This is a genomic window from Aestuariispira insulae, from assembly GCF_003385955.1.
Lineage (GTDB): Bacteria > Pseudomonadota > Alphaproteobacteria > UBA8366 > Aestuariispiraceae > Aestuariispira > Aestuariispira insulae.
Genome location: NZ_QRDW01000001.1, coordinates 397,938 through 513,280, shown reverse-complemented (window position 1 = coordinate 513,280; position 115,343 = coordinate 397,938). Strand labels below are relative to the sequence as shown.

Here is a 115,343-nt window from a genome sequence, read left to right as displayed (position 1 = left end):
AGCGTGCTACGCTCGTTGGCCTGGGCCTGAACAAGATGGGCCGTACGCGTGAGCTGGAGGATACCCCTTCCGTTCGCGGTATGATCCGCAAAGTTCGTCATATGGTGCGTGTGGAGGAGGCGTAAGCCTCTTCCCGTACCCTCTAGATTAAGGAATGACGGTTATGAAACTGAACCAACTGTCCGATAACCAGGGCGCTACGAAGGATCGCATCCGCGTAGGCCGTGGCATCGGCTCCGGCAAGGGTAAAACCGGCGGCCGGGGTGTTAAGGGTCAGAAATCCCGCTCTGGCGTATCCATTAACGGCTTTGAAGGCGGCCAGATGCCCCTTTATCGCCGCCTGCCCAAGCGCGGTTTCACCAACGCCCTGTTCATGAAGCATTATGCTGAAGTGAACCTGGGTCGTGTACAAAAAGCTATCGACGCCAAGAAATTGGATGCCAAAAAGCCGGTTGACGCTGATGCGCTGATCGCCGCTGGCCTGGTCTCCAAAGTTCTGGACGGTGTCAGCCTGTTGGCAAAAGGCGAACTGAAAACCAAAGTTGAGTTTCAGGTTGCCCGCGCCTCCAAGGCAGCGATCGCAGCGGTTGAGGCTGCTGGCGGGTCTGTGACCCTGCCGGAACCCAAGCCGCGCAAAGAAGGTAAACGTGCTGCCCGCGAAGCGGAAGCACGCGCGAAACGCAACAAAGCGTAAGCGACACCTTTTCAATGACGGGCCCGGTTCCGCGGTGATCAATATCCTTGATCATCCCGGGCCGGGTCGTTATTGCTTTTGGGGCAATGTATGAGGGGCTTAAAAAAGTATCTCGCCGGGCTTATATCCATCCGGTCTGATCTCAGACCTGATCGATATGTATCCGGACAGCCAAAGGTCAAGATTGGCACCTTTGGACGGATGGTGAATAGGGTAAAATTTAAAAACGGGAAATGATAGATGGCATCAGCCGCCGAACAACTTGCCTCTAACTTTAATTTCGGGTCGCTTGGCAAGGCGACGGAGTTGAAGAATCGGATCTGGTTCACACTGGGCGCGCTGATTATCTATCGGCTCGGCACCTATATTCCGCTGCCGGGCATTGATCCGGTTATCCTGAGTGACATTTTCTCCAGCCAGCAAGGCGGAGTCATCGGCATGTTTGACATGTTCTCCGGTGGCGCCTTGAGCCGGATGACGATCTTTGCGCTCAACATCATGCCCTACATCTCGGCATCCATTATCATGCAGTTGATGACTGCGGTTTCTCCGCAGATGGAAGCCTTGAAGAAGGAAGGCGAGGCGGGCCGCAAAAAGATCAACCAATATACCCGATACGGCACCGTGATCCTGGCGGCTTTACAGGGCTATGGTATTGCGGTCGGTCTTGAGAGCATGCAGAGCTCGCTTGGCTCCAGCGCAGTGATTGATCCGGGCTGGTATTTCCGGGCGACCACCGTCATCACCCTGACCGGCGGTACGCTGTTCCTGATGTGGCTCGGTGAACAGATCACGCAGCGCGGTGTGGGCAATGGGATCTCGCTGATCATCTTCGCTGGTATCGTCGCCAACTTGCCGATCGCGTTGGCCCAGACCCTGGAGCAGGGGCGGACCGGTGCGCTTTCTACCGGGCTCATTTTGTTCTTCCTGGTCATGGCCGTTGCGGTTATCGCCTTTATCGTATTCATGGAGCGTGCCCAGCGCCGCCTGCTGATCCAGTATCCGAAGCGACAGCATGGGAATAAGATGTTTGGTGGCGAGAGTTCTCACCTGCCTCTGAAATTGAACACCGCAGGTGTGATCCCGGCGATTTTCGCAAGTTCGCTCCTGCTGATGCCGACCACGGCTGCGGGCTTTGCCCAGGGCGGTCCGGACTGGCTTCAGACTGTGACGGCGCTGCTTGGCCCGGGCCAGCCGCTGTTCCTGTTCATCTATGTTTCGATGATCGTTTTCTTTGCCTTCTTCTACACAGCCGTTGTTTTCAATGTGCAGGATACGGCCGATAACCTGAAGCGCCATGGCGGCTTCATTCCAGGGATCCGTCCGGGCAAGAATACGGCAAACTATCTGGACTTTGTCCTGACTCGCTTGACGGTGATTGGCGCGGCCTATCTGGCAGCGGTCTGTATCCTGCCGGAGATCCTGCGCTCACAATATGCTGTGCCGTTCTATTTCGGCGGCACCAGCCTGCTGATCGTGGTAACGGTGACGATGGATACCGTCAGCCAGATCCAGAGCCATCTGCTGGCCCATCAATATGAGGGGCTGATTAAGAAATCCAAGCTGCGTGGCCGCCGCAAATAAGCGGCCAGCTTCAAGAACAGGGAAATCAGACAATGAACATCATTTTGCTGGGGCCCCCGGGGGCCGGTAAGGGAACACAGGCCAAACGTCTTGAAGACAGCCATGGCCTGGTTCAACTCTCCACCGGGGATATGCTGCGTGCGGCTGTTAAGGCCGGCACTGAGGTTGGTAAGAAAGCCAAGGCAATCATGGATGCCGGGAAATTGGTCGATGACGAGACCATGATCGGCATTATCTCTGATCGCCTGGATCAGCCGGATCTGGCAAAAGGGTTCATTTTGGATGGTTTCCCGCGCACGGTCGCCCAGGCCGAAGCGTTGGATAAGTTGCTGGACAGCAAGGGTAAGAAACTGGACGCGGTTGTGGAAATGCGGGTTGATGACGAAGCGCTGACCAAGCGCATCACCGGTCGCTATACTTGTGCGTCCTGTGGCCAGGGCTATCATGACGAATTTCAAAAGCCGGCGGTAGAGGGAAGCTGTGACAAATGCAGCGGAACCGATTTTACCCGCCGTGCCGATGATAATGCAGAAACGGTCAAATCAAGGCTGGAAGCCTATCATGCCCAGACAGCGCCCATTCTTCCCTATTATGAAGGGAAGGGGATGCTGAAGGGGGTTGATGGCATGGCCGGCATTGATGATGTGACCCAAGAGATTCAGACCGTTCTCGGGGCTTGAAATAATATTAGGAAGGGCGTTGACTCTAAGGCGGTTTCGCATATAATCCGCGCGCCCGTCAAACCTTGCCCTTCCTAATGTTTGGCCTTGGAATGATCTGGGTGCCCGAAGATGGATAACCATCTTTGAAAATGAATTGATGATTTTACTAGGAAGGCTTGGCCCCCTGGGCTGAGGCTTTCTTTGTTCCTATGTAGAGGAGATTCAGCGTGGCTCGTATCGCTGGTGTAAACATCCCGACAAACAAGCGGGTGTTAATTGCACTCACCTATATCCACGGCATTGGTCCTAAGCATGCCAAAGATATCTGTGAGAAGAATAAAATTGAAGCGTCCCGTCGTGTGAACGAACTGTCCGATGCCGAAGTCATCGCCATTCGTGAAACCATCGACGCCGACTACACGGTTGAAGGTGATCTCCGTCGTGAGGTCTCCATGAACATCAAACGTCTGATGGATCTGGGTTGCCTGCGCGGCCTGCGTCATCGTAAAGGCCTGCCGGTACGCGGTCAGCGTACCCATACCAACGCCCGTACCCGTAAGGGCCCGGCTAAAGCCATCGCTGGCAAGAAGAAATAAGGTAGGGCTTGAACAATGGCTAAGGCACCGATTCGTAAGCGCCGTGAGCGCAAGAACATCACCTCTGGCATCGTCCATGTGAAAGCAACCTTCAACAACACCATGATCACCATCACGGACGTTCAGGGAAATGCTATTTCCTGGTCTTCCGCTGGTTCCATGGGCTTCAAAGGCAGCCGTAAGTCCACCCCGTATGCAGCTCAGGTTGCTGCGGAAGACGCCGGCCGCAAGGCTCAGGAACATGGTGTGAAAAACCTTGAAGTTAACGTTAAAGGCCCGGGTTCCGGTCGTGAATCCGCCCTGCGTGCGCTTCAGGCGATTGGTTTCGTGATCACGGGTATCCGTGACGTGACCCCGATCCCGCACAACGGTTGCCGCCCGCCGAAACGCCGTCGCGTTTAATCGGCAGGCTGGATACTGTTATAAGACATACCGCGACCTGGTGGTTTTTATCATCAGGTCGTGGGTCTACCCTAGGGATGCATGTTTAATCCCGCAGGATTCTAGACCAAGCCGGATGCGGTTCCGAAGGAATGGGAACCAAACCGGCCTAAACTGTTTGGAATGACTGAAACCAAAAACGAATGAAGGCGGAATTCCATGACTGAACTCTCTGCTGTTGTGCAGAAAAACTGGCAGGCTCTGATCAAGCCGACCAAGTTGAATGTGACCCCTGGTATTGATGGCCGCCGTCTGGCGACCGTTGTTGCCGACCCGCTGGAGCGCGGCCTCGGTCTGACGTTGGGCAACGCCCTGCGCCGTATCCTGCTGTCCTCTTTGCAGGGCGCTGCAGTAACCGCCATCCAGATCGACGGCGTGTTGCATGAGTTCTCGTCCATCCCGGGCGTGCGTGAAGACGTGACAGACATTGTTCTGAACGTGAAGGCTCTGGCCATCCGCATGCACGGTGAAGGCCCGAAGAAGATCCGTCTCTCCGTGCAGGGCCCCTGTGAGGCCACTGCCGGCATGATCGAATGCGGTCATGACATTGAGATCATGAACCCGGACCTGGTGCTGTGCACCCTGGATAAAGGCGCGAACCTGAACATCGAATTTACCGTTGATAACGGTAAAGGCTATGTTCCCGCCGCCCAGAACCGCCCGGAAGATGCGCCGATCGGCCTGATCCCGGTCGATTCCATTTTCTCTCCGGTTCGGAAAGTATCTTACAAGGTCGACAACACCCGTGTTGGCCAGGTTACTGACTATGACAAACTGACCCTGTCGCTCGAAACCGATGGTTCCATCGAGCCGGAAGATGCCGTCGCGCTTGCCGCCCGCATCCTGCAGGATCAGCTTCAGGTCTTCATCAACTTCGATGAGCCGGAAGTCAAAGAAGAGGCGAGTGTCGAATCCGAACTGCCGTTCAACAAAAACCTGCTGCGCAAGGTTGATGAGCTTGAGCTGTCTGTTCGTTCCGCAAACTGCCTTAAGAACGACAACATCGTTTACATCGGCGATTTGGTGCTGAAAACCGAGTCCGAAATGCTCCGGACCCCGAACTTCGGCCGTAAATCCCTGAATGAGATCAAGGAAGTCCTGTCCCAAATGGGCCTGTCCCTGGGTATGGACATTCCCCAATGGCCGCCTGAGAATATCGAAGAGTTGGCCAAACGTCTGGAAGAGCCGTTCTAAGGATCGGTTCCTCCAAAAATCCAGCGCCGGCTGTAGCCTTGAGCGACCGGCGCATAACTTAAAGAAGAAGGATTATTATCATGCGTCACGGAAATTTTGGTCGGAAACTGAACCGCACCGCTTCCCATCGTAAAGCTTTGTTCTCCAACATGGCGAATGCCTTGATCAAGCATGAGCAGATCAAGACCACATTGCCGAAAGCGAAAGAACTGAAGCGCTACATCGACAAGATGATTACGCTGGGTAAGAAAGGCGGCCTGCACCGTCGTCGTCAGGCGTTTGCTTCGCTTCGCGATGATGCGATGGTTGCCAAGCTGTTTGGCCCGCTGGCAGAGCGCTATGCAGAGCGTCCGGGTGGTTATGCCCGTGTTCTGAAAGCAGGTTATCGTCATGGTGACTCCGCTCCGATGGCTATCATCGAGCTGGTTGACCGCGACGAAGACGCCAAGGGTCTGGACTCCGGTCCGGTTCAGGTTGCCGACGATCTCGAAGCGACCGAAGAATAAGATCCTCGACTTATATAGTCGGACTGAAAAGGGCGGCCCTGGGGCCGCCCTTTTTGTTTGCCGGTTGGAAAGGTCCTTAATCTTGGTAGTGGCTGGACAGGGCCAGCAGGGTGAAGAGGTGGCTCAGATTGGCCTGTTTCGCGGCGGCGCCTATTTCGGCAAAAGTCACAGGCTTTTCCGGGTGCGCCGAAAGTGTCAACAGACCTCCATTTGCCAAAATGGCGACGTTGGCTTCCATGAATTCACGGGCTCTGGCATTGGGCGCTGTCAACAGGGCGGCTTCTGCCAATTGCCGACCTTCCGCGCGCAAGGCGGCAGGAGATTGATTATGTTGGTTCGGGAGCAGCAAAATGACGTCAATAAACCCGTTATCCAGGATTTTCAGTTCTGCTTGAGCCAGTTTGGAAAATAATGTTGTGAGAGCGGCAGAGTTCTTGGATGTGGGGATTGAAAAACCATTGATTTCTGCATTCAAACTGACTTCACCTAACGGACCCATCCCCACAATGACTTTCTGAAGGTTCAAGCGCCGTTGCTGCATGCTGTGGTTAATATGTAGCCTGGCGTTCAGCGGCAGCCGGTCCAAGCCATGTTTATTCATCATTAATTCGCTGATTGTGGTTGAACCGGAATCATCAAAGATCTTGGCGGGAAGGGATAATGCGTCAATTTCCGCTTCAAGTTGCAACATGTCCTGCCCGTCAAATGCAAAATTAGAAAGTTCGATATTGTTTGCCAGGAAGACCACCAAAGGTTTTCCGTCTGGGCCGATTTTCTTCGTATCGGTGGCTTTAAAGCCCTTAAGGGATAATGAACCCGCTTTGAAGGCCGGGATGGCTGCCTTTGCGCCTTTTACGGATAGTTCTTTGCGGAACGCTTTGGAACCATCGGTTAGAATTGCCTCGAGATGGCCCGGCAAGGCGCTAAGATTCCAGTCTGTGAGAGTAATATGGTCAAATGTGACCCGTGCCTTCTTGTATTGGGCTTCAATGCGATCTGCGCGAAATCTGCCCACGCTGTCCGGGTGAATGTCTTGCAGGGCGATCCTGGCAATTGAATAGGATGTGCTGCTGGTGCCTTCCCTATGTTGGATGCCGTTGACAGTTTCGATATGACCAGCCTCAATGTGCACGGTTCCACGGATGGCGGCATTGATGATGGTTTGTAGGGCGCGGAGATCGGAATAAAGTTCTTCGTCGCCACTCCAACGGGCTGAATTGTCGGCCATGACGGCCGTGGATTCCGGGGGCGTAAATGATAATCCCTGAAGAGAAAGCGGGCCGGTCTTCCCTTCCGAGCTCTTGTGAACATAAGGTGCAATGGTCTTATCCGCCTCATAGGCGCTATCGGTTGCCTCAAAGGAGGAAATTCGACCGTTGGACAGGCCCTTGAGAACACTATTAAGGAATTGGATTTTGATCCGTTGGGTGTCCTGGCCGGTTTTGTACCAGGCGGCATAGTCGAGTGATTTTTGCTGCCAATGGGATGCGTTTAGGCTATTCAGACGTTGGAGGGGCGGTCTGTCACTGGAGAGATCCAGGGCCGGATCGATAATCCTGCCGTCAATGCTGATAGCGGCAAGTGCTTCGTCATTGAGTGTGAATCTCGCCTCGTCCCAATGGATGGATTTTGCCAATGGACTTGAGCTTCCCGAACGGCTGTTACCGGTGAGGAGGGCTGCTGATGGGGCTTCGATCACCAGGTTGCGGAAAGTCATTTCGCCATTCTGGCTATTTTGGCTGCCGTTGACCGCACTGCCCCATCGGTAACTAAGGGAATCGAATGTCAACAATCCGGAGATGGCGTCATAGTCTATCCCGTCAAATGTGAGGGTGTGGCCTGCCGGCAGGGCCTCAGCCCAATGGTTGAGGCCTTCATTGGCCAAAGTGGTTGTAATGTCATGTGCAGCCCAAAGAGATGAGCCCATGAGCAGCGCCGCCAGTGCGGTGCCGGCAAAAAGAGTTTTGATTTTCATCCAATCCCACCCTGATGAAGAGACCGATCCACAGTTTGTTCAGCCAATTTTATTCGATTGCATTCTCTAATATCATGGGTTTGGGGCGAAATCATGGAGCCAGGACATAAAAAATGCCCCGCGAAGATCATCTTCGCGGGGCAGGATCAATGATTCGAATATGCTATAAGAGCAGCTTATTGATCGCTTACCTGGCTCTTCAACTGCAGGATCTGGATTAGAGCTTCCGGACCGGCCTGCTGCACAGCGCCAAAAAGCTGGGCAACGGGGATTGGAGAAGCGGGGGCTGCTGTCAGTTCCAGAGCCTTGGAGCCGTCCAGGAATTCGGACAAGGCGGTGAAAAAGGCGATGGTATCGGCGTTTTCTGTGCCGCCAGCCATCATGCCAAGCATCATGCGATTCTGGGTCAGGGCTTCCTGTTCACTGATGCCGCGTCCTTCCGCAAAGGATTTCAAACCGTAACGAACAAAGTCACGATCCTTCACCGTCAGTTTGACCTGTTCAAGATTGCTGGCAAGGCCATGGAGGGGGGCGTTTTTGATCAGCTGTGCAATATCGATATTCTGCAGGCGGCCGCTCAGTGCGATATCGCCCAGTTCTTTGGCGCCAACAGAGAGGCTGTTAATGTCCAGTGACTGGCCGCTGGTGGAATGATCAACGTCGATATTGGCGCTGAGGGTCAGCATATCGTGTCCCATGGCTTTCAGCAGGACTGCCTGTTGCGGCGGCAACTGCTTCAACTGGTCGAGGGGCAACTGGATATCCTTCACCTCGGTGGCAAGGGAGATCGCCTTATCCTGGTCGATGCCAAGATCATAGATCCGGAAAGCGCCCAGTTTAAAATCCTGAAGGTCTTCGTGGCTGATTTCGACGTTCTCATATGCCAGTTCACCAAGGCGGAACTCCGGCAGTACGGATCGCCAGTCTTCGCCTTGAAGGGCAGCCAACATCTTGGCCGGGCCCATTTCGATGACATTATCCAGATATCCGCCCAATTGAGTTACATCCATATCAGAATAACGCAGGGTCCCAATGGACAGTTTACCCGGGAAGCCTTCGCCACTCTGGATATCGGTGACGACCATTTTGCCCATGGATGTGGCTGTATAATCTTCCACGGCGATGTTCTTGATATGCAGAGGCATGCGTTCGTCGCTGTCAGCCGGGCCAAAAGCGATATTCATATCCTCGATCTGTGCATGTGCCAGTTTGGCTGGGTATTTCTCCGCATGCTCATAGCTGTTTTTGACCTGAACCAGCAGCAGGAGTAGTTCTTCCATCCCGGCCCATTGCTCCAGCGCTGGAACATCACCCTGGGTGATGGCGGGTGCGGGAACGGGAACCGTCATGTCGTTGACAGCAGAGGATTTGACGGAGATGTCAACGGCAAGCTGTACCTCCTCCGGCAGGTCGGGTAGAGCCATCAGCATGGTGATCTTGCTGTCACGACTCTCGGCTTGGCCAATGATGCCGTCTTTAAGATTCTGAAGGGAGAGGCTTTCGTTACGCCCTTCGAAAGCAAGATGTTCGCCGGGCTTTGGCATCATTTCGAACTGGTAGCTGACCGGACCGGTTTTCAGGCTTTCCAGGCCCAGTGCGGTGCGCAGGCCGGTGACATCGAAAATGCCTTCCTTGAACAATTCCGGGCTGTTCAGGGAAATGCCGGTTGCTGTTCCTTCATCGATATTCAAGGCGAGCTTTTCGCTGTTCCCGGCAAGCGCCATCCCTTTCCAAGACAGGCTGTCGGCAACCGGTTCGGACGGGTTGCCTGAATTGAGGTCCAGAGAGCTGTTTGGCCCATTTACCGTCATCTGGGCAAGTGTAAAGGTGCCGCCTGCAGAGAAGGGCCGTTCCGCCTTGACGGTATCCTGAGCTGGCCAGGCATATTTGAAGTTGTCCAGCGTGAGCGTTCCGGCCCAGAAATTATAGTGGATCCGGTCATAATCCAGGCTATGACCTTCCGGGAGGTCCGCCTGGACCGAGGCCAGATAACTTTCGATCTGTTGATTATAGAATGCGGGCACCCCGTAATAGATTCCCCCCGCAAGACCACCGGCGACAACAAGGCCGCTGACCCATGAAACAGTGCGCATGATTTTCATCCTGTAAAATGATGTCCGGTTTCCCGGTCCGTTTGGACAACTGGACAGAATTTTCCGTCACAACCAATCCCGCTTTCTGCCTAGCAATTTAAGCGCCTGCTTGCAATGGAAGCCGTGCTGTTCCTGGAAGCGGAGGCAAAAAAAAACAACCCCTGTCCAACTGGGCAGGGGTGTTTTGGCATTCTCAGATCCCGAACGGGCCTTGAATTTCATCGACGTGACGATGATTAATCCATGACGACATTCAGGAAATTGAGCAAGGGCCGACGTGCGTCGCTGGGCATGTCGGCAATCTTCTTGGCCAGCTTGATGGCGGAAGCAGACAGCTCAACCGGCTGGTCAAAGCTTCGGTCATTCAAACCGTCGAAGAAGAAAGAAATGGGCTGTTCAACGGCTTGGGAAATATCCCAAAGACGGCTGCTGCCGATCCGGTTGGTGCCTTTTTCATATTTTTGAACCTGCTGGAAACTGACACCCAAATGGGCAGCCAGCTGTTCCTGGCTCATGCCGCGCAGGGCGCGGGCTTCTCTGACTTTGCGTCCAACAAATACATCTGTGGGATGTGGCATGTCTCGCTTTTTCCTTCCTAAGTACACGTTTGAGGAATAGAAAGCCCTCGTTTGGTGCAACGTAAGGAAGATTACCGAGCGGTATCACAATATGTTGTAGATCGCCACAGTCTGCACTGTAACGAGAACTCAGATTCAATTGTGATGACCTAAGCTAACTATCTAGCCTCGGTATTACCGACATGAGCGCAGAACAATCACCCGGTTACTTCGTACATGTAGAACAAACATCCGGGGATTGACAAGTTTTATCTGCAACTACTAAGGACTGTTTTGTTATGACGATCGCGGTAAAGGATTATTCAGTGGAACTGGTTTCTGATGCTCAGGCATTTCAGATGGTTCTGGCTGTAAGATGTCAAGCATTCCATGATGAAGATTTGGAAGAGGAGATCGATGGCAACGATTATTGCTCAACCCATTTTCTCATCCGTGATGTAAATCGGAAACCCGTGGCTGCGTTGCGTTGGCGCGACCTTGGGAATTCCTGTGCGATATGGGAAAGATGGGCAATTACACCTAGAGCAAGGGGCGACATTAAGTTATTTAGGCTGCTAGCGGAGGTGGCTGAGGAATATTCGAAATTCAAGGGAATTCGTCGCGCTTACGGTAGCGCGACAAACCCAAAAAAAATCAAATACTGGAAGGCATTCGGGGCGAGGGAAACAGGGAACGTTGTTACGTATGGGGGGAAATCCTACTTTGAAATGGTTAAGGATCTTCCTTTGTCTAATACTGGCCCGTCTGAGGATGAAATCCATCGTATTGAAGCGAGTAGATTTTTTAATTGGACCAAGTCTGAAAGTTGGCAGGAATGCAAGGCAGTCTAGAAATAGCAAAAGAGCTTTATGACGCTGCAAGCCCGAATGACATTTTTAAATGTCTTCGGCGTTTGGGGGTCACGCGCCTTGCTTGGATTTATTACACAGAAGAAACCCTGCAAGTCTGGCAAGATGGTCAAGACACGTTTTTTGACCAATATTTTGAGCTGGAAGCGGATATGTTCTGTGCGGTTGCTTGGGCGGTGCGAAGGCGCTGGGGGACAGCAACTTTTCACGATATGAGATCACAGCTCTCGAAATTCTGGCGTGATGAAATGGATCGGGAGGCTGAACGTTTCTGGGAAAATGGCGGTGTTGTTGATGGTATAATGCTTTATTCTGGAAAAGGGCGGCAACCGGCGACTGTTATTATGGCGACCGCTCAGCCAGCAGATAGTATTTTAGAAACTTATTGGGCGGAATTGCATTTAGCGGCAGCTCTGCTGTTTAGACTGTTGGAGCATAGCGACTCGATGCGGGAGTATCCCCGCTTCATGGATGCTCAGTTAACTTATGATCAGTTGAAATTGTTTAATTTAGTAGTGCGCCATCCACAGATGACTGTAAAGGAACAGGCTGAAGCCCTCGGCATATCGGAAGCGTCCCTGAAGTCCAGGCAGATCAAAATTATGAAAAAACTAAATGTAAAAACATGGGGGGCGGTTTTTTCTAAGATGCTAACAAGCGGCCTCGGGCGGCAATGGTATTAATCAGCGGTTTGAGAAAAGAAAAACGCCACCAAGATCAATGACTTGATGGCGTTTTTATTTTGGTCGGAGTGGGGTGATTCGAACACCCGGCCCCTGCCTCCCGAAGACAGTGCTCTACCAGGCTGAGCTACACTCCGTTTGCCTGACGGGCGCCTATATAGCCCCTCATTTCCGGGCTGGCAAGCGCTCTTTCAAAAAACTTTTACTTAAGTCATAGTTTAACCCGGAAACAGTGAGGGATAGACGGAATGAACGATCCGACAGTCGATGATGTATTGAATTTCTGGTTTGAAGAATGCTCGCCGGAACAGTGGTTTAAGAAGGATGATTCCTTTGACGAACTGGTCCGGGAGAGCTTTCTGGGACTTTATGAAAAGGTGGCCGCCCGATGTTTTTCCCATTGGCGGGACAGCGCCAGGGGCTGTCTGGCGGAGATCATCGTGCTTGATCAGTTTTCCCGCAATATGTTCCGCAATGATCCTCAGGCATTTGCGGCGGACGATATCGCCCGCGAATGCCTGTATCACGCGCTCGAAAAGGGATGGGATGCGGATCTGCCCAAATTACAGCGTAAATTCCTCTATATGCCATTGATGCATAGCGAGGATCCGGCGGATCAGCGTTTGTCGATTGAGAAATTTGAGACGTTGCAGGAACCGGAATCGCTAAAATTTGCCCATTTGCATAAAGACATCATTGACCGGTTTGGCCGTTACCCGCATCGCAATGATGTTCTGGGACGTGAGACAACAGCAGAAGAGCGGGCCTTCCTCACCCAGCCGAATTCTTCATTTTAACGGGAAAGAAAAAAGGAAAGGCGGCCGTGAAGGGCCGCCTTTCCTAAAAATTACTATCGCACCGGCTCTAATGCGCCCGATGAATGCAAAATTCGATGAGTTCAATCAGGGCTGATTTGGCATCACTGTTGGGGAATATACCCAGGGCATCGCGCGCCATCGATCCATAATGTTTTGCCCGGTCGATCGTATCGCTGAGCGTATTGTGCTTTTCCATTAGGGCGATTGCCTGTTCAAGATCGCCTTCCTTCTGATCCAGATTCTCAATGGTTCGCACCCAAAACTCGCGCTCTTCAGCAGAGCCGCGACGCCAGGCCAGAATGATCGGCAAGGTGACTTTGCCCTCGACAAAATCATCCCCGATATTCTTGCCCAGTTCCGCCTGTTTGGCCGAATAATCCAACACGTCATCAATCAGTTGGAACGCAATGCCCAAATTCATGCCGAAACTGTCAAGCGCGGTTTCTTCCTTCTGGCTGCGCTCGGCAACAACCGCGCCGATCCGGCTGGCAGCGGCAAAAAGCTTTGCCGTCTTGGATCGGATCACCTCCAGGTAGGCTTCTTCCGTGGCTTCCGGATCGTTGGCGGTCATTAACTGCAGAACCTCGCCTTCGGCGATGACGGCGGATGCCTCGGAAAGAATCTTTAAGACCGGCAATGAGCCGTCGGCCACCATCAGCTGAAAAGCGCGGGAAAACAGAAAGTCGCCAACCAAGACGGATGGTTTGTTTCCCCAAACCGCATTGGCGCTCTCCCGGCCGCGGCGCAGGTCGCTTTCATCCACCACATCATCATGCAGCAAGGTGGCTGTATGGATGAATTCGACACAGGCGGCCAGGCCGATATGGCGACTGCCGGTATATTGGCACATTTGGGCCGCCGCCAGCGTCAACATCGGGCGCAGGCGTTTGCCGCCTGCCGCGATCAGATGTCCGGCAAGCTGTGGGATCAATGCAACGGGGCTTTGCATATTATCAATAATATGCTGATTTACCTTGGCAATATCCGCTTTGGTGAGCTCCACCAGCAAATCAACGCTGGGGGCTTTCTTTTCCGGATGGCTTCCATCCATATTAACGACGACGCCCAATAACTTGGCTCCTGACGATCTTGACGACGCTACAATCCGTTGCCAACATAGTTGAACATCACTTCGGGTCAAGCAATCTGCTTGCGTGTTTTCCCGAAAACAGTAGGTTTCCTTTGGTTCGATGAAAGAACTTCTCCGCACAACTGATGAAATCCGCCTATCTTATCTTCAAGCCATGCTGCGGGGGGAGGGCATTGATAGTGTCATCCTTGACCGTCATGCCAGCATTTTGGAAGGCTCGATCGGTGCCCTGCCGCGCCGTCTGATGGTGGATGATGATGATTACGACCATGCCAGGCGTTTAATGGATATGTTGGAACAGGAAGTCGGAGAGGGCTGGCCTTCATGATGGAAATGGCTGTGACAGATGATGCGTTCCTGGGTGATCGACTGACCATTCGCCAGCCGAAGGAAGGCTACAGGGCAGCCATGGATCCTGTGTTGCTGGCGGCGGCGGCGCCGTTGCTGACAAAAGGGCGTGTGCTGGATGTGGGATCCGGGGTTGGCACCGCGGGCTTTTGTTATCTTACCCGCGTCGCGGGGCCGGAACTGGTGTCTTTGGAGATTGACCCGCTTTTGGTGGACTTGGCCCGCCATAACGCGGATACGAATAATCTGGCCGAAAGGGCGACCCTTCTGCAGGGCGACCTGCTGAACAGCCGCTCTGCGGCGCTGACATCAAACGGGTTTGATCTGGTATTAACCAATCCCCCCTATCTTCGCGCAGGGCATGCCGACCGGCCACCCAATGCGATCAAAGACCGGGCGAATGTGGAAGGGGCAGCGGATCTGAAAAAATGGATTGCCTTCTGCTTGCGCATGTTGAGGCAGAAAGGCACCCTGGTGATGATCCACCGGGCCGACCGGGTGGATGAAATTCTATGCCATCTGCAGGGCAAGGTTGGGGATCTCGCGATCATCCCGCTCTGGCCCCGGCAGGGGCGGGATGCCAAACGTGTGATCATCCGCGGCCGCAAGGCGATCAAAGGTCCTACTCGCCTGTCCGCCGGACTGGTGCTGCATCCAGATGATGGGCAGCGCTATTCGTCGGAAGCAATCGCCATACTGCGGGATGGCGGGGCGCTCGAGATCTGATCCAGGTTTAATGGGTGTCGAGCTTAGGCAGGTCGTCCGCAATCTCGTAATAGTCTCCTTTGGTGCCGCAGAAGATATGTTCCGCGGTTTTCAGCCCTGTCGGCGCATCAAGGCAGCCTGCGGCCACCGCGATTTTGTGTTTATGACTTTCCGCCCGATCGGCATGGTAAAACAGTGATGAGCCGCATGTCCGGCAGAAACCCCGGCGCGCCCACTCTGAGGAGCGGTACCATTGGACCAGGTCTTCGCCTTTGTCGAATTTCAGACCCTCGACAGGACAGCTGACACTGGCCCAGTTATGGCCGGCCCATTGCCGGCATTGGGCGCAATGACACTGGCAGACGTCATCCTTTGGGCTGGTGAGCGAGATTTCAATGCCGCCGCACAAACAGCGGCCCTTTAGATCAGCCATGATTTAGATTCCTTCCTCTTGCGATTAAGTGTTCAAAGATCCAACGGCTCGCAGGAACCGATCAATTTCTTCTTCACTGTTATAATAATGGACGGATGCCCGGATCAGAGGTGGCAGATCCCGTTTTTGCGCGTCCAGCAAGGTGCTGTTGGGGCCGGAAACAGAAACATTTATATCCTGCGAATTCAGGATCTGCTTCACCTGAAACGGATCATGCCCCGCCAGTGTAAAAGTTGTGATGGCGCATTGTTGCTGTCCGATATCGCGCAGGCTCGCACCGGGTATCGCGGCAAGGCCATCGCGCAGTTGAGTGGCCAGGGCAAGGCAGCGTTGCCAGGTCCGGTCCAGGCCCCAGGACAGGGCGTAATCTGCGGCCACTCCCAAACCCAGCTTGGCGGCATAGTTGTTTTCCCAATTTTCGAATCGGCGTGCATTGGACTGCATTTCGTACCGGTCCGGCGCCATCCATTTGGCTGCATAGTGGTCCAGCATCGGCGGCTCCAGATCCGCGATCAGGTCCCGGCGGACGTAAAGGAAGCCGCTGCCCCTAGGGCCGCGCAGGAATTTTCGCCCCGTGGCGCTCAACATGTCACATTGGATCTCTGCGATATTTATGGGCATTTGACCAACCGTCTGGCAGGCGTCCAACAGATAGAGAATGCCATGTTCCCGCGCGATCCGGCCCACCTCGGTGGCTGGATTGACCAGGCCGCCATTGGTTGGCACATGGGTGATGGAAATCAGTTTCACCCGGTCGTCAATCATCTGTTTCAGGCTTTCCAGACAGATCTCGCCATCGGGTGTGGAGGGGATGACATCAATCACTGCGCCGGTCCGTTTCGCCTGCTGGAGATAGGCGACAAAATTTGCACCATATTCGGCCTCGGCCGTCAGGATCCGATCACCTTCCGCAAGCGGGATCGCATAAAAAGCCATGTCCCAACCGACCGTGGCATTCTCTACGATGGCAATCTCATCCCGATGGCAGTTGATCAGCTGCGCGATGGAATCGTAAACAGCTTCGATACGGTCCTGCTCGCGCTCAGCAGCCTCGTAGCCGCCGATAGTCGCTTCCAATTCCAAATGGCTGATTTGGGTGTGGAGAACCGGTTGCGGCATCAATGCGGCCCCGGCATTGTTCAGGTGGGTAACATGCTTGCAGCCCGGCGTTTCGCGCCGGGCTTGGTCCAAATCAAACAGCATACAAAGACGTCCCTAATTCGTTCTATGTTCCTGCATTGTTCCATGGTTTTGGAGCGGCAACAATGCCTATTTGAGGGTGTCGCCAAATTTTCGTGAACCATGTCACAATGACATTCCTGTAAGAATAGTTATCAACTTTAATGATAGATTGCTCGGTGCCTGAATGGTTCTTTCGCGCCAGCTGCCGGGCGATGTCTTCATTTGGTTGGCGAGTCGCTTCCGTAACGAGTGCATTCAATATGTTAATCATGACGCTTCCTTCCCGACAAGCGGTGTTAAAATCTTATTTGGCAAGGTAGGGGGAATTGAGGTTGGCAGCGACTCTGAAAATTTTCTATTATGTAAGTAAATCTTACAGAATCGATGGTGAAATGAGACGTTTGCCGCCTTTAACAGCTTTGCGGGCCTTTGAAGCCGCCGCCAGGCATTTGAATTATTCCCGTGCCGCAGAAGAATTGAACGTGACCCATGCTGCGATCAGTCAGCAGATCCGGCAGTTGGAAGACTGGTTTGCCTTCAGGTTGTTTCGCAAAGAGGGGCGCAGCATGATTCTGACCGATGCGGGGCAGAGATTGCAAAAGGACTATCTCAGGGGCTTTGACATCCTGGAAGAGGCGACCAAACGCGCCCTGGGACTGGAACAGGATCGTCCCGTCCAGATCACGACAACCCTTGTATTTGCTTCGCGCTGGCTGATGCCGCGGCTGGGCCGGTTTAACACTGATCATCCTGCGATCAGGATCAAGCTGGATTCGACAACAGCGCTGGTGGATTATGATCGCGAGAATATCGATATCGGTGTTCGCTATGGGGCGGGGCGCTGGCCGGGATTGAAGGCTCGTATGCTGATACCGGGAGACAGGGTGCCCATGTGTAGCCCTTTATTGCTCGAAGGGCGTAAAAAGCCGGAAAAACCGGCAGATTTGTTTGCCTTGCCGTTTATCCACGATGTTGATCAAAGTGAATGGGAAGCCTGGTTTCGACAGCGTGGCATCGAGGAGGCGGACCTGGAAACAGGCACGGTCCACACCATGTCCATGCTGGCCTATCAGGCGGCGCTGGAAGGGCATGGCCTGTTCCTGGGGGTGGAGGAAATGGCCAAGGACGATCTGGAATCCGGACGTCTGGTGATGCCGCTTGGTGCCGATGCTGTTTGGGATGGCGGTTATTTCCTGGTTTTACCGGAGGGGCGCGAAATGCGTCCGCCAGTTAGGTTGTTTCATGACTGGCTACTCAGGGAAGTCGCGGGTGAAAAGACTTGACCTTGAGGGATCGAACCCACACTTGTTGTCTGTATATCCGCCCGAATAGTCTCAGCGAAAGAATGGAAAGAAGAGCATGTCAACTGATCAGCAACTGACCGGATGGAAGGCCGTGCTGGCCAAAATTCCCGTTATCGGCAAACCGCTGGCCGGGAAGTTGAAGGGCAAGCCATCTGTCGCGGTCCTGAGGCTTTATGGTGTGATCGGCCAGGCAGGCGGCCCGCTGCGGCGTGGTGGATTGAATTTGCATGATTTGGAAACGGTCATTGATGAGGCGTTCAAGACGCCGAATCTCAAAGCAGTCGCGCTTGCGATCAATTCGCCGGGCGGTTCGCCAGTGCAATCAGCCCTGATTGCGGCCCGTATCCGTCAACTGGCTGAGGAAAAAGACATACCGATCCTGGCCTTTTGTGAGGATGCCGCGGCCAGTGGCGGTTACTGGCTGGCTTGTGCAGCGGATGAGATTTACGCCCAGCCCGCGAGTGTGGTGGGGTCGATCGGGGTGATTTCCGCCGGTTTCGGTTTTACGGAAATGATTTCCAAGATTGGTGTGGAGCGCCGGGTTTATACCTCGGGTGAGTCGAAATCCCAATTGGATCCTTTCTCGCCGGAAAAGGCAGCGGACGTAAAACATCTCAAGGAACTGCAGAATGATATTCATGAGCAGTTCAAAGATTTTGTGCGTTCCCGCCGTGATGGCCGATTGAAGGAAGAAGAAAAAAAGCTGTTTTCCGGCAGTTTCTGGACCGGTGCGCGTGGTGTTGATCTGGGCCTTGTCGATGCGACTGGCGAATTGAAGGCTGTTTGCCGCGAGAAATTCGGTGACAAGGTCGAGTTCAAGGATGTCAGTCGGCCCAAATCCTGGATTCAGAAACGGCTGGGCCTGGAGGGGAAAATCTCTAAAATGGGTGAGGAGATCCTGGAGGTGGCGGAAAGCCGTATCTGGTGGAGCCGCCTTGGTCTTTGATACGGGTGCCTGGAGACGGGCTGTCATCATAAGCAGTAACAGGGACAGGCCGGTCGTTCCGGCCGGGTGGGATAAGACATGTTTGGTATCAGTTTCGGCAAATTGATTGTGCTTGTCGCCGTGATTGCGGCGGTTTGGTACGGTTTCAAATATGTCGGCCGCCTGCAGAATATTGAAAAGGGCCAGCGGAAATCCGGTGAGCCGACCCTATCAGAGCGGATGCGCCGGGCGGCTGGTAAACGCACCGGCCATCGCGATCCTGAAGTGATCGAGGACACTCAGGAATGCCCGGTCTGCAAGACCTTTGTTTCAGTCGGCTCAGTCAGCCATTGCGGTAAATCCAACTGCCCGCATTAAGCCATATTGTCTTGACCGGTGCCGGATAGCGGGCCGCGTCAATTTGTCCAAACTGTCCCATGATTTGTTCTGACGGTTCTTAACTGACCGATCGGTTTAACGGTTCATGAGCCCTCGTTGCTTGTGCTTCTATATATTTTTCAAATATTTAGTTTGTTTTTGTTGAAATCAATTGTCGCGCATTGGAAAAAATTAGTCGCCTGATATACTTGAAATGCGACTAATATATCGAATTTTGCGACAAATTTCTGTTGCGTTTGGTTGACCACACGGTATATCTCGCATCGCAGCAAATGCTTGCTGTTGATTGTATATACAAGGGGTTAACCCCAGAGTTTGTTTACCCAAGGAAGGATATTGTTATGACCCAGCCGACAGTTCGGCCGGAACGGCCGTTTTTCTCTTCAGGTCCCTGCTCCAAACGTCCCGGTTGGTCCTGGTCCTGTCTGGAAGGTGCTGTATTGGGTCGATCTCATCGTTCCGGTGAGGGTAAGGCAAAATTGAAAGCTGTCATTGACGAAACCAAGGCCTTGCTGGGCATTCCCGATGATTACCGGGTCGGGATCGTTCCGGCCAGTGACACGGGCGCGGTGGAAATGGCGCTCTGGTCGCTTCTGGGCGAACGTGGTGTGGACATGCTGGCCTGGGAAAGCTTTGGCAAAGGCTGGGTCACTGATGTGCAGAAACAGCTCAAGCTGGATGACGTGCGCGTTCTGGAGGCCGATTACGGCCTGCTGCCGGATCTGGCGGCAGTGGATTGCGATCGCGATGTGGTTTTCACCTGGAACGGCACCACCAGTGGCGTCAAAGTTCCCAACGGTGATTGGATCGCCGCGAACCGGGCGGGCCTGACCATCTGTGATGCGACCTCCGCGGTCTTTGCTATGGAGCTGCCCTGGGACAAGCTGGATGTGACCACCTGGTCCTGGCAGAAAGTGCTGGGTGGTGAAGGTGCGCATGGCATGATCGTTTTGTCACCACGGGCGGTTGAACGTCTTGAAAATTATGTGCCCTCCTGGCCGCTGCCGAAGATTTTCCGCATGACTAAGGGTGGCAAGCTGATCGATGGCATCTTCAAGGGAGAAACCATCAATACCCCGTCCATGATGGCGGTGGAAGATGTTCTGGATGCGCTGGAATGGGCGAAATCCATCGGCGGTTTAAAGGAAATGATCGCGCGCTCGGAAAAGAACCTGAAGGCCGTGGCCAACTGGGTCGAGCAGACCGAGTGGATTGATTTCCTCTGTGCTGACCCGGCAACACGTTCCAATACCGCGATCTGCCTCAAGCTGTCAGATGCATGTGTGTTGGATGGTGAAGAGCGGTCCGGCGCACCGAAGAAAATTTCCCAGCTGCTGGATAAAGAGGGCGTTGCCTTTGATATAAACGGATATCGCGATGCACCGGCGGGGCTTCGTCTGTGGGGCGGGGCAACCGTAGAACCGGCCGACATGGAAGCGTTGATGCCCTGGCTTGATTGGGCTTATGGCGAAGTCTCAGGCGTCTGAAGACCGCAGCCGATCAAGTGAACCAGACGAATTTTACTTATTAGGATTATGGACCAGAACAATGGTTAAAGTACTGATTTCGGACAAATTGTCGCCGCGTGCCAAGGAAATTTTTGAAGAGCGCGGCATTGAGGTTGATGTGAATGTGGGGCTGGAACCGGCCCAGCTGAAGGAAATCATTGGCCAATATGACGGCCTGGCGATTCGTTCTGCTACAACAGTGACCGCCGATCTTCTTGAATCGGCTGAAAATCTGAAAGTGGTCGGTCGGGCCGGCATCGGCACCGATAATGTGGACAAGCCTGCGGCAACCCAACGTGGCGTCGTTGTGATGAACACGCCTTTCGGCAATTCCATCACCACGGCGGAACATGCCGTTGCCATGATGATGGCGGTGGCCCGCCAGATCCCTCAGGCCAATGAAAGCACACATCAGGGTAAATGGGAGAAATCCCGTTTCATGGGGGTTGAGCTGTTCAACAAGACGCTCGGCCTGATCGGATCCGGTAATATCGGTTCCATCGTTGCTGACCGGGCGCAGGGCCTGAAAATGAAGGTTGTTGCCTTTGATCCCTTCCTGTCGCCGGAACGAGCCAAGGAAATGGGCGTGAAGAAGGTCGAGATGGATGAGTTGCTCAGCCTGGCTGATTTCATCACCATCCACACGCCCCTGACCGACGGCACCCGAAACATGATCAACAAGGACACGATCGCCAAGATGAAAGACGGGGTCCGGATCATCAACTGTGCGCGTGGCGGCATCATCAACGAGGCGGACCTGCTCGAAGCCTTGAATGCCGGCAAGGTTGCTGGTGCGGCGCTCGACGTGTTCGAGGAAGAGCCGGCCAAATCCAACCCGCTTTTTGGCAACGATAAAGTTGTCTGCACCCCGCATCTGGGCGCGGCCTCCACTGAGGCCCAGGAAAATGTGGCGATCCAGGTGGCCGAACAGATGGCGGATTATCTGCTGACCGGGGCGGTGACCAATGCGCTCAACATCCCCTCTGTTTCCGCAGAAGACGCGCCGAAGTTAAAGCCCTATATGATCCTGGCGGAACAGCTGGGCTCCTTTGCGGGGCAGTTGACGGAAAGCGGCATCAAAGGGATCCGGATCGAATTTGAAGGCCAGGTTGCGGGCTTGAACACCAAACCGCTGGTTCAGGCGGTGCTGGCGGGGCTGCTTCGGCCGATGACCGATTGCGTGAATATGGTCAATGCGCCGGTAATAGCCCGGGAACGCTCCATTGATGTGGCGGAAGTTAAGAATGACCGCTCCAGCGATTATCACACCCTGATCCGACTGGTGGTGACCACGGAGCGGATGGAACGGTCGGTCTCCGGTACGCTGTTTGGCGGCGACAAGCCACGGATAGTCGAGATCAAGGGCATTGGCATCGAAGCGGAGCTGACCAAGCATATGCTCTACACCACCAACCAGGACAAGCCGGGCCTGATTGGTGAGCTGGGCACCATTCTGGCCAAGGCGGGCGCAAATATCGCGACCTTCCACCTGGGCCGGGCGGAAGAGGGGGGCGACGCGCTCTCGCTGATCCAGCTGGATGCGCCGATTGATGAGGCGATCCTGAAAGAGATCCGGGATTTGCCGCTGGTCAGCCAGTCCAAGCTTTTGCATTTCTAACATTGTAAACACGGTAAACTCTGACGGGCGGCCTCTTGGTCGCCCGTTTTTCTTTCTGGGCACGGTTGCACAGCGTTATTCCTGCCTGCATGCTGCCGGGAAACAAGGTTTCGGAAAGGGGGCTATCATGTCCAGGTTTCTTGCGCCAGCAGCTGGGTTGGTTTTTCTGGCTTGCTTATCAAGCGGATATGCCCAGCAGGCATTGTCGCTGTCCTGGCCAGTGGATTGTGCCCCCGGCAAAGACTGTTTTGTCATGAAATATGTCGATATGGCACCAGGAGAGGATTACCGGGATTTCCGCTGTAATCGCCTGACCAATGATGACCATAAAGGCACGGATATCCGTCTGCTGGATATGGCGGCCATGGATAAGGGCGTTTCGGTGCTGGCCGCAGCGGACGGGGTTGTGCGTGAGGTGCGCGATCACATGCCGGATGTTAGCTCCACGCTGGTTTCCTATGACGCCGTGCGCGCCCGGGGCTATGGCAATCTGGTCACGATTGAGCATGAGGATGGCACTTTGACCGCTTATGCCCATCTGAAACGCGGCAGTATCCTGGTTAAGGCTGGCGAGCGGGTGGGCCGGGGGCAGAAATTGGGGGATGTCGGCCTCTCGGGGCTGAGCGAGTTTCCCCATCTGCATTTCGAAGTGGTGCGCCGAGGTAAACGGATTGATCCTTTTTCAGGGGCTGCGCTGGAAGAGGGCTGCCCGCAGCAGGCCAACCCGCTCTGGTCGGCGGAGGTGGTTGAAAAGCTGGCCTATGATCCGGTCCGAATGATCCATATGGGGTTTTCCGAATATCCGCTGAACCGGGACGCTCTGGAATTTGGCCTGGATTATGAAGGCGAATTCCCGGCCAAGGCCAAGAATTTCATCCTGAACTTGTTTGTGATGGGACCGCGCGCCGGAGACCGCTGGGAGGTCTCAATCACAAGGGAAGGCGCGTCAGAACCATTGGTCAAGGCCAGTGGTGTTTATGAGAAATCCAAGCTGTTTGAATTTCAGTATGTCGGCAAGGCAGGTAAGGGCCGGACCTGGGATCCCGGCCGCTATCGTGGCCAATATAGATTGCTGAGGATGGAAGAGGGGCAGACTGAACCGCAGGTGATTCTACGCGCTTCCCGTGAAATATTGATCCAGTAATAGGAATAGCCCTGCTCGGCGGGTTAGTGAGATTCCGTGAGATGGAGATATGCAGATCCGGCCATGTAAAGCCCGATCAGGAAGATCAGCGCCGCTGAGAGATAAGGTGCTTTGGACAGCCATTCATCCACCTTTGCGGATTTGCGGGAGGCGTATTTCAAGCCCAGGGCGGCAACAAGGCCCGCGGTCACCAATGTGATGGCAAGCCCCACGGAAAAGGCGGAGACCAGGCCGACCCCTTTCCAAATTTGATCCGTCTGCATGCATAAAATCAGTACCGTGATGGCGGCCGGGCAGGGGATCAAGCCGCCGGTCAGGCCGAACATGATGGTTTGGCCGGTGCTGGCCGCGCCGCCGGCAAAGCGGGTCTCAATTTCGCGGGCATGGGCGGCGGCATGGGCGTCGCCGTCTCCGTTGTGGGCGTGATGGCTGTTGCTGTGCGAATGGTCGCCGCCATGGGAATGCGCACCACCGTGGGAATGACTGCCCCCGTGGGAATGGTGGTGATGATGGTGGCTGCGTTTCCGCTGGGCGAGTCTGGTCTGGAAGAATATCCAGGCGGCCACGAACAAAATCACTATGCCTGACACCAGGATCAGCCAGGGCTCCAATTCCTCGCCGATCATCTCATTGCCGAAATAGATGGCTGACAAGCCAAGCACCCAGACGATCAGGGAATGGGACACCGTGGCGGCCAGGCCCAGCTGGATTGCCTGGGTAACTGTCCCTTTCACTGCGATGATGAAGGCGGCCATCATGGTTTTGGAATGACCGGGTTCCAGCCCGTGCAGGGCGCCGACAGCCAGCGCAATGAAGGCCAATGCGGCAAAGGACGTGTCGCCATTTTTCAAAAGTTCAAGAATATCCACGGGGCCGGTCCTTACAGATATTTGGAGATTTCTTTGAACTCGGCGAGCACGTCATCGGACTTCCGGCCCGAGAGAACCGCACTTTCCAGGCAATGGTCGATATGATCCTGGATCAGCAATTTTTTTGCCTTTTGAACCGCGCTCTCAACCGCATGCAGTTGCTGTGCGATATCCACACAGGATCGTTCCTTTTCCATCATATCGAGGATCTTGTGCAGGTGGCCATGCGCCCGTTTCAGACGGTTGAGCACCTTATCGTGGGATTCATGTATCATGAACATATCCTATCCCCCAGGAGGGGATATGTTAAGGCAAAAATCGACATGTGATTTCCAATGGGGGGTGCCACGGGTATTTAAGCGGTTTTTGCGTGTTTGCAGGTTGGGGCGGGGCGGTGGACCGCGCCGTCTTCCAGACGGATTGTCCGGGTAGCGATTTTATGGCGGAAATGCGGGTCATGAGAGATCACAACCATGGCCTGGGGCAGTTCCAGCAAGATTTCCACCAGGCGCTCGGTGGTGCGCTCATCCAATGCGGTGGTTGGTTCGTCCAGAAGCAGTGCATCCGGCTCCATGGCCAGCACCGTCGCCAGAGATACCAGGCGCTTTTCCCCGCCGGACAGTTTATGGGTGATCCGGTCCCGGAAGCTTGTGAGGTTCAGCATGTCCAAAGTGGCCTCCACAATCGCCATGGCTTCATCCTTGGATTTGCCAAGATTCAGGGGGCCAAAGGCGACATCTTCCGCGACTGTGGGGCAAAAAAGCTGGTCATCGGGATCCTGGAAGACAAAGCCCGCACGACGGCGCACTTCCGTGAAATCGGCCTCGGCCTTGCGTTCCCGGCCAAAGGCCGTGACGGATCCTGCTGAGGGCTTCAACAAACCGGTCATGATCTGCAACAGGGTGCTTTTTCCGGCACCGTTATGGCCGTTAAGGCACAGGCGTTCACCGGTGAATAGCTGTAGGTCTGCCCCGTTCAGAATTGGGCGGTGACCGGGGTAAGCATAATGGATGCCGGCAAGATCAAACAAAGGGGACATTGAGATACTCCCAACTGAGCAGGACGACGATGATGGCTATCATCATGCCGGCAAAAATATAGTCGCGGGCGTTGCAGGTCATGTCATCCAACAGATAGAGTTTGCCCTGGAAACCCCGGCATTTCATGGCTTTTAAAATCCGTTCGGATCGTTCCAGCGCGCGAACCAGCAGCATGCCGACAAGATATCCGAAGGTCTTGTAGGTATGTATATTGTTGCTGGGCCGGAATCCTCTGGCCTTCATTGCGACCCGCATCCGTTTCTGTTCGTCATTCAGGACCTCGATATAGCGGATCGTAAACAACATTAGATGGATCAGTATTTCCGGCACCCGCAGCCGGGAGAGAGCGTGCCCCAGTGTGACGGCCTCCATGGTGCCGACCAGGGCCAGTACCATCATGACGATTGCGTTGGCCTTTAATGCGATCCGGCAGGCTTCAAAAATCCCTTCCCAGCTGGCGGCAAAGGAAAACACGGTGAAGGCGGTCTCACCCGGCATGGTAAAGGGCAGCAGAAACAGCATGAAGACAACGAAAGTGTCCATCATCATCACCCGTTTCAGCGTTTTGCCTAACGGAAGGCGGGCAGAAAAGAGGGCGACCAGAGAAAAGCCGAGCGCTGTCCCAAGGATAGGGAAGGCGTTCAGGTTCACGACAGTGGCGGCAAAGGCGCAAACGACCAGGATCCGGACGCGCGGATCCAGATCCCGGACGCTCCAGCCTCCGGCGCTGGGCGTAGAGGCTATTGCCTCCGGCCCGTTATGTAAAAGCGCACTCACTCGGCTGCCTGCCCGGCAATGCCGGACTGTTTTTGGCGTCTCCGGGCGGCCAGATAGGCGGCCAGGCCAAAAATGCCGATGATATATCCGATGCCGCCCAGGATGGACTGTAGATTGTTTTTCTCCTTATAGGCGGCGATTTCCCGCCGGAGCGGTTTCACTTCGCGGCGCACCGCTTCGGCAACAAGCTCTTTGAGGGCATCCGGTGCGACAGAGCCAGAGATTACTGCGGTTGCTGGCGCGGAAACGGTTTTAGCACCGGTGCTGGCTGGGGCCTGGCCGCCGGCTAGACCGTCCGGCAGCTCATCAATTTCCATCCGATATTCAGCGACATGACCTGCCCCGAGGTTGGCGCGGAAGATATGGACGATCTGCTCTGTTGGCTGGAAGGTGAAAAAACCCTCTTCATCGGTGTGGGTGTCCCCCAATTTCCGGCCGTCTTCAGCAAAAACCTCAACCGCCTGGTTGGTGGCCATTTCGCCATTGGAAAAACCAATCTCGCCCTCGATCAAGTCGCCTTCGGCAAAGGCGGAGGCAATCACCTTATGGGCGGATGCTGGCGTGGCAGAAAACAGGGCCACTGCGAACAGGGTGGGCAGAGCGAGGGATTTAAACAATGTCATCAGTCCGCCCCTTGGGAAACGGTATTATGGAGATCAAACAATTCCGGTTTGACCTTTCGAATGAGATAGACCGCGGCGGCGGAAACAAACCCTTCGATAATCATGACCGGGATATGGGCCAGAAAAACCAGCTTGGCGGCTTCATAGAATTTTTCACCGGACAAAGTCAGCGAGATTGCGACAACTCCGGTGGTCAGCGCGATCGCCAGGGCCCCTGCAATACCGCCCCAGATCGCGGCCTTTTTCGGGGCTGCCGTGAGAATGCCGCTACGGCATAAATAGAATGCCACCACAGCGGGGAGCGCGATATTGACCGTGTTGATGCCAAGGACCGTCAGGCCCCCGAAACCGAAGAAAACCGATTGCAGCAACAGACCGACAAAGAGGGCAGGAAAAGCCGCCCAGCCCAGGATGATTCCGGCCAGACCGTTCATGATCAAATGCACGCTGGTCGGCGGCACGGGAACGCTGATCAGGGAGGCAACAAAGAATGTGGCGCTGAGCACCCCGGCAACCGGTATTTTTTCCATATCCAGTTTGCGCAGGCCCAGGGCGATCCCGCCGACGGCAAGAACACCGCCGGCGATGACCACTTCATTGGATAGGGCACCATCTACAATATGCATGGGATGAACCCCTTATACTGGATGTCGCCGTGCTTATTTAACATCGTAGGCGCGGACCCACAGGACGGCATCCTGGGACAGTTCTTTGCCTTCATGTTCCTTATCCGGACCGGAACCAAGGGCGGCAAAGCCCCAGAAACCGGATTTCGGGATGCCGAAGGAGAAATAGCCGTTGGCATCAGAGATCGCGACGATGGCACCGCCCGGCATCGGTTCGGCTTTCGGCGTGCCGGCTTTGTTCTCCGCCATATCCGGTTCAGCGGCCATATATTCAATTTCAATCTCAGCACCGGCGACCGGCTTGCCGGCGGACAGCAGACGCCCGGTGAAAGTGGATCCCGCCAGGATATTGGTCGGTTTGTTCAAAGGCACAATCTCGGTTTTCAGGCCGATCGGCTCCATCCAATCGGTGGGAACCTCGCCTTTGTTGACGAAGCTCTTGGTGATTTGCTGGATATAGATGTCTTCACTTTCTTCGTAATAAGGCGCGGGCGTCGCCACCAGAATGTAATCACCATTGCGTTTGATTTTAACATCCGCTTCATAGGCGGCGGCCTCGTTATGGGCGCCCTTGAAGGTGATTTTCTTCAAACTGTCGATCAGGTCGGTCTTTTCACCTTTGTGGATATAGTAAAACTCTTCCGGTTGGCCCATATCCATAGCATGTCCGTTTTCAAACGGATGCCAGAAGATCAGGCGGAACGGTACATTGCCTGCTTTTTGCAGGTTCACTTCCGGTGTGTAGATCAGCTGGAAATGGGCACCTGCCGGGGCGGATGCAAAAAGCGCGGCCGCAGCCACAGCGGAAAGAACGGTCTTGCGAATCATGTGCGGTCTCCAAAGATACTGCCTGGAACCGGTGCATGTCACAGTTTAATTGCGCCGGAACCAAAGATTGGAAACGCGCGGGGAGAAAACGGCGGCAAAGGGGAATTATTTTTTACCTTTGACGACATCTGACGCTCACCCCGGCGTCTGGACGAAGTTTGCCCGGGCCAAATGGCCAAGACTGGTCAACGGCAGGTCTCCTGGCTTGCGGGTCTTTGCTTGATTTCCGTCTTCCCAGGCCAATGGCCCAGTGACATGTTGGAAATCTGGCTCGCCGCTTACAGTTGCGGGGGCAGCCACGGTTTTGGTCCCTGTTGGGTACGCCTCACCGTGTTCCCTATTAAGATCGTCATCGCGCTTGGATGACCGATCACCGTTGATCGCACACCTACCAGCAAAGATTTTTGCAGGCAAGCGATTCGATATTGCGATTGGATAGAAATCGCAATGTCAGAAATGTTACTGTATTTTCAGACGAAGAGCCAATTTAATTATGTTAATAAAATCAGTATTTTATGTGGAAATGGACATTTATATTGCTATAAATGACAATAATAAGGTCAAAATGGTGCCGATCCTGCGCATGCCTTTGTTTTAGGAATTTTGGCTTGAGGAGAGGAGTTTTTCAAACGATCGTTTGATTGAATTGGCTGGGCGGCATAACATATCGCTGTTCTACATAGGATCGGAGCCCGTTTCATGATTGCCACGGATTTGGAAAATACCCGCAGCCTTCTGCTGAAATCGGCGGCCGGGCTGTTTGCGGAAAAGGGGTATGAGGGGGTCTCGATCCGAACCCTGGCACGTGCGGTGGACGCCAATATCGCAGCGATCGGATACCATTTTGGCGGCAAGGAAGAGCTGTATCGAGAAACCTGCCGGTTTGTGGTGGCCAATATGAAACCGCGCATGGCACCGGTCCGGGAAAGCCTGCAGGCGATTCTGGACAAGCCGGGCTTTGACCCAGTCACACAGTCGGCGGATGTTCGGGCTTTTGTGGCTCTCTTCATTTCCCGGTTTGTCCATGATGATTTAAACCGCAGCGGCCAGGCTCTGTTGCTTCGGGAATATGCCAATCCGGGGATTGGCTTCGAGATTTTCTATGCGGAATTCATCGAGCCTATGCATCGCATGATCACGCGCCTTTATGCCCGTATCCGGGGTATGGATGAAAATGACCCAGCTTCGATCATCGGCGCGCATAGTCTTTTGGGCCAATGGCTGGCATTTAAGCTGGCGGAAGAACCCTTTTTGCGTCGGATGGGGTGGGAGCGTGTGGAAGAGGGGCAGGTCGCCGGAATCCAGGAAGTCGTAGTGCCGACTGTGATGCGTTCATTGGGGCTGGATAGAGATTGATGCAACCTTGGCACACTTTTGTGACATTTATCGATCAAAAGGGCGCGCAGTAAATCAGATCCTCCGGGCAGCCGTGGACAGACGGCGGGGGAAGAGGAGAAAAGAGAATGTTGAGTAAGATCGATAAAAAATACAAAAAACTGCTGTTTCTACCGCCTTTGTTAGTTGGTGTGGTTGTCCTGGTGCTGGCCGTTTCCAATAAAAAGCAGCCGACATTGCGAGAAGCGTCTGAAACTGCACGCCCGGTGCGGGTACTGCCCGTCCAGCCATTGGATTTCGTTCCAAAATCTTTGGGATATGGATATGCGGAGCCGAAGAAACAGCTTGCATCCGTGGCGGAAGTGGCTGGCCGGATTACCTATCGCAACCCGGATCTGCTGCGTGGCCGGATCTTGCCGGCCGGCACGTTGCTGGTAGAGATTGACCCGACTGATTACATCCTTGAAGTGGAACGCTCGGAAGCGGATCTGATCAGCATTGAGGCCCAGATCTCCGAGATTGACACCACCATCGCCAACTTGCAGGAAAGCCTGAAGATCGAACGGGATTTGCAGAAGCTTTCGGAAAAGGAAGTGGAGCGGAAACGCAAACTGTTAAAGCGGGGAGCCGGCAGTCAGGCCGCATTGGATACGGCAGAGACCAACCTCTTGTCCCAGCGGCAGAAAATACAGGACCTGGAGAACGAGAACCGTCTTCTCCCTGCCCAGCGGGCGGTGCTGGAGGCCACCAAACGTCAGAATGAAACCCGCCTTGCCCAGGCGGAAGAGGATTTGTCCCGGACAAGGATCATTCTGCCGTTTGATGCGAGGATCGCCAGTGTTGCGGTGGAAGAAGGGGAATATGTGCCCGTGGGCCAGCAATTGTTGGAAGCCGACGGGATTGATGTGTCCGAAATCACCGCCCAGTTCGCGCTTTCCCATTTTGCCAGCCTGATGGCTGGTGAGCGGTCCATGGAAGGATTCGATCCCGGCCGAGCGGGGGAGATTTTGCGGGAGTTTGGCATCGAAGCACGGGTTCGGGCTGTGAATATGGAAGGGGCACCGGTCTGGGAGGCGCGTCTTGACCGGATCAATGACGCGATTGATAGCGGCACCCGGACATTGGGGATCATTGTTGCGGTCGACGAGCCTTATCGAAAAGCCATCGTCGGAAAGCGGCCGCCGCTGGTGAAAAACCTGTTTGTTGAGGTGGAATTGCGTGGCAAGGCAAAGCCGGGCCGAATAGTGATTCCCTACAGCGCGCTTCATCGTTCGGAAAATGGCACGGATATCGTTTATGTGGCGGATGGCGACAACCGCCTGCGCCATCGCGAGGTCAAGCTGGGTACCAGTCAGGGGGATGTGGCGGTTGTTTTGGACGGGTTGCAGGCCGGTGAAGCATTGGTGCTGACCGATTTGATACCAGCGATTGAAGGTATGCTGCTGGAGCCGATGGTGGATCAGGCGGCGGCGGAAAAACTGCGCCAAGCGGCCTCCGGTGAAGGGGAAGTCAAATGATCCGCTTTTTCACCGCCCATCCGACGGCAGCCAATATTTTGATGCTGCTGTTGATGGTAATCGGGATTGTTAGTGCGCCCTCACTGGTGCGCCAGACATTTCCCGATTTTTCCCAAAGTTCGGTTCAGGTGACGGTTGCCTATCCGGGTGCCACAGCCGAAGAGATTGAGGATGCCATCTGCCAGCGTGTCGAGGATGCGGTGGCCAATGTTACCTTTATTGACGAAATCCGCTGCCTCACCCGTGAGGGCAGTGCCGCCGTCACGATCGATATGCAGGAAGAAGGGGATATCGCCACCTTCCTGGCCGAGATCAAAACCGAAGTGGAAGCCATCGACAATTTTCCTGACCTGGCGGAAGACCCGGCGGTTCGGCAGCTCAATAAGACCGACAGCGTGATCCAAATTGCCATCACCGGGCCGATGTCCGCGCCGCATCTCAAGGTCTATGCAGAAGAAATCAAGGACCGGCTGCTACGTCTATCGCTGGTCAGTCTGGTGGAGCTGGATGGTTTTCCGGACCGGCAGTTGCGAATTGAGCCGCGCCAGAGCGCGCTTCGGGAATATGGGCTTACCATTTCATCGATCGCGGATATTGTTGCCAAGCAGAGCCTGGACCTGCCGTCCGGCGCGATTGAAGCGCGTGACAAGGAGGTCCTGTTGCGGTTTGCCGATGAGCGCAAAGGCATTCAGGAACTGGAAAACCTGGTGGTGATCGGCGGCGAGACCGGGGCTGAGGTGACACTGGGCCAGATTGCCCGGGTGACTGACCGTTTTGAGGATGACGAGGATAAGATCCTGTTTAACGGTGAGCGTGCCGCTATTTTGCAGATTACCAAGACCAAGTCGGAAGATGCATTACGCATCAAGGCCGAGATCGAGGCATTCATCAATGAAGTTCAGGCGTCAGCCCCTGAAGGGGTGCATTTCACCCTGACCCGGGATGTGACCAGCATTGTTGAAGACCGGTTAAGTATGCTGACCAAGAATGCGGTTCAGGGGCTTCTGCTGGTGTTCCTGGTGATGTGGGCCTTTTTCAATATCCGCCTGTCGTTCTGGGCGGTGATGGGCCTGCCGATTTCTTTCCTGGGCACGGTTGCCTTGATGGTGGCCATGGGCTTTACGCTCAACATGCTCTCTATGGTGGGGCTATTGATCGCGATTGGGATTATTATGGATGATTCCATCGTGATTGCGGAAAATATCGCGACCCATAGACATCGTGGGAAATCGGCAATTGAGGCGGCGGTGATCGGCACCAAGGAGGTTTTCCCAGGGGTGCTGTCCTCCTTTGCAACCTCGGTCAGCGTGTTCCTGCCACTGGCCTTTATCAGCGGCGATATTGGCAAAGTGCTGCGTGTGGTGCCGATTGTCTTGATCATGACGTTGGCAGTCAGCCTGATCGAGGCCTTTCTGATCCTACCGCATCACATGCTTCATTCCGCCGGTCGCCGGCAGGATAATCGGTTCCGGCGTTGGTTCGATTCCGGTTTTGAACGTATCCGGGAACGGTTTCTGGGCCGGGCGATCGACCGGCTGATCGAATGGCGCTATCTCACAATTGGCATCGTGTTGATGTTGTTCCTGGCCTCGGTGGCCATGCCGGCCAGTGGCTTGCTGCGTTTCAAGGCGTTTCCGGATCTTGACGGTGACATTGTCCAGGCGCGCCTGTTACTGCCGCAGGGAACGCCGCTGACCCAGACCGAAATACAGGTCGACCGGATTTTGAACGCCCTGAAGGAGACTGAGGCGGTCTTTGCTGATCAGATGCCGGAAGGTGAAAGACTGGTGGTGAATACCAATGTCGCCTTCAACAGCAATCCGGACACGAATGAGGTTGGCCCGCATCTGGCGACCGTGACCGTTGATTTGCTGACCGCCGAACGGCGCGGTCTCTCTATCGACGAAATCACCGGTCTGTGGCGTGAAAAAATCGGTATTGTGCCCGATGCAATCGCGCTCAGCGTGGCCGAACCGTCCCTGGGGCCGGCGGGGGCACCGATTGATATCCGCCTTTACGGCAGCGATCTGGCCGAATTGGAAAAAGCATCTTTGGAGCTGATGGCCAAGCTGGAGAGCTACCAGGGTGTTTTTGATCTGAAAAATGACCTGCGACCGGGCAAGCCGGAATTGCTGATCACCCTGAAAGAGGGCGCAACAGAACTTGGCCTGGATGCGGACCGGATTGCCCGACAGATGCGTGCAGCCTTCCAGGGGACGACCGCCAGCGAAATCCAGGTGGGATCGGAAAGTTACGAGATTGATGTCCGGCTGGCCCAGGATGACCAAAATAGCCTGGGTGATCTGGATTATTTCGTCGTGACCGCTCCGGATGGCACCCAGGTGCCGTTTACTTCTATTGCAGATGTAGAACGTGGTCGCGGCTATTCCCAGATCACGCGGATTGATGGGTTGCGTGCGGTGACGGTCAAGGGTGATCTGGATCCCGCCCTGACCAACATGAACCAGATTATGGCGGATTTACGCAGTGGTTTCTTTACCGAAATGCAGCAGAGATACCCGAGTGTGACCTTGGGGTTGGAAGGTGAGGCAGCCGAGCAGGCGGAAACAGCCACATCCATGCTGCGGGGCTTTGGGCTGGGAATCCTTGGGGTTTTCCTGCTGCTGAGTTTCCAGTTCCGAAGTTATTTGGAACCGATTGTGGTCATGCTGGCCATCCCAATGGCCTTCATCGGATCCATCTGGGGCCACGTGATCATGGGGCTGGATTTTTCCATGCCGTCCATGCTGGGATTTGCCTCGCTGGCGGGGATTGTTGTGAATGATTCAATCCTGCTGGTGACATTCATCAAGATGCGGGCCAAAGAAACGACGGATCTGTCTGTCGCGGCGCGCCAGGCCAGCCGAGACCGGTTCCGGGCGGTTTTGCTGACTTCCCTGACCACCATTGCGGGCATGCTGCCCCTGCTGTTCGAAACCAGTTTTCAGGCGCAGGTGCTTGTTCCCCTGGTGACTTCGCTTTCTTTCGGCCTGATGGCATCAACCCTTCTGGTGTTGCTGATCGTGCCGGTGCTCTACACCATTCTTGCCGATTTCGGCCTCACAAACCATGCGATGGATGAAGATGATCAGGGAGAAGAAATGAAAGTCAAAATTGAATAGAATGAATGCTATTCTCTAACTGATTGACCCGGCCCAATGGCGCTCTTAACGTGATGCCCATTGGGCCGGATTCATTTGGGAAAGGGGGGAGTGACATGAGGCAGCCAGCCAGTCCACCCGGCATGATAACCTTAATCGGGTTGACGGCATTATCCGTTCTCACCCTGAACCTGTTTTTGCCCTCGCTTAGCAACATGGCTGCGGATTTTGCCGTTGAATACGGTTTGATGGCGATTGCCATTGCGGGCTATCTGGCCGTCACCGCTTTGATGATGCTGGTAATGGGACCGGTATCCGACCGCTTCGGGCGACGGCCGGTGCTGTTATTCTGTCTATCGGTCTATAGTGCTGCCTCCATCATTTGCGCCATGACCGATGATTTCATGCTCTTCCTGCTGTTCAGGCTATTGCAAGGGGTCATTGCTGCAGGGTGGGTTCTTTCCCTTGCTGTGATCCGGGACATGCTGCCGCCACAAGAGGCTGGAGGCAGAATCGCATACATGACCATGGCGATGGCAATAGCCCCGATGCTGGCCCCGATGGTGGGAGGTTTTTTGGATGAGTTTTTTGGTTGGCGCGCCAGCTTTTATTTATTCTCAGGATTAGGCGTGGTTATTTTCGCCTTGGTCTGGTGGGATCTTGGCGAAACCCATTTGAAACGCTCGAACTCCTTCCTGCAGCAGTTTTCAAGCTATCCCGATCTGTTCCGGTCACGCCGGTATTGGGGGTATTCCCTTTGCATGGCCTGTTGTACCGCAGCTTTCTACGGTTTTCTGGCGGGGGCACCGCTGGTGGCGGTGGATTTGCTGGGGCTGAACCCCGCCGAAGTCGGGATTTATCTGGGGTCGATCACCGGTGGATTTGCCTTTGGCAGCTTTTTATCCGGGCGGTTTTCAAAGCGCTGTGAATTGACAAGCCTGATGATTGCCGGGCGCTTTGTCGCGATTGCGGGCCTGGCGTCCGGGCTGATGATTTTCAGCCTGGGAATGGGCAGCGCGCTGGCTCTGTTCGGGGCGACCTTGTTCATGGGAATCGGCAATGGCATCACCATGCCGAGCTGCAATGCGGGTGTCATGTCGGTCCGGCCGGAACTGGCGGGCAGTGCATCCGGTCTGGCAGGGGCGCTGACCGTGGGCATCGGTGCTTTGCTAACCGCTTTCACAGGCGTGATCGTGACCCATGAAACAGGTGCTTTGGGCCTGTTGGGCATGATGCTGTTCCTGACCCTCTTGGGATTGGTTTCTGCGGTCTATGTCCGTTCGGTCAATCAGCAAGCGGACGAGGCTGCGGCAAGCGCTGATTGATTTCCCCGATTAGATCCGGCCCGAGATCTTCACATCCAGATAAGCGGAAAAATACCCGGCATATCGGTTATGCAGATCCGGACGTTGCCAGTCTTTTCCAGTGATCGTGCCCCGGCAGCGAGCCTTCCCGCAGTTACAGGGCATTTCATAATCGTCATCATCGGTCATGGCATAATCGATGGAGATTTCCTCGCCTGGTGCGATATCGCGCATGGCAACCACCACAATCTGGCCCATGATCCCGCAATTGGGATCACAGCTGTGATTGAGATACATCATGCAGTCTTCGCGTTCGGTTGTGGACATGGGGCCGATGAAAAGATCATCGGCGATCTGGAACTCGGTCGGCCCCAGCAGTTTCTCCAGCCGTTTTAATGTGTCCCGCCCAAATATATGCCCGCCTTTGACCAACAGGACTTCACCTTCTTCAATAGGTTCTAAAGCAAACTGGCCGAACCCGTGCTTGGAGCTCTCCCGTCTTTTTATCTTGTCCGAAAACCAGGATTTTGGATGGGGCATTTGAAGGGCTCTCGCTGATGGGGCGGAAATAAGGAAGGCCGATCAGTAACCTGTATTGATCGGCCTGCCATTGAGATGAGTCAAATCAGGCGGGCTGTTGACCCGTATGCCGGTTCAGTTTCAGCCAGACGATGGCAACCGTCACAATCAGCAGGGGAAGGGCGACGCTCAAATTGACCGAGGTCCATCCCACCAGGCTTTGCAACAGGCCGGCGGACAGGCTGGTCAGGATCATGGTGCCAAAGACCAGGAAATCGTTGAAGCCCTGAACCTTATGCTGTTCTTCAGGGTGATAACAATTGGTCAGCAGGGTGGTGCCGCCGATGAACATGAAGTTCCAGCCAAGCCCCAGCAGAATGAGGGCGCTCAGGAAATGGCCCATTTCGATCCCTGAAAGATTGATCGCAAGGGTCAGGAACATGCAAAAGACACCAACGGAAATAATCGTGATATTGCCAAATTTCCGGATCAGGTGGCCGGTGAAAAAGCTGGGTGCGAACATGCCGAGCGCATGCCATTGGATAACAAAGCTGGAATCATTGGGCAGGAAGCCGCAGGCCTGCATGGCCAGCGGAGTTGCGGTCATGACCAGGTTCATGGCCCCATAACCGATCATGGCGGACAGAACCGCGATGATGAACAGGGGCTGGCGGGCAATCTCAAGCATGCTCCGGCCCTCTGGCTGCTCAGCCGTTTTTTTCGGTTTCGGCGGGAAAGTCTGGAACTGAATGATCACGATGGTGATCGCGCATAAAACGGCAATGGCCAGATAACAACCGGCAAACGAGGCCGGTGCCAACAGTTGATAGGTATGTTTCGAAAGCTCGGGCCCCAGAATAGCGGCGACTACACCACCCGCCATCACATAGGAGATGGCCCGGCTGCGAAAGGCAGGGGTGGAAACATCCGCCGCTGCAAAGCGCATGTAATTCCAGAAGGCTGCATGGACACCGATCAGAAGACCGCTGGCGCTGAACAGGATAAAATCCTGTTCAATGATCGTATAGCAAGACAGCAGGCCGCCGGCCATTCCGAAACACTGGCCGATGGTAAAACCCCAGCGGCGGCCGATTCGTTTCATCAATAAATTGGCCGGGATGGTGGAGAGCATCATGCCGACAAATTGCATGGTGAGTGGCAAGGTCCACCAAATGCCATCCGGATCCAGGGTTTTGCCGGCAAGAGCGGCGATGGCAACGATCAGGACATTGCCGGTCATGGAAAGCGCTAGGCTGCCGGTCAGCAGGGCGACATTCTTTTTCATGCCTGGCATGGTCTCACCGGGATTGGTGCTGCCAAGTATGGATCCTGATGTCTGATTGGTACTGGTCACGGCTTGTCTTCCCCCCTTCGCTCACATGGATGGTTCAACATCCAATTAATGTGATTTGAGCAATGGGGGAAGGTAGGCCTTTTGTCAATGCGGCATGATGATTAATCAGCGCCGGTCAGCGTTTTAGGCTACTTTGATATCGGCAATGAATTTTTCCACATCCTCGCGCAACCTGTCGGTCTGAAGCGCCATCTCTCCTGCGGATTCCTTGACTTTGTGCGAGGCATCACCGGTATCACTGGCGGCGCTGGAGACATCACGGATGTTATCGGTGACTTCCTGTGTGCCGCGGGATGCCTCTTCAATATTGCGGGCAATTTCCTTCGTTGCGGCCATCTGTTCTTCAACCGCTGCGGCGATGCCGCTGGATATTTGGTCAATCTCATCAATCACTTTGCTGATGGTATCGATGGCGGTAACGGCATCCTTGGTTTCGGTCTGGATATTGGAGATCTGCAATCCGATTTCTTCGGTCGCCTTGGCTGTCTGCTGGGCCAGGCTTTTTACCTCTGATGCCACGACCGCAAAGCCCTTGCCCGCTTCGCCAGCGCGCGCCGCCTCGATAGTGGCATTAAGCGCAAGCAGGTTGGTTTGGTCGGCAATTTCCGTGATCATGGCCAGGACATCGCCGATTTTCCGCGATGCCTCTTCCAATTCCCGCATGCGGATCGTTGTGTCGCGGGCCTGGCTCACGGCATTACCCGCAACCTGGGACGCTTTGGAAACCTGGCTGCTGATCTCGCCGATAGAGGAGGATAACTCCTCGGTCGCGGCGGCCACGGTCTGCACATTGCTGGAGGTGCGGTTGGAAATGCTGGAGACATTCTCCGCCTTTTCATCCGCCTCATTGGCGGTGTTGGACATGGTCACCGCCGTTTCGTTCATCTCTTCCACCTGGGAACGCACTGTTTTCAGGGTGACGCTGATTGCCTCATCAAAATCGTGGGTTAGCTTCTCAACCATACGGACGCGCTCTTCCCGGGCCTCCTGAGCCCGTTTCTGTTCTGCGGCCATCTGGTCGGATTCGATCAGCTTGTCTTGGAAATATCGCAATGCCTGCGCCATCATGCCAATTTCGTTTTTGCGCTCGGTATCGGAGATTTCCACATTTCGGCTGCCGCCAGCCAGATCCGACATGGCACTGCTCATCCTGTTGATCGGCAGAGTGATCTGACGGCCGATAAACAGCGCCAGGCCAAATGCCAGGGCGGATATGATGATAATGGTTGCGATCATCAGAATGCTGGCAAGGTTTTTGGCCGCTGCAATGCTGACCCGGGTGTCCATCAGCTGGTTCAACATGATGGTGTTTAATTCTTCGGTCAGGGGTTCTGTTTCGGCAAAGATAGCGCTCAAAACCGAAATATCCTCAACAAGGTTCAATCGGGCAACGGCAAGCGCTTTGAAATCTCTGTGATAAGCCGCCATCAAGGACAGGATTTCGGTTTGAGCCCCTTGCGCAATGCCGGATCCGGCCAGCGCGGTTTCAAACTCAGCGCGGCGGTCCGTCATGCGACCAACATATTTTTCATCCAGGCGGATGATGAAGTCTTTTTCATGCCGACGCATCATCAGCATTAAAACCATCAGTTCCGGATTGTTTTCCGCTTTCAGCTTTTCCTCAACGCCGTGAACCGCCGAACGCAGGCTGCCACGCAACCCTTCTTTCTCAGTCAGGCCGATCGCGAGCCAGGATTGTGAAACCTTATCAAATTGTGTGACATAGGCTGAGAATTTCCCCTGCAACTGGTCGATGATGCCACCAATGTCGTCGTTGGCATGAAACGCCCGCAATTCGGATAGGTCGGTGCGGATGCTGGCAACGGTCTGGGCATGCTGGTCCAGGTATTTGCTATCCAGTCGGATCAAAAAATCCTTTTCCCGGCGCCGGGCGTTTAAAAACCCATATCGAGCAGACTGGTTTAATTCCTGCTGCTTGGTCACGGATTGCAGCTTCTCCTCAAGACTGGAGATATGAGCCTGATTGGCAAAATAAATCAGGCAAATGAGGATAAAGCCGATCAGGGCGGTTATGCTGATCAGCAGGATTTGAGATTTGATGCGTAGGTTTCTCATAGCAATATACCTGGCAGGCACATCGGCCTGCTCGCTGATGATGAGTGAATTTCTACAATCCAATATTGCTTTCCATTCCTTAAATAAGCCTTAAATAGATGGGGTTGCTAATAATTCGGGCCTAAACCATTGATGTTGCGTCGCGAAAACGTGTTGTTGCGGTGCGGGATGGGAATCGGCTATGATGGGACACCGGATCACAGAAATCCTTCAAAACAGATCATGAGAGGGCGCGGTGCTCTATAGCCTTTATGATGCCAAGACCCAGGCCTTATCGCCATTTCGGTTGTTGGCGGAAACCACACGAATGTCTTTCACAAACCCATGGAATCCTTGGGCTTATACCCCTTGGGGGCGTGCGATGGCGGCCGGGTCGGATGTTTTGGAAAGTGTGATGCGGGAGCGAACCAAACCCGCTTGGGGCATTGATTTCACCGTCGTAGATGACGAGGAATATCCGGTCGAGCGCCATGTTGTACGCAGCCGGCCGTTTTGCGAATTAATCCATTTCAAACGCATTGGGGCGGAAAAGCGGAATGATCCCAAGATCCTGCTGGTGGCCCCCATGTCCGGCCATTTTGCCACGTTGCTGCGCGGTACGGTCCAGGCGCTGATCCAAGACCATGAGGTTTATGTCACCGATTGGATTGATGCGGCTCTGGTGCCGGTTGAGGATGGGCATTTCAGTCTGGATGATTACATAGATTATCTGCTTGATTTCATGAGGTTCCTTGCGCCGGACCTGAATGTCATGGCGGTTTGCCAGCCGGCCCCGGTTACCCTGGCGGCGGTCAGCCTCCTGGCCCAGCATGATGATCCGGCGCAGCCGAGCACCATGACCCTGATGGGCGGGCCGATTGACCCCGCAGCGGAAGCGACCGTTGTGACCCAATTGGCTGAAAACCGCACCATGAGCTGGTTTGAACAGCATTGTGTTCACTTGGTGCCGGGCCGGTTCCCCGGGGCCAATCGCCGCGTTTACCCGGGTTTCCTGCAATTGCGAGCGTTCTTGTCAATGAATCCGGCACGCCATACCAGCGCCCATATGAAGATGTTCAATCATCTCATTGAGGGGGATGGTGAATCCGCGGCGGCCCATCGCAAGTTTTATGACGAATATCTGGCGGTGATGGATACGCCTGCTGAATTTTACCTGGATACTATCCGCGAGATCTTCAAGGAACGCACTTTGCCGCGCGGGTTGTTTAAATGGCGTGGAGAGACGGTTGACCCGTCCGCGATCACGAAAACCGCTTTGCTCACCGTGGAAGGGGCACTTGATGATATCTCCGCGCCGGGCCAAACTTATGCCGCGCACGATATGTGTACCGGCCTTCCCAAGGCAAAGCATAAGAATATTGTGCAGGAAAATGTCGGTCATTACGGCATTTTCAATGGGCGCCGCTGGCGTGAGCAGATCAAGCCGCAAATCGGAGAATTTATCCGGAAACATCGTGCAGCCTGACCCGATTGCTGTATGCTTGACAGGCAACCGGAGAGAAATCTAATTATCCGGCCTGATAATCTCATGAAGCATGAACAGTGGCGAGCCAAGTAATTGTCGGTCTAAATGTGGTCGTGGTGACCCTGGAGGAGAACGAGCCCCGGGTCATGATCGTGCGCCAATTTGCCGATATTGCGTCTGAGCCTGACTACGGCCTGCCATTTGGACCGCTGGATGTTGAAAAACACCGGACCCTGGAAGAGGGGCTTCGCACTTGGGTGCATGACCTGACCCAGCATCCGCTGGGCTATGTGGAACAGCTTTATACCTTTGGCGATCGGGATCGTTACAAAACCTCTTTTACCGAGGGTGGACGTGTGCTTTCGGTCGGATATCTGGCGCTAAGTCGGCCGCTGGGCAATTGTAGCGAGAAAATCCGTTTTCCCACCTGGTATGACTATCTGCCTTGGGAAGACTGGCGCGAAGGGGAACCTGCAATCCTGGAGGAGCGAATCTATCCGGCTCTGCGTGCCTGGGTGGCCTCAGCCGAAACACGGGCGCTTCGTGACAAGCGTGAAGCGCGTATCCTTTCGGTTTATGGCTTGGATGGCGGCGTTTGGGATAATGACCGGGTCCTGGATCGCTATGAAATCCTGTATGAAGCCAATTTGGTGGCAGAAGCTTATCGGGATGCGGGTATGGCGCGTGACATTCCCGATCATGTGCGTCGGATGGGGGCAAGCATGGTCCATGACCATCGCCGGATCCTGGCCACGGCCATTGGCCGGTTACGCGGTAAGATTAAATTCAGGCCGGTGGTATTCGAGCTGCTGGAAGAGGAATTTACCCTCTACCAGTTACAGCTTTGTGTGGAGGCGCTCTCCGGCAAGGGGCTGCACAAGCAGAATTTCCGGCGTTTGATTGAGGCGCAAGGCCTGGTGGAGGAAACCGGGGGCATGTTTCAGGAAGGGCGGGGCCGGCCCGCGAAACTGTTCCGTTTCCGAGCGGATGTACAGCGCGAACGGGTACGGCCGGGCGTGAAACTGTCGCTTTAGACCGCGTGGAATTTGCAAATTTTCCAGGGCATGTTTTAATCTTTTTCAAATGCTTGGCAGCAAAGAAAAGGAAATTGGATCTTGGTGGCCATTGCAACAACGCTGGCGTCTGACTGGTACAGGGGATTCCAAGAATTCCTGGGGAACGAGCCGGAATTTGCCCCTCTCCGTTCAGTCTTCCGACTCACACCTGAACAAATGGCGGATTACGATACCAGTGTGGAGTTCAACTATAACGCCATCGGTGTGATTCACGGTGTCTTGAATGACGAGTTGAATATCATGCTATCCCGGGCATTCCGGCAATATGTGGATCGAATTGCGCCGTGTGAGGCCCGTCTTGAGCGGGATTGGCGCGAAAAATTGCAGGTGCTTGACCAGTTGGGACATTGTCCGATGCCCCCTGTGGCCTCATCTGTGATCCGGCGGCTGAATGATCATTTCGAAAAGAAGGCTCTTCACGTGATGCAGTCGGATGAAATCTGGCATCCGGTATCGAATGAAGAGGCCCTCCGTCACAATGTGGCGCGTTATGAGCGCGCGGATATCCTGGCCTGTCCCGACGTGCTCGAGATCGCTACAAGGCCGGAAACCATTGCCCTGATCCAGGCGCATCTCGGTGTGTTGCCCACCTTGATTAACCTGTCCTGCTGGCGTTCCCATGCGGGCTTGCCGGCACCGAAACGCGCCCAGTTTTTTCACTTTGACCTGGATGACTACCGTTTTTGTAAGCTTTTTGTCTATCTGAGTGATGCCGGAGAGGGGGCGGGGCCTCATGTTTATGTGGAAGGGAGCCATCGTGCTGCCCTGGTCCGAAACGCTCGAGATCATTGGCCGGAGGGGCCAAAGGATTTCATGGACTGGTATCTGAAATCCGTGCGGAAGACGGATGAGGATGTGGAAAAGGCCTTTGGAAATGCGGGGGTTCGTCTGACAGGCAAGGCCGGGGACAGTTTTATTACGAATACTGCTGGCATCCATAAGGGCGAGATGCCCGTTGATCAGGATCGGTTTCTGTTGCAGATGGAGTTTGCGGCAACTCCGATGCTGACGGAATTGATCGATCCGGTGCCGCTGGCCGACCTTGGCTATCCCGAAGGTCTGGCGGGTCGGTTGAACGATCCGGTGACGGCCTATGTGGCCCGGCTATTCGTCACGGCCTGATCTCTCAATAGCCTTCAATTGATCTCAACCCCTTTGCGGCGCATCGCCTCACATCGCGCTTTTTCTTGACTTTATTTATACTCGTTGTATGAATATATACGTCAAATAATACTCCATACGAGTATTAAAATGGGTTCAAGAAGGAGTATTCTGATGGCTCAGGCACAACAAGTTATTCAGAATAATGAATTTTCCGGTGCGGATATTGTTCTGCCCATGACCGAGGAGGTTCGCGCGCGGACACAACCGGTCTATCAGAAGTTGAAAAGCCAGATCTCCGAAATGGAATGGACCTATTTTGCCCCGCTGATCGATGAGATCAACCGTCTCAAGAAAGAGAAAAACGCCGTCATTCTGGCCCATAACTATCAGACGCCGGAAATTTTCCATGGGGTTGCCGACATTGTGGGTGATTCCTTGAAACTGGCGAAAGATGCGCTGGAGGTGGAAGCGGATGTGATTGTGTTGTGCGGTGTTCATTTTATGGCGGAAACCGCCAAAATCCTGAACCCGGCGAAGACGGTATTGATCCCCGACCCGACCGCGGGCTGTTCGCTGGCGGAATCAATCACCGCTGAGGGGCTGCGCTCGCTGAAGGCGCAATATCCCGGTGTGCCGGTGGTGACCTATGTAAACACCACGGCTGAGGTAAAGGCGGAAACCGATATCTGCTGCACATCCGGTAACGCGGTGGAAGTGATCGAAAGTCTGGGTGTCGACCGGGTGATCATGGCACCGGATAAATATCTGGCTCAGAATATCGCCAAGCAAACCGGGGTCGAAGTGATCACCTGGGATGGGCGCTGTGAGGTGCATGAATTATTCACGCCCGAACAAATCCAGGATTTCCGGGACCAGAATGAAGGGGTGGTGGTGATAGCCCATCCGGAATGCACCCCAGAAGTGGTCGAAGCTTCGGATTTTGCCGGATCAACCGCCCAGATGGTGGATTTCGTGGCGACCAAGAAACCGGAAAAGGTCTTTATGGTGACTGAATGCTCCATGAGCGACAATGTCTCCGCAGAGCATCCGGACGTGGAATTCGTCAAACCCTGCACCGTCTGTCCGCATATGAAGAAGATCAATCTATCCAAGATTATCCATTGCCTGCGGGATTTGAGCAATGAAGTGACCGTTGCGCCTGAGGTGGCGGAGAAAGCACGGGCATCCATCACCCGGATGCTGGCGGTCAAATAACCGAAAGGGAGGGCCGGCCATGAAGCTTGCCCGGATCAATGAATATCAATGCGGGCCAGTGGTGATCGGCACCGGAGCGGCGGGTCTGCTCACGGCTTTGTCCCTGGCGCCGATGCCGGTTGTCCTTGTCGGAACCGGGGCAAAAGGCTCCAGTGACCTGGCGCAAGGTGGGATTGCAGCGGCGGTCGCGCCGGAGGATGATGCGGCATTGCACGCAGCCGATACCCTGAGCGCGTCTTCCGGTCTGTGTGATCCGGAAACGGTCGATCTGGTGACTGGCGAGGGGGCTTTGCGCATCGCCTTGCTAGAGCGGTTCGGCATGCCGTTTGACCGGGGACAGGATGGGACAATCCTATGTGGTCGGGAAGCTGCCCATCAGGTGAACCGTGTGGTGCATGCCCATGGTGACGGCACCGGGGCGGCGCTGACCAAAACCCTGTGGGCGCAGGTTCATAAGGCAGATCATATCCAGATTCTGAGCCCGGCTGTTGCAGAGGTGCTGATTTTGGAGCAGGGGCATGTCTGTGGGGTGGAACTGGCCAGCAGGACCGGGAAAATCCGCCTGAAATCGGAGGCTGTTATCCTGGCGACGGGCGGGCTTGGTCAGTTGTTCAGCCGGACCACAAATCCTGATGGGGTTTGTGGTCTTGGCTTGGGGCTGGCGCTCCGGGCCGGGGCCGAACTGGTGGATATGGAATTTGTCCAATTTCATCCGACCGCGATCGATATCCCCGGCAAATCACCCAATCCCCTGGCTACAGAAACCCTGCGCGGTGAAGGCGCAGTCCTGCTGGATCACCGGGGACAGCGTTTCATGAAACAAATCCATGCGGATGCCGAACTGGCGCCGCGTGATGTGGTGGCCCGCGCGGTATACCGGGCGGTGAAAGAGGGGGGGGCCTGGCTGGATGCCAGAGCCAGTGTCGGGGACGTATTCCCCGATCATTTCCCAACCGTCCATCGGTTATGTCTGGAAAATGGCCTTGATCCAGTGACAGCGCCCATACCGGTGGCTCCAGCAGCCCATTATCATATGGGCGGAATTGCCACTGATCGTCGGGGCCGGTCTTCCCAGACCGGGCTTTGGGCCTGCGGTGAAGTGGCCTCCACGGGGCTTCACGGGGCAAATCGGCTGGCCAGCAATTCCCTTTTGGAGGCCTTGGTCTTTGCGCCGCTTGTTGCGGCGGATGTAAAGGCGTTGGGCATGAAGCCGCGTTCAATGCTGCCACAGAGCCTGATTGATCGGGTGGCGAGTGAGGGGGCAATCACCGTTTCCGTTCCGGCCTGGCTGCGCCAGGCAATGTATGATGGGGTTGGCGTGGTGCGTGAGGAAGAGGGTATGCAGGCGCTGCATGCACAACTGGTCGACTGGCGACCTGATGAAGCTTCAGAGAGGAATCTCCGCGCGGCGGCTCTTGCCGTGGTGACGGGCGCGATTGGCCGGCAGGAAAGCAGAGGCGGTCATTTCCGCAGTGAATATCCGCTGACTTTGGGCCGGTTTAACCATCGCTGCTATTTGAACAGGCAAACCATTCCTGGCCTCGCAGAGGATGATACCGCTTATGAATCCAAGGATGTTTCCCATGTATGAGATGAATGAGATCTTGGCCAGAGACCTGATCGAGCGGGCTTATCGCGAAGATCTGGGCGATGCCGGGGATATTACGACCCTGGCGACCATTCCGGCTGATGCAGTGGTGACCGCACGTTTGAATGCCAGGGCTGAGGGGGTCGCCTGTGGCGTCGCGCTGGCGGCGGATTGTTTTGCTTTTGTCGATAGAGGGCTGGATATCGCACTCTTTAAAAAAGATGGTGACCGGATTGCGCCCAAGGATTGCCTGATGGAAATCCGCGGCAGTGCGCGATCGATCCTGACGGCGGAGCGGGTCGCGTTGAATTTTTCCGGACGGTTGTCGGGCATTGCCACTCTCACCGCAGACTATGTGGCACAGGTCGCCCATACGACGGCCAAAATCTGCTGCACGCGCAAAACCACCCCGGGTTTACGGGCGCTGGAGAAATTTGCGGTTAAATGCGGCGGGGGGATGAACCATCGGTTCGGCCTCTATGACGCGGTGATGATCAAGGACAATCATATCGCGGCCTGTGGCGGCATCGGTGCGGCCATCGACCGGGCCCGCGAACAGATCGGTCATATGGTCAAGATTGAGGTAGAGATTGATCGCCTTGCGGACTTGGAGGAGGCTTTGGCCCATCATCCCGACATCATCATGCTGGACAATATGGGTAATGATGACTTGCGCGAAGGCATTGCGATCATTGCCGGGCGTGCGAAGGTTGAGGCTTCCGGTTCTGTGTCCCTGGACCGGGTGGCTTCGATTGCGGAGACCGGTGTGGATCTGATCTCGGTTGGGCGATTGACGCATAGTGCGCCAAACTTTGACCTGGGGCTGGATTTCTAACGGTAGCGGTCGTGGATTGTTTGCACGGTGCCATCCTTCAGCATGCCTTTCAGGCTGCTGTTGAACCCAGCCAACAGCCGTTCATAACCGGGCCAGCGATTGCTGAAGCATAAATGGAACAGGGTTTGTTCCCTGTCCTCCAGCCGGTCGTAGCGCAGTTGATCCGAAAGGCCTAGCTGCTTGGCCAGGTAAGCGGCATTTTCAAGGGCGGTGTAAAAAGCGTCAGCCCGGTCGATGGTGAGATGTTTCAGGGCCTGGTCATCGGCCGTTAGGACCGAATGAGGGATCCCCAGATTGGTCAATTCCTGCTCATAGCTGTAGCCGCGCAGCCCGACCACCCGCAGTTCCCGGATGCTATCGAGCGTGTTAAAGGGGCCGCCCGGTTGGTCCTTGCGCAGGGCTATGACAGGTGTCAGCTGGCTGATCGGGATTGATAGAACAGAAAAATGTGCTCTGCCAATCGAATAGGTGCAGGAGAAGAAAGCGGGAATAGATCCTGCCTCTGCCAATACCACGACCCGTTTCCAGGGAGTGTAGCGAATGTCGGTTTTAATCTGCATGCGCCGGAAGGCTTCAGCAACGACCTCGACATCAAAACCCGGCCGGCCATCAGTGGCATTTTCAATCTCAAAAGGCGGGTAGTGGGTTGTATGAATCTCAATTGCGTCTGCATACGGCTTGCCGGGCCCGAACAGCAGGCAAATAAATGTCAGGCAGACCATTGTTTCTTTAATCAGTCGCATGTCGGCCATGATAGTTGGAATTCGGTTAAGAAATCATTTCGTGTCTAAGCAGTTACAAACAAAAAAAAGCCGCTCCGGAGAGCGGCTTTTCTTTATCGATTTGGTTGTGCGTCAGGCGTCCTGAAGCTCGATGCCCTTATCGGCGAAGGCCTGGGCCAGTTCACCTGTCTCAAACATCTCGCGGACAATGTCACAGCCGCCGACAAATTCGGATTTGATATAGAGCTGCGGAATGGTCGGCCAATTGGAAAATTCCTTGATGCCTTCGCGGATTTCCATATCTTCCAGCACGTTGATGCCTTTGAACGGAACGCCCATGTGATTGAGCACCTGGACAACAGCCGCAGAGAAACCGCATTGCGGGAATACGGGAGTGCCTTTCATGAACAGCACCACGTCATTGCCGCCGATTTCCTGATTGATCCGTTCAAATACCGGATTGTCACTCATCTCTTCTAACCTTCATTTCTGGCGCCCCTGTAAGGGGCACTCATGTGTCATTTCGCTTATGCGTCTTCCAAAACAGCGGTTTGCAGGGCAAGGGCGTGCAACTCATTGCCCATACGGCCCTGCAGTGCCTGATAGACCATCTGATGCTGCTGAACGCGGGATTTGCCCTTGAATGCGGCCGATTTCACATAAGCCGCATAATGATCCCCGTCACCACGCAGGTCATTAATTTTTACCTCCGCATCGGGAAGGGCTTCCTTGATGAAGCGTTCAATATCCGCCTGGTTCATCGCCATGGTCTTTGTCTCTCCTTACGCTTCCTGCGCCATATAGTTGGGCAGCCAGCCCTCATGGGCGTCCACCAGCTCCGCCAGGGATATGGCGTCGCCATCGCCCAGCGTCAAGGCATCACCACCGGTCTTGCCGACAATTGTGGCCGGAACACCACTGGCGGCTGCTTTTTCCAGGATCTTATCGGCATTCGCCGTGCTCAGCAAATAGCGTCCCTGATCCTCAGCAAACAATGCCACATGGTTGCCAAGGCCGCTGTCGGTTAGCGACAAGGTCGCGCCCAGTTTTCCGGCCATGGCCATATCGGTCACGGCACAGGCAAGGCCGCCGTCAGAAAGGTCATGACAGGCGGAAACCAGTCCGGCATCGATCAGGTCGCGGATGAAATCGCCATTACGGCGTTCCACGGCCAGATCAACCACAGGCGGGGTGCCTTCCTCGCGGCCCTCAATCTCACGCAGATAGAGGGTTGAACCCATATGGCCTTTGGTCTCGCCGATCAGGACCAGTTCCTCATCCGCGTTTTTCAGGGCCATATTCATGGATTTCGCCACATCGGCAATGACACCGATCCCACCGATCACCGGGGTCGGCAGGATGCCTTCGCCTTTGGTCTCGTTATAGAGGGACACGTTGCCGGACACGACCGGGAAATCAAGCGCGATACAGGCTTCGCTCATGCCTTTGATAGCGCCGACAAACTGACCCATGATGTTGGGGCGTTCCGGGTTGCCGAAATTCATGTTGTTGGTGATCGCCAGCGGCTTGGCACCGGTGGCGGTGATGTTGCGCCAGCATTCGGCCACTGCCTGTTTGCCGCCCTCGATCGGATCTGCCTTCACATAGACCGGGTTGCAGTCTGAGGAAGTGGCAATCCCCTTGGTCTTGCCCGGAATTCGGACAACGGCGGCGTCTCCGCCGGGGCTCTGGATGGTTTCCCCCATGACCAGATGGTCATATTGTTCCCAGATCCAGCGTTTGGACGCCATGTTGGGCGAGCCGATCATCTGTTTTAGGGCGCCGGTAAGGCTGGATGGCGCTGCAACGGAAGCAGCGTCGATCTCAACCGCTTTCGGGGTCGGTTCCCAGGGGCGCTCATACATCGGGCTGGCATCCACCAGTGGGGGTACCGGAATGTCACCGACCACTTCGCCGTCCCATTTGAGGACCAGATGACGGGTGTCGGTGACGGTGCCGATCACCGCAAAATCCAGCTCCCATTTTTCGAAGATCTTGCGTGCTTCTTCCTCGCGGCCCGGTTTTAGGACCATCAACATGCGTTCCTGGGACTCGGACAGCATCAGCTCGTAAGGGGTCATGCCCTCTTCGCGCATAGGCACTTTGTCCAGCCACAGCTCGATGCCAACCTCGCCCTTATCCGCCATTTCAACGGAGGAGGAGGTGAGGCCCGCGGCCCCCATATCCTGGATCGAGATGATCGAATCGCCGGCCATCAGTTCCAGGCAGGCTTCCAGCAGCAATTTCTCCGCAAACGGGTCGCCAACCTGGACGGTTGGGCGCTTCTCATCGGAATTATCGTCAAACTCAGCGGATGCCATGGTCGCGCCATGGATACCGTCGCGACCGGTTTTGGAACCGACATAGACGACAGGGTTTCCGATACCGCTGGCCTTGGAATAGAAAATCTTATCCGCATTGGCCAGGCCGATGGTCATGGCATTGACCAGGATATTGCCGTTATAGCTGGGGTGGAAAGTGGTTTCACCGCCAACGGTCGGCACACCCATGCAGTTGCCATAGCCACCGATACCCGCAACAACGCCACTTACCAGATGGCGGGTTTTGGGATGATCGGGCGACCCAAAGCGCAGCGCGTTCAGGTTGGCGATGGGGCGCGCGCCCATGGTAAAGACATCGCGCATGATACCGCCAACACCAGTGGCCGCGCCCTGATAGGGTTCGATATAGCTGGGGTGGTTATGGCTTTCCATTTTGAAGATGGCGGCCTGACCGTCACCAATATCAACCACGCCGGCATTCTCGCCGGGGCCGCAAATGACCTGGGGGCCTTCGGTCGGCAGGGTTTTCAGCCAAAAACGGCTGGACTTATAAGAACAGTGCTCGGACCACATGACGGAGAAGATACCCAACTCCGTATAGGTCGGCATGCGGCCCATGATATTCATGAGCACTTCGCGCTCTTCCTCGGTGATGCCATGTTCGGCGATCAGTTCCGGAGTGATCTCGATTGCGTTGAAATCGTTGCTCATGACAGCGCCTCTACCATGCTGGAGAACAGACCACGGCCGTCAATGCCGCCATGCAGCGGATCGATGGCATTTTCGGGATGCGGCATCATGCCCAGCACGTTGCCTTTTTCATTCAGGATACCCGCGATATTGCGTTGGGACCCATTGAGGTTGGTCTCAGGCGCTACCACACCGTCATCGTCGCAATAGCGGAGCGCCACGCGGCCTTCGCCTTCCAGGCGGTCCAGGGTCTCGCTGTCGGCAAAATAGTTGCCGTCATGATGGGCGACCGGATATTTCACCACCTGGCCTGCGTCGTATTTCGACGTGAAGCGGGTTTCCGCATTCTCAATTTTCAGGGCCGCGCGTTTGCAGATGAATTTGAGATGTGCGTTGCGCATCAAAGCACCCGGCAGGAGATGGGTTTCGGTCAGGATCTGGAAGCCATTGCAGACCCCGATGATGGAAACACCGGCTTTGGCCTGGTCGGCAACCGCACGCATGACCGGGGACTTGCCGGCCATTGCGCCGGAGCGCAGATAATCACCATAGGAGAAACCGCCAGGGATCATGATCAGATCGACCTTCGGCAGTTCGGTTTCGCCATGCCAGACCAGTTGTGGTTTGGAGCCGCTGGCCTGTTCCAGGGCGGCGATGGCATCATTTTCCCGGTTGGTGCCGGGAAACAAAATGACAGCGGATTTCATAATTTACCCGTCCTTTAAACGAAAAACGCCCGCAAGCGCGGGCATATTCATCAACCGATCAGTTCGATCGCGTAGTTTTCGATGACCGTATTGGCCAAAAGTTTCTCGCACATGGCCTCAATCTGGCTCTTGGCTTTCGCTTCGTCGGACTCAGCGATGTCCAGTTCGATCATTTTGCCCTGACGCACTTCATTGACGCCGCCAAAGTCCAGCGCGCCCAGCGCATGTTCGATGGCTTTCCCCTGGGGGTCGAGCACACCATTCTTCAGCGTAATGTAAACCTTGGCTTTCACGTCTTGTCCTCCGGTTACGGTCTTGAACTTAATTGTTGCAACAAAGCTCTTTTTCTAGAGCGATAATTCCTTTACCCCGCCTTCAGGCAAAACACCGAGACGGCGGGCGACTTCCTGATAGGCCTCTTCCATGCCGCCCAGATCCTGACGGAACCGGTCGAGATCCAGTTTGCGGCCATCCTTGATATCCCACAGACGGCAGCTGTCGGGGCTGATTTCATCAATCAGAACGATCCGCATCTCGCCGTTCTCGTCATAGATGCGGCCAAATTCCAGGTTGAGATCCACCAGTTTGATGCCGATACCGCGGAACAGGCCACCCAGATAGTCATTGATGCGCAGCGCCATGGCCAGGAAATCGTCAATATCCTGCGGACTGGCCCAGCCAAAGGCGGTGATATGCTCTTCCGAAATCACCGGACAGCCCAGCTCTTCGGATTTATAGCAATATTCAACAATCGATCGCGGCAGCAAAGTGCCTTCGGGAATGCCCAGCCGGCTCACCAGGGAGCCTGCGGAAATGTTGCGCACAATCACACGAACGGGAATGGTCTCCACCTGGCGCACCAGCTGCTCGCGCATGTTAATGCGGCGGATCAGATGGGTTGGGATGCCGATCTCGTGCAGCAGTCCCATCAGATGTTCTGAAATCAGATTATTGAGAACACCCTTGCCGTTGATGGTGCCGGTTTTTTCAGGCGTGCGACAGGCGGCATCATCCTTGAAATACTGGATAAGGGTTTCAGGCTCGGGCCCGGCAAAAAGATCTTTTGCCTTGCCTTCGTATATTTTCGAGCGTCTGGCCATTCCGCGATTGTCTCTGAGCAAGCTGGATGTCACGGCATTATGCCGTCATTCCAGGAAATTTCAGGCGTGCTATAACAGGCTTGGGCGGCAGAAACAATCCAATGGCGGTGCAAATTTTCACTGTCCGCACGGTCCTGATCGCTGCCGGAAAAAGAAACCCCCTGGGGTAAAACCGCCAGGGGGTTTGCTGTTTTTAATGATCTCAGCGGGTTAGCTGCCGAGAACCCGGCTCCACCAGCCTTTGCGCTTCGGCCCGGACGGGGCCTCTTCCTTGGCTGGTTCCGGTGTGGATGCGGCAGGCTGTGCGGCAACCGGTGCCGGTTGAGCCGCAGGCGCCGGGGCCGGAGAGGCCTGGCTTTCGGTCGCGGTCGGTGTTTGTGCCGCCGGAGCGGTTTCTGCCGGTGCTTCCTTGGCTTCAGGTGCCTTGGCTGCGGCTTTCTTGGCCCGTGCTTTTTTGGCAGTTGCCTTTTTCGCCGTGGTTTTCTTGGCGCTGGCTTTCTTGGCCCGTGCTTTTTTCGCCCGGGTTTTCTTCGCAGGCTTTGCCTCGGCTTCTGCCGGAGCGGCCGCATCCGACTCGGATGCGGTTGCTTCGACAGCTGCAGCCTCTATAGAAGAAGCTTCCGAGCCATCGGCTGTCTCTGCTGCTGCAGGGCTTTCCTCTGGCACAGCAGGCTTCCGGCTGCGGCGGCTCCGGCGCTGCGGCTTGGCCTCTGCTGTTGCGTCATTGGCGGCTTCCGATGTCGCGGCGGCTTCCGGTGCGGCATCCGCTGCATGCTCGGTGGAGCCGGCGGTTTCGACCGTTTCCTGCGCCTGGTTCTCGGCGTTATCCTTGCCACGACCACGACGGCGGCGCGGACGCTTGGATTTTCCTTCTTCCTCGTTGGTAGCGGCAGCAGCGGGCTGATCGTTATTCTCAGCCGGCTGAGTGTCGGAATTTTCATCCCGGCTCTCTTCTGCGTCGCCGTCTTGATTCAGGTTCTGCTGGTCCTGATCGCGGCCCCGGCCACGGCGGCGACCGCCGCGACGGCCGCGCTTACGGCGCTTCTTCTGGCCGTCATCATCACCATCGGTCCTAGCCTCATCCTCTGATTCAGACGCTTGCAGGTCTGTTTCTTCCGCAGACTGATTCTCATTATCCGCATTGGCCTGATCTTCGGGGCGCTTGCGACCGCGACGACGACGACGGCGGCGGCGGCCTTTGCCTTCCTGCTGCTCGTCGCTGTCTTCGCTCTTAGCGGCCTGGGGCTGCTGTTGCGGCTGCTCAGTGACTTCCACCACACGACCGTCACCGCTTTCGACGCGGGACATGTCAAACTGCGCAGGCAGCATGTCATGTTTGGTAAGGATGGTCAGTTCAAAGCCGTAGTTGGCTTCCATTTCACCCAGAACACCGCGTTTGTTGTTCAGGATGTAAAGAGCGACATCAGGATTGACTGTGACCGTGATTTCGGAAGACCTGCGGCGCAGGCCTTCTTCTTCTATGGCGCGCAGCACAGAAAGCGCCGCAGAGTCGGTGGACTGGATGTAGCCGGTGCCGCCGCAATGCGGGCAAGACTGGGTGATCGCTTCCAACAGGCTGGGCCGTAGGCGCTGACGGGACATTTCCAAAAGGCCGAATGGGCTGATGCGTCCGACTTGGATGCGGGCCCGATCCTTTTTCAAAGTCTCTTTCAGTTTCCGCTCAACCGCCTGGTCGTTACGACCTTCCTCCATGTCGATGAAATCGATCACGATGAGGCCGGCCATATCACGCAAGCGCAGCTGGCGGGCGATTTCCTCGGCCGCTTCCAGGTTGGTCTTGAGCGCTGTTTCTTCGATATGGCGCTCACGGGTCGCCTTGCCGGAGTTCACGTCGATCGAGACCAGGGCTTCGGTCTGGTGCATCACAATGGAGCCGCCGGAGCGCAGCATTACGGTTGGTTCATGGATCGCGGCCAACTGGCTTTCAACCTGATAACGTTGGAACAACGGAATAGCCTGGTCACGATAGGGTTGAACCTTCTTTGCGTGACTGGGGATCAGCGATTTCATGAAATTCTTGGCGGTTCGGTATCCTTCGTCACCGGCGACCAGAATTTCTTCCATGTCCTTGGCGTACAGATCGCGCAACGCCCGCTTGATCAGATTGGCCTCTTCGTGGATGAGGGCCGGGGCAGATGCTTCCAGAGTGCGCGTGCGGATATCGTCCCACAGTTTGAAAATATAGTCGAAGTCGCGTTTGATTTCCGCACGTGACCGTTCGGCACCTGCAGTCCGCACAATCACTGCCATTCCCTGCGGCATGGTCAGTTCCGCCAGAATTTTCTTCAGGCGCTTGCGGTCGGCGGGATTGACGATCTTGCGGCTGACACCGCCACCACGGGAGGTGTTCGGCATCAAGACACAATAGCGGCCAGCAAGGGAGAGATAGGTGGTCAGAGCCGCGCCCTTGTTGCCACGTTCTTCCTTAACGACCTGGACCAGCAGGACCTGGCGGCGTTTGATGACTTCCTGAATTTTATATTGCCGTTTCAGGCGGGGGCGGCGGTGTGCATTCTCTTCAACTTCATCCACGGCTTCGTCGCCGCCCAGTTCCTCAACCGGTTTATCGGATTCGGTATCATCACCATTTTCATCGTCGTCGATTTGATCCTCTTCGACCAGTTCTTCACGGTCGCCGACGGGAATGCGGTAATAGTCGGGATGGATTTCACTGAAAGCGAGGAAGCCATGGCGGTTGCCGCCATATTCAACGAACGCAGCCTGCAGAGACGGTTCCACCCGGGTTACTTTTGCCAGGTAGATATTGCCTTTTAATTGTCTGCGGGTTTCTGTTTCGTAGTCAAATTCCTCAAGCCGGTTGCCGCTTACGACCGTAACCCGGGTTTCTTCCGGGTGGGTCGCATCGATTAACATTCTCTTTGCCATGCAAATAGTCTCCAGCCCGCGTTAACGGTCGAACGGACCGATGCCCCTGGGAGGGGCGCGGGTTATTATTATTTGAGGCAAGGGCGTGTGCAGTCTTAATAAAGGGGCAGGAGTCGCCCGGGGTGCTCCCCGGCGAAACGGCAAATGCCGCCAGCGGCATAAAATGCGCGGCGGTGCCTGTTTCTGTCCCGATCTCTGTTCGACCTTGCTTCATCAACATCAAACTGTTCAGCTACCTGAGCCAGTTCGCTCATAAAAAAATTTAGTTCCAAGTCCGACGGCAAGGATTGGCTTGTCGGCCGGACTGCGTATTGTGCGTTGCTTTCGCCGTGGTGCCAGGCAAATCGGCCGGCAGCCGGTACGGCTCTTTGAAACGCTGTCGAAAGCTGAAACAATACGGATAGCATCCCGAGAAGGTCTGCCGGATCAGTGGCAGTTTCAGCTACGAAACCTTTTATCGCATCTCATAATTAATCCTGTATGGCCGGAAATAACAATCGCTTTTACCGTCGCGCCGTCGTTTTTTTTGAATAGCTGTAAAACGATATGTCCAATATCCTTCGGTCGGACAGGGCGGCATGCCCCAAGAGGAACCGAATTTGCATGAAAAAATCATGTTTGTTGTGGTTTCCAGCGAGCGCCACCATAGATATAGTGTTAGCGGAAGCTGATGAGAAGCTGTGAGGTCCAGTGACAGAAAAACCGACTACAGGATTGATGAAAGGGACAGCCCGGGGCATGGCCGGCCTGTTTTTGTGTCTGCTGATGCTGGTGGTCAATCTGTCAGGCAAAGCCTTTGCTGCCAAGGATATTCAGGTCAACGAAGTGCGAATCGGTGAACATGCCGGTTATACCCGCTTTGTCGTCGATATGAATAGTCAGGTCCCCTACGAAATTTTCACGCTTTCCGGACCTTATCGGGTGGTAATTGATCTGCCGGAATTGAACTGGGCCCAGAAAAAGAGCAAACCGCTGGGCCTTGTGGCCGGCTACCGCTACGGCCTGTTCCGGCCGGGGGTGAGCCGTATCGTGATCGATACGAAAAAGCCGGTCGCCATCAAGAAACATTTCCGGATCGCGCCCGGTGGCAAGAGTGGCCACAGGGTGGTGATTGATATCATTCCTGTCACTGATCAGACCTTTGCGGCAACCTCACGTAAAGTGACTTCGCCGGATTGGCCGGACTATATCAAACGGCATCAACAGCGTGACGTGGTCAATTCGACGCCGGCCCCAACCCCGGCACCGGAAAAAAGAAAGCCGATGATCATTCTTGATCCGGGCCATGGAGGGCCGGATCCGGGGGCCATTGGCAGCATGGGCACCTATGAGAAAAAAGTGACCCTGTCGGTGGCCAAAGCCGTCAAGGCTGCTCTGGAGAAATCGGGTCGGTACCGGGTGCGTCTGACCCGCGATCGCGATTTTTACATTCCACTGCGCCAACGTTATCAAGTGGCCGAAAAACATGAGGCAGATCTGTTCGTTTCGCTTCATGCGGATAAAATCGATCGGCGCAACGTGCGGGGCGCGTCCGTCTACACGCTCTCTGAAAATGCGTCGGATAAAGAGGCGGCCAAGCTGGCGGCCAAGGAAAACAAATCCGATTTGATTGCGGGCGTGGATCTCTCTGGCTATGACGAGGTTGTGGCCAGGACATTGCTGGATTTTGAACAGCGAGCGACGATGGAACAATCCTGGCATTTTGCGGAAATGCTGGTGAAGGATCTGGGGCAGGAAATCCGGTTGCTACGCAATACCCACCGGTTTGCTGGCTTTGCGGTTTTGAAATCACCGACGGTACCATCGGTTCTGATTGAGCTTGGTTATCTGTCGAACCGCAAGGATGAAAAACTGCTGCGCGATCCGGTGCATCACCGAAAAATTGGTAGTGCTTTGCTGCGGGCGGTCGATGCATATTTCCGACGGCAAAACCGCCTCAGCCGGTCTTGATGTGCTTTTTAAAAATTAGATTGCCTGACATAAACTGGCCACATTGCCGAATTAATGACATAACCTACTTTATAGAGTAAGCCGCGCACCTGCTTTGTGGGTTTGGTATGCGCGAGGATTAACCATGGTGGTCAGCGCTGCAGCATGCGATTTCTGTTAAAGTTCTTTATATTCCTTTTCTCCATGGCCGTGCTTGCCGGCATCGTCGGTGTCGGCGGCGGCCTTTATGCGCTTTGGTATTACGGCAAGGGATTGCCGGACTATAAGCAACTGGCGGATTATCAACCGCCGACAGCCACCCGCATTCATGCCGGCGATGGGCAATTGATCAAGGAATATGCCCGTGAACAGCGGGTCTTTGTGCCGATCCAATCGATACCAAAGGAGATTATCCACGGTTTCGTTGCGGCCGAGGATCAAAATTTCTTCTGGCATTATGGCGTGGACCCGCTTGCGTTGGCCCGGGCCGTGGCCACCAATGTTGTCTACTATTTCGAGAATCGCAGGTTTATCGGTGCATCCACCATCACCCAGCAGGTGGCGAAAAACTTCCTGTTGACCAATGAAGTCTCGATCACCAGGAAAGCCAAAGAAGCGATTCTGGCATTCCGGATCGAGCGCGCACTCAGCAAAGACCGTATTCTGGAACTTTATCTCAATGAAATTTACCTGGGGTATGGATCTTTCGGTGTTGCGGCGGCTGCCCTGAACTATTTCGACAAATCCTTAAGCGAGCTGACCACGGCGGAAATTGCCTATTTGGCGGCGCTGCCAAAAGCGCCAAATAACTATCACCCGATCCGCCGGACCCGTGAGGCGATTGAACGTCGGAATTGGGTGATCAGCCGGATGGAGGAAGAAGGCTATATCACCAAGCTTTCGGCCGCCCGGGCCAGGGCGGAGGACCTGGTGGTGCAGCCGCGTTCTGATATCCAGCCGGTGGATGCAAAATATTTTGTTGAAGAAGTACGGCGGGAACTGGCGGACCACTATGGTGAGCGCGGGGTGACCGAAGGTGGATTGTCGGTGCGCACAACCCTGGATCCGGCGTTGCAGAGTCTAGCACAGAAAAGCTTGCGCCAGGGGTTGGAGGACTATGACCGCCGCCATGGCTATCGCGGACCGGTAACCCAGCTGGATATGACAGGAAACTGGGCCGGTGCCCTGAAAGAGGTCAAGCTGCCGGATGGTGTCCGAGGCTGGGACCTGGCGGTGGTGAATGGCTATGAAGGTAAGACCACCAATATCACCCTGGCCGATGGCCGGATCGGGACAATTCCCTTTGCGGAAATTCGTTGGGCACGCAAGGCGCTGGAAGACCAGCGGGTCGGCGGCACGGTGAAAAAGCCTGGCGATGTCTATCAGCCCGGCGATGTGGTTCTGGTGGAAACGGTCACGGAAGGGCCGCCGCCGAAAAAAGGTGAGCCGCCGGTTCTATATCCGGAGAACAGCTATGCGTTGCGCCAGATCCCCGAGGTAGATGGTGCGCTGGTGGCGCTCGATCCGCATACGGGCCGCGTTTATGCTATGGCGGGCGGCTGGAGCTATGAGCGTAGTGAGTTTAACCGGGCTACCCAGGCAAAACGCCAACCGGGTTCCGCGTTCAAACCGTTTGTTTACCTGGCGGCGCTGGATAAGGGATATACCCCGGCAACCATGATCCTGGATGCGCCCTTTGTGCTGGATCAGGGGCCGGGCCTGCCGAAATGGAAACCGGCGAACTTTTCCAAGAAATTTTATGGCCCCAGCCCCATGCGGGTGGGGATTGAGAAATCCAGGAACCTGATGACAGTCCGTCTGGCCCAGGCAATCGGCATGGATACGGTCGCCGATTATGCCGAACGGTTCCACATCGCCGAGGATATGCCGGAACAGCTGTCCATGGCGCTAGGGGCGGCTTCGGTCAGTCTGATCGATATGACCGCGGCCTATGGTATGCTGGTTAATGGCGGCAAAGAGATCACCCCGACTGTGATTGACCGGGTTCAGGACCGTCTGGGCCGAACAATTTATAAGCATGATCCGCGAGACTGCACCAATTGCACCGTTTTGCATTGGGAGGGGCAGGATGTGCCGCGTATTCGTGACAATCGCTCGCAGTTGACGGACCCGGCCAGCGCCTATCAGGTGGTGACCATGCTGGAAGGCGTTGTTCAGCGCGGCACCGGGCGGCGCATCCGTGAGGTGGGCAAACCGCTGGGCGGTAAGACAGGCACAACCAACGACAGTCGGGATACCTGGTTTGTGGGATTCTCGCCCGATTTGGCGGTTGGTGTCTTCATTGGCTTTGATACGCCGATCCCGCTGGGCCGCAATCCTTGGGGCGGCCAGGAAACCGGTTCTTCTGTCGCGGCACCGGTCTTTAAGGCTTTCATGCAGGAAGCCCTGGCCGACAAACCGGCGATCCCGTTCCGTACGCCCGAGGGCATTCGCATGGTGCGGATTGACGCGGAAACCGGCAAGTTGGCTACCAGTGGCAGTCAGCGGATTATCTCGGAAGCTTTCAAACCGGGAACGGAACCGGGGATCGGTTCCCAGGCTGTCTTCATCGACGGCAGTGACGAAGATGAAGACAGTGAAACGGCGCCAATGAGAGCGAAAAGCGGAACGCAGCGCGGCGTTTACTAATTCGGCCTTGTTTTCATCTTGGCCCGTCCTCGAGATAGGGGCGGGCTACTATATCCTTGCGCCTCTGGCTGCCATGGCGTACATCCAAAGGCCGCCTGTCATATTCCTGTCATTGGATGATTCGGCAGGCCCGAAATTTTCATTCTTCAGGAGGATTTTCCCTTGCGTGCCGAAGTTCAGGCCATGGTCGACGAGATCCGTCAGTCCCTGCAGTTGCTGGCCAAACATATCGATCTTGATGCGTCTGAGAAACGCCTGGCGGAATTGAATGCGCGGGTGGAGGATCCCGATCTGTGGAATGATTCCACCAAGGCGCAGAAGATCATGCAGGAACGGTCCGCATTGGAATCGGCGCTCAGTGGCTATCGCGAGATTTCCGGCGGCGTTGACGATAATATCGAACTGATCGAACTGGCCGAGATGGAAGATGACGGTGACATGGTCGCTGAAGCGGAAGCCGCCATCGCCGCCTTGCAGGAAAAAGCTGCCAAACTACAGCTGGAAAGCCTGTTGTCCGGTGAAGCCGACAGCAATAACTGTTTCCTGGAAGTGCATGCCGGTGCCGGCGGCACGGAATCCCAGGATTGGGCCTCTATGCTGTTGCGCATGTATATGCGTTATTGCGACAAACAGGGCTTCAAGACGGAATTGTTGGAAGAAAGCCCGGGAGAAGAAGCGGGCATCAAATCGACCACGATCAAAGTGGCTGGTCACAACGCCTATGGCTGGCTCAAGACGGAGGCCGGGGTCCACCGTCTGGTGCGGATTTCGCCGTTTGATTCCAATGCGCGCCGCCATACCAGCTTTTCATCCGTCACGGTTTCACCTGAGATTGATGATGATTTTGAAATCGACATTGTCGACAGCGATCTTAGGGTGGATACCTATCGCGCGTCCGGCGCCGGTGGCCAGCATGTTAACACCACCGACAGTGCGGTACGCATCACCCATGTGCCCACCGGCATCGTGGTACAATGTCAGAATGACCGCTCGCAGCATAAAAACCGGGCAACTGCGATGAAGATGCTGCAATCGCGCCTCTATGAGCGTGAACTGGCCCAGCGCGAAGCGGAAGCCAAGGGCGAATATGAAGCCAAGACCGAAATCGGTTGGGGTCGCCAGCTACGCTCTTATGTCCTGCAGCCTTATCAGATGGTAAAAGATCTGCGTACGGGTGTGGAAAAAGGCAATGCCCAGGCGGTTCTGGATGGCGATATCCAGGATTATCTGGAAGCGGCATTGGCCATGAAGTTTGAGGGCGGGCTGGATGGCGAGGTCGAGGATATCGACTAACCGGCAGCCCTGCTATTTCCGCTTAGACGGGGATTTTGTGGCCAGCCACAATCCTGGAAGAATGAGAGCCGCGCCCGCAATATGGTGCGGCTCAAATTTTTCACCCAACAAAAGATAAGCCAGCACGGAATTGTAGAGCGGGGCCAGATAGAGCACCAGCCCTGCTTTGGATGCCCCCAAAAGCAATTGCACCTTGGCATACATCATATAGGCCGCGACGCTGGACAGGCAGGCGACGAAAGAAATCAGCAAGACCGTTTTCCAGGTCAGGTCCGCCGTGCCGATCGTAATCCCCTCCCAAATGGTAAAGGGCAAAAGGCAGAGCATGCCGAACAGGATCGTGCCGCTGAACCGGGTGCGCAGGCCCAGTTCGGTCGGACGGTGGCGCAGCAGGATGGAATAGACCGCCCAGCCGGTTGTTGCCGCGACGATCCATAAATCCCCGGCCGTGAATTGCAGTTCGGCCAGGATCTGCAAACTGCCCTTGGCAATGATGATCATGACCCCGGCCAGCCCAAGCGCAACACCGGCCACCTGGCGTCCGAACATCCGCTCTCCGTAAAAAAACCGGGAGAGAAGGATGATCAAAACGGGTGAGGCGGAATAGATCAATCCGATATTCGTGGCTGTGGTGCTGGCCGCACCAAGATAGACAAAAGCACCGCAAATCCCCATGCCAAGGGCGCCCAGGATCGTCAGATCCTTCCATTCTTTGAGGATCTGATGGCGGGCTTGCCAAATCGGGCGTCCGGCAATCAGGCACATGAGGGCAAAAGCGATTGTCCAACGCCAGAAAGCCATGGCAATCGGCGGTATGATATCCGTACCGACCTTTGCCGCCAGCATGTTGGAGCACATCAAGATGGGCAGGATAAACAAAAGCAGCTGCCCAAGGCGCTGGTCACTTTGTTCCCGGTCGGTATTTCTTGTGATGTCTGTCATGCCTCCGGTTTATCCCGAAAGAATAGCATGCGCTATGTCCGCGTTGGCATAGAACTATATCCCGTCCACCTCCGTTGCTTGCTGACAGTATGTTGTCAGTAGGCGCGCTCTATCCTCAGCAAGGTTCAATTTATTGCGGGGGATGGATGAATGGCAGGAACGGAAAATCATCATGGCCTGGGGGTGGTTCTGGTGCTGTTATCAGCGTTGGCTTTCAGCCTGGCTGGCATATTCACCAAGCTTATTGAGGCGGATTCCATCACTATCGCTTGCTGGCGGGGCCTGTTTGGTTTCCTGGCGATCGTGATGTTCCTGTGGATCCGGACCGGCAGAAATCCGGTTAAATCGATGCGGGCGCTGGGCTGGCGCGGCTGGTGCCTGGCGACGGTCGGGGCCCTGGCCAGTCTGGCTTTCATTTCCGCCTTCAAGATGACCTATGTTGCCAATGTGGCGATCATCTATGCAACCGCGCCATTCATCGCGGGACTTCTGGAATGGGGGCTATTGAGAAGAACCATGCGGCCCTCTGTGATGTTGGCGGCGGCGGTCTCGATCGTTGGCATTATCATCATGGCAGATGGCAGCGGGAGTTTTGACCGATTGGCGGGAGACGGCATGGCGGTCTTGATGACGATCGGCATGGCGCTTTTCATGGTGCTGGTCAGGGTCTTCAGGGACACGCCGGTGGTACTGGCTGGCGGGGTGTCGGGACTTCAGCTGTTTTTGGTGGGCTGGTTGTTGGTTTCTCCGCTGCAGGTGGGGGGGCGGGACATAGGGTTGTTGATCCTGTTCGGGCTGGTCTTTGCGATGGCCTCGGTCTTCCTGATAGAAGGCACGAAAAGGATTGCAGCCTCGGAATCGGGACTGCTTGGGGCGGCGGAAACACCGTTTGCGATATTGTTTGCCGGGCTGATCCTGGCGGAATGGCCGCCGCTGCAAAGCCTGGCGGGGGGCAGTCTTGTTATGCTGTCGGTGGCCGCTTTTGCCGTGCGGGACTGGATCCGGAGCCGGAGCCGGGAAGGCTGGCTGGCCGGCGGTTAGTTTGCGAAATGTTAACAGCTTGGCGTTAAAATAAAGGAATTCGCTTTCCACCGGCATGGCTTGGCCGGGATGGAGGTACATCATGTCCTTTTCCGCGTTTGTTTCGTTTTTCCGTTCCTGTTTGATCCTGCTTTGCGTTTCCGGGGGGCTGTTGGGCTGTCAGACAGTTGCCACCAATGTCCAGCAGGTGGATTTCAGCAGCGACAAGGTTCCAAACCTGCCGTTGCAGGCTCAGGCGCTCTTGCTGATGATGCCCGATGAGAGAAACCGTTCAAAGACGATCACCATCCAGAATTTTCAGGGTACCCAGGTGCCCCTGCGTGAAGGTCGCGCGATCAGCAATGCAGGTGAAAAAGTCCTGGGCCGGATTTTTGCCAATGTGGAACGTGACGCCTTGTCCCATGAGCCACAGATGATCTTCGTTGTGACCGGTTCGAGCCAGATCGACACATTCTGGCTGACTTTCAATGTTACTGCCACAATTCGCTATTTTGAACCGGATGGCACACTAATCGGTTCGGCCCAGGGCCGGAGTCTGGTGGCAGGTAGCATGATCGGACAGGAAATGACCCTGGAAGACGCCTATGTCAAAGCACTGGTGATCGCATCACGCGACATGTTGAAGCAGCCGGCCTTTTTGGAGCATCTGGAGGGCGGCACGCTCAAGACAGCGCCGCTGAACCTTGCCGCGCTGGGTCAGTCCCTTGGTTTCAAGGTCGATGCGCCCCTGATGAAACAGATTGCGGCCAAGGAACTGGAACAGCGGATGGGCCACGAAATGGAGCTGATGAACGGCACCTTCCGAGTCAAGGCAGGGGAGGCGATTATTCGCCAGTTTCCAAATGTTGAATCCGATGCTCGTGACCGGGTGGCGCAAGGCGGGCTTTTACATATACTGGGACAGCTTCCCGATGGCTGGATGCAGGTGGCGCGGGAAGGAAAACCCTTTGGCTGGGTCCATGGCTCGGCCCTTGCGATGGAAAGCCAGCAGGCGGTCGCCATAGCCAGGCGTTTTCCCCAAAATCCTGTCGATGTTCGGTTTTCCGCCGTACCTTCCCGTCCTGACGATATTGCGGTGATCATTGCCAATGCGGATTATGCCAGGGCGGGCCGGGACATACCGGCGGTCGAACCGGCCTATGCGGATGCCGCTGGTTTCCGGCTCTATGCGACCCAGGCCCTGGGTGTGCGGCCCGGCAATATCATCGAGCTTAAGGATGCGACCCAGGCGGACTTGATTTCTGTGTTTGGCACGGATCAGGATCACCGGGCCAGGCTCTATAACTGGGTGAAGCCGGGCGTGTCGCGGGTCTATGTCTATTATGCCGGCCATGGGGCGCCGGGCAGTGACGGCAGTGCCTATCTGGTGCCGACCGATGCCAATCCATCAACCCTGCATTTGAACGGCTATCGGCTCAGCAATCTCTATAGAAATCTCTCGAAAAGCCGGGCGCGTTCGGTGACCGTGGTTTTGGAAGCGTGTTTTTCAGGTAGCGCGGAAGGCGGTGCCGTCATCAATAATGCCTCCCCGGTCTTTTTGAATGTCAAACAGGTGAGTATTCCCAAAGGGCTGTCGGTGATCGCGGCGGGCGGTAGCAATCAGATGGCCTCCTGGGATCAGGATCGCCAGCATTCCCTGTTTACCACTTATTTCCTCAAAGGCATGTCGGGGGAGGCGGATAAACCGCCCCATGGTAATGCCAATGGCCGGGTCACTTATGACGAGTTGGACCGTTATCTCCAACAAACGCTGACTTATTTTGCCCGCCGCTATTATGGGCGCGACCAGCAGGCCCAGATTGTGGAGGCGGGATCATGAAGAAGTTTGGAACAGCCGTGGCGATACTTGCTGTGCTGGTGGCAGGCTGTGTGCCCCAGACCGGCGGATTGACGGTGGCACAGTCGCCTGAGATTACCAGCCAGACGGTCCAGGCACCCCTGATTGATGCGGATATCGGGATAATTCATGTGGATGTATCAAGTCCCGAGCGTTCGGTTCCGACCAGCTGGGGCGAACCATGGATGTATTACAATCTGCTCAATGACTTTTCCTATGGCTGGAATGTCAATGTCGCCACGCCGGTGGAACAGTCGGTCCGTCAGTCCGGAATCTTTACCCCTGGCGCATCCCGGAAGCTGCGGCTGGATGCAGAATTGGTGGAAATGATCGACAGTTCCAACGGCTATGACATGGATCTCAATTTTGGCATGCGCTACCGGTTGACTGATCCGGAGGGTGAAGTGGTGTTTGACCGGGAGATCGTGACCAAAGGCATTGCAACCGTTGGCGAATATTTTGTCGGTGCCGATAGGGTTGTGGCCGGGACGGAGCGTGCACTCAAGGCCAATTTGGTGGAATTTCTGCGCTATCTGCGCAGTGATATTCCGGCCTATCTGGCGGCCAAGGAACAGGAACGGGTGCTCATGGCTAATGTGCGCCAGCAATTGACCCGGGAAAACGCTGTATACCGGGTGGTCGCCGGGGAAGCATTAATCCGGACATTGCCTGATGCCAACGCCAAGATACTGGATCGGATTGGCCAGGGCGGACTGGTGGATATCACCGGCAGCCTTCCTGATGGCTGGATGCAGGCCGCCCGGGAAGGCAAGCCCATTGGTTGGGTTTATAGTTCTGCCTTGGCACCTGAAGGCACCAGAACGGTTGCCGGAAACAGGGTTGGGGGCAAGGTGGAATTTCCCAGCCAGCCGCTGAATGTGGCCTTTGCCAAAGGGGGTGAGCATCCTGATGATATAGCGGTTATCATCGGCAATGCGGATTACAGCAATGCGGGCAAGGATATTCCCGATGTGGTCCCGGCCTATGCGGATGCGGAGGGGTTCAAACGCTACGCCATCCAGGCTTTGGGAATCCGGCCCGGCAATGTGATTGATCTCCGTGATGCGACCCAGGCGGAATTTATTTCCGTATTCGGCACGCCCAGTGATCACAAGGGGCGGCTTTATAACTGGGTGCGCCCAAAACAGTCCCGGGTCGTGATTTATTTCGCAGGCCATGGTGCGCCGGGCCAGGATGGCACCGCCTATCTGGTGCCGTCGGATGCGGACCCGGCCGCCCTGCATCTCAACGGATATCGGCTGGATCATCTTTATGCCAACCTGTCCAAGGTCCGGGCGAAGTCTGTTTTGGTCGTGTTGGAGGCCTGTTTTTCCGGTGCCAGCGCTGATGGCAGCGTGATTTCAAACGCCTCACCGGTCTTTATGAAGACCAAACCAGTCTCAATCCCTGATGGGCTAACGGTGATTTCCGCCGGCAGCGGGCGGCAGATCGCCTCGTGGGAGGAAGATAAGTCCCATGGTCTCTTTACAAAATACTTCCTGCTTGGGATGGCAGGCGAAGCAGATAAAAAGCCTACTGGCAACGCGGACGGCAAGGTTTCCTTTGCAGAATTATCGGCCTATCTGGACCAGACGGTTACCTACTATGCCCGCCGCTACTATGGCCGTGATCAGCAGGTTCAACTGGTTGGTAGCCGCGCTTTTTAGGCGCATTCAAGACGCAATAGGGTCATAAAAGGCAGCGGAGAACCCGGCCCGTTCCCGGCTGACCACGTTGAAAGGGCGTTTTAAAATGCCTCGGAACAGGGTCTGTACAAGATTCTGCCATGTTTCAATTTCAGGCAGCCCGTCCCGCTGGCATAGATATTCAAACCATCGCTTTCCCGCCGCCACATGGGTGATCTCGTCATCATGAATTACCTGCAGGGCGGCGGCGCTGGTTTCATCCTCGGCCTTTTTCAGTTTCTCTATCATGGCCGGGGTGACATCCAGGCCCCTGGCTTCGAGCACCAGGGGAACGATGGCCAACCGCCCGAACAGATCATCGGCGGTTTTCATGGCAGCTTCCCACAAACCGTCATGGGCGGGCAGGGCACCATAATGGGACCCCATCTCGCGCAGGATGTCATCCAGCATCAGGAAATGGCGGGCTTCGTCATCGGCCACTTTCACCCAATCGTCGTAAAATTCCCTCGGCAGCTTTTCATGGGTGAAACGCGCCGCGATATCCCAGGCCAGGTCGATAGCGTTTAATTCGATATGGGACAGCGCATGTAAAAGCGCGATTCGTCCCGGCAGGCCACGGGTTATCTTGCGTTTTGGGACATCCGCAGGGGGCATTAATATCGGGGCTTCAGGCCGTGCGGGACGCTCGGGAATGGGGGCGGAGCCAATCTCGGCAATCCTGCCGCTGAACCACTCTGTTGCGAGCTCACGACTGCGCATGGCCTTGGCACGGGCATCCGACGTTCCCAAGGCCTCCAGCGCCGCATTTACAAGTGTCATGTGATCTTGAATTGTTCCAGCACGTCCGCCAGATCCTCGCCAAAGCGTGAGCCCTTGTTCATCACGGCTGCATTCTCAGGCAGATCGGCCAGCGCCTTGTGATTGCGGTCATAACTGGTAAGCACTGCAAAGGGAATGTTTTTGGTACTGGGCATGGCGGCGATTGCACAGCCAAGATCGACTCCGCCGATATCGTCCAGTTCAGCTGAAGCGATGATCAAGTCTGGCCGCATGCGCACCGCCAGGCTGATGGCTTCCAGGGGATTACGAACAGAGGTCACGCGATACCCACAGGCCCTTAACTCACGCTCAAACAGGCGCGCGGCACTGCGTTTGCCTTCCACCAGCATTACTTCGATATCCAGATGCTCCAGATCTTCGATATCCATGGGGCGGCGCACGGGCAGGGAACGGACAAACTCACTGAAATCCCATCCATCATGCTGGATGGACCCATCCAGGATACCGGTCATGGTATCGGAGAAAATTTGCACATCCTGCATCTGCTCTTTGCTGGGTTTGGAGATACCATCCAGATAGTTCATCAAACGATGCATGGTGACATTCAAGAGGGCGTGCCGGGTATGGCGGCCGGTGACACAAAGAGCCTGCAGTTTGCCGATCAAGACATCAAACCGGCGGCGGCCTTCCTCGGAGCCGTTGGCAAGCTGTTCAAGGATTACATCCATCTCAGAGAGGACATCCCGGGTTTCTTCGAGATATTCCGCTTCCACTTGATCGTCATATGTTTCGATCGCCATATTCTGGTTACCTTTCAACCCGTGGGTACAAAGTCGATTATAGCGCCTTTACGGCCTCAAGAACGTCTTCAACATGCCCTTTGACCTTCACCTTGCGCCAGATGCGGGCCAGTTTGCCTTCAGCATCGATCAGGAAGGTCGCCCGTTCGATGCCCATATATTTCCGGCCATACATGTTTTTTTCCACCCATGTGCCATAGGCCTCGCAAACGCTACCGTCTTCGTCGCTGGCCAGGGTGAAGGGCAGTTCATATTTGGCCTTGAATTTATCATGTTTCGCAACAGTATCCTTGGAAACACCGACAATGACGGCATCGATGGCGGAAAAATCCGGCATGGAATCGCGAAAGCCGCAGGCCTCTTTGGTACAGCCCGGGGTATCGTCCTTGGGATAGAAGTATAACACGACCGGTTTGCCTTTCAGCGCTGAGAGGCTGATTTCGCCCTCGCTGTCGGTTTTCATGGTAAAATCAGGCGCGGCCTGGCCGGTTTCCAAAGACACGTATCTATCCTCCAAATGCAATCAAACGTTATTCTTCTTGTCCGTCCGCCGCCTGGGCGGCGGGTGACAGGATCAGGCGTTCAAAAACCTCGCGTGCCGCGTCAGCGGTTTCTTGGACCATCTCCTTCAGATGATTGAAACTATCTGCCCTGGCAGCCCGCATCAATGCCTGTTTTTGACCCAGTGGCGCGCGGGTCTCATCAAAATCTTTGTCGACGGTCAGGCGCAGGACAGCCTGCAGGCACCGCCACAGGCCCAAGGCCTCGCGAAGCCTCTTGAAATCAACCGCGCTTATCAAGCCGGCCTTGTGCATTTTTTCAAGTGCCCGGGCGGTGTTGGGGGACAGAACCTCCGGATGTTTATGGGCATGAATCAATTGCAGGGTTTGAGCGGTGAATTCGATATCCACCAGCCCGCCCGGTTGATATTTGATGCTCCATAGGCTGTTGCCGGGATACTGGCGTGCGATCCGCTCGCGCATGGCGGCAACATCGATCAATATCCTGTTAGCATCCCTTTTTTGGATCAGGAGCCGGTGAATAGCGTCTTGTAGATGTTGGCAGAGATGATCCGGACCATAGACTGCCCGCGCACGGGTCAGTGCCATATGCTCCCATGTCCAGGCATCGCCCCCATTGGCCAGATCATAATAGCTCTCGAACCCCTGCAGTTGGGTGGCCAGCGCCCCGGCATTGCCTGCAGGTCTTAGCCGGTTATCAATGTCGTAAAGCCGTCCTTCGCCTGTCTGCGAGGTGACCGCCGTACCAATCCGCTGGCAGAGCCTGATGTTATAGACGGTCGGCATTAGGGCTTTTTCGCCATCGGAAGCTTCCTCCTGACCGCCATCATAGATATAGACCAGATCCAGGTCGGAACCTGGCAACAGCTCGCCACCACCCAGCTTTCCAAAGGCGATAATGGCCAGACCGCCACCGGGGATAACTCCGTGACTTTCCGCGAACTCCTGCTCCACCCGTGGTACCAAATGGCATAAGAGTGTTTCCGCTAGCGATGAGAGGATGGGACCAACGGTTTCACCATTGAGGGTGCCATCCAGCAATTGTACACCGACCTTGAATTTTGTGTCGTTTGACCAGCGCCTCGTGCCATCCAGCACATCCTGATAATCTGCAGCTTCGGACAAGACGGTGCCGAGTGCCAGATTCAGGTTCTCCGGCGACAATTCAGCCTTGAGGAATCCCGGTGTGATCATGGAATCCAGCAATTCCGGTCGTCGGGCTAACTGTCTGGAAAGTCGTGGTGCGTTGCCCATCAGTTCGGCCACCAGGTTCAGCAGTTTCGGATTGGCATTGAACATCGAGAAAAGCTGGACCCCGGCCGGGAGGCCTGACAGGAACGTGTCGAAGTTGATAAATGCCTCATCCGGGTTGGCGGTGTCGGCCAGTGAGGTCAGGATTTGGGGCATCAGCTCGGTGAGGATCTGGCGGGCCCGCTCGCTTCGGGTGGCACGATACCGGCCGTGATGCCAGGCCCGGATAATGCCGGAAACCCTGGAGGCTTCCCTGAAACCCATATTTTGCAGGGTCACAACGGTGTCGGGATCATCTTCCATGCCGGTGAAGACCAGTGAACCGCCGCCGCCCAGATCCGGTTCATCCTCGAACAGGCGGGCATAATGGGATTCGACCCGTCCCAGATGCTCCAGCAGATCTGTTCTGAAATCCTCCGGGCTTTGGTAGCCCATGAAGCGGGCTATATTGTCCACATCCTCGTCCGATTTGGGCAGTTTCTGGGTTTGTTTATCATCAATCATCTGCAGCCGGTGTTCCAGCTTTCGCAGATAATGATAGGAGGCGACCATGTCCCGGAGGGCGGTGTCACTTACTTGGCCGACCTGGTTGAGGGCCTCGATGGTCTCGCAGGTGCGGCGCAGCCGTAGTGCGGGCAGCCGACCACCCCAGATCAATTGCTGGGTCTGGGCGAAAAACTCGATCTCCCGGATGCCGCCCCGGCCGATCTTGATATCATGTTCATTCACCGCGATTTGCCGGCTGCCCCGATGGGCATTGATCTGGCGTTTGATGGAATGGATGTCGTTGATCGCAGCGAAATCCAGGTGTTTGCGCCATATGAAGGGCTTGATATGGGCCAGGAAATCCTGGCCGAGCGCCTTGTCACCAGCCGCCGGGCGGGCCTTGATCATGGCAGCACGCTCCCAATTCTGGCCCAGGCTCTCGTAATAGGTTTCCGCGGCGCCCACCGACATGGCCAAGGGTGTTGCGCCGGGATCCGGCCGGAGCCGGAGATCCGTGCGGAAAACATAGCCATCGGCGGTGCGCGATTCCATCAGTCGCATGATGTCCCTGGTCGCCCGGACACAGGACTGCCGGATGGCCTCCGGGTCGGTTGGGTTTAATCGGGCCAGGTCGTAAAGCACAATCAGATCAATGTCGGAGGAATAGTTTAATTCCCGGGATCCATGTTTGCCCATGGCCAGGATGACAAAACCGGAATCGCGGCAGGCATCATCCGGATGGGACAGCGTGATTTCCCCGCTTGCATGCAGTCGACGCAACACATGGGAAATGCAGGCGTCCAATGAGAAATCCGCCAGGTCACTGAGTGCGCCGGTAACCTGCGGCAGGGACCAAATGCCCGTGAGATCACACAATGCTGTGGTTACGGCAACCCGGCGTTTGGCGATCCGCAATTCACGCATCAATCCTGCTTCGTCCAGTTCACGCTGGGGCAGGCCTTTAACCTGGTCTAAAACCTCTTTAAGATACGCGTTTGGGCCGGTTTCGACCAGTTTCAGTAAGATCCCCGGTTCCCGGATCATGCATTGGGTCAGAAATGGGCTGTTTCCAAAGACACCGTCCAGAAGAAGTTGGCCTTGATTGTGACTTGCAAACTCAGTGGCGAAGCGGTTTAGTGCCTCGTCAGGTTGGGTTGCCTCCAGGAAGCGCTCCATCCCGATACGGGCTCTGGTCATGTCTGACGGAACAGGCAGGGCGGAGGTGGCGAAAGACGAAAAAAAATCTTGCATTATCGGGTCTTGGACGGTTGTGGCTCCAAAATACTGCTGCCCGGTATGATGTTCAAATTGCTTGGTTAAGGAAAGCCGAAAAGACGTGACAGCCCGATCCTTACGTTTTTTTGTCGAGGTTTGTGCCGGCCTTCTTGCCGGGCTGTTCATTCTGATTGCCGCTGCGGTCTGGAAATTGTCCAGCGGGCCTGTGGAGCTGGATTTCATTACGCCCTCCCTGGAAGAGGCGCTGAATTCTCAAGACACTCCTTTTACCTTTGATGTTGGTACAACTGTTTTAACCTGGGGCGGATGGGACCGTGCGGTTGATATTGTCGCCCAGGATGTGATGATCAGCCCGCGCCAGAAAGGACATGCACCTGTTGCGGTTTTACCCGAGATTTCCGTCGGATTTTCTCTCAAGGCGCTGCGCGAGGGTACCATCGCGCCGACCATGCTGGAATTCCTGCACCCGAAATTCTCCTTGAAGAGAAATCATCTTGGCGACTGGGGCATTGTAATGGATGTCGGCCAGGGGGAGGTCGCGCCCGCTGATGACGGAAAAGGGTTGATGGATTTGCTGACTGGTTTCAGCTCGGCTGGTGCGGCAGAAGATCAGGGCCGGTTCGGTTATCTCAATCACATCACATTCGCCGATGCGCTGGTGACCATCGATGACCAGAAGACCGGGCGGAAATGGGATGCCAGTATCGCCAAGCTTGATATCGAACGCACGGGCTTTGGAGTTGCCCTTGAATTTGATGGATTGCTTCAGCTTGATGGCATTTCAGTGGATCTCTCGTTGATCGCGACCAAGGATTTTGGAGAAGACATTTTTCATGTGACTTTTGACAGTCCATATATGGATCCGGCTATCCTTAGCGGCTTTTTCCCTGATGTGGCGTTGCTATCCACAGAGTTACCGAAACTGGTGACAAGCGGCGACGCTGATATCGGCGAGGACGGCTGGCCACGGGCTGCAAATTTGCTGGTTTCTTCGGAAGCCGGGGGGCTTTCGGTGAAGCTGGGCCAGGTTTCAGGCGATCCGTCAGGATCAGGCGAACGGCATTATCGTGCCGGGTTGACCTTGGAAGGTGCTCAGTTGGGACTGTGGGGTGCCTACCTGCCAGAAGAGTTGCGAAAAGCTGACATTCTGGCCAAGGCGGATGCAACGGCTGAGATCGAGTTTTCCGTCAATGGTCACAGTCAAAACGTCACCTTTGGGGATGTCGGTATCTCCCTGGCAATGGATCCCGGAACGGTTGCCGTGCCCAGTCTCTATCATGAAGCACTGCAATTCGATGCTCTGCGAATGAGCGCGGCAATTTCAGATTCCGGCCGCCACGTCGTGCTCGAAACCCTCGAAATTGATCTGCCGGATGGTGCGCTGAGCGCCAATGCCCATATCGTCCAGACAGAAACCGGACGTTCGGTGGAACTGGATGGCAAATTGACGGATTTCAACTTTGCCAGTCTGGACAAATATTGGCCTGAAAATCTCGGCAGCGATGCCAGGGCCTGGGTTGTTCCCAATATTCCGGAAGCTTTTGTGCCTGAGGCAACCATTTCCATAGCGGGTTTGCTGGGGGACGAAGGGACTTTTGAGTTAACCCGCATGGGAGGGGAAATTCTGATGCAGGACTCGGTGGTGGATTATCTCAATCCGTTGCCGCCTGCACGCGGGGTTTCCGGCCGGGCAGTCTTTGACGAAAGCACATTTGATATTGATGTCGCGACAGGCCATGTGGGCAATCTTCATCTAACCGGTGGTAAGATCAATATCCTTGGGATCGGGGTTGATGAAACCATTGATATTAACCTGCAGATTAAAGGCCCCTTCCGGGAGACCCTGGAATTGGTCGATCACGAGCCGCTGAAGCTGGTTTCCGGAATCGGTTTTGATCCGGCAACAGTAAATGCAGATGCTGTTGGCGCGGTAAGGCTTGCTTTTCCTCTGATCAATGACCTGGAGGCCAAGAGCATTAATGTGACAGCCAGCGCCAAACTGACAAATCTCAAAATGGAGGATGCCTTCCAGGGAAGACCGGTCCAAGGGCAGGATCTGGAGATGGCTGTCGATAATGACGGTTTTGAAATTGCCGGTGATGTGGTCCTGGAGGAAACGCCGCTTCGGGTGACTTGGAAAGAGCGCTTTGGCGATGACGAGACCCTGCGTAAAGAGCTGACGGCGAGTGGTCAGGTGGATGAACATCTGTTGAAAAAATTCGGCCATACGGTTGCGCCGGTTATTGAAGGTCCGGCCCAGGTCAAACTGATTAGCCAGGAGTTCCGGGATGGTAGTCAAAAACTGCTTCTGGATGCTGATTTAACGGATTCAGGCATGGTGATTGCCCCCCTGAACTGGATGAAGCCGAGAACTTTTCCGGCAAGCCTTTCCCTCATCATGCTGCTGGAAGATGGCCAGCCGGTCCGACTGAATAAGATACGGTTTAAAGACGAAACACTGGAAACGGATTTCGACATGGTTCTCTCTGAGGATATGTCGGTAATCCAGTCGGTTGATATGAAGGAGATGGTCCTTGATGGCGGCAGGACCACGGGCAAGCTCTCCTTGACGGAAAAGGGGGCCTACGAAGTGGTTCTGGAAGGGGACAGATTTGATCTGACAGGAATCATCGATCAGGCGCTGGGAGAATTGGAACTTGAAAAACTATCGGAAGAACAACAGGCATCCACGCCGTTTTCGATCCGTGCCACATTTACAGAATTGACGGCGATCCCCAAACGCCGCCTTGGTCCTTCGAGCCTGGAAATTCGTCATGACGGCCAAAACGTTCGGCGGTTCCATCTCTCTTCGGTACTGGATGATCTTTCCGAATTGGAAATTGACTATGGCCCGGAAGGCGGAGGTTATCGGTTGCTGGCAACGGCGGATAACGCAGGAACGGCTTTCCGGAATTTGAACCTGTTTGATCGTATTGAAGGCGGAAATCTGAAAGTCACCGGACATAGAGTATCCGCCGATGAACCGTTGGTCGGACATGTCGAGATGGATGAATATACGTTGGTCAAGGCGCCGGTGATGGCGAAGGTTCTGGAATTCATGTCCTTGACGGGAATATTGACTTCCCTCACAGACAAGGGACTGCCTTTTTCCCGGTTTGAAGCCGATTATTCCCTTGATGAAGCTGTTTTGTCCTTTGCCAAGGCCCGGGCATTCAGCCCCTCTATCGGGATCAGTATCAAGGGCAGCTATAATCTTGATGAAGATCGGATCGATGCAAAAGGGACAGTGGCCCCTGCCTATGCCATTAACCGTGTCTTGAACATCATCCCCGTCGTGGGATGGTTGTTGACCGGGGGCGAGGATAGCGGTTTTCTGGGAGCGAATTACGAAGTGTCAGGCCCGATGGATAAGCCGGAAATTACGGTCAATCCACTGTCTGCGCTGGCACCGGGCGCCTTGCGGAAGATCTTTGATATTTTCCCGGATGGTGAGTCTTCGGCACCGGGAGAAGGAAGCAAGAGCGGCGGAAACTAGTATTTCCGCCGCTTTCAGATTTCCAGTTTGTGCTGCCCTGGTGATCAGGTCAGTTTAACCAAAGCGTGTTTTTTCTTGCCGACCGACAGCTTGATAATGCCTTCGGCATTCAACATGGCGGTGTTGAGCTGTGCTCGTGGATCATCAACCTTTTCATCATTGACCTTGACCGCGCTTTGCTGAACGAAACGTCGTGCCTCACCATTGGTGGCGGTCAGGCCGGCCCGGGTTAGGGCGTCCAGCAGGCCAATTCCGCCTTCCAGTTCACCACGATCAATTTCAATGCTGGGCAGGTCTCCGCCGAAAGCGCCTTGTTCAAATGTTTTTTGTGCGGTCTCTGCCGCCCGCAAAGCAGCCTCTTCGCCGTGGCATAATTTGGTTGCTTCATGAGCCAGAACTTTCTTGGCTTCGTTGATCTCGGCACCTTCCAGCTTTTCAAGCCTTTCGATTTCCTCGATCGGCAGCTCGGTGAAGAGACGCAGGAATTTTCCAACATCAGCATCTTCGGTATTGCGCCAATATTGCCAGTAATCATAGGAGGGCAGCTTGTCTTCGTTGAGCCAGACCGCGCCACCGGCGGTTTTGCCCATCTTGGCACCCGAGGCCGTGGTCAGCAGCGGCACGGTCAGGCCGAACAGCTGTTTTTCATCCACACGCCGGGTCAGATCGATGCCGTTGACAATATTACCCCACTGATCGGAACCGCCCATCTGCAACACACAGCCATTGCGCCGCGACAGTTCCATGAAATCATAGGCCTGAAGGATCATATAGTTGAATTCCAGGAAGGACAGCGGCTGCTCGCGTTCCAAGCGCATCTTGACGGATTCAAAGCCCAGCATCCGGTTGACCGAGAAATGACGGCCATAATCGCGCAGGAAATCGATATAGTTCAAACCCATTAGCCAGTCGGCATTATTGACCATCACCGCATCGGTTGGACCATCGCCAAATGTCAGGAATTTTGAAAAGACACGTTTGATGCCGGCCAGGTTTTCTTCGATTTTTTCTTCGGTCAGAAGCTGTCGGGATTCATCCTTGCCGCTGGGATCACCAACCCGGGTGGTACCGCCGCCCATGAGAACAATCGGTTTGTGACCGGATTTCTGGAGTAAGCGCAGCAACATGATCGGAACCAGGGAACCGGCATGCAGGGAATCCGCCGTGGCGTCAAAGCCGATATAGGCTGAAATCGTTCCTTTACCCATGCTGTCATCCAAGGCATCCATATCGGTGCACTGATGTAGATAGCCGCGTTCAACAACGGCTTTCAGGAAATTGGAACGTGGTGACGTCATGGCAGATCGGTCCTATGTTTCTATCTATGCGAATCACATATGAGATTAAGCGGCGCAGCATTTAGCACAGTTGGTCGGGACCGACAACTCGCAGCCGGGGTACAAAACCTGGCAAGCTGTTGTATGGCGAGGGCTGATTTGAGAGTAAGAGGGGCGAGATGGCAGATATTGTATGGGCAATCGGACTGATGAGCGGCACCTCCATGGACGGGATTGACGCGGCTTTGATCCGTACGGATGGTGAAAAGGTATTCGATTTCGGCCCGGCGCTATCCATTGCGTATGAACAGCCGTTCCAGGACCGCATCCGCGCTGTGTTGGGCCTGCGGGAGACCAATGATACGGTTAACGCCCTGGAAGAGGAAATCACCCTGAAACATGCTGATGCGGTCAAAGCCTTGCTGGAAAAAGCAGGGATCTCGGCGGCGGAGGTTGCTTACATTGGATTTCATGGCCAAACGATCAATCATGTGCCGTCGGACCGTTTCACATGGCAGCTGGGCAAAGGCGCGCTGTTGGCCCGGGAAACCGGGATCCCAGTGGTCTATGATTTCAGATCGCAAGATGTCGCGGCCGGTGGCGAAGGGGCACCGCTGGCGCCGGTCTATCATGGTGCTCTGGCGCTAGGCTTGGAAAAACCGGTGGTTTTCGTGAATATCGGTGGGGTTTCGAACATCACCTATGTAGGGTCGGACGGTGGGCTGATTGCTTTTGATACCGGTCCGGGCAATGGTTTGATGGATGATCTGATGCTGGAGGTGGCCGGCCAGGCCTATGACGAGGCCGGGAAGACAGCGGCAAAGGGTCAAGTGGATCGGGCGGTTCTCTCAGAACTGATGGATCACCCTTATTTCCGGCGGAAGCCGCCCAAATCTCTGGATCGTCATGATTTCAGCAAAGATCCGGTGGAAGGGCTGGCACTCGAAGATGCGATGGCAACCCTGGCAGCCTTCACAAAAACCGCTATTTTGCGTGCTATGGATTATCTGCCGGAACGGCCGAGAACCTGGCTGATCTGCGGTGGGGGCCGTCATAACGCGACCCTGATGGGGATGATGCGTCGAAAACTGCCCGGCACGGTGGAACCGGTGGATCTGCTGGGTCTGGATGGCGACATGATCGAAGCACAGGCCTTTGCCCTGATGGCAGTCCGTTCGGCGCGTGGTCTGCCTATCAGCTTCCCCAAGACGACAAATGCCCCCCGGCCACTGGCTGGAGGGCATTTGGTCAAACCCGATTGGATTTGAGTTCGACTTATTCCGCGCCGGAAAGACGATCCGGACCGTGCTGGTCCAGATAGTCGTGAACATTGTCCGTCACTTGGTCGAGAAGACCGGTGAAGAAATGATCGGCACCCGCAATATTGCGCAAGTCGACGTCGATATTGGTTTGCTGATTGACCTTGTTCACCAGTTTCTCGATGGAATCGCCGGTGACAATTTCATCCTTGTCGCCATGCAGCACGAGGCCGGAAGACGGGCAGGGGGCTAGGAAGCTGAAATCATACATGTTGGCCGGAGGCGCAATGGAGATGAAACCGTTGATTTCCGGGCGGCGCATCAAAAGCTGCATACCGATCCAGGCACCAAAGGAGAAACCTGCGATCCAGCATTGGCTGGCATTTTCGTTCTGGGCCTGCAGCCAATCAAGCGCGGATGCCGCATCGGAAAGCTCGCCTTCGCCTTTGTCATAGACGCCCTGGGAGCGGCCGACGCCGCGGAAATTGAACCGAAGGCAGGAAAAGCCGCGCTGCATGAAACTGTGGTACATGGCATAGACCACTTTGTTGTTCATGGTGCCGCCATGTTGCGGATGCGGATGCAGGAAAAGAGCGATCGGCGCAGTGTCCGACTTACCCTTTGTGTAGCGTGCTTCCAGGCGGCCTTCCGGTCCGTTGATGATCACTTCTGGCATGGTGTTTCCTTGAACCTAGGCTGTGGCATGTGGCGGAATCGATCAAAGGTCTGTTACGCTTTGGAACAACTGTATTCCTTGGCTATACCTTGACGCGATTCGCATATCCCCTATATCTAAGCGATAATTGAATAGTTTAAGGGTCCTTGTGAGACTGCACTGACATAAGAGGCAAATCAGCCTATATGTCAATATCGCAGGCGAGACAGGATGCCAGGGCCGCGACTGACAATCAGGAGGGCGAAGGAATGTTGAACAAAATCATCCGTGAAATAGATGGCATGATCAAACGCGACCCGGCGGCGCGTTCACGGATTGAAATCGCTCTTTGTTACCCGGCCTTCCATGCGATCTTGATGTATCGTGGGACCAACTGGATGTGGAAACGCGGCTGGCGTCTGGCCCCGCGCTTCTTATCCCAGACCGCACGGTTCATCACCGGCATTGAAATTCACCCCGGGGCCACGATCGGTGAAGGTTTCTTCATTGACCATGGCATGGGCGTGGTGATCGGGGAGACGGCTGAAATCGGCAATAATGTGACCCTGTATCATGATGTGACGCTGGGCGGCGTTTCACCGTCGGAAGATTCCGACCAGCAGCGCTGCACCAAACGTCACCCCACCTTGAATGACAATGTGATTGTCGGATCGGGGGCGCAGATTCTCGGCCCCATCACGGTGGGCGCTTGCGCCCGGGTCGGCGCAAATGCCGTGGTGATCAAGGATGTGCCGGAACGGGCGACCGTGGTCGGCATTCCGGCCAGGGTGATTGCGCGGGCCAAATCGGCCGATGGTGAATTTGCACCATATGGCACACCGCTTGGCGAACTGCCGGATCCCGTGGCGCGTGCCATGGACGGTTTGATGGAGCATGTCTCCACCCTCAATGCCCGGATCAAGGACCTGGAAAGCCGATTGGATGAGGCGACTAAAACTTCCGGGTCGTTGCCTTACAAGCCGGCGATCGATAAAGCCGAGGGCAAGAAACAGAAACAGGCCTGAATTGCGGTTGAATGCCTTTAGGCAACGTTCTAGAAAAACGGTCGCAAAGGATATGCCTTTGGGACCGTTTTTGATTTATGAACCAAGTTGGGCCGTGTGATGGCTGATCAGATTTATCTGGATTATAACGCAACCGCGCCGATGCGCCCCGACGCGCGCCACGCGGTCATTGAGGCCATGGCGGTTGCGGGCAATCCCTCCTCCGTCCACACATCGGGCCGGGCCGCCAGACGGGTGCTGGAAGATGCACGTCGGGATGTTGCACGGCTCTGTGGCACAGTCCCGGCCAATGTTGTTTTCACCGGCGGGGCAACTGAGTCCAACAATCTTGCGCTAAAGGGCTTTGGCCCGGATGTTAAGGTCATCACCAGTGCGGCTGAGCATCCATCTGTCCTGGAGGCGGTGGAGGGCTCGCGCGTGCCGGTGGGCCGGGCCGGTCTGATTGATCTTGGAGCACTGGAGGATATTTTGGCCGCTGGTGGAGAAGGGCGGCAATTGCTCTCCATTATTCTGGTCAATAACGAAACCGGCGTGATCCAGCCATTGGCAGAAATCAATGATCTTGCCAAGAAACATGGGGCGCTGATCCATGTGGATGCGGTTCAGGCAGCGGGAAAACTGCCGCTTTCTTTTGACGACATGCAGATCGACCTGATGAGCATCAGCGCTCATAAATTCGGTGGGCCGAAAGGGGTCGGCGCCTTAATCGTTAACCCGCGTAATCATTTGATGGCTGAAATCAAGGGCGGTGGCCAGGAAAAAGGCCGCCGGGCGGGGACTGAGAATGTCGCCGGAGCGGCCGGTTTTGGTGCTGCCTGTCGGGCGGTGACGGAAGATGCCGGGGAATTGGACCGGATCAGCGTGTTGCGTGATCGCCTGGAAACGCGTTTGACCGAACGGCTGCCCGATCTGGTTATTGCTGGCGCTGAGGCCCCGCGGGCAGGCCATGTCACCTGCATCGCCAGCCCGGGAATTGGGGCGGAAAAACAGGTCATGGCGATGGATCTGGCAGGGATTGCGGTCAGTGCAGGCTCGGCCTGCTCTTCGGGCAAAGTCCGGCAGAGCCATGTTCTTTCGGCCATGGGTTATCCGCCGGAGGTGGCCGGTTCCGCCATACGGGTCAGCCTGGGATGGGCAACGGAAGTTTCGGATATCGATGCCTTTTTCGAAGCTTACTGCGCCTTTATTGAAAAACAACGCATTAACAACTAAATCATTGTCCATTAAGAATTTTCCGGCAGAGACCATGCGCAACCGGCAGAGCAATCCGATCTATCTTGATTATCAGGCGACCACGCCTACCGATCCCCGGGCTGTTGATGCGATGCTGCCCTGGTTCACGGAAAAATTCGGCAATCCCCATTCCGCCGATCACCGTCATGGCTGGGAAGCGGCCGAGGCGGTGGATCATGCTCGGGAACGGATTGCCCGGCTAATCGGGGCCAAAGGCAAGGAAATCACCTTCACTTCCGGCGCAACCGAGTCCAATAACCTTGCGATCAAAGGAGCGGCCCGCGCGACCCGGAAACGCATGGAGCGCAGCCATGTTGTGACGGTAGCCACGGAGCATAAATGTGTCTTGGAAAGCGTTGCCCGGCTGGCGGAAGAAGGGTTTGACCTGACGATCCTGCCCGTTGAACCGGATGGCAGCTTAGATCTTGCTCGGTTGGAAGCAGCGGTGACGCAGCAGACCGCCCTGGTTTCGGTGATGGCGGTGAATAACGAGATTGGCGTTATCCACCCCCTGGCGGACATTGGGCGGATAGCCCATGAAAAAGGAGCGCTGTTTCATTCCGACTGCGCCCAGGCGGTGGGCAAAGTCCCGCTGGATGTCCAGGCCATGCAGATTGATTTGATGAGTATCAGCGCCCATAAGATTTATGGACCCAAGGGGATTGGTGCGCTTTATGTCCGGCGGCGGCCCAAAGTTGCGGTCGAGCCCATGATGGATGGCGGGGGGCAGGAAAAGGGACTGCGATCCGGCACGTTGGCACCGCCGCTTTGTGTTGGCTTTGGTGAGGCCTGCCGTATCGCATCCCTGGAAATGGCGGATGAAGGGGCCCGGCTGCTGCGCTACCGCGAGAGTTTCCTGGAAAAAATCAGGGCCGGGCGGCCTGATGTGATCGTCAATGGTGATTTGGATAAGCGGATTGCCGGCAATCTTAATCTTACCTTTGAAGGGGTTGAAGGGACAGAATTGCTGGCGGCCCTGGATGGTCTTTCGGTTTCAACCGGCTCGGCCTGTTCGTCCGGTGGTGGCAATTATTCCCATGTACTGGAAGCCCTTGGCCAGTCTCCGTCGGTAGTTTCGGCCTCAATCCGGATCGGGTTTGGCCGTTTCACCACGGAAGAGGAGGTGACGGCTGCGGCCACCATGCTGCTGGAGGCGCTAGGACGCATCAGGGGTGGAAAATGACGTGTCTGGCTTAGATCTTCTTTGACTTTTGCGGTTGGCTTTGACAGAAAGCCGGGCTAAGAGGGCTCAGAAGCGAATTGCCCCGGCATGGTTAGGATTGTGAACATAGGCTAGGTGAGAGATGCCAAAAATCAATTTTGTCAATCGCGATGGCAGCAGAACCGAGGTAGAGGCCGAAGTCGGCAAATCGGTCATGGAAGTCGCCATGGATAACGAGATCGACATCGAATCCGCCTGCGAAGGCTCGCTTGCCTGCGCAACCTGTCACCTGGTGGTAGATCCCGACTGGTTCGGCAAGATCGAACCGGCCGGTGAAGATGAAACCGATATGCTGGACCTGGCATTTGGCCTGACTCCGACCTCGCGCCTGTCCTGCCAGATTTCCGTGACCGATGACATGGACGGGATCACATTCTCGGTTCCTGAAGATATCTGATCAGAGATGATTGGTCGGGTTTGGAAGAGGGCTGGCGGTTGCCGGCCCTTTGTTTTTTGTCGAGCCCGTTGCCTGTATAGACAAGCAAGCCGCTAAAAATCAGGGTTTTCGGCGCGTGCGGGCTTGCCGGAGAGGTTAAAAACCTCTATCAAGCTGACCGTAAAAACCGAAGTTTCCAACGACTTTAGGAAAGCGCGCAATTTCCATGAATAGTGGCGTGAAGAAATCCCTGCTGCCGCAGGGGCTCAGAGACCTTTTGCCGCCCGAGGCGATCCATGAAGCGTCCGTGATGGACGGCCTGCTGGAAGCCTTTTCCATTCATGGCTATGAGCGTGTCGAGCCGCCGCTGGTGGAGTTTGAGGAAAACCTGCTGGATGGGGCGGGCGAGGCAATGGCCCCGCATACCTTCCGCCTGATGGATCCTGTCAGCCAGCGCATGATGGGTGTGCGCGCGGATATGACCCCTCAGGTTGCCCGGATTGCGACCTCGCGCCTGGCGGCGATGGAACGGCCGCTGCGTTTGTTCTATGGCGGTCAGGTTCTGCGTGTGAAAGGCAGCCAGCTGCGCCCCGAACGACAGGTGGCGCAGGCCGGGGTCGAATTGATTGGCGCGGACAGCCCTGAGGCGGATGCCGAGGTGATCGCGCTGGCTTACGAGGCGCTTCAAACGCTTGGTGTTGAAAATCTCTCCGTTGATATCTCTCTGCCGACCATTGTCCGGGCCATTTGTGATGATCTGGGGCTGGACCGGGATGCCAAGGAAGATGTGCGCTCTGCCCTTGATCGTAAAGATGCCGCCGCAATTGCCGCGATGGCTGGACCGGTTGCCGGAATTTTTGGCGGTCTGTTGCAGGCAAGCGGCCTGGCGGACAAGGCGATCGCTGCCCTTAATGAATTAACCCTGCCGGAAGCCGCGGCCGCGGAACGGGACCGGTTGATACTGGTTGTGGAGCGCCTTTCCGATATGGCGCTGGGCCTGATGGTCACCGTTGATCCGGTGGAACATCGTGGATTTGAATATCAAACTGGCCTCAGCTTCACTCTTTTTGACCGTGATGTGCGCGGCGAATTGGGCCGGGGCGGCCGTTATTTGGCCGGTGCCGCTGATGAAGCGGCCACCGGGTTCTCACTCTATATGGATACGGTCCTGCGGGCGGTACCTAAGCGGGAACGCCGGTCCAGGCTCTATCTGCCGCACGGCACGGATTTGGATATTGCCCGACGCGAACGGACTGCAGGCTGGATCACAGTCAGCGGATTGGCGCCGGAAAAGGATGTTTTGACGGAGGCTGCGCGTCTGCGATGCAGCCATGTATTGACGCTTGACGGTATCGTCGCTGTAGAAAAGGAATGAACGGATGACCAACGTAGTTGTCATTGGCTCCCAGTGGGGAGATGAAGGAAAAGGCAAGATTGTCGACTGGTTGTCTGAACGTGCCGATGTGGTTGTCCGCTTCCAGGGCGGTCATAATGCCGGCCATACCCTGGTGATCGATGGCAAGGTCTATAAGCTTCACCTGCTGCCGTCCGGCATTGTGCGCGAGGGCAAGAAATCCGTTATCGGCAACGGTGTGGTCATTGATCCCTGGGCGTTGATGAACGAGATCGAAACCGTGAAGGCACAGGGAGTTGCCATCACCCCGGAAAATCTGTTGATCGCGGAAAATGCGCCGCTGATCCTGCCGGTTCACCAGCGTTTGGACAAAGTGCGTGAAAAAGCCCGTGGCGATGCCAAGATCGGCACCACAGGCCGCGGCATCGGCCCGGCCTATGAGGATAAAGTCGCACGCCGTGCGGTCCGGGTTTGTGATCTCGCCGACCGCAGCCTGCTTGAAGGCCGGGTCGATGCGCTCCTGGAACATCACAATGCCCTACTGAAAGGCCTTGGCGAAGAGCCGGTTGACCGGGAAGAACTGATTGAAACCTTGCTGGAAATCGCGCCAAAGATCCTGCCTTATGCAGGCGTGGTCTGGAAGGTTCTGGATGAAGCCCGCCATGAAGGCCAGTGGGTCTTGTTTGAAGGTGCTCAGGGTGTGATGCTGGATATCGATCATGGCACCTATCCCTATGTTACCTCTTCCAACACTGCAGCGGGCCAAGCCGGCAGTGGTGCCGGTTGCGGTCCGAAATCCACCGGATATGTGCTTGGGATCACCAAAGCCTACACCACACGTGTGGGTTCTGGCCCGTTCCCGACAGAATTGCATGATGAGGTTGGTGAGGGCCTTGGTCAGCGTGGCCATGAGTTTGGTACTACCACGGGCCGGAAACGCCGTTGTGGCTGGTTTGATGCCGTCATGGTCCGCCAGGCCGCCAAGGTCAGCGGCATGGACGGTATTGCGTTGACCAAAGTGGATGTGCTGGATGGCATGGATGAGTTGAAAATCTGTGTTGGCTATAAAGTTGGTGATAAAACCTTTGACCATCTGCCGGCAGCCACCGGCCTGCAGGACAAGGTAGAGCCGATTTATGAAACCCTGGAAGGCTGGTCGGAAAGCACCGCCGGTGCGCGTTCCTGGGCAGAACTGCCGGCCAATATGATCAAATATGTGCGCCGGATCGAAGAATTAATCGAAACGCCGGTGGCTTTGCTGTCCACCAGTCCGGAACGGGAAGACACCATTCTGGTGCGCGATCCCTTCGAAGGCTGACCATAAAAGCATTCTTGTGCAAACAGGAATCATGTTACATTGAAAAGGATCTAGTTCAATCGACTGGATCCTTTTTATTTTAATGGGTTAACCCGGTTTTCCGGGGCCGGGGCAAAAGGCTGATGGCGGTTAAGTTTTCCAGTGGTGGTGATGAGCAGCAGGTGGGATCCGGGGAGATTCTGGTCAAGAACCGCTATGTCATTCAATGCAGCAATCCGGACGCGGCTTATGATGCACCGACGGCGCGAGCCTACAAGACTGTCCATGTGCGGGACAAAACCCGCAATCTGATCGCTTTCATCTGTGATCCGCGCTATCCACCCAGGCTTGGCGCGGTCAGTGCCCTGCACCGGGTTGACCATCGCAATTATATGCGGGTGGTCGACTGGGATATTGTTGAATGGCCAGGTGCCGAGGGGCGTCGTTATCCGGCGATCATCTGTGAGCGGCCCAAGGGCAAACCGCTTTCCTCGATTTTTGAGACCGGCCAGCCGCTCAGTGAAGAGGTTTTGATCCGCGCCTTCATTCAACCGATTGTGAATGTCCTGCGGGATATTCACAATCAGGGTGTTTTCCATGGCCGGATTCGGCCGGAGAATATCTATTTTGATAATGAAGCGGGGGATGAATTCCTGTTGGGCGAATGTTGCACCGCCCCGCAAGCTATGTTCCAGTCCGCCACATACCTGACCATTCCAGCCTGCCAATGCAGCCCGGCAGGCCGGGGAAGCGGGTCGGCGCTGGATGATTTCTATGCTTTGGGCGTGACCATTCTGGCCGCCTCAACGGGCATGGATCCGGCAGCGAAATTTGAAACGGAAGAAGCAGCGATCCAGGCGAAACTGAGTTACGGTACTTATTCGGCATTGGTTGGCTCGCACCGGGTGTCCACAGGGTTGATGGAGCCCCTTCGCGGCTTGTTGTCTGACGATCCGGACGAACGCTGGGTGCTGGATGATGTGGCGCTCTGGCTGGACGGGCGGCGTCTGTCCCCCAAACAGCATTCTTTGCCGGACAAAGGGTCCCGGGCGCTCAAATTTGCCGGCGAGGATCTGAATATGGCTCGCGAGGTGGCCTATTGCTTTGCCAGGAATTGGGAGCAGGCCAAGACACTGGTGCAGGATGGCACCTTGGATACCTGGTTGCGCCGGTCCCTTTCCGACGAGGATCGTACGGAGGCGGTCAATGTTGCCAAAGGGGTGGATGCGGAATCCAATGCGGAAGGCAGTGATCGCATGATGGCCCGTACCCTGATTGCACTATCTCCCGATCGGCCCATTCAGTTGAAGGAATTTGCCGGTACCGTGGATGGCATTTTCCAGCTTGTCGGGGTGCATTCTCAGGATCCTGAAATGCGATCCGCCTTTGAACAGGTGGTCGCAATGGGCCTGATGCCATTTTGGCTGGAAATGCAATCGAAGACGGATCCCGAGCATTTGCGGATTCTGGCAAAGCTGGAGAAATTGAAACATATCCTGGGTCAAACCCGGATCGGTGCCGGGCTAAATGCCATCATCTATCAGTTCAATCAGCATCTTCCCTGCCAATCTTCCCTGTTTGAAAAGGATTTTGTACCGGATATTGATTATTTCCTACCGGCCATGAACCGCGCGGCGGCCCGTATGGGCAATGAAGTGGAATATTTAGTTGACCGCCAGATCGCTGCATTCCTGTCAGTTCATTTCAAACGCAGCCTTGGGGATGAGTTTCGGGATATGGACGCGGCTGATCCGCCCTATATCGGCCGCATTGCTCAAGTGTCCGTGCTGGCAAAGGTGCAGGAGCTAATTGCGCCGAAAGTGCCGCTGCCGGAACTGGCGGTGGCCGCCGTAACCCTGCTGACGCCCGCTATTGAACGGTTTCATTCCCACAGTCACCGTCAGGAGGTGCTCTCGAAGCTGATGAAAGCCAGTGCTTCGGGCAAGCTCAAGGATCTGCTGGAGGTGATTGACCGCAAGGAAGATGTCGAGATGGACAAGCGGTCTTTTATGGCGGCGACGCATGAGTATTTCAATAGCGTTTCCAATCAGATCCAGCTCTATCGTGATATTGTGAACCGCCGGGCCATTGCACAGCAGATAGGTGGACAGATCGCCGCCGCGATTGCCGGGATCCTGGCGGGGTTGATTGTCTCAATCACATCCATCTTCAAGTTTTTCTAGTCGGTAATCGGAGAGGCAATGGCAAAGAAGCCAGCTAAAAAATCAGCAAAAGCAAAACCGGCGGTGGCCAAGAAATCCCCGATGCGCTCGCCATTGGTCTGGCTGCTGATTATCATTGTCGCAGGCGTCCTGTTTCCGGCGACGATGCTGTTGATCGTCAGCGGCATGGTGCCGACACTGGTGGCATTCATTGTCGATAACCACCCACGCCGACATGCGACAAGAACTGTTGCCTATCTGAATATGGCGGGAACCTTCATAGTTGCCATGGATATGTGGCAAAGCGGCGATGACAGCCTCCAACGGGCTGCCGAGATGCTTGGGGATCCGATCAACTGGGGAATCATGTTTGGCCTGGCGGGGCTTGGTTGGGCGATTTATTACACATTGCCGCCATTGGTCCTCTCGGTGAAAACCATTTCCAACGACGTGCAGATGAAAAAATTGAAGCAGCGCCAGCTTGAATTGACCAAGGAATGGGGCTTGGAAGTGGCCGATACCGCGCCGCTGATCCCGGAAGATCTTATTGCTGACGCTGAAGAGGCGATGAAAGCACCGGGAGAACAACGGAAGCGGACTGAAGAAGACAAGGATAAGGACCAGGTTGCCGAGAGTTAACGCCGGATCCTGGCGAATGGAACGGAAAAGGGGGAGCTTAGTGAAGCTCCCCCTTTTTTGTTATTCCGCGCTGGTTGCCCGGCCGAATTAACTCGGTAATGCCAGTTTGCGTTCTACAGCGGCATTCTTCATGGCTTTTTGCAGTTTTTCGAACGCGCGAACCTCAATCTGACGCACACGCTCGCGGCTGATATTGTATTCCTGGCTCAACTCCTCAAGCGTCTTGGCCGGCTCACTCAGGCGGCGCTCGGTCAAAATCGCCTGTTCGCGCGGGTTGAGATGTTTGATCGCGTCCTGCAGCATTTCACGGCGCAGGGTCAACTCCTCCGATTCAGCCAGCATGGTTTCCTGGTTGTCGGTATCATCTTCCAGCCAGTCCTGCCATTCGCCATCGCCATCTGCTTTCAACGGAGCATTCAGGGAGTTGTCGGACCCGGCCAGGCGGCGGTTCATGTTGACCACATCCTGTTCCGGCACGCTCAATTCCTCAGCAATCTGTTTGACATGCTCGGGCGACAGGTCGCCTTCATCAAAGGCCTGGAGGCGACCTTTGATTTTGCGCAGATTGAAGAAAAGTTTCTTTTGTGCGGCGGTGGTGCCCATCTTCACCAAGGACCAGGAATGCAGGATATATTCCTGGATCGATGCGCGGATCCACCACATTGCATAGGTGGCCAGGCGGAAGCCGCGATCGGGATCAAAGCGTTTGACCGCTTGCATCATGCCGACATTGCCCTCGGAAATCAGTTCTGCCACCGGCAGGCCATATCCGCGATATCCCATGGCAATTTTCGCCACGAGACGCAGATGGCTGGTCACCAGTTTCTGAGCCGCTTCGCGATCCTCATGTTCACGCCAGCTCTTGGCCAGCATGAATTCCTCATCCGGTTCCAGCATGGGAAACTTGCGGATATCATCAAGATATCTCTGCAAATTACCCTCGGGGGTAAGCACGGGTACGTTGGCAATGCCAGCCATTAAATTTCTCCCCTAAGACGAACAGCCTGTTTTACATTACGATAGATTGGGATCCGCAGATCACTTTTCAATACCTGAATGATCATTCTAAAATAAGGTATTTTTGGGGCACTGGCCAGTCACAAGACTATGAACTGTGGCGCAACGATATCATTAAATCTTTGATATCATTAGGTAAATCGCTCTCAAAGGAGAGTTTTTCACCGCTGATCGGATGATCAAAGCCAAGAATTTTCGCGTGCAATGCCTGTCGATTAAAGGTGCTGAGATAGTCTTGTGCCGCCGTGGATATGCCGCCACGCCGGGTTTTTGAGCTCCGGCCATAGACCGGATCCCCCATCAAAGGGTGGCCGATATGGGTCATATGAACGCGAATCTGATGGGTCCGACCAGTTTCCAGCTGGCATTCAACCAGGGCGGCCCCGGTGCCGAAAGCCTCCAATGTCTTGTAATGGGTAACCGCATGCTTACCCTGGGCGGCTTTGACCACAGCCATCAGTTTCCTGTGAACCGGATGGCGGCCGATATTGCCCTCAATCCGACCGGACGTGGGATTGGGCAGGCCCCAGACAACCGCCTGATAGCGCCGTTCCATATCCTTGGCCTTGAATTTGGCAGAGAGCGCCGTGTGAGTCTGGTCATCCTTGGCGATCACGATCAGGCCACTGGTATCTTTGTCGATCCGGTGAACGATACCGGGGCGCTTGACCCCGCCAATGCCCAGCAGGCTGTCACCGCAATGATGCAGGATCGCATTGACCAGGGTGCCGTCTTCATTGCCCGGGGCCGGATGAACCACCATGCCGGCGGGTTTGTCGACGACGATCAGATGTTCGTCTTCATAGGCGATGGTGAGGGGAATATCCTGCGGCACCAGGTCCAATTCTTCGGCATGCGGCACAGACAAGATCACGGTCTTGCCGGGTTTGACCCGGTGGGACGGGTCGGCTATCGTCCGGCCTTCTACCACTGCCCCGCCATCAATGATCAGGGATTTGAGACGATTGCGTGAAAAATCGGGCAGGGCATCGGCCAGGACCTTGTCCAGCCGTTTGCCCTTATGTTCCGGCAATACCGCGATTTCGTATGTTTCGATCTCATCCATGGTGGCATGGGCTATACAAGTCAGGTGTAAGCAATGCAAGGACTTAAGGCGCTGGTTATCTTCATGGGGGTTCTGATCGTGGCCGGGACCACGGCGCTCGCCATTTTGATGGTCAAGAAATTCAACCGGATGGGGGAGGAAGAGACCCCTGCCGTGGTGATGCAGGAAGCGGGCGATATTCCCACGCCGTCAGTTCAGGTTTCCGGGCCAGGCGGCCATTTCGGAGATGTGACGGAAAAATTGCCGGCGGGCAGCAGGGTCCTGTCCACCCATGTGTCTGGTGCGCTTTTGCTGGTCCGGTATCAGTCCGCGGATGGCGAAGCCATCTTGGTCTTTGATATGGAAGCCGGGAAAAAGCGCGGTGTGCTGACATTGCAGGCCCAGCCATAAGGTTTTCGGGCAACCAATGTTGCCAGGTTAGTTTCAAGGGAATAGCCGAGAATGAATTTCTGTTCAGACAATGCCACGCCGGCCAATCCGGAAGTCATCGAACATCTGGCCAAGGTTAACCAGGGGCTGCAAATGCCCTACGGTGCCGACGATGTCACTGAAAGGGTGCGCTTAAAACTCTGCGAGATCTTTGAGACGGATCTGGCGATTTTTCCCGTTGCCACCGGTACGGCTGCCAATGTGCTCTCGCTGTCCCTGCTGACCCCGCCCCATGGGGCGGTGATCTGTCACGAGGAAAGCCATATTAATGTGGATGAATGCGGCGCGCCGGAATTTTTCACCCACGGGGCCAAGCTGATTGGTCTGGCAGGGGCTGGGGCCAAGCTGACACCCGATGCCGTGACAGCGGCACTGGACTGGGACTGGCGCGGTGTTGCCCACCATGTGCAGCCCGCTTGTATGTCCCTGACGCAGGCAACTGAATATGGGCTGGCCTACACGGTTGATGAGGTCAAAGCGATGAAGGCTGTTTGCGACCGATTTGAGCTCTCGCTTCATATGGATGGCGCGCGTTTTGCCAATGCGCTGGTCGGGCTTGACTGTGCACCGGCCGACATCACCTGGCGTGCAGGCGTAGATATTCTGTCTTTCGGGGCGACCAAGAATGGGGCGCTGGGCGCGGAAGCGGTGATTCTGTTTGACCGCAGTCGCGAGCAGGAAATGCATTTCCGGCGTAAACGCGGCGGGCATCTTTTTTCCAAAATGCGTTTTCTTTCCGCTCAACTGGAGGCTTATCTGAGTGATGATTTGTGGCTGCGCAATGCCGGTCACGCCAATCAGATGGCGAGTGAGCTTGGAAACGGCCTGGCGCAGTTGGATGGCGTGGATCTTGTTCATCAGGTCCAGGCGAACGAAGTTTTTGTCCGTCTGCCGGAATCAATTTTCAAAAATCTCCGCGCGCAAGGCTTTGAATTTTATGACTGGCCGCTGGGCGGGCCGGACTGCTACCGCTTTGTCACAGCCTGGAGCACGGAAAAATCCCATGTTTCCGCCCTTCTGGCCGCAGCGGTCGGAAAAAAGTAAAAAAATTGAAAAATAGGACTTGCAAGGGGGCGGGGGAGCCAGTACAAACCCGCCTGCCTGAAGGGCACTGCGTCCCCTTCGTCTAGAGGCCTAGGACACCGCCCTTTCACGGCGGCAACACGGGTTCGAATCCCGTAGGGGACGCCATTCCAGTCTGACTGGAACCCAAAAAAGAAACCGCCGCAAGGCGGTTTTTTTGTGTCCAAATATCGCGTGGCCGGTGGCTTTTGCCAGACCGGCCAGCCTCTTGAAAAGCATGTTTAAGACTCTTCGACGAATTCGGACTCGGGCATGCGGTTGACGCCGTCAAGAATATCGAGCCGGATGCTTTGTGCCAGGGCGGCGGCATCGCGGTTGCGGATCGCGCTTAGGGCCTCTTGATGCTGGTCGACGATCGCACCAAGCCCCTTGCGTTTCATGGCGAGATAGAGGAACGGCACCATCTGCAGCCACAGGCTTTCAATCATTGGCATGATGACCTGGGATTCCCCGCATCGATACATGGTGAAATGAAATTCCAGGTTCTTGGAAAGATACAGTTCCACATCGCCCAGGCGGATGCCTTCATCCACTTCTGCATCCAGCCGGGTGAGCTTGGCCACCATCGCGTCATCCATGTGGGGAAGGGCACGCTCCGCGGCCAGCGGTTCCAACGCCACGCGCGCGGCGGTTAGTTCGCTGTATTTCTCAATGGTCATGGCTGGCACTGAGACCCGGCGGTTGGGCAGCAGTTGCAGCGCGCGTTCCGCCACCAGACGGCGCAGCGCCTCACGCACCGGCATCGGGCTGGTGCCCAGCGTTTCCGCCAGGCCGCGTATGGTAACGGATTTCCCGGGAATAAATTTCCCGGTCATGATGTCCAGGCGGATCCTTTGGTAAACCTGTTCCTGCAAGGTTAGATGGTCAGGTCTGTCCCCACTGATCAATGAAATGGATTCCGCCAATGATGGCATCCGCTGTCTCCCTACTTTGATAGGCGTCCCACCCTAAGCACCGGGAACGCGAGCCTTTATATTATGTGATCACAAAGGGGTGCGTAAACCGCTTTGCATCAAGAAAAAACGTGAGATTCATTTACGGGCGAACATTTTCGGCGGATAATCCCATTTGACGATAACCAAATAACGGGAGGCCGCCTTCATGAGCAAACTCGTCCAGAATCAAGCGATTCTCGCCGCCCTTGAGCCGATGTTTCAAAAAGCGGATGAAGAAGGTCTGTGGTTCTATCATGAATCCAAAGATGCGGGTGAGGTTTGGGCCTCGCCGAAGTATCTGCGCCATATGCATGAAAAAGGCCGGTTGATCTGGTCGCCAGAACATTGGGAATTACGCAGTCCCATGGCCTATTTGAAATCGCTGCATCGGGATGCGCAGGCTAAGATTGACGAATATAATGAAATGGCGGAACGCCTTGGTGTTCCCGATATTCTGCTGCTGGAAAAGCAGAATATGACCCCGGATGCCGAGGTCGCCTGATCCGGTTTCACGGATTGTATCTGGAACGCTTCGTTGTGACTTCATGCGCAAACCGCACTTGAAGTGGCGGTGGAGCCGTTCATAATCCAGGCTGGGGTGTGGTAAAACTTAAAAAATAACCCCCTGAAAACTGGATAAAAACAACGAATGGCGATCAGCATGTCAGCAAATCTGCAGCGTCGTGCCGGCGGGGAAATTCTTGTCGATGCGTTGAAGGCAAATGGGGTGAAAACGGCATTTGGCGTGCCGGGGGAAAGCTATCTGGCGGTGCTGGATGCGCTGCATGACACCGACATTGATTATGTGATCTGCCGCCAGGAAGGTGGGGCTGCGATGATGGCCGATGCCTATGGCAAACTGACCGGGGAACCCGGCATTTGTATGGTGACCAGAGGACCAGGCGCCACCAATGCCAGCGCGGGCGTGCATATCGCCTATCAGGATTCCACGCCGATGATCCTGCTGATCGGGCAGGTCGGGCGCGATATGGTCGAGCGCGAGGCCTTTCAGGAGATCGATTACCGGCGTATGTTCGGCCAGATGGCCAAATGGATCGCCCAGATCGATGATGCCGCGCGTATTCCGGAATATCTGAACCGGGCCTTCCATACCGCGACCTCGGGGCGACCGGGACCGGTGGTGCTGGCCCTGCCGGAAGACATGCTGACTGATTATGCGACCTGTATGGATGCACCGGGTTACCGCCGGATCGATAGCGCGCCGCCGATGGAACGGATGGCGGAATTGCGCGAGATGCTCTCCCAAGCTAGGCGGCCGATGATGATTGTCGGCGGTGGCGGTTGGAACGCGGATGCCTGCCGCGACATTATGGCCTTTGCACAAGCCAACCATCTTGCGACCGGTGCTTCTTTCCGCTGCCAGGATTATTTTGACAATCTCCATCCCTGTTATGTCGGCCATGTGGGGATCGGCGTGAATCCGAAACTGGCTCAGCGGGTGAAGGAGGCGGATCTCCTGATCGTCGCGGGGGCCAGGCTGGGCGAAATGACCACCAGCGGCTACAGCTTGCTGGATATCCCGGTGCCGCAACAGAAACTGGTGCATATACACGCGGATGCGTCCGAGCTGAACAGGGTCTATGCGGCAAGTTTGGCGATCCATGCGGATCCCAGGTCTTTTGCGAAGGCGGCGGCAGCCCTCGAGCGGGTGGCCAGCGATGCCTGGTCCGATAGCACGGCCGAGGGCCACCGGGATTATCAGGATCATTGTGTCCCGGCCAAGGTGCCGGGTGATGTCCAGATGGGCGAGGTGATGCTCTGGCTGCGCGCCCATCTGGACGAGGATTCGATCCTGTGTAACGGGGCTGGAAATTATGCCATCTGGCTGCACCGCTTTTATCAATATCGCAGCTACCGGACCCAGTTGGCCCCGACCAGCGGTTCCATGGGTTATGGTGTGCCGGCGGCCATCGCGGCCAAGCATGTGCATCCTGACCGCACCGTGGTCGCGCTGGCCGGTGACGGTTGCTATATGATGCATGGCCAGGAACTGGCGACGGCTGTGCAATATGACCTGCCGGTTATTTTCATCGTGGTGAATAATGGCATGTTCGGCACGATCCGCATGCATCAGGAACGGGAATATCCCGAACGGATAAGCGGTACCCAGCTGAAAAACCCTGATTTCTGCGCGCTGGCCAAGGCCTATGGCGCCCATGGCGAACTGGTCACTGCCACCGATCAGTTTGCTCTCGCTTTCGAGCGTGCCCAGGCTTCTGGAAAACCGGCTCTGATCGAGATCCGGGTGGATCCGGAGGCGCTAACACCGAATGCGAGTCTGAGCGAAATCAGGGCGGTTGCGAAGGGACGGTAATCTATTTCTGTTTGATATATCGAATGTCGCAAATAGACATGCATTCGCCTTATAACGGCCTCCCAAAAGGGGGCCGTTTTCGTTAGGTTGTATGCAGTTGGATACCGGCTCATCAAAAAAAGAAAAAGGCCTGTTAAGGTCTTGGCAGGTATCCTGTGGGAAACTGCGGAATTGCCGGGCGGGATGTCGTACCGGCATAAGGTGCTTAGGGATAAAGTCAGATGATTGAGTGCGATCTGCTTGTGATTGGCAGCGGGCCGGCCGGAAAACGGGCGGCAATCCAGGCCGCCAAATGGGGCAAAAACGTCTATGTGGTGGAAAAACACAAGGCCGTTGGCGGTGTCACGGTTCATACCGGCACCATCCCGTCCAAGACTTTGCGCGAGACCGTATTGAACCTTTCCGGCTGGCGGGAACGTGCTTTTTACGGTCGGTCCTACCGGGTGAAGGAAGAGATCACCGCCGCTGATCTGAAACAGCGGATGGACCTTACGCTCAGTCAGGAAGTGGACACGCTGGAGCATCAGTTTAACCGCAACAAGGTGCATATCACCTATGGCTGCGCCAGTTTTGTTGATCCCCATGTGGTGGAAGTTGAGGCCTCTGATGGTGAAAAACAGCAATATAAGGCCCATCGCGTCCTGATCGCGACCGGAACGCATCCGTTCCGCCCGGAATATATCCCGTTTGACGGTGAGCGCGTGTTGGATAGCGATGAGATCCTGGATATCGATGACGTGCCGAAGTCGCTTTGTGTCATTGGTGCGGGCGTGATCGGGGTCGAATATGCCACAATTTTCAGTGCGCTCGATGTGAATGTCACCCTGGTGGAACCGCGCAATTCCATGCTGGATTTTGTCGACCGGGAATTGATCGAGGATTTTACCCATCAATTGCGGGACCGGGGCATGAACCTGCGCTTTGGCCAGAAAGTGACCAAAGTCTCCCGCGAGGGGAATACCTGTTTTGTCGAGTTGGAAAACAAGCGGGTCATCCGATGTGACATGGTGCTGTTTGCGGCCGGGCGCATGGGCAATACCGGCAGCCTGAACTTGGATAAGGCGGGCCTGTCCAGCGATCATCGCGGTCGGTTGACCATCCGGGACAAGGATACTTTCCAGACAGAGGTGGACCATATCTATGCCGCGGGCGATGTGATCGGCTTCCCAAGCCTGGCCTCCACCTCCATGGAGCAGGGGCGCATCGCCGCTTTCCACGCTTTTGAGCGCGACGATGTCTATGACGCGCCGGAATATTTCCCCTATGGCATCTACAGCGTGCCGGAAATGTCCACCTGCGGCATGAGCGAGGAAGAGGTCCAGGAACGCGGTATCGCTTATGAATGTGGGATCTGCCGGTTCCGCGAAACCTCCAGGGGCCAGATCATGGGCCTGGAAGATGGCATGATGAAGCTGATCTTTTCCATGAAGACCAGGCGTCTGCTGGGCTGTCATATTGTGGGTGAGGGTGCGACCGAACTGATCCATATCGGCCAGGCGGTATTGAACCTGAAAGGCACCATGGAATACTTTGTGGAAAATACCTTCAACTATCCGACCCTGGCGGAAGCTTACAAGGTGGCCGCCTTGGATGCCTGGAATCGGATGCCGCCGCTGGGCAGCGATTGACCATCACAGATGGGGATATCGGCGATTGGCATATTGAAGTCATGGGGCAGGGCGGCTAAATCTTTCTGAACGATCATTTCAGAAACAGGGGCCGTCCATGTCCGTCAAAATCCTGCATAATCCGCGCTGTTCCAAATCTCGCCAGACCCTGGCGCTGTTGGTGGAAAAAGGCGTCACTCCCGAGATTGTCGAATATCTGAAAGCCGCGCCGAGCATGGCCGAGATTAAAGATATTGCCGCTAAGCTGGGCGTTGCCCCGCGTGAGATGATGCGCAAGGGCGAAGCGGTCTACAAGGAAATGGGGCTCAAGGATGTGGATGATGATCAGGCGCTCATCCAGGCCATGGCCGACAATCCGATCCTGATCGAACGTCCGATTGTCCTGGCCAACGGCAAGGCGAAAATTGGCCGCCCGCCGGAATCGGTCCTCGAAATTCTGTAAGCGGGAGGATCTTGATCATGTCAGATGGTTCCGACCTGGTTCTTTGTGAGATTGAAGAAGGCGTCGCCACCCTGACGCTTAACCGCCCGGAAGAGCTGAATGCCTTTTCCGAACCGGACATGATCGAGGCCTTTTTGGCCCGGATTGATGAGATCCGGGAAAACCCGGAGGTGCGCGCCGTGATCTTGACCGGGGCGGGGCGCGCCTTTTCCGCTGGCGGCAATGTCAAACATATGCGGGATAAAACCGATATGTTTGCCGGCACCCCGGCGGAGATCCGCGAGGCCTACCGCCATGGCATTTTGCGCGTGCCGCCCGCCTTCTATCATCTTGATGTACCGACCATTGCCGCCGTCAACGGCCCTGCCTTTGGTGCGGCGCTAGATCTGGTCTGCATGTGCGATATCCGGATCGGATCGCCGGAAGCCACCTTTGGCGCGCCTTTCGTGAAGATCGGCATCGCGCCGGGTGACGGTGCAGCCTGGTTCCTGCCCCGGATCATCGGCCAGGCCAATGCGGCGGAAATGCTGCTGACGGGTGAGTCGGTCAATGCGGAAAAGGCTGTGGAAACCGGCCTGATCGGCCGGATCGTGCCGTCGGAGGACCTGCTCACGGAAGCAAAATCGGTAGCCGCCAAGATCGCCGCCAACGCGCCGGTCGCAGTGAAGCTCACCAAGAAACTGATGCGCGAGGGCCAGTTCACAAGGCTGGAGCCGCATCTGGAAATGTGCGCCGCCTATCAGGCCATCGCCCACCACACAAGGGATCATGACGAGGCGATCCGGGCATTTTTTGATAAGCGGCCTGGGCAATTTGAAGGGCGCTGAACCTTCTTCCAAAACGGACATTGCTAAGAAAGTGACCTTATGCGCACGCCCAAGATGATGAGCTATCGATATGCCGGATTTGCCTATTATCCCTTCGGTTTTCTCGCTCAGGGCTATGCGCTCAATGGTCAAGAAGGCCAGAAAGTGCAAAACAGTTTCTCTGGCGCTCGAAAAAGCCTTTTGTCACTGGCTATAACCTGTTTTTTCGGAGCATTTGTGATCGGGGGGAGCCGGCCCCACCTATTGGTTGCGATTATGATTTTATCTGCAGCATTGTGTGTGATGCTGATTGTTGGAATTGATTGGCATAATTTCCGGATAACGCGAAATGCCCTCGGGCCGATGAAAAAAAAACGCCATTCGTTTCCCTATCGTTATGCCTGGTTGCGGATGCTTGAAAACAATCGCCGGTTCGCCACCAGCTTCGCCTTGATGCCACTCGCTGTTATTGCAGTCTACGTCATGGAATGGCGGGAAAATATGGCAGCATTATCCGGTGTTGATTCTCAGGGCATTCTCACGGCTGGCTCTTATCAGCTCTATGCTTATTTGCAACTGGGAGTGAATGTATTCCTGGCGATAACAGGGGCTGCTCTTTATTTCTCTGTGAAAAAATACCGTCAGGAAATGGGCACATGGGTTTTTGCATCCCGCTATCAGTTGGTGCCCGAAACAAGGGAGCTTTTTGACGAGAAAAAATATCTGGAAGAGAGATCCAAGCCCGTCGCCCCCCAACTCTTGAAGCAACAGGTTCAGGAGTACACGGCGAAGTTTACACGTGATTGCATCTATTTTCTGGAAAAGGGTGAGGGATCTAAAGAAACCTCCTATCTCGGTGGCAAGCCACAACTGCCGGAAGGGATGGAGTGGCCTATAGATGTGCAAAGCGGTAAGGCGAAACCCTTTCTGGCCCAACTGGATTTAACCGGTTTTCCAACTGTTGCGGGCCTGAATGTTCCACGAGATGGTGTCCTGTTCTTTTTTCTCGACAATATTGTCTTTGATGCGGGAATGATTCCGCATGACCTCAATGAAGCCAAGCCGGAATTTTATCGTGCGGATACCGAAAAATATCTGGCGGCGAGTGTCCTGTTTACACCGCAATCAGCATATCTGGCAGACGCGGTTGAGCGTGATCCGATGGTTGCGGTCAATACAGACCTGATGTGGCATGAAATTGCGGCATTGAAATCTCTGCCTGTAGCGGAGCAGTGCTTGCCGAAAGCCGGGATCTCGATGGTGCCGGGAAAAGATCTTTGGGCGCCCTGGTCGGCAGAAAGGACTGATGATCTTAATCAGGCGCTTCGGCAGCAGACGGAAGCTCATTATGCAGAGGTTGGGGTGTCAGATTACACTCTTCAGTTCGGCGGTTATGGCACCAGTGGTCAAGACTCAGCCATTCTAGAGAAAATCCTTTTGTTGCAACTGGCAGGGCGGGATAGTTTTTTGAGCGATGAACTGGGGGATTGTGTGCTGCAATTCTGGATTGCCGCCGATGATCTGGAGCAGGGCCGGTTTGACGATGTTGAGCTGATCTTGATTTCCAGCTGAAGCAAGGTTTTTCGTCAGATGATAATCGCGACCGGTAAAGTGCCTGTATGGACTAACGGGTGAAACCCGCGAGCGCCGCGCCAAAGGCGATGAAGGTGCCGCCAAGGCCGCGCCGCACCCGGTTCATGATCTTTTCCGATTGCAGATAACGGCGCATGCGCCCGCCGAACACCGCCAGGAAGGCATGGTTGAGGAAACAGAGCCCGGCAAAAGTGGCGCTCAGGATGCTGATCTGCAGGAAGACGGACGCTTGCGTGTTGATGAATTGCGGGAACAGGGCTGCGATCAGGAAGACGGCTTTCGGATTGGTTAGGGAGACAATCAAGGCGGTGCCAAACAGGCGGATACCGGAATTTCGGGCGGCCACGGGATTATCCTCGATCCGGAAAGCGGAGCGGTCCCGCAAAACCTTGATACCGAGATACAGCAAGTAAGCTGCCCCAATCAGCTTTACCACCGTGAAGGCGATGGCGGAGGTTGCCATAAGTGCGCCAAGGCCGGACGTGACCGCATAGCCCAACAGGAAGACACCAGTTGCGTTTCCGGCACCGGAGATCAGGGCGGCTTTGGTGCCAAAGCGCAGCGCGTTGGAAATGGCAAGCATGATCGCGGGGCCGGGGCTAACCACGGGAACCAAAGTTATCACGACAAATAATAACCAACTTTCAACGGGCATGGGGGCCATCCGGTCTGTGTCCAAGGGAGGCAGACTATAGGATTGGTTCCACACCGTCGGGAATGGTGCATAATCGCTTAGAATTTTTGAACAAAACTCAATAATCAGCCAGAAGCTGAGAATTGACGCACAAAAGCACCGATATCACTTTGCAGGCCGGATGTGCGTTGTGACAGTTCTCCTGCGGCCTGGGTGATCTGTTCCACGGCCGACCCAGTGCTGTCGGTTCCTTCCGCCACGTCATTTATGGAATTGGCCACTGTTTTCACCCCGCGGGCAACCTGGCCGATATTGCGGCTGATTTCAGTAACGGTGCCATGCTGTTCTCGCACAGTTTGGGCGATCCGGGCATTGGTGGTGTCGACATCATGGATGGTTTCGGCGATGGCATGCATGGCGTTGATGGCTTCTCGCGTGACTGTTTGCATGCTGCTGATCTGGGTGACGATCTCTTCTGTCGCCCGGGCGGTTTGCCCGGCAAGGCCCTTCACCTCGCTGGCGACCACGGCAAACCCCTTGCCCGCGTCGCCGGCGCGCGCTGCCTCAATGGTGGCATTGAGCGCCAGCAGATTGGTTTGTTCGGCAATATCATTGATCATCTGGACGACCTCGCCGATCTTGGCCGAGGCGCCGGACAGGCTGTCGATGGTGGCTTCGGTCTGCCGGGCCTGGTCGGCGGCGCGGGAGGCGCGCATGGCGGCCTCATCCAGGCTGGTGGTGACTGTTCCCATGGAGTTGGAAAGGGCCTCGGCGGCATCGGCAACATCATTGACATTACCTGAAGCGGAATTGGCGGCCTTGGAAACCGTGCATGACTGGCTGCTTGTCTGGCTGGCGACCGCGGTCAGTTCCCCGGCGGAGGCTTGCAGCTGTGTGGCGGTGGAGGAGACCGATTCGACCAATTTCAGAATATTGGCACCGACCGATGCGGCGGACTGGGAAAATTCCCGGGATTTGCGGTCCATACTCTCAAGCCCGTGATTGACGATTTCGGAATAGGTGGCAAAATCACCCGGCATGCCACGCAGTTGAATCTTGCGGAAATACTGGTCACGGCTGGCATATTCCAGGGCTGCGGCGGATTCGCGGGCATAGGCTTCAATCGTATCCAATAGACTGTTCAGGTTATCCAAGACCGATTGGTATTGGCCCGCGCGCTTGGTGAAGAGAACCCGTTCCCCCAATTCGCCTTGGGTGGCGCGATTGAGTGGCTCGGAGAGTTTCTCCAGAGCATGGCAGGCTTGATGGTTGCTGAAGCCGTAAAGGGAAAGCACGGATAGGGCGGCAGAGGAGAGCCCGATTGCCATCCAGTCCTGTTGAACGGCGGACTGGATCGCGATGCCAACAAGCAAAAGGATTACAGCAAGCAGGCACAGCAGTGATTTGCCATGCATGTTCATTTTGGTCACCGGTCCCTCCGGCAGAGGAGGACGTGGGGAGGGTCCCCTTTCCGGCTGGCGCATGGAAGGGGCGGTCTTTTGCGGGGACATATCATAACTCCGGCAAGTGGCAAAACCACAGCACGGGAAAGCAACATCTCCTAACCACCTGTTTTAGTTTCTATATTATCGTTTTTATCGATGTGATATATTCGGCCATGCAGATAGTGCAGCAAAAGCGAATTTTGGTGGATCCATTGTAAACGCCTTTGATGTCTGTTCTAGCATCTAGGCATATAAGAGGGGCCTGATCCATATGTCCCTGACACAAATCAATATTTGTTTAATTGCGACAGGAAATTTTCCACCCGGCCCGGAGAGGGCGCTGGCGCAACATTAGCGCACGAAAAAATGTTGCCTGTGTCGTGATCCAAGCAGAAAAAGTCGCGTGGGAAGATCACCTCTACCGTCTCTTCCGTTAGCGTGCAGCCAAATGAGAATACCGGCTGAGGCCTGCGGGTTTTCGTGGGGTAAACGGCTGGATTGTGTGAAGCGTCGGAGAGCATAGAGGAGCCGAAAATGGCAAAATCCGATATCGATATTGCGCGGGAAGCGGACGTAAAGCCGATTACCGAAGTTGGTGCCAAACTGGACATTCCGGCTGATGCGCTGCGTCAGTACGGCCCGGACAAAGCGAAGGTTAGCTTTGATTATCTGGATTCCCTGGAAGACCGGAAAGACGGCAACCTGATCCTGGTGACCGCCCTGTCTCCGACCCCGGCTGGTGAAGGCAAGACCACCACCACCGTTGGTCTGGGTGACGGCCTTAACGCCATCGGCAAAAAAGCCGTTATGGCGCTGCGTGAGCCGAGCCTGGGTCCGTGCTTTGGTGTTAAAGGCGGCGCTGCTGGTGGCGGTTATGCCCAGGTTGTCCCGATGGAAGACATCAACCTGCATTTCACCGGCGATTTCCACGCGATCGGTGCCGCTCATAACCTGCTGAGCGCCCTGATCGACAACCACATTTACTGGGGTAACGAGCTGGGCTTTGACGAGCGCCGTGTTGCATGGCGCCGTGTGGTTGACATGAACGACCGCGCGCTTCGTGACATTGTCTGCTCTCTGGGCGGCGTTTCCAACGGTTTCCCGCGTCAGACCGGTTTTGACATCACCGTTGCTTCCGAAGTGATGGCGATCTTCTGCCTGTCCAAGGATCTGAAAGACCTGGAAGAGCGCCTGGGCAACATCGTTGTTGGTTACACCCGCAGCCGTGAAGCCATTTACGCTCGCGACCTGAAGGCCCAGGGCCCGATGACCGTTCTGCTCAAAGACGCCCTGATGCCGAACCTGGTCCAGACCCTGGAAAACAACCCGGCCTTCATCCATGGCGGTCCGTTCGCGAACATCGCCCATGGCTGTAACACCGTTTCCGCCACCCGTGCCGCCCTGAAACTGGGTGACTATGTCGTGACTGAAGCTGGTTTCGGTGCCGATCTGGGTGCTGAGAAATTCTTCGACATCAAATGCCGCAAGGCTGGCCTCGACCCGAAAGCCGTTGTTATCGTCGCCACCGTGCGCGCGCTGAAAATGCACGGCGGTGTCGCGAAAGACGACCTGGCTGCTGAAAATGTCGAAGCTGTTAAGAAGGGCCTCGAGAACCTGGGCCGTCACATCCGCAACGTTGGCCAGTTCGGCGTTCCGGCTGTTGTTGGTATCAACCGCTTCACCCTGGATACCGATGCCGAGCTGGCAGCGGTCAAGGAATATACCGAGCAGTTCGGTGTTGAGGCGATCGAGTGCAACCACTGGGCCGAAGGGTCCAAAGGCACCATCGACCTGGCGAACAAGGTTGTTGAAATCGTTGAAGGCGGCGGCGCTCAGTTCCGCACCCTTTACGAAGACGACATGCCGCTGTTCGACAAAATCAACACCATCGCCCGCAACATCTATGGTGCGGACGAAGCGATCGCTGACAAGAAGGTTCGTGACCAGCTGCATCAGTGGGAAAAAGACGGCTATGGCAACCTGCCGGTTTGCATGGCTAAAACCCAGTACAGCTTCTCCACCGACCCGAACCTGCGTGGCGCGCCGACCGGTCATGTGGTTCCGGTCCGTGAGGTTCGCCTCTCTGCCGGTGCTGGTTTCATCGTCGCAATCTGCGGCGAGATCATGACCATGCCGGGTCTGCCGCGTGTGCCGGCGGCCAACTCCATCCACCTGGATGACGAAGGCCTGGTCCAGGGCCTGTTCTAAGAACAGATCTCTGGCAACAGCATGTTAGGGAACGGGCCGCACGATTGTGCGGCCCGTTTTCCTATGGGACAGACTAAGGCTGCATCATCATCACAATCCGGGAACCCAGTGACCAGCCTGTGGCGATTACGGGAAAGGACAGGGTAATATAGCCGCGCATCCAATGGTTCTTGCCGACCTGAGGGGGCAGTCCCGCCGCCAGCGACAAGGCACAGAAATACTGGATCAACATCACATCTGTCGCCGGGCCGGCAAACGTTTCGGACAAGAGAAATAGGGGGAAGAGAAGGGCGGTCGCCAGAAGGATCAGGCCGCGGATGGCCTCGAGGCATTTTCCGGCAGCGCTGTGATCTGTCAGGGATGTAACAGCACGTATCAACAGATATCCGGCTGGAGCGAGGTGAATGAAGTGATAGCCCGACTTGAACAAATCCAGCAACAGGCTGGTGGTATGGACCTGTGCCATGCTTTCAACGGTTGGCAGCTTATAGAAACCGGCCAGGAATAACGAATAAATGATTAGGTAGACCCAGGGAATGGGTTGCCTGGTTTGGCCGGCGGCGGCAACCTGTTTCACAGTTGAATGCCTCTCTTGCTGTCATCTAGTGCAGGGAGAGAGTCTAAGAAGAATGGGTCGAAAATATGGAATTCATCGGGCAGGATTGGCGTAAAAGGCTGTGGATGCTGCTTATTGGAGCATCGCTGCATTTCTGCGTGGTGAAACCGCTCATGGCAGCGGATGAAATCAATACCGGCTATTTCAACGATTTGGCGCTGAAAGGCTATGACAGCACCGCCTATTTCAGTCAGGGAAAAGCGCAAAGCGGGGATGAGCGCATTTCATTCGAATGGAAAGGTGCTGTTTGGCTTTTTGCCAGAGAAGCGGATCGAAATCTGTTTGCGGCTAATCCCGAAGCCTTTGCCCCGCAATATGGCGGCTATTGTTCCAACCAGATGAGTTTGGGTCGTTTGAGCGATACAGACCCTCACGTCTGGCTGATCCAAGATGGCAAGCTTTATCTCTTTGGTCATGAGGCAGGCCGGAACCGATGGGAACAAACCGGCATTGAGGCCCAGATCCAGGCGGCAGACCGACATTGGAAAGCCTTCATTCAAAACGGAAAAATTGAATGAAGACAATATTTTGAGACATATTCACGCTCAAAACATGTTCAATGGCTTGCCCGTGATGCCTTGATGAGATAAGCCAGTTGCCAACTGTGAAATAGGCTTGTTTCGGGGATGAGGGAACATGACGGATAAGACCATTTGCGTGAACCGGGATTGGGTTCAAGAGGCTGTTCGGCGCATCGAGGCGGATTTCAACCGTTCGGCGGATACCCATTTGCTGCGTGTGGAAGTGCCGGGCACGCCGGATATCTCGCTTTATCTCAAGGATGAATCAACCCATCTGACGGGTTCCCTGAAACATCGCCTGGCCCGCTCACTGTTTCTTTATGGGATCTGCAATGGCTGGATCGGTCCCAAAACCACGGTCATTGAAGCATCCTCCGGATCAACTGCGGTGTCGGAGGCTTATTTCGCCAGGCTTTTGAAACTGCCGTTCATTGCGGTTATGCCGAAAACCACATCGCCGGAGAAGATCGCCCAGATCGAGTTTTACGACGGCAAATGTCATCTGGTGGATGATCCGAAATCGATTTACGAGGTTTCCAACCGCTTGGCCCAGGAAACCGGCGGCCATTTCATGGACCAGTTCACCTATGCCGAGCGTGCCACGGATTGGCGCGGCAATAACAATATCGCGCAATCCCTGTTTGATCAGATGGAAGCGGAAGAATATCCGGTACCGGATTGGATCGTCTGTGGGGCGGGCACCGGCGGTACCTCGGCCACGATCGGGCGCTATATCCGCTATTGCCAGTTGGATAGCCGCCTTTGTGTGGTTGATCCGGAAAATTCCGTCTTTTTCGATGCTTATGTCACGGGGGATAAGACCCTGACCGGGGACGAGGGCTCGCGGATTGAAGGTATCGGGCGCCCCCGGGTTGAACCTTCATTCCAGCCGGAGGTGATTGACCGGATGATCCAGGTGGAGGATGCGGCCAGCTATGCGGCGATCCATTTCCTGGAAAAGCTGATCGGGCGGAAATGTGGCGGCTCGACGGGCACAAACCTGATCGGGGCGTTTAAGCTGATGGCGGAAATGAAAGCGGCGGGACAGGCAGGGTCGGTGGTTTCGCTGATCTGTGATCCGGGTGACCGCTATCTGCACACATATTACAATGAAGAATGGCTGAGCGGGAACGGATTTGATTTGAAACCGCATCTGGACAGGCTGGAACATTTTTACCGCGATGGCGGCTGGGACGATTGAGATTTAAAAAAAAGGGCACCGCATGGCGCCCTTTCTTAATCCGGATTGATCCCGATTATTCGCAGTCGCGGATCCGCAGATTTTCCAGTGTGTTGGCGATCCGGTCGCTGGCATTGATGAAGGCATCCCGGTCATTATTGACCCAGGCCTCATTCATGGCATTGGAAGCGCCGATCAGGCTGCTATCGCCTTCGGCATTGGCGATATCTTCCAGAATCACGGTCAGATCCAGCAGCATCTCGTCATCCCCGGCATCCACATCGGCACCGGCGTCCAGCGCGTCAGCAATCGCATCAAGCGCGTCCACCACTTCCAACAATTCATCACAGGCCAATTTTTCGGCACTGGCCGGCTGCATCATGCCAAGGGGCATGGCCAAGAAAGCGGCGGCAAACAGGATTTGTTTCATCAAGGGAACCTTCCAGAAAGTAAGTAACTGAAACAGAGCGGGCCTTGGCCCATCATATATATTCCTTACTGCCAGGATTGACCGGGCGGCAAGTGAAAACGATTGTTTGAAAGCAAAGAAGGCGGCCGCTAAACGGGCCGCCTTCTTCAATCTGTTAGGGATGGCTTACTCCGCCGCCATCGGCGCCTGTTTCGGGGATTTCTCCACCTTGGCGGCGCAATATTTGAATTCCGGGATCTTCCCGAAAGGATCCAACTGCGGGTTGGTCAGCATATTGGCCGGGCCTTCGGCAAAGCAGAAGGGGATGAAGACCATGCCTTCCGATACATCCCGGTCCGCACGCGCCTTCACATGGATCGATCCACGGCGGGTATGCACATCGACAAACTCGCCGGGCTGGATACCAAGCTCCGCCAGGTATTTCGGATGCAGATGGGCAACCGCTTCCGGCTCAATGGAATCGAGAACCGCAGAACGTCTTGTCATGGAACCGGTATGCCAATGTTCCAGCAGGCGACCGGTGGTCAAGACCATCGGATACTCCGCATCCGGGGTTTCCGCCGGCGGCACCAGGTCGGTCGGCACCAGGCGGGCACGGCCGGTCGGGGTCGGGAAGTCGTCAATAAAGACGTAAGGCTGGCCGGGGTCTTCCGGGCTGGTGCAGGGATAGGTGATGGAATCTTCGCGATCCACCCGCTCCCAGGTCATGCCTTTGATGCTATCCATTACCTGGGTCATTTCGCCAAACACATCTTTCGGATGGCTATAGGACCAATCCAGGCCGATCCGTTTGGCAATCTCCTGGATGATCCACCAATCCTGGCGGGCATCACCCGGCATATCAAGGGCCGGACGGACCATCTGCACCTTACGGTCGGTGTTGGAGAAGGTGCCCCATTTTTCCTGGAAGGCGCTGGCGGGCAGCACCACATCCGCATGGAAGGCGGTTTCGGTCATGAAGATATCCTGGACCACCAGATGATCCAGTTTGGCCAGCGCGGATCTGGCATGATGCACATCCGGGTCAGACATGGCAGGGTTTTCACCCATGATATACATGGCTTGGATTTCGTCGGCGATGATGGCATTCATGATCTCCACGACGGTCAGGCCACGCTTGTTATCCAGCTTGGCACCCCAAAATTCCTCGTATTTCGCGTGAATCTCCGGGTTTTCGACCGATTTATAGTCCGGATAGAACATTGGGATCAGGCCGACATCGGATGCGCCCTGGACATTGTTCTGGCCACGCAGGGGATGCAGGCCGGTGCCGGTGCGGCCGACCTGGCCGGTGATCAGGGACAGCGCAATCAGGCAACGTGCATTGTCGGTACCGTGAACATGCTGGGAAACACCCATGCCCCAGAAAATGATGGATTTGTCAGCCTTGGCATAGGCCCTTGCAACCTCGCGCAGGGTTTGTGCATCAATACCGCAGGCATCGGCCATTTTCTCCGGGCTGAATTCCTTCACCTTGGCTTTCAGCTCTTCGTAATCATCTACGCGGGCCTGGATGAATTGCTCATCAGTCAGGCCTTCTTCGATGATGGTATGGATCATGGCATTGAGCATGGGGACATCCGCGCCCGGCTTGAACTGAAGATGCTTCCAGGCATGGCGCGCCATATTCTGGCCGCGCGGATCCATGATGATCAGTTTTGCGCCGCGTTTGGCCGCCTGTTTGAAATAGGAAGCTGCAACAGGGTGGTTCCAGTTCGGGCGACAGCCGATCATGATGATGCAATCGGATTCTTCCGCCGCACGGAACGGTGCGGAAACAGCACCTGAGCTGATGCCCTCGATCAGGGCCGCCACGGATGAGGCGTGACACAGACGGGTGCAGTGATCCACATTGTTGGTGCCGAAACCGGCACGCACCAATTTCTGGAACAGATAGGCTTCTTCGTTGGAGCCTTTGGCGGAACCGAAACCACTAAGCCCTTTCGGGCCTTTTTCCGCGAGTGCTTTTTTGAAGCCCTCAGCGGTTTTTTCAAGCGCCTCTTCCCAGGTGGCTTCGCGGAAATGGGTGAAGGGGTTGTTGGGATCAACCTCGTCATCCCAGCGTTTTTCAACGCCTTCCTTACGGATCAGCGGTTTGGTCAGGCGGCCTTCATGGGTTGCGTAATCCATACCAAAGCGGCCTTTGACACAAAGCCGGTTCTGGTTGGCGGGGCCGTTGCGGCCTTTGACCTGCATGATCTTATTGTCTTTGACATGGATCTCGGTCAGGCAGCCGACACCACAGAACGGACAACTGGAATTGATGATCTTGTCCGGCTTGCCTTTATAGACCTGTTCTTCGTCAACCATGGTGGTCGGCATCAAAGCTCCTGTCGGGCAGGCCTGGACACATTCACCGCAGGCGACACAGGTGCTCTCGCCCATGGGATCGTCCATGTCGAAGACAATCTTGGAATTGGCACCGCGTCCGGCCATGCCGATCACGTCATTAACTTGGACTTCGCGGCAGGCGCGCACGCAGAGGTTACAGTTGATACAAGCATCGAGATTGACCCGCATGGCCGGATGGCTGGCATCCAGTAGGGGTGTTTCCTTGGCCGGGAAACGGCTGTCTTCAATGCCAATATCGGTGGACCATTTCCAGAAACGGGAATCGGCGTCATGGGCTTCTTCTCGTTTTGGCTGGTCAGCCATTAGGAGCTCAAACACCATCTGGCGGGATTTTTTCGCGCGCTCGGAGGCTGTATTGACCACCATGCCCTCGGCCGGGGTGCGTACGCATGAGGCGGTCAGGGTGCGTTCACCCTCCACCTCGACCATACAGGCCCGGCAGTTACCGTCGGACCGATAGCCCGGTTCCGGCGAATGGCAGAGATGCGGGATCTCGGTACCAATGCGGGTGGCGACCTGCCAGATGGATTCGCCCGGCTGGGCCTCAACCTGCTTGCCATCCAGGGTGAAAGTGACTGCTTTTTCCTGCGCGACCGACATGATCCTCTATTCCCTTAAAGCTTTGACGCTTCTTCTTGATTTGTGCCGTTGGACAGATAGGTCCATTTAGCCTCGCACCATATAGAGACGGGCCAACCCACTATACCTCAAAAGCGTCGGATGCGCCCCTTTTTGCGGCACCTGGGAATAAGAACCGGGCCGCCCTTTCATCAAAGGCGACCCGGACTGCTCTGCACCGCGAGCAAAGGGATTATTATTCGTGATTGAGGTCAATGAACCCTTTATGCCAGTTGGCAACACCTTCGACACCGTCAGTGCGCACCGACTTGATTTTGTCGTCGGGCAGCTTCATGAAATTGAAGCAGATAACGCCCCATTCGCCCCAATCCTCGCAATATTGATCCTTGTCATTCACATGCCAGGGAATGTTGCGCACCTTGTCCCCCTTCATCCAGACGACCGCTATGCCATCGGCGTGGTTATTTTGTTTATAAGGGGTGCCTTTATGCACGCCGGAGATGGAATTTCCGGCCATCAGGGTCTGGATCTCTTTGGCATTCATGAAGTCATTTGCCGCGGCAAAGCCACTGGAAAGGGCCAGCATACCGAACGCGATGGCCCCTGCCCGAAAACCGGTTTTCAGTTTTGACATTTTTTATTCAAGCTCCTGTTATCACTTCGCTTGCGCATGCTATCGCGCTAAGCTCGGTTGGCCTGTGAATATTGACGCCAAAAACAACAGGGGAGGGGGATGGGCGAGGAATATCCGCTGGGAGAGCTTTATACCCGCTTCTGGGCCGTCTGGCTTGAGGAACTGAGCGGACGGCTGAGTGGTATGGCCAGTCCTCGGGATGAGGAAGGCGAACAAGCAGATGATCCGATCATTCGCCTTATGCGCTTTTGTGAGGTGCATGGACCGGACCGTTTGTTTCGCGAGGCATATAGGCTTGCGGTATTGCCGGCCTTTGAACCCATGTCCTTTGCGCTTCTCCATGCGCCGGATGACAAGGCCTTCATTAATCGCTGGCACGGAATGCTGGAGATGCATGGCCGCCGGCTGCCCCGGGACTTGATTCGGCGCGGGGAAAATTGTTTCTATTTGTTGCCGGCCGCCTCTGTTCAGGCATCTGGTTCCCCCCTGGGACCGCCGATACTTGCCGCGGCGACGTTGGGATTACTGAACCGCCATGGCTGGCCGATTGAAACGGTCTGGCAGATGCCGGAAACAGGCGGGCGGATGGCTGTTTGGCGCAGGGAAGGAGCTGTGGATCAAATTGATATGGCGGATACGGGCAGCCTCTGGTGTTTTGAATATTCCGCCCCACGCGGCATCGCCCAGCATGTGACCGGGCAGAGCCTGGGGTATCTCGCTCAAAATGGACGTCTCGTAAAGCGTCTGGAAGATCATTGGTACGCGCTGATGAAAAGCGAGGCCGCTTTGGGTGGGCATATTTCCCTTGAGCAGATTGCCACGGCGGCAGGGCGATCGGCGCGAAGCCTCTCAAGGGAATTGTCGTTATCGGGCGTTACGTGGCGCGATCTTGCCAGAGGATTCCGGTTTCGTGCGGCATGCTCTTTCATGGCGGGCGGCATGGAATGCCAGGAAGAAATCGCTTTTGAGGCAGGTTTTAGTGATCGCCATCATATGGCGCGGGATTTCAAACGGATGAGCGCGATGAGCCCCGGGGACTATTTTTCCGTCCTTTGGCGCTAATTCTTTCTGCGGTCGCTTTGTGGAGGCAGTTCGCGCACGGTTTCCTCAACGTTTTCTGGTGCAATCGGGCTGGGTGACCGTTTGAAATCAAATGACAGGCCGAATGTTTCCCCGTCATTCCAGGCCACCATAGCCTTCAGGCGTCCGATTTTGGGAATATCAATGATGACGAGGCTGCCGGCTTCATTGTCAATGGCACCTTTTACCATGGCGCCATCCCTGGAAAGATTGACCACTGTGCAGACATGGCCGCCATCCACGGTTTCCACCATGGCTTGGAAAGAAGCCATATGCCGCGGCGTGTCGCGCCGCGGCGGGGTGTTTCTGTTGTCCCTGTCAGTCATGACAAAAACAGTAGATTGAAAAGGAATATTTGTCTCTCAGCTTTTTTCCTTTCGCTTTTTATCAGCCTGCAAACAGAGATAATCATGAGCCAGTGTTGCAGCGGCAATGGCGGTGATTTCCGCATGGTCATAGGCCGGTGCAACCTCGACAATATCCATGCCGACCAGATTTAGGTCGCCGAACCCGCGCACAATGCTCAACGCCTGATGCGAAGTCAGACCGCCCGCCACCGGTGTGCCGGTTCCGGGCGCATAGGCGGGGTCCAGGCAATCAATATCAAAGGTCAGATAGGCCTTGCGATCGCCAACAATTTCGGAAACCCGGTCCAGGACGGCCTGCACCCCATTTTCGTGGACCCAGGGGGCATGCAGGATGTTGAATCCGACATCATCGGCAATGGTGCGGATGCCGATTTGCACGGAATTTTCCGGAATCACCAACCCTTCCTTTACGGCGCGCGTGAACATAGTGCCGTGATTCATTGGCTGGCCGTCGTCTGGCCAGGTATCGGCATGGGCATCGAAATGAATGAGACTCAGTGGCCCGTGTTTTTCAACATAGGCCCGGAGGATCGGATAGGTGACAAAATGATCCCCCCCGATGCAAAGGCTGCTGGCGCCACTGTCCAAAATCTGGCGGACATGGTTGGTGATGGCATCGGGAATTTCATGCTGGAAACCATGGTCGAAATAACAATCGCCGTAATCCACCACGGCCAGATAATCGAACGGATCAAAGCCAAAAGGGAAGGCATCCAGTTCCGCCAATTGCACGGAACCGGCCCGTACCGCCTGCGGGCCCTGCCGGGCACCGGGCCGGTAGGTGGTGGCAAGATCCAGCGGAATGCCGGTAACGGCCACATCCACACCGGTGAGGTCACGGGTGTATTTGCGGCGCAAGAAACTTTGCGCGCCAGCATAGGTCAGTTCCCGATCCCGCCCATATAGTTCTTCCTTCCGGAAGGCCTGGTCACCGTGGTTCAGATAGTCTTCCACACTCATGGTCTTTATCCGTTATAGTCATCACCGAAACAGAAAGCTGTCATACAGCCGTAGTATTTTGTGATCACAATATCCGATCTGGTGAAAAACACAACAGGGGCCAGTGTGACATGAAATGGGTTAAACGTTTCTTTCTCTTCCTGCTTTTTGCCATCCTGCTGGCGGGCGGTGCCGGCTTTGGTGTTGCCTGGCTGAGCTTGCCGAAGTCGGTAGGTGAAATAACCCTTGCCGGTTTGCAGGGGCCGGTCACGGTTGCGCGGGATGAAAATGGTGTGCCAACCATCCGGTCGGGAAATAGTCGGGACGCCTATTTTGCGCTGGGATTCGTTCATGCGCAGGATCGGTTGTGGCAGATGGAAATGACCCGGCGGGTCGGTGCCGGGCGGCTTTCCGAGATCATTGGCGGTGAGACGCTGGGCATGGATCGCTTTATGCGAACCATGGGGTTCTATGCTTTGGCCGAACGGCAGGCAAGCGGTGTCAGTGGCGAGACCAAACTGGCACTATCGGCTTATGCTTCCGGAGTGAATGCCTACCTGGATCAGGATGGGTTGGTGCTGCCACCGGAATTTCTGATCCTGGGGCATGAACCCGAACCCTGGCAGCTGGCGGATTCCATTGTCTGGTCGAAATTGATGGCGTTTCAATTGTCCAACAACTGGCGTTCAGAGCTGCTGAATCTGGCGCTGTCACGGAAATTGCCCGTACAGGAATTGCAATCCCTGTTTCCGGGGCGGGATGAGCCGGCGGTAATTACAGGGGCGGCGCGTTCGGCCATCGATTTTGCCCGTCGGTTGTTGGATGAATTACCGCAAAGCCTGCAATCCCATAGCGCATCCAATGCCTGGATCCTTGATGGCAGCCGCACGGAGAGCGGCTTGCCGGTGCTGGCCAATGATCCCCATTTGCGGTTCTCTTCCCCGATTCTCTGGTATTTGGCGCGACTTGAGACGCCGGATTGGGAAATGACCGGCGTGACGGTGCCGGGGGTACCGATCCATGTTCTTGGGCATAATGGCCATTTGGCCTGGGGCTTGACCACAACCCATGCGGATACTCAGGATATCGTTTTTGAAGAGGTCCCGGAGCGCGGATCAAACAGCATCACGCTCACACGGGAACGCGGGGTCCTGACACGGCGCGAGGAGGTGATCAACATCAAGGGAGAAGCACCGGTCCGGCACGCGGTCTGGTCTATGCCTGGGGCGGTGGTGATTTCAGATGTGTTGGATGAATTGAAAGCCGCTTTGCCGGATCATCAGATTGCCCGCCTGGTTTGGCCCGGCTTTCTGGAAGATGATGAAACGGTTTCGGCAGTGCTGGCCATGAACCGGGCAAAAGATTTATCTGCCTTTCAGCAGGCCTTGGGCCGGTTTCACAGCCCTATTCAAAACATCCACTACGCGGATCGGCGCGGCAATATTGCGCTTTTTGTGCCCGGGCGTATTCCGGTGAGAAATGGGGACGGAACCTATCCTGCTCAAGGTGAGAACCCCGCCAGCCAATGGAATGGCTATATCCCGCAGGATCAGCTGCCGCGGGTGATCAATCCGCCGTCGGGCCTGATTGTGAATGCCAATAACCGATTGGTTCCAAAGGACTATCCCTATCTTATTACGGCTGTTTGGCCGGCCTCCTATCGGGCGGACAGAATCGTTGGCGTTCTTGAAGGCGCGCGGGAGGGGGCAGATCTGGCGCTTTCGGCGTCCCTGCAAAATGATGTAGTTGCTTTGCCGGCCAAGGCGCTGAATGGCCATTTGGTGGCAAGCCTGGCCCGGTCCGGCCGGGAAGAACTGGTTGGCCTGATGGATGGTTGGGATTTCCGGATGGCGGCTGACAGGCCGGAAGCCGCTCTTTATGCGGTTTGGGAGCGGCGGTTGCTCCAGACCATTCTGGCGGATGAATTGGAGGAAGAGTTCGGGCGTTTCTGGCGCAGTCGGCCCCGGCTGCTGGAGAGGCTGATGCGCGAAGAAAGCGCCTGGTGTGACAAGGGATCCACGGACGACCGGGAAGATTGCGCCGCCATGTCGGATCTGGCGCTGGAGGCCGCAATGGATGATCTGGAGGACTGGCTGGGTGAAGACTGGCGTCACTGGCGCTGGGGCGATCTGCATCAGGGGCGGTTTGATCACGACATATTTAAACATATCCCCGTGGCCGACCGCGTTTTCGGGCGGAGAATTGCGACGGCCGGTGGCGATGAAACCGTGGATCGGGGCCAAACCGGCGGGGGCGGTGTAAGACGGTCCTATGATCACGTCCATGGGGCCGGCTATCGTGCGATTTATGATCTGAGTAATCTGGCCAACAGCCGCTATGCCCTGGCGGGGGGACAGTCCGGTCATCCGTTATCACCGTGGTTTGCGAGCCTTCTGGATGAGTGGAATAACGGGCTTTATGTCACCTTCGGTCAAGGGGCGATGGAAAAACTGTCACTTTTGCCGGAAGCTGGGAATTGATCCGACCCCGTGACTGAATAGAATGGCTTTCTATCGAATGGAGCGTTTTAAGGATCGTGATATGGCGCAATTGCCGCGAAGTGAAGAAGACCTGCTGCTGGTGATTGATGTGCAGAATGATTTCTGTCCTGGCGGCGCGTTGGCGGTTCCGGATGGCAATGCGGTGGTGCCGGTGATCAATGGGCTTCAGAGAGAATTTTCCCATATTGCGTTGACCCAGGACTGGCATCCGGCCGGGCATCGGTCATTTGCCTCCAGCCATTCAGGGAAAGGTCCGTTTGAAACAGTTGATCTCGACTACGGGACACAGGTTTTATGGCCGGATCATTGTGTGCAGGACAGTATCGGAGCGGCCTTCCATTCAGACCTTGAGACCGTGCATGCCAACATGATTATCCGGAAAGGCTATCGCCGCGGGATCGATTCCTATTCGGCATTTTTTGAAAATGATCAAAAGACGCCGACCGGGCTATCGGGCTATGTAAGGGACCGGGGGGTGAAACATGTTTTCCTGTCCGGACTGGCGACGGATTTCTGTGTCTTCTATTCCGCCATGGATGCGCGGAAATTGGGGCTGGAGGTTACCGTTATCGAAGATGCCTGCCGGGCGATTGATCTGGAAGGATCTTTGAATGCCGCCTGGGAGGCTATGGCGGCAGCCGGGATCAAACGGGCGAATTCTGACAAAATCTAGAATTTATTGTTACCAGGATTCCGCGGGGGCCTCGCGCCAGGCCCTCAATACCTTTTCCGCGCCTGCGCTGTCGATTCGCTCAAAATAATCGATGGTCTTCAGATATTGCGATGATTTCCGATAGGATTCGGCCTCACCGCCTCCATGAAGATAACAAATCATATCGCCGAAAGTGAATGTGTCGATGCCGCTTGCCTTGCAGACAATGGCAAGGGTTTCCGGCCCGGAATCATAAAGAACCCGGGTCACGGATGTTTCCGTGAGGTCGGTCAGGTCACGGAATAATTCCTCAAACCTGAAAACATCGCCCAGTTTCAGGGCTTTCAGCAGGGTTCGGGGATGGGGCCGGTACCCGGTGGCATGAACATTATCCGGATCATAATCCAGTTCGTCCCCACCATAAATATCATCCTGCAGGGCGTCATTGACGGCCCGGCTGACGGCATCATCCAACT

At 55.4% G+C, this 115,343-nt stretch carries 103 protein-coding genes, 2 tRNA genes and 1 riboswitch (2 of these 106 cut by a window edge); of the genes, 60 read left to right on the top strand and 45 right to left on the bottom strand.

From position 1 onward, the window contains the following. The 8 genes from rpmD to rplQ form a co-directional block, all read left to right on the top strand. A protein-coding gene (gene rpmD / locus DFP90_RS02530) for a 50S ribosomal protein L30 (protein ID WP_115934829.1) crosses the window boundary here: on the top strand, nucleotides 1–125 show its 3' portion. It extends 61 nt beyond the left edge of the window; only the last 125 of its 186 coding nucleotides appear in the window; its start codon lies beyond the left edge, outside the window; its stop codon occupies nucleotides 123–125. Between the two features lie 38 nt (nucleotides 126–163). Beyond that, on the top strand, nucleotides 164–694 hold the full coding sequence (gene rplO / locus DFP90_RS02525; RefSeq protein WP_115934828.1) for a 50S ribosomal protein L15: 531 nt from the start codon (nucleotides 164–166) through the stop codon (nucleotides 692–694). Between the two features lie 240 nt (nucleotides 695–934). Further along, nucleotides 935–2,278, top strand: a complete 1,344-nt coding sequence (gene secY, locus DFP90_RS02520) for a preprotein translocase subunit SecY (protein ID WP_115934827.1) — start codon at nucleotides 935–937, stop codon at nucleotides 2,276–2,278. Nucleotides 2,279–2,310: 32 nt separating this feature from the next. Continuing rightward, the gene (locus tag DFP90_RS02515) at nucleotides 2,311–2,958 is read left to right on the top strand and encodes an adenylate kinase (protein ID WP_115934826.1); all 648 of its coding nucleotides are present in this window, start codon (nucleotides 2,311–2,313) and stop codon (nucleotides 2,956–2,958) included. 209 nt (nucleotides 2,959–3,167) lie between these two features. Beyond that, on the top strand, nucleotides 3,168–3,536 hold the full coding sequence (gene rpsM / locus DFP90_RS02510; protein ID WP_115934825.1) for a 30S ribosomal protein S13: 369 nt from the start codon (nucleotides 3,168–3,170) through the stop codon (nucleotides 3,534–3,536). A gap of 15 nt (nucleotides 3,537–3,551) precedes the next feature. Next, a complete protein-coding gene (gene rpsK / locus DFP90_RS02505; RefSeq protein WP_115934824.1) occupies nucleotides 3,552–3,938 on the top strand; it encodes a 30S ribosomal protein S11 in 387 nt (128 codons plus the stop codon). Between the two features lie 198 nt (nucleotides 3,939–4,136). Continuing rightward, the gene (locus DFP90_RS02500) at nucleotides 4,137–5,171 is read left to right on the top strand and encodes a DNA-directed RNA polymerase subunit alpha (protein WP_115934823.1); all 1,035 of its coding nucleotides are present in this window, start codon (nucleotides 4,137–4,139) and stop codon (nucleotides 5,169–5,171) included. An 80-nt stretch (nucleotides 5,172–5,251) separates the two neighbouring features. Further along, on the top strand, nucleotides 5,252–5,677 hold the full coding sequence (rplQ, locus tag DFP90_RS02495) for a 50S ribosomal protein L17 (RefSeq protein WP_115934822.1): 426 nt from the start codon (nucleotides 5,252–5,254) through the stop codon (nucleotides 5,675–5,677). Nucleotides 5,678–5,753: 76 nt separating this feature from the next. Here rplQ and DFP90_RS02490 read toward each other — a convergent pair whose 3' ends face one another. From DFP90_RS02490 to DFP90_RS02480, 3 genes are all read right to left on the bottom strand, one after another. Then, nucleotides 5,754–7,376 (bottom strand): hypothetical protein, encoded by a 1,623-nt coding sequence (locus DFP90_RS02490; RefSeq protein ID WP_147300914.1) that lies wholly within the window; start codon nucleotides 7,374–7,376, stop codon nucleotides 5,754–5,756. Nucleotides 7,377–7,828: 452 nt separating this feature from the next. After that, nucleotides 7,829–9,745 carry a hypothetical protein gene (locus DFP90_RS02485; RefSeq protein ID WP_147300913.1) on the bottom strand — a complete coding sequence of 639 codons (1,917 nt, stop codon included), beginning with the start codon at nucleotides 9,743–9,745 and terminating at the stop codon, nucleotides 7,829–7,831. 236 nt (nucleotides 9,746–9,981) lie between these two features. Further along, nucleotides 9,982–10,323, bottom strand: coding sequence for a helix-turn-helix domain-containing protein (locus DFP90_RS02480; RefSeq protein ID WP_115934819.1), 342 nt, complete (start codon nucleotides 10,321–10,323; stop codon nucleotides 9,982–9,984). A gap of 278 nt (nucleotides 10,324–10,601) precedes the next feature. On the opposite strand from DFP90_RS02480, the gene DFP90_RS02475 reads away from it, so the two are divergent. Both DFP90_RS02475 and DFP90_RS02470 read left to right on the top strand, forming a co-directional pair. Further along, on the top strand, nucleotides 10,602–11,153 hold the full coding sequence (locus tag DFP90_RS02475) for a GNAT family N-acetyltransferase (protein ID WP_115934818.1): 552 nt from the start codon (nucleotides 10,602–10,604) through the stop codon (nucleotides 11,151–11,153). Next, entirely contained in the window at nucleotides 11,138–11,854 is a 717-nt protein-coding gene (locus tag DFP90_RS02470) for a helix-turn-helix transcriptional regulator (RefSeq protein ID WP_115934817.1), read from the top strand. Before DFP90_RS02475 ends, DFP90_RS02470 begins: the two co-directional genes overlap by 16 nt. 60 nt (nucleotides 11,855–11,914) lie before the next feature. On the opposite strand, the gene DFP90_RS02465 is transcribed toward DFP90_RS02470, so the two are convergent. Then, nucleotides 11,915–11,991 (bottom strand) — tRNA-Pro (locus tag DFP90_RS02465). 111 nt (nucleotides 11,992–12,102) lie between these two features. On the opposite strand from DFP90_RS02465, the gene DFP90_RS02460 reads away from it, so the two are divergent. Further along, nucleotides 12,103–12,651 carry a DUF924 family protein gene (locus DFP90_RS02460; RefSeq protein WP_115934816.1) on the top strand — a complete coding sequence of 183 codons (549 nt, stop codon included), beginning with the start codon at nucleotides 12,103–12,105 and terminating at the stop codon, nucleotides 12,649–12,651. 67 nt (nucleotides 12,652–12,718) lie between these two features. Here DFP90_RS02460 and DFP90_RS02455 read toward each other — a convergent pair whose 3' ends face one another. Then, the gene (locus tag DFP90_RS02455) at nucleotides 12,719–13,741 is read right to left on the bottom strand and encodes a polyprenyl synthetase family protein (RefSeq protein ID WP_425452140.1); all 1,023 of its coding nucleotides are present in this window, start codon (nucleotides 13,739–13,741) and stop codon (nucleotides 12,719–12,721) included. Between the two features lie 121 nt (nucleotides 13,742–13,862). Between DFP90_RS02455 and DFP90_RS02450 the strand changes: the two genes are divergently transcribed. Beyond that, entirely contained in the window at nucleotides 13,863–14,090 is a 228-nt protein-coding gene (locus DFP90_RS02450) for a putative signal transducing protein (RefSeq protein ID WP_115934814.1), read from the top strand. Further along, on the top strand, nucleotides 14,087–14,836 hold the full coding sequence (locus DFP90_RS02445) for a tRNA1(Val) (adenine(37)-N6)-methyltransferase (protein WP_115934813.1): 750 nt from the start codon (nucleotides 14,087–14,089) through the stop codon (nucleotides 14,834–14,836). Before DFP90_RS02450 ends, DFP90_RS02445 begins: the two co-directional genes overlap by 4 nt. 7 nt (nucleotides 14,837–14,843) lie before the next feature. On the opposite strand, the gene DFP90_RS02440 is transcribed toward DFP90_RS02445, so the two are convergent. The 3 genes from DFP90_RS02440 to DFP90_RS02430 are packed head-to-tail and all read right to left on the bottom strand — an operon-like array spanning nucleotide 14,844 to nucleotide 16,701. Further along, the gene (locus DFP90_RS02440) at nucleotides 14,844–15,248 is read right to left on the bottom strand and encodes a GFA family protein (protein ID WP_115934812.1); all 405 of its coding nucleotides are present in this window, start codon (nucleotides 15,246–15,248) and stop codon (nucleotides 14,844–14,846) included. 24 nt (nucleotides 15,249–15,272) lie between these two features. Then, nucleotides 15,273–16,451 (bottom strand): aminotransferase class V-fold PLP-dependent enzyme, encoded by a 1,179-nt coding sequence (locus tag DFP90_RS02435; protein ID WP_115934811.1) that lies wholly within the window; start codon nucleotides 16,449–16,451, stop codon nucleotides 15,273–15,275. Nucleotides 16,452–16,473: 22 nt separating this feature from the next. Further along, on the bottom strand, nucleotides 16,474–16,701 hold the full coding sequence (locus DFP90_RS02430; RefSeq protein WP_115934810.1) for a hypothetical protein: 228 nt from the start codon (nucleotides 16,699–16,701) through the stop codon (nucleotides 16,474–16,476). A 121-nt stretch (nucleotides 16,702–16,822) separates the two neighbouring features. On the opposite strand from DFP90_RS02430, the gene gcvA reads away from it, so the two are divergent. The 6 genes from gcvA to DFP90_RS02400 all read left to right on the top strand — a co-directional run bounded on the left by gcvA (nucleotide 16,823) and on the right by DFP90_RS02400 (nucleotide 23,328). After that, nucleotides 16,823–17,713, top strand: a complete 891-nt coding sequence (gene gcvA, locus DFP90_RS02425) for a transcriptional regulator GcvA (protein WP_147300912.1) — start codon at nucleotides 16,823–16,825, stop codon at nucleotides 17,711–17,713. A 76-nt stretch (nucleotides 17,714–17,789) separates the two neighbouring features. Further along, nucleotides 17,790–18,680, top strand: coding sequence for a S49 family peptidase (locus DFP90_RS02420; RefSeq protein ID WP_115934808.1), 891 nt, complete (start codon nucleotides 17,790–17,792; stop codon nucleotides 18,678–18,680). Nucleotides 18,681–18,758: 78 nt separating this feature from the next. Beyond that, entirely contained in the window at nucleotides 18,759–19,037 is a 279-nt protein-coding gene (locus DFP90_RS02415; protein WP_115934807.1) for an RING finger protein, read from the top strand. Nucleotides 19,038–19,399: 362 nt separating this feature from the next. Further along, nucleotides 19,400–20,545 carry a phosphoserine transaminase gene (locus tag DFP90_RS02410; protein WP_181905146.1) on the top strand — a complete coding sequence of 382 codons (1,146 nt, stop codon included), beginning with the start codon at nucleotides 19,400–19,402 and terminating at the stop codon, nucleotides 20,543–20,545. 61 nt (nucleotides 20,546–20,606) lie between these two features. Beyond that, nucleotides 20,607–22,184 (top strand): phosphoglycerate dehydrogenase, encoded by a 1,578-nt coding sequence (gene serA / locus DFP90_RS02405; RefSeq protein ID WP_115934805.1) that lies wholly within the window; start codon nucleotides 20,607–20,609, stop codon nucleotides 22,182–22,184. Nucleotides 22,185–22,311: 127 nt separating this feature from the next. Continuing rightward, nucleotides 22,312–23,328 carry a M23 family metallopeptidase gene (locus DFP90_RS02400; protein ID WP_115934804.1) on the top strand — a complete coding sequence of 339 codons (1,017 nt, stop codon included), beginning with the start codon at nucleotides 22,312–22,314 and terminating at the stop codon, nucleotides 23,326–23,328. A 23-nt stretch (nucleotides 23,329–23,351) separates the two neighbouring features. Here DFP90_RS02400 and DFP90_RS02395 read toward each other — a convergent pair whose 3' ends face one another. From DFP90_RS02395 to DFP90_RS02365, 7 genes are all read right to left on the bottom strand, one after another. Beyond that, nucleotides 23,352–24,197: a nickel/cobalt efflux transporter gene (locus DFP90_RS02395; protein ID WP_245956945.1), complete on the bottom strand. Its 846-nt coding sequence runs from the start codon at nucleotides 24,195–24,197 to the stop codon at nucleotides 23,352–23,354. 11 nt (nucleotides 24,198–24,208) lie between these two features. Continuing rightward, nucleotides 24,209–24,472 (bottom strand): metal-sensing transcriptional repressor, encoded by a 264-nt coding sequence (locus DFP90_RS02390; RefSeq protein WP_281269666.1) that lies wholly within the window; start codon nucleotides 24,470–24,472, stop codon nucleotides 24,209–24,211. Between the two features lie 80 nt (nucleotides 24,473–24,552). Next, complete coding sequence (locus DFP90_RS02385; protein ID WP_115934802.1) at nucleotides 24,553–25,236, bottom strand: energy-coupling factor ABC transporter ATP-binding protein; 684 nt, start codon at nucleotides 25,234–25,236, stop codon at nucleotides 24,553–24,555. Then, nucleotides 25,220–26,014 carry a cobalt ECF transporter T component CbiQ gene (cbiQ, locus tag DFP90_RS02380; protein WP_115934801.1) on the bottom strand — a complete coding sequence of 265 codons (795 nt, stop codon included), beginning with the start codon at nucleotides 26,012–26,014 and terminating at the stop codon, nucleotides 25,220–25,222. The genes DFP90_RS02385 and cbiQ overlap by 17 nt, the downstream gene beginning before the upstream one ends. Then, the gene (locus DFP90_RS02375; protein ID WP_245956944.1) at nucleotides 26,011–26,637 is read right to left on the bottom strand and encodes a cobalt ABC transporter permease; all 627 of its coding nucleotides are present in this window, start codon (nucleotides 26,635–26,637) and stop codon (nucleotides 26,011–26,013) included. The genes cbiQ and DFP90_RS02375 overlap by 4 nt, the downstream gene beginning before the upstream one ends. Further along, a complete protein-coding gene (gene cbiM / locus DFP90_RS02370) occupies nucleotides 26,637–27,263 on the bottom strand; it encodes a cobalt transporter CbiM (RefSeq protein WP_115934800.1) in 627 nt (208 codons plus the stop codon). The genes DFP90_RS02375 and cbiM overlap by 1 nt, the downstream gene beginning before the upstream one ends. A gap of 33 nt (nucleotides 27,264–27,296) precedes the next feature. Next, nucleotides 27,297–28,091: a DUF4198 domain-containing protein gene (locus DFP90_RS02365; RefSeq protein WP_115934799.1), complete on the bottom strand. Its 795-nt coding sequence runs from the start codon at nucleotides 28,089–28,091 to the stop codon at nucleotides 27,297–27,299. A 173-nt stretch (nucleotides 28,092–28,264) separates the two neighbouring features. Beyond that, nucleotides 28,265–28,484: riboswitch (cobalamin riboswitch) on the bottom strand. Nucleotides 28,485–28,790: 306 nt separating this feature from the next. Between DFP90_RS02365 and DFP90_RS02360 the strand changes: the two genes are divergently transcribed. The 4 genes from DFP90_RS02360 to DFP90_RS02345 all read left to right on the top strand — a co-directional run bounded on the left by DFP90_RS02360 (nucleotide 28,791) and on the right by DFP90_RS02345 (nucleotide 35,369). Then, a complete protein-coding gene (locus tag DFP90_RS02360) occupies nucleotides 28,791–29,447 on the top strand; it encodes a CerR family C-terminal domain-containing protein (protein WP_115934798.1) in 657 nt (218 codons plus the stop codon). 107 nt (nucleotides 29,448–29,554) lie between these two features. Next, nucleotides 29,555–30,943: an efflux RND transporter periplasmic adaptor subunit gene (locus DFP90_RS02355; RefSeq protein WP_115934797.1), complete on the top strand. Its 1,389-nt coding sequence runs from the start codon at nucleotides 29,555–29,557 to the stop codon at nucleotides 30,941–30,943. Then, entirely contained in the window at nucleotides 30,940–34,065 is a 3,126-nt protein-coding gene (locus DFP90_RS02350) for an efflux RND transporter permease subunit (RefSeq protein ID WP_115934796.1), read from the top strand. The genes DFP90_RS02355 and DFP90_RS02350 overlap by 4 nt, the downstream gene beginning before the upstream one ends. Before the next feature lie 95 nt (nucleotides 34,066–34,160). Beyond that, nucleotides 34,161–35,369: a multidrug effflux MFS transporter gene (locus DFP90_RS02345; protein ID WP_115934795.1), complete on the top strand. Its 1,209-nt coding sequence runs from the start codon at nucleotides 34,161–34,163 to the stop codon at nucleotides 35,367–35,369. Nucleotides 35,370–35,378: 9 nt separating this feature from the next. Here the strand turns inward: DFP90_RS02345 and DFP90_RS23050 are convergent, their stop codons facing one another. From DFP90_RS23050 to DFP90_RS02330, 3 genes are all read right to left on the bottom strand, one after another. Then, complete coding sequence (locus DFP90_RS23050) at nucleotides 35,379–35,888, bottom strand: SET domain-containing protein (protein WP_218044552.1); 510 nt, start codon at nucleotides 35,886–35,888, stop codon at nucleotides 35,379–35,381. An 85-nt stretch (nucleotides 35,889–35,973) separates the two neighbouring features. Continuing rightward, nucleotides 35,974–37,221 (bottom strand): MFS transporter, encoded by a 1,248-nt coding sequence (locus tag DFP90_RS02335; protein WP_245956943.1) that lies wholly within the window; start codon nucleotides 37,219–37,221, stop codon nucleotides 35,974–35,976. A 123-nt stretch (nucleotides 37,222–37,344) separates the two neighbouring features. Beyond that, complete coding sequence (locus DFP90_RS02330) at nucleotides 37,345–39,297, bottom strand: methyl-accepting chemotaxis protein (protein WP_115934794.1); 1,953 nt, start codon at nucleotides 39,295–39,297, stop codon at nucleotides 37,345–37,347. A gap of 235 nt (nucleotides 39,298–39,532) precedes the next feature. Here DFP90_RS02330 and DFP90_RS02325 point away from each other — a divergent pair, with 235 nt between their 5' ends. The 6 genes from DFP90_RS02325 (at nucleotide 39,533) to nadC (ending at nucleotide 46,580) form a co-directional block, all read left to right on the top strand. Beyond that, a complete protein-coding gene (locus DFP90_RS02325) occupies nucleotides 39,533–40,762 on the top strand; it encodes a polyhydroxyalkanoate depolymerase (RefSeq protein ID WP_115934793.1) in 1,230 nt (409 codons plus the stop codon). 77 nt (nucleotides 40,763–40,839) lie between these two features. Further along, nucleotides 40,840–41,796, top strand: coding sequence for an NUDIX hydrolase (locus DFP90_RS02320; RefSeq protein ID WP_115934792.1), 957 nt, complete (start codon nucleotides 40,840–40,842; stop codon nucleotides 41,794–41,796). An 84-nt stretch (nucleotides 41,797–41,880) separates the two neighbouring features. After that, nucleotides 41,881–42,960 (top strand): phytanoyl-CoA dioxygenase family protein, encoded by a 1,080-nt coding sequence (locus DFP90_RS02315; RefSeq protein ID WP_147300911.1) that lies wholly within the window; start codon nucleotides 41,881–41,883, stop codon nucleotides 42,958–42,960. Nucleotides 42,961–43,113: 153 nt separating this feature from the next. Next, nucleotides 43,114–44,157 (top strand): quinolinate synthase NadA, encoded by a 1,044-nt coding sequence (nadA, locus tag DFP90_RS02310; protein ID WP_425452139.1) that lies wholly within the window; start codon nucleotides 43,114–43,116, stop codon nucleotides 44,155–44,157. 19 nt (nucleotides 44,158–44,176) lie between these two features. Next, the gene (locus DFP90_RS02305) at nucleotides 44,177–45,748 is read left to right on the top strand and encodes an L-aspartate oxidase (RefSeq protein WP_115934790.1); all 1,572 of its coding nucleotides are present in this window, start codon (nucleotides 44,177–44,179) and stop codon (nucleotides 45,746–45,748) included. Then, complete coding sequence (gene nadC / locus DFP90_RS02300) at nucleotides 45,732–46,580, top strand: carboxylating nicotinate-nucleotide diphosphorylase (RefSeq protein ID WP_425452146.1); 849 nt, start codon at nucleotides 45,732–45,734, stop codon at nucleotides 46,578–46,580. Before DFP90_RS02305 ends, nadC begins: the two co-directional genes overlap by 17 nt. Here nadC and DFP90_RS02295 read toward each other — a convergent pair. The 8 genes from DFP90_RS02295 to DFP90_RS02260 form a co-directional block, all read right to left on the bottom strand. After that, a complete protein-coding gene (locus DFP90_RS02295; protein WP_115934788.1) occupies nucleotides 46,577–47,332 on the bottom strand; it encodes a substrate-binding periplasmic protein in 756 nt (251 codons plus the stop codon). The two genes, nadC and DFP90_RS02295, sit on opposite strands and share 4 nt — an antisense overlap. A gap of 102 nt (nucleotides 47,333–47,434) precedes the next feature. Further along, nucleotides 47,435–47,773 (bottom strand): Grx4 family monothiol glutaredoxin, encoded by a 339-nt coding sequence (gene grxD, locus DFP90_RS02290; RefSeq protein WP_115934787.1) that lies wholly within the window; start codon nucleotides 47,771–47,773, stop codon nucleotides 47,435–47,437. A gap of 56 nt (nucleotides 47,774–47,829) precedes the next feature. Continuing rightward, complete coding sequence (locus DFP90_RS02285; RefSeq protein ID WP_115934786.1) at nucleotides 47,830–48,069, bottom strand: BolA family protein; 240 nt, start codon at nucleotides 48,067–48,069, stop codon at nucleotides 47,830–47,832. A gap of 15 nt (nucleotides 48,070–48,084) precedes the next feature. After that, on the bottom strand, nucleotides 48,085–50,295 hold the full coding sequence (gene purL, locus DFP90_RS02280) for a phosphoribosylformylglycinamidine synthase subunit PurL (protein WP_115934785.1): 2,211 nt from the start codon (nucleotides 50,293–50,295) through the stop codon (nucleotides 48,085–48,087). Then, nucleotides 50,292–50,981, bottom strand: coding sequence for a phosphoribosylformylglycinamidine synthase subunit PurQ (gene purQ / locus DFP90_RS02275; RefSeq protein ID WP_115934784.1), 690 nt, complete (start codon nucleotides 50,979–50,981; stop codon nucleotides 50,292–50,294). Before purQ ends, purL begins: the two co-directional genes overlap by 4 nt. A gap of 50 nt (nucleotides 50,982–51,031) precedes the next feature. Beyond that, entirely contained in the window at nucleotides 51,032–51,274 is a 243-nt protein-coding gene (gene purS / locus DFP90_RS02270) for a phosphoribosylformylglycinamidine synthase subunit PurS (RefSeq protein WP_115934783.1), read from the bottom strand. Between the two features lie 54 nt (nucleotides 51,275–51,328). Next, nucleotides 51,329–52,081, bottom strand: a complete 753-nt coding sequence (locus tag DFP90_RS02265; protein ID WP_115934782.1) for a phosphoribosylaminoimidazolesuccinocarboxamide synthase — start codon at nucleotides 52,079–52,081, stop codon at nucleotides 51,329–51,331. Between the two features lie 210 nt (nucleotides 52,082–52,291). Further along, the gene (locus tag DFP90_RS02260) at nucleotides 52,292–54,988 is read right to left on the bottom strand and encodes an Rne/Rng family ribonuclease (RefSeq protein ID WP_115934781.1); all 2,697 of its coding nucleotides are present in this window, start codon (nucleotides 54,986–54,988) and stop codon (nucleotides 52,292–52,294) included. A gap of 738 nt (nucleotides 54,989–55,726) precedes the next feature. Here DFP90_RS02260 and DFP90_RS02255 point away from each other — a divergent pair. The 3 genes from DFP90_RS02255 to prfB all read left to right on the top strand — a co-directional run bounded on the left by DFP90_RS02255 (nucleotide 55,727) and on the right by prfB (nucleotide 60,859). Continuing rightward, a complete protein-coding gene (locus tag DFP90_RS02255) occupies nucleotides 55,727–56,938 on the top strand; it encodes an N-acetylmuramoyl-L-alanine amidase (RefSeq protein WP_218044550.1) in 1,212 nt (403 codons plus the stop codon). A gap of 144 nt (nucleotides 56,939–57,082) precedes the next feature. Then, complete coding sequence (locus tag DFP90_RS02250; RefSeq protein WP_115934779.1) at nucleotides 57,083–59,566, top strand: penicillin-binding protein 1A; 2,484 nt, start codon at nucleotides 57,083–57,085, stop codon at nucleotides 59,564–59,566. A 162-nt stretch (nucleotides 59,567–59,728) separates the two neighbouring features. Then, the gene (prfB, locus tag DFP90_RS02245; protein ID WP_115934778.1) at nucleotides 59,729–60,859 is read left to right on the top strand and encodes a peptide chain release factor 2; all 1,131 of its coding nucleotides are present in this window, start codon (nucleotides 59,729–59,731) and stop codon (nucleotides 60,857–60,859) included. Between the two features lie 12 nt (nucleotides 60,860–60,871). Here prfB and DFP90_RS02240 read toward each other — a convergent pair whose 3' ends face one another. After that, entirely contained in the window at nucleotides 60,872–61,801 is a 930-nt protein-coding gene (locus DFP90_RS02240) for a DMT family transporter (protein ID WP_115934777.1), read from the bottom strand. A gap of 150 nt (nucleotides 61,802–61,951) precedes the next feature. Here DFP90_RS02240 and DFP90_RS02235 point away from each other — a divergent pair, with 150 nt between their 5' ends. The 3 genes from DFP90_RS02235 (at nucleotide 61,952) to DFP90_RS02225 (ending at nucleotide 66,346) form a co-directional block, all read left to right on the top strand. Further along, nucleotides 61,952–62,842 (top strand): DMT family transporter, encoded by an 891-nt coding sequence (locus tag DFP90_RS02235; RefSeq protein WP_115934776.1) that lies wholly within the window; start codon nucleotides 61,952–61,954, stop codon nucleotides 62,840–62,842. Between the two features lie 82 nt (nucleotides 62,843–62,924). After that, nucleotides 62,925–64,661 carry a caspase family protein gene (locus DFP90_RS02230; RefSeq protein ID WP_115934775.1) on the top strand — a complete coding sequence of 579 codons (1,737 nt, stop codon included), beginning with the start codon at nucleotides 62,925–62,927 and terminating at the stop codon, nucleotides 64,659–64,661. Beyond that, a complete protein-coding gene (locus DFP90_RS02225; RefSeq protein WP_115934774.1) occupies nucleotides 64,658–66,346 on the top strand; it encodes a caspase family protein in 1,689 nt (562 codons plus the stop codon). Before DFP90_RS02230 ends, DFP90_RS02225 begins: the two co-directional genes overlap by 4 nt. Before the next feature lie 6 nt (nucleotides 66,347–66,352). Here the strand turns inward: DFP90_RS02225 and DFP90_RS02220 are convergent, their stop codons facing one another. From DFP90_RS02220 to DFP90_RS02205, 4 genes are read right to left on the bottom strand one after another with little or no spacing between them, the layout of a single operon-like run. Further along, nucleotides 66,353–67,144 (bottom strand): ferritin-like domain-containing protein, encoded by a 792-nt coding sequence (locus DFP90_RS02220; RefSeq protein WP_115934773.1) that lies wholly within the window; start codon nucleotides 67,142–67,144, stop codon nucleotides 66,353–66,355. Further along, nucleotides 67,141–67,905, bottom strand: a complete 765-nt coding sequence (locus DFP90_RS02215) for a response regulator (protein WP_147300910.1) — start codon at nucleotides 67,903–67,905, stop codon at nucleotides 67,141–67,143. The genes DFP90_RS02220 and DFP90_RS02215 overlap by 4 nt, the downstream gene beginning before the upstream one ends. A gap of 37 nt (nucleotides 67,906–67,942) precedes the next feature. Continuing rightward, on the bottom strand, nucleotides 67,943–68,407 hold the full coding sequence (gene bcp, locus DFP90_RS02210; RefSeq protein ID WP_115934771.1) for a thioredoxin-dependent thiol peroxidase: 465 nt from the start codon (nucleotides 68,405–68,407) through the stop codon (nucleotides 67,943–67,945). A gap of 28 nt (nucleotides 68,408–68,435) precedes the next feature. Then, complete coding sequence (locus tag DFP90_RS02205) at nucleotides 68,436–71,414, bottom strand: bifunctional [glutamine synthetase] adenylyltransferase/[glutamine synthetase]-adenylyl-L-tyrosine phosphorylase (protein WP_115934770.1); 2,979 nt, start codon at nucleotides 71,412–71,414, stop codon at nucleotides 68,436–68,438. A gap of 85 nt (nucleotides 71,415–71,499) precedes the next feature. Between DFP90_RS02205 and DFP90_RS02200 the strand changes: the two genes are divergently transcribed. Further along, nucleotides 71,500–74,895 (top strand): YhdP family protein, encoded by a 3,396-nt coding sequence (locus tag DFP90_RS02200; RefSeq protein ID WP_115934769.1) that lies wholly within the window; start codon nucleotides 71,500–71,502, stop codon nucleotides 74,893–74,895. 44 nt (nucleotides 74,896–74,939) lie between these two features. Here the strand turns inward: DFP90_RS02200 and tyrS are convergent, their stop codons facing one another. Further along, nucleotides 74,940–76,193 (bottom strand): tyrosine--tRNA ligase, encoded by a 1,254-nt coding sequence (gene tyrS / locus DFP90_RS02195; protein WP_115934768.1) that lies wholly within the window; start codon nucleotides 76,191–76,193, stop codon nucleotides 74,940–74,942. Between the two features lie 158 nt (nucleotides 76,194–76,351). On the opposite strand from tyrS, the gene DFP90_RS02190 reads away from it, so the two are divergent. Beyond that, on the top strand, nucleotides 76,352–77,440 hold the full coding sequence (locus tag DFP90_RS02190) for an anhydro-N-acetylmuramic acid kinase (RefSeq protein ID WP_115934767.1): 1,089 nt from the start codon (nucleotides 76,352–76,354) through the stop codon (nucleotides 77,438–77,440). Nucleotides 77,441–77,447: 7 nt separating this feature from the next. On the opposite strand, the gene DFP90_RS02185 is transcribed toward DFP90_RS02190, so the two are convergent. Continuing rightward, nucleotides 77,448–78,107, bottom strand: coding sequence for an alpha/beta hydrolase (locus DFP90_RS02185; RefSeq protein ID WP_115934766.1), 660 nt, complete (start codon nucleotides 78,105–78,107; stop codon nucleotides 77,448–77,450). A gap of 248 nt (nucleotides 78,108–78,355) precedes the next feature. Here DFP90_RS02185 and epsC point away from each other — a divergent pair, with 248 nt between their 5' ends. From epsC to DFP90_RS02145, 8 genes are all read left to right on the top strand, one after another. Next, nucleotides 78,356–79,111: a serine O-acetyltransferase EpsC gene (epsC, locus tag DFP90_RS02180; RefSeq protein WP_181905144.1), complete on the top strand. Its 756-nt coding sequence runs from the start codon at nucleotides 78,356–78,358 to the stop codon at nucleotides 79,109–79,111. Between the two features lie 99 nt (nucleotides 79,112–79,210). Beyond that, nucleotides 79,211–80,323, top strand: a complete 1,113-nt coding sequence (locus tag DFP90_RS02175) for a cysteine desulfurase family protein (RefSeq protein WP_115935489.1) — start codon at nucleotides 79,211–79,213, stop codon at nucleotides 80,321–80,323. Nucleotides 80,324–80,357: 34 nt separating this feature from the next. Next, entirely contained in the window at nucleotides 80,358–81,527 is a 1,170-nt protein-coding gene (locus tag DFP90_RS02170) for a cysteine desulfurase family protein (RefSeq protein ID WP_115934765.1), read from the top strand. A 121-nt stretch (nucleotides 81,528–81,648) separates the two neighbouring features. Then, nucleotides 81,649–81,963, top strand: a complete 315-nt coding sequence (locus DFP90_RS02165) for a 2Fe-2S iron-sulfur cluster-binding protein (protein WP_115934764.1) — start codon at nucleotides 81,649–81,651, stop codon at nucleotides 81,961–81,963. Nucleotides 81,964–82,168: 205 nt separating this feature from the next. Further along, nucleotides 82,169–83,317 carry an ATP phosphoribosyltransferase regulatory subunit gene (locus DFP90_RS02160; protein WP_115934763.1) on the top strand — a complete coding sequence of 383 codons (1,149 nt, stop codon included), beginning with the start codon at nucleotides 82,169–82,171 and terminating at the stop codon, nucleotides 83,315–83,317. 4 nt (nucleotides 83,318–83,321) lie between these two features. Further along, a complete protein-coding gene (locus DFP90_RS02155) occupies nucleotides 83,322–84,614 on the top strand; it encodes an adenylosuccinate synthase (RefSeq protein WP_115934762.1) in 1,293 nt (430 codons plus the stop codon). 122 nt (nucleotides 84,615–84,736) lie between these two features. Beyond that, nucleotides 84,737–86,776, top strand: coding sequence for a serine/threonine-protein kinase (locus DFP90_RS02150; protein WP_115934761.1), 2,040 nt, complete (start codon nucleotides 84,737–84,739; stop codon nucleotides 86,774–86,776). Nucleotides 86,777–86,794: 18 nt separating this feature from the next. Next, nucleotides 86,795–87,394: a hypothetical protein gene (locus DFP90_RS02145; protein WP_115934760.1), complete on the top strand. Its 600-nt coding sequence runs from the start codon at nucleotides 86,795–86,797 to the stop codon at nucleotides 87,392–87,394. 87 nt (nucleotides 87,395–87,481) lie between these two features. Here the strand turns inward: DFP90_RS02145 and rpoH are convergent, their stop codons facing one another. Continuing rightward, complete coding sequence (gene rpoH, locus DFP90_RS02140) at nucleotides 87,482–88,372, bottom strand: RNA polymerase sigma factor RpoH (RefSeq protein ID WP_115934759.1); 891 nt, start codon at nucleotides 88,370–88,372, stop codon at nucleotides 87,482–87,484. A gap of 127 nt (nucleotides 88,373–88,499) precedes the next feature. After that, the gene (locus DFP90_RS02135; RefSeq protein ID WP_115934758.1) at nucleotides 88,500–89,477 is read right to left on the bottom strand and encodes an RluA family pseudouridine synthase; all 978 of its coding nucleotides are present in this window, start codon (nucleotides 89,475–89,477) and stop codon (nucleotides 88,500–88,502) included. 33 nt (nucleotides 89,478–89,510) lie between these two features. Between DFP90_RS02135 and DFP90_RS02130 the strand changes: the two genes are divergently transcribed. The 3 genes from DFP90_RS02130 to DFP90_RS02120 all read left to right on the top strand — a co-directional run bounded on the left by DFP90_RS02130 (nucleotide 89,511) and on the right by DFP90_RS02120 (nucleotide 91,097). Beyond that, nucleotides 89,511–89,867 (top strand): hypothetical protein, encoded by a 357-nt coding sequence (locus DFP90_RS02130; protein ID WP_147300909.1) that lies wholly within the window; start codon nucleotides 89,511–89,513, stop codon nucleotides 89,865–89,867. A gap of 51 nt (nucleotides 89,868–89,918) precedes the next feature. Beyond that, on the top strand, nucleotides 89,919–90,950 hold the full coding sequence (locus DFP90_RS02125) for a threonine aldolase family protein (protein ID WP_115934756.1): 1,032 nt from the start codon (nucleotides 89,919–89,921) through the stop codon (nucleotides 90,948–90,950). Nucleotides 90,951–91,021: 71 nt separating this feature from the next. Then, nucleotides 91,022–91,097: transfer RNA gene (locus DFP90_RS02120), tRNA-Glu, on the top strand. Between the two features lie 113 nt (nucleotides 91,098–91,210). Here DFP90_RS02120 and DFP90_RS02115 read toward each other — a convergent pair. Beyond that, on the bottom strand, nucleotides 91,211–91,903 hold the full coding sequence (locus DFP90_RS02115; protein ID WP_115934755.1) for a GntR family transcriptional regulator: 693 nt from the start codon (nucleotides 91,901–91,903) through the stop codon (nucleotides 91,211–91,213). 187 nt (nucleotides 91,904–92,090) lie between these two features. Between DFP90_RS02115 and DFP90_RS22755 the strand changes: the two genes are divergently transcribed. From DFP90_RS22755 to DFP90_RS02080, 6 genes are all read left to right on the top strand, one after another. Continuing rightward, nucleotides 92,091–92,426 carry a hypothetical protein gene (locus DFP90_RS22755; protein WP_181905143.1) on the top strand — a complete coding sequence of 112 codons (336 nt, stop codon included), beginning with the start codon at nucleotides 92,091–92,093 and terminating at the stop codon, nucleotides 92,424–92,426. A 159-nt stretch (nucleotides 92,427–92,585) separates the two neighbouring features. Continuing rightward, on the top strand, nucleotides 92,586–94,259 hold the full coding sequence (locus DFP90_RS02100) for a thiamine pyrophosphate-binding protein (RefSeq protein WP_115935488.1): 1,674 nt from the start codon (nucleotides 92,586–92,588) through the stop codon (nucleotides 94,257–94,259). A gap of 221 nt (nucleotides 94,260–94,480) precedes the next feature. Continuing rightward, nucleotides 94,481–95,887: a Si-specific NAD(P)(+) transhydrogenase gene (gene sthA, locus DFP90_RS02095; protein ID WP_115934752.1), complete on the top strand. Its 1,407-nt coding sequence runs from the start codon at nucleotides 94,481–94,483 to the stop codon at nucleotides 95,885–95,887. A 97-nt stretch (nucleotides 95,888–95,984) separates the two neighbouring features. Beyond that, nucleotides 95,985–96,329 (top strand): arsenate reductase (glutaredoxin), encoded by a 345-nt coding sequence (arsC, locus tag DFP90_RS02090; protein WP_115934751.1) that lies wholly within the window; start codon nucleotides 95,985–95,987, stop codon nucleotides 96,327–96,329. A 17-nt stretch (nucleotides 96,330–96,346) separates the two neighbouring features. Then, complete coding sequence (locus DFP90_RS02085) at nucleotides 96,347–97,156, top strand: crotonase/enoyl-CoA hydratase family protein (protein WP_115934750.1); 810 nt, start codon at nucleotides 96,347–96,349, stop codon at nucleotides 97,154–97,156. Between the two features lie 39 nt (nucleotides 97,157–97,195). After that, entirely contained in the window at nucleotides 97,196–98,707 is a 1,512-nt protein-coding gene (locus DFP90_RS02080; protein WP_115934749.1) for a DUF1963 domain-containing protein, read from the top strand. Nucleotides 98,708–98,759: 52 nt separating this feature from the next. Here the strand turns inward: DFP90_RS02080 and DFP90_RS02075 are convergent, their stop codons facing one another. Together DFP90_RS02075 and DFP90_RS02070 are read right to left on the bottom strand one after the other, a co-directional pair. Then, nucleotides 98,760–99,383 (bottom strand): LysE family translocator, encoded by a 624-nt coding sequence (locus DFP90_RS02075; protein ID WP_115934748.1) that lies wholly within the window; start codon nucleotides 99,381–99,383, stop codon nucleotides 98,760–98,762. A gap of 104 nt (nucleotides 99,384–99,487) precedes the next feature. Continuing rightward, nucleotides 99,488–100,783, bottom strand: coding sequence for a methyl-accepting chemotaxis protein (locus DFP90_RS02070; protein ID WP_245956983.1), 1,296 nt, complete (start codon nucleotides 100,781–100,783; stop codon nucleotides 99,488–99,490). A 558-nt stretch (nucleotides 100,784–101,341) separates the two neighbouring features. Here DFP90_RS02070 and DFP90_RS02065 point away from each other — a divergent pair. Further along, nucleotides 101,342–103,015 carry a formate--tetrahydrofolate ligase gene (locus DFP90_RS02065; protein WP_115934746.1) on the top strand — a complete coding sequence of 558 codons (1,674 nt, stop codon included), beginning with the start codon at nucleotides 101,342–101,344 and terminating at the stop codon, nucleotides 103,013–103,015. A gap of 73 nt (nucleotides 103,016–103,088) precedes the next feature. On the opposite strand, the gene DFP90_RS02060 is transcribed toward DFP90_RS02065, so the two are convergent. Beyond that, nucleotides 103,089–103,592 carry a hypothetical protein gene (locus DFP90_RS02060; protein ID WP_115934745.1) on the bottom strand — a complete coding sequence of 168 codons (504 nt, stop codon included), beginning with the start codon at nucleotides 103,590–103,592 and terminating at the stop codon, nucleotides 103,089–103,091. A 104-nt stretch (nucleotides 103,593–103,696) separates the two neighbouring features. Between DFP90_RS02060 and DFP90_RS02055 the strand changes: the two genes are divergently transcribed. Next, a complete protein-coding gene (locus DFP90_RS02055) occupies nucleotides 103,697–104,149 on the top strand; it encodes a YHS domain-containing (seleno)protein (protein ID WP_181905141.1) in 453 nt (150 codons plus the stop codon). 118 nt (nucleotides 104,150–104,267) lie between these two features. Then, on the top strand, nucleotides 104,268–105,353 hold the full coding sequence (locus tag DFP90_RS02050; RefSeq protein WP_218044549.1) for a PLP-dependent cysteine synthase family protein: 1,086 nt from the start codon (nucleotides 104,268–104,270) through the stop codon (nucleotides 105,351–105,353). A 55-nt stretch (nucleotides 105,354–105,408) separates the two neighbouring features. Here DFP90_RS02050 and DFP90_RS02045 read toward each other — a convergent pair whose 3' ends face one another. The 3 genes from DFP90_RS02045 to DFP90_RS02035 all read right to left on the bottom strand — a co-directional run bounded on the left by DFP90_RS02045 (nucleotide 105,409) and on the right by DFP90_RS02035 (nucleotide 109,327). After that, entirely contained in the window at nucleotides 105,409–105,762 is a 354-nt protein-coding gene (locus DFP90_RS02045; RefSeq protein WP_115934743.1) for a hypothetical protein, read from the bottom strand. Nucleotides 105,763–105,927: 165 nt separating this feature from the next. After that, nucleotides 105,928–108,714, bottom strand: coding sequence for a formate dehydrogenase subunit alpha (fdhF, locus tag DFP90_RS02040; RefSeq protein WP_115934742.1), 2,787 nt, complete (start codon nucleotides 108,712–108,714; stop codon nucleotides 105,928–105,930). A 214-nt stretch (nucleotides 108,715–108,928) separates the two neighbouring features. Next, entirely contained in the window at nucleotides 108,929–109,327 is a 399-nt protein-coding gene (locus tag DFP90_RS02035; RefSeq protein WP_115934741.1) for a hypothetical protein, read from the bottom strand. A 99-nt stretch (nucleotides 109,328–109,426) separates the two neighbouring features. Between DFP90_RS02035 and DFP90_RS02030 the strand changes: the two genes are divergently transcribed. Further along, nucleotides 109,427–110,389, top strand: a complete 963-nt coding sequence (locus tag DFP90_RS02030) for a helix-turn-helix domain-containing protein (protein WP_115934740.1) — start codon at nucleotides 109,427–109,429, stop codon at nucleotides 110,387–110,389. Here the strand turns inward: DFP90_RS02030 and DFP90_RS02025 are convergent. Together DFP90_RS02025 and speB are read right to left on the bottom strand one after the other, a co-directional pair. Continuing rightward, nucleotides 110,386–110,733 (bottom strand): PilZ domain-containing protein, encoded by a 348-nt coding sequence (locus DFP90_RS02025; RefSeq protein WP_115934739.1) that lies wholly within the window; start codon nucleotides 110,731–110,733, stop codon nucleotides 110,386–110,388. The two genes, DFP90_RS02030 and DFP90_RS02025, sit on opposite strands and share 4 nt — an antisense overlap. 36 nt (nucleotides 110,734–110,769) lie before the next feature. After that, nucleotides 110,770–111,735 (bottom strand): agmatinase, encoded by a 966-nt coding sequence (gene speB, locus DFP90_RS02020; RefSeq protein ID WP_115934738.1) that lies wholly within the window; start codon nucleotides 111,733–111,735, stop codon nucleotides 110,770–110,772. 110 nt (nucleotides 111,736–111,845) lie between these two features. On the opposite strand from speB, the gene DFP90_RS02015 reads away from it, so the two are divergent. Together DFP90_RS02015 and pncA are read left to right on the top strand one after the other, a co-directional pair. Further along, nucleotides 111,846–114,194 carry a penicillin acylase family protein gene (locus tag DFP90_RS02015; RefSeq protein WP_115934737.1) on the top strand — a complete coding sequence of 783 codons (2,349 nt, stop codon included), beginning with the start codon at nucleotides 111,846–111,848 and terminating at the stop codon, nucleotides 114,192–114,194. Between the two features lie 22 nt (nucleotides 114,195–114,216). After that, complete coding sequence (pncA, locus tag DFP90_RS02010; protein ID WP_425452138.1) at nucleotides 114,217–114,888, top strand: bifunctional nicotinamidase/pyrazinamidase; 672 nt, start codon at nucleotides 114,217–114,219, stop codon at nucleotides 114,886–114,888. A 9-nt stretch (nucleotides 114,889–114,897) separates the two neighbouring features. On the opposite strand, the gene DFP90_RS02005 is transcribed toward pncA, so the two are convergent. Further along, a protein-coding gene (locus DFP90_RS02005) for a DUF2336 domain-containing protein (RefSeq protein WP_115934736.1) crosses the window boundary here: on the bottom strand, nucleotides 114,898–115,343 show its 3' portion. Its footprint extends 643 nt past the window's final position; only the last 446 of its 1,089 coding nucleotides appear in the window; its start codon lies off the right edge, out of view; the stop codon is at nucleotides 114,898–114,900.

Coding starts and splice junctions, on each gene's coding strand:
- rplO (WP_115934828.1), top strand. CDS start 164: ATGAAACTGAACCAACTGTCCGATAACCAGGGCGCTACGAAGGATCGC.
- secY (WP_115934827.1), top strand. CDS start 935: ATGGCATCAGCCGCCGAACAACTTGCCTCTAACTTTAATTTCGGGTCG.
- DFP90_RS02515 (WP_115934826.1), top strand. CDS start 2,311: ATGAACATCATTTTGCTGGGGCCCCCGGGGGCCGGTAAGGGAACACAG.
- rpsK (WP_115934824.1), top strand. CDS start 3,552: ATGGCTAAGGCACCGATTCGTAAGCGCCGTGAGCGCAAGAACATCACC.
- DFP90_RS02500 (WP_115934823.1), top strand. CDS start 4,137: ATGACTGAACTCTCTGCTGTTGTGCAGAAAAACTGGCAGGCTCTGATC.
- rplQ (WP_115934822.1), top strand. CDS start 5,252: ATGCGTCACGGAAATTTTGGTCGGAAACTGAACCGCACCGCTTCCCAT.
- DFP90_RS02485 (WP_147300913.1), bottom strand. CDS start 9,745: ATGCGCACTGTTTCATGGGTCAGCGGCCTTGTTGTCGCCGGTGGTCTT.
- DFP90_RS02480 (WP_115934819.1), bottom strand. CDS start 10,323: ATGCCACATCCCACAGATGTATTTGTTGGACGCAAAGTCAGAGAAGCC.
- DFP90_RS02475 (WP_115934818.1), top strand. CDS start 10,602: ATGACGATCGCGGTAAAGGATTATTCAGTGGAACTGGTTTCTGATGCT.
- DFP90_RS02470 (WP_115934817.1), top strand. CDS start 11,138: ATGCAAGGCAGTCTAGAAATAGCAAAAGAGCTTTATGACGCTGCAAGC.
- DFP90_RS02460 (WP_115934816.1), top strand. CDS start 12,103: ATGAACGATCCGACAGTCGATGATGTATTGAATTTCTGGTTTGAAGAA.
- DFP90_RS02450 (WP_115934814.1), top strand. CDS start 13,863: ATGAAAGAACTTCTCCGCACAACTGATGAAATCCGCCTATCTTATCTT.
- DFP90_RS02445 (WP_115934813.1), top strand. CDS start 14,087: ATGATGGAAATGGCTGTGACAGATGATGCGTTCCTGGGTGATCGACTG.
- DFP90_RS02440 (WP_115934812.1), bottom strand. CDS start 15,248: ATGGCTGATCTAAAGGGCCGCTGTTTGTGCGGCGGCATTGAAATCTCG.
- DFP90_RS02435 (WP_115934811.1), bottom strand. CDS start 16,451: ATGCTGTTTGATTTGGACCAAGCCCGGCGCGAAACGCCGGGCTGCAAG.
- DFP90_RS02430 (WP_115934810.1), bottom strand. CDS start 16,701: ATGATTAACATATTGAATGCACTCGTTACGGAAGCGACTCGCCAACCA.
- gcvA (WP_147300912.1), top strand. CDS start 16,823: ATGAGACGTTTGCCGCCTTTAACAGCTTTGCGGGCCTTTGAAGCCGCC.
- DFP90_RS02420 (WP_115934808.1), top strand. CDS start 17,790: ATGTCAACTGATCAGCAACTGACCGGATGGAAGGCCGTGCTGGCCAAA.
- DFP90_RS02415 (WP_115934807.1), top strand. CDS start 18,759: ATGTTTGGTATCAGTTTCGGCAAATTGATTGTGCTTGTCGCCGTGATT.
- DFP90_RS02410 (WP_181905146.1), top strand. CDS start 19,400: ATGACCCAGCCGACAGTTCGGCCGGAACGGCCGTTTTTCTCTTCAGGT.
- serA (WP_115934805.1), top strand. CDS start 20,607: ATGGTTAAAGTACTGATTTCGGACAAATTGTCGCCGCGTGCCAAGGAA.
- DFP90_RS02400 (WP_115934804.1), top strand. CDS start 22,312: ATGTCCAGGTTTCTTGCGCCAGCAGCTGGGTTGGTTTTTCTGGCTTGC.
- DFP90_RS02390 (WP_281269666.1), bottom strand. CDS start 24,472: ATGATACATGAATCCCACGATAAGGTGCTCAACCGTCTGAAACGGGCG.
- DFP90_RS02385 (WP_115934802.1), bottom strand. CDS start 25,236: ATGTCCCCTTTGTTTGATCTTGCCGGCATCCATTATGCTTACCCCGGT.
- DFP90_RS02375 (WP_245956944.1), bottom strand. CDS start 26,637: ATGACATTGTTTAAATCCCTCGCTCTGCCCACCCTGTTCGCAGTGGCC.
- cbiM (WP_115934800.1), bottom strand. CDS start 27,263: ATGCATATTGTAGATGGTGCCCTATCCAATGAAGTGGTCATCGCCGGC.
- DFP90_RS02365 (WP_115934799.1), bottom strand. CDS start 28,091: ATGATTCGCAAGACCGTTCTTTCCGCTGTGGCTGCGGCCGCGCTTTTT.
- DFP90_RS02360 (WP_115934798.1), top strand. CDS start 28,791: ATGATTGCCACGGATTTGGAAAATACCCGCAGCCTTCTGCTGAAATCG.
- DFP90_RS02355 (WP_115934797.1), top strand. CDS start 29,555: ATGTTGAGTAAGATCGATAAAAAATACAAAAAACTGCTGTTTCTACCG.
- DFP90_RS02350 (WP_115934796.1), top strand. CDS start 30,940: ATGATCCGCTTTTTCACCGCCCATCCGACGGCAGCCAATATTTTGATG.
- DFP90_RS02345 (WP_115934795.1), top strand. CDS start 34,161: ATGAGGCAGCCAGCCAGTCCACCCGGCATGATAACCTTAATCGGGTTG.
- DFP90_RS23050 (WP_218044552.1), bottom strand. CDS start 35,888: ATGCCCCATCCAAAATCCTGGTTTTCGGACAAGATAAAAAGACGGGAG.
- DFP90_RS02330 (WP_115934794.1), bottom strand. CDS start 39,297: ATGAGAAACCTACGCATCAAATCTCAAATCCTGCTGATCAGCATAACC.
- nadA (WP_425452139.1), top strand. CDS start 43,114: ATGGCTCAGGCACAACAAGTTATTCAGAATAATGAATTTTCCGGTGCG.
- DFP90_RS02305 (WP_115934790.1), top strand. CDS start 44,177: ATGAAGCTTGCCCGGATCAATGAATATCAATGCGGGCCAGTGGTGATC.
- nadC (WP_425452146.1), top strand. CDS start 45,732: ATGTTTCCCATGTATGAGATGAATGAGATCTTGGCCAGAGACCTGATC.
- DFP90_RS02295 (WP_115934788.1), bottom strand. CDS start 47,332: ATGGCCGACATGCGACTGATTAAAGAAACAATGGTCTGCCTGACATTT.
- grxD (WP_115934787.1), bottom strand. CDS start 47,773: ATGAGTGACAATCCGGTATTTGAACGGATCAATCAGGAAATCGGCGGC.
- DFP90_RS02285 (WP_115934786.1), bottom strand. CDS start 48,069: ATGGCGATGAACCAGGCGGATATTGAACGCTTCATCAAGGAAGCCCTT.
- purL (WP_115934785.1), bottom strand. CDS start 50,295: ATGAGCAACGATTTCAACGCAATCGAGATCACTCCGGAACTGATCGCC.
- purQ (WP_115934784.1), bottom strand. CDS start 50,981: ATGAAATCCGCTGTCATTTTGTTTCCCGGCACCAACCGGGAAAATGAT.
- DFP90_RS02265 (WP_115934782.1), bottom strand. CDS start 52,081: ATGGCCAGACGCTCGAAAATATACGAAGGCAAGGCAAAAGATCTTTTT.
- DFP90_RS02260 (WP_115934781.1), bottom strand. CDS start 54,988: ATGGCAAAGAGAATGTTAATCGATGCGACCCACCCGGAAGAAACCCGG.
- DFP90_RS02255 (WP_218044550.1), top strand. CDS start 55,727: ATGGCCGGCCTGTTTTTGTGTCTGCTGATGCTGGTGGTCAATCTGTCA.
- DFP90_RS02250 (WP_115934779.1), top strand. CDS start 57,083: ATGCGATTTCTGTTAAAGTTCTTTATATTCCTTTTCTCCATGGCCGTG.
- DFP90_RS02240 (WP_115934777.1), bottom strand. CDS start 61,801: ATGACAGACATCACAAGAAATACCGACCGGGAACAAAGTGACCAGCGC.
- DFP90_RS02235 (WP_115934776.1), top strand. CDS start 61,952: ATGGCAGGAACGGAAAATCATCATGGCCTGGGGGTGGTTCTGGTGCTG.
- DFP90_RS02230 (WP_115934775.1), top strand. CDS start 62,925: ATGTCCTTTTCCGCGTTTGTTTCGTTTTTCCGTTCCTGTTTGATCCTG.
- DFP90_RS02225 (WP_115934774.1), top strand. CDS start 64,658: ATGAAGAAGTTTGGAACAGCCGTGGCGATACTTGCTGTGCTGGTGGCA.
- DFP90_RS02220 (WP_115934773.1), bottom strand. CDS start 67,144: ATGACACTTGTAAATGCGGCGCTGGAGGCCTTGGGAACGTCGGATGCC.
- DFP90_RS02215 (WP_147300910.1), bottom strand. CDS start 67,905: ATGGCGATCGAAACATATGACGATCAAGTGGAAGCGGAATATCTCGAA.
- DFP90_RS02205 (WP_115934770.1), bottom strand. CDS start 71,414: ATGCAAGATTTTTTTTCGTCTTTCGCCACCTCCGCCCTGCCTGTTCCG.
- tyrS (WP_115934768.1), bottom strand. CDS start 76,193: ATGACGTCACCACGTTCCAATTTCCTGAAAGCCGTTGTTGAACGCGGC.
- DFP90_RS02190 (WP_115934767.1), top strand. CDS start 76,352: ATGGCAGATATTGTATGGGCAATCGGACTGATGAGCGGCACCTCCATG.
- DFP90_RS02185 (WP_115934766.1), bottom strand. CDS start 78,107: ATGCCAGAAGTGATCATCAACGGACCGGAAGGCCGCCTGGAAGCACGC.
- epsC (WP_181905144.1), top strand. CDS start 78,356: ATGTTGAACAAAATCATCCGTGAAATAGATGGCATGATCAAACGCGAC.
- DFP90_RS02175 (WP_115935489.1), top strand. CDS start 79,211: ATGGCTGATCAGATTTATCTGGATTATAACGCAACCGCGCCGATGCGC.
- DFP90_RS02170 (WP_115934765.1), top strand. CDS start 80,358: ATGCGCAACCGGCAGAGCAATCCGATCTATCTTGATTATCAGGCGACC.
- DFP90_RS02165 (WP_115934764.1), top strand. CDS start 81,649: ATGCCAAAAATCAATTTTGTCAATCGCGATGGCAGCAGAACCGAGGTA.
- DFP90_RS02160 (WP_115934763.1), top strand. CDS start 82,169: ATGAATAGTGGCGTGAAGAAATCCCTGCTGCCGCAGGGGCTCAGAGAC.
- DFP90_RS02155 (WP_115934762.1), top strand. CDS start 83,322: ATGACCAACGTAGTTGTCATTGGCTCCCAGTGGGGAGATGAAGGAAAA.
- DFP90_RS02150 (WP_115934761.1), top strand. CDS start 84,737: ATGGCGGTTAAGTTTTCCAGTGGTGGTGATGAGCAGCAGGTGGGATCC.
- DFP90_RS02145 (WP_115934760.1), top strand. CDS start 86,795: ATGGCAAAGAAGCCAGCTAAAAAATCAGCAAAAGCAAAACCGGCGGTG.
- rpoH (WP_115934759.1), bottom strand. CDS start 88,372: ATGGCTGGCATTGCCAACGTACCCGTGCTTACCCCCGAGGGTAATTTG.
- DFP90_RS02135 (WP_115934758.1), bottom strand. CDS start 89,477: ATGGATGAGATCGAAACATACGAAATCGCGGTATTGCCGGAACATAAG.
- DFP90_RS02130 (WP_147300909.1), top strand. CDS start 89,511: ATGCAAGGACTTAAGGCGCTGGTTATCTTCATGGGGGTTCTGATCGTG.
- DFP90_RS02125 (WP_115934756.1), top strand. CDS start 89,919: ATGAATTTCTGTTCAGACAATGCCACGCCGGCCAATCCGGAAGTCATC.
- DFP90_RS02115 (WP_115934755.1), bottom strand. CDS start 91,903: ATGCCATCATTGGCGGAATCCATTTCATTGATCAGTGGGGACAGACCT.
- DFP90_RS22755 (WP_181905143.1), top strand. CDS start 92,091: ATGAGCAAACTCGTCCAGAATCAAGCGATTCTCGCCGCCCTTGAGCCG.
- DFP90_RS02100 (WP_115935488.1), top strand. CDS start 92,586: ATGTCAGCAAATCTGCAGCGTCGTGCCGGCGGGGAAATTCTTGTCGAT.
- sthA (WP_115934752.1), top strand. CDS start 94,481: ATGATTGAGTGCGATCTGCTTGTGATTGGCAGCGGGCCGGCCGGAAAA.
- arsC (WP_115934751.1), top strand. CDS start 95,985: ATGTCCGTCAAAATCCTGCATAATCCGCGCTGTTCCAAATCTCGCCAG.
- DFP90_RS02085 (WP_115934750.1), top strand. CDS start 96,347: ATGTCAGATGGTTCCGACCTGGTTCTTTGTGAGATTGAAGAAGGCGTC.
- DFP90_RS02080 (WP_115934749.1), top strand. CDS start 97,196: ATGCGCACGCCCAAGATGATGAGCTATCGATATGCCGGATTTGCCTAT.
- DFP90_RS02075 (WP_115934748.1), bottom strand. CDS start 99,383: ATGCCCGTTGAAAGTTGGTTATTATTTGTCGTGATAACTTTGGTTCCC.
- DFP90_RS02070 (WP_245956983.1), bottom strand. CDS start 100,783: ATGAACATGCATGGCAAATCACTGCTGTGCCTGCTTGCTGTAATCCTT.
- DFP90_RS02065 (WP_115934746.1), top strand. CDS start 101,342: ATGGCAAAATCCGATATCGATATTGCGCGGGAAGCGGACGTAAAGCCG.
- DFP90_RS02055 (WP_181905141.1), top strand. CDS start 103,697: ATGCTGCTTATTGGAGCATCGCTGCATTTCTGCGTGGTGAAACCGCTC.
- DFP90_RS02050 (WP_218044549.1), top strand. CDS start 104,268: ATGACGGATAAGACCATTTGCGTGAACCGGGATTGGGTTCAAGAGGCT.
- DFP90_RS02045 (WP_115934743.1), bottom strand. CDS start 105,762: ATGAAACAAATCCTGTTTGCCGCCGCTTTCTTGGCCATGCCCCTTGGC.
- fdhF (WP_115934742.1), bottom strand. CDS start 108,714: ATGTCGGTCGCGCAGGAAAAAGCAGTCACTTTCACCCTGGATGGCAAG.
- DFP90_RS02035 (WP_115934741.1), bottom strand. CDS start 109,327: ATGTCAAAACTGAAAACCGGTTTTCGGGCAGGGGCCATCGCGTTCGGT.
- DFP90_RS02030 (WP_115934740.1), top strand. CDS start 109,427: ATGGGCGAGGAATATCCGCTGGGAGAGCTTTATACCCGCTTCTGGGCC.
- DFP90_RS02025 (WP_115934739.1), bottom strand. CDS start 110,733: ATGACTGACAGGGACAACAGAAACACCCCGCCGCGGCGCGACACGCCG.
- speB (WP_115934738.1), bottom strand. CDS start 111,735: ATGAGTGTGGAAGACTATCTGAACCACGGTGACCAGGCCTTCCGGAAG.
- DFP90_RS02015 (WP_115934737.1), top strand. CDS start 111,846: ATGAAATGGGTTAAACGTTTCTTTCTCTTCCTGCTTTTTGCCATCCTG.
- pncA (WP_425452138.1), top strand. CDS start 114,217: ATGGCTTTCTATCGAATGGAGCGTTTTAAGGATCGTGATATGGCGCAA.